General features: G+C 76.1%; 111 protein-coding genes, 2 pseudogenes and 1 riboswitch. Of the genes and pseudogenes, 60 read left to right on the plus strand and 53 right to left on the minus strand.

Features of this window, described 5'->3' with window-relative positions; translation table 11 throughout:
* Nucleotides 1–35: 35 nt before the first annotated feature.
* From ACI79L_RS14785 to ACI79L_RS14805, 5 genes are all read right to left on the minus strand, one after another.
* Nucleotides 36–473, minus strand: coding sequence for a DUF4383 domain-containing protein (locus ACI79L_RS14785; protein ID WP_456937531.1), 438 nt, complete (start codon nt 471–473; stop codon nt 36–38).
* A 247-nt stretch (nt 474–720) separates the two neighbouring features.
* A complete protein-coding gene (locus tag ACI79L_RS14790) occupies nt 721–2,367 on the minus strand; it encodes a carbamoyltransferase family protein (RefSeq protein ID WP_456937532.1) in 1,647 nt (548 codons plus the stop codon).
* 120 nt (nt 2,368–2,487) lie between these two features.
* Entirely contained in the window at nt 2,488–3,879 is a 1,392-nt protein-coding gene (locus ACI79L_RS14795) for an amidase (RefSeq protein ID WP_456937533.1), read from the minus strand.
* Nucleotides 3,880–3,883: 4 nt separating this feature from the next.
* Entirely contained in the window at nt 3,884–4,084 is a 201-nt protein-coding gene (locus tag ACI79L_RS14800) for a hypothetical protein (protein ID WP_456937534.1), read from the minus strand.
* A gap of 58 nt (nt 4,085–4,142) precedes the next feature.
* On the minus strand, nt 4,143–5,855 hold the full coding sequence (locus ACI79L_RS14805) for a RecQ family ATP-dependent DNA helicase (protein ID WP_456937535.1): 1,713 nt from the start codon (nt 5,853–5,855) through the stop codon (nt 4,143–4,145).
* 96 nt (nt 5,856–5,951) lie between these two features.
* On the opposite strand from ACI79L_RS14805, the gene ACI79L_RS14810 reads away from it, so the two are divergent.
* The 5 genes and pseudogenes from ACI79L_RS14810 to ACI79L_RS14830 all read left to right on the plus strand — a co-directional run bounded on the left by ACI79L_RS14810 (nt 5,952) and on the right by ACI79L_RS14830 (nt 9,012).
* Nucleotides 5,952–6,347 (plus strand): TOBE domain-containing protein, encoded by a 396-nt coding sequence (locus ACI79L_RS14810; protein ID WP_456937536.1) that lies wholly within the window; start codon nt 5,952–5,954, stop codon nt 6,345–6,347.
* Nucleotides 6,348–6,389: 42 nt separating this feature from the next.
* Nucleotides 6,390–7,169, plus strand: a complete 780-nt coding sequence (gene modA, locus ACI79L_RS14815) for a molybdate ABC transporter substrate-binding protein (RefSeq protein ID WP_456937537.1) — start codon at nt 6,390–6,392, stop codon at nt 7,167–7,169.
* Nucleotides 7,166–7,963 (plus strand): molybdate ABC transporter permease subunit, encoded by a 798-nt coding sequence (modB, locus tag ACI79L_RS14820; RefSeq protein ID WP_456937538.1) that lies wholly within the window; start codon nt 7,166–7,168, stop codon nt 7,961–7,963. The genes modA and modB overlap by 4 nt, the downstream gene beginning before the upstream one ends.
* Nucleotides 7,918–8,436, plus strand: a pseudogene (locus ACI79L_RS14825) (ATP-binding cassette domain-containing protein); the annotation flags it as partial. The gene modB and the pseudogene ACI79L_RS14825, both read left to right, overlap by 46 nt.
* Before the next feature lie 120 nt (nt 8,437–8,556).
* The gene (locus ACI79L_RS14830) at nt 8,557–9,012 is read left to right on the plus strand and encodes a TOBE domain-containing protein (protein ID WP_417398479.1); all 456 of its coding nucleotides are present in this window, start codon (nt 8,557–8,559) and stop codon (nt 9,010–9,012) included.
* A gap of 63 nt (nt 9,013–9,075) precedes the next feature.
* Here ACI79L_RS14830 and ACI79L_RS14835 read toward each other — a convergent pair whose 3' ends face one another.
* Nucleotides 9,076–9,690 carry a maleylpyruvate isomerase family mycothiol-dependent enzyme gene (locus ACI79L_RS14835; RefSeq protein ID WP_456937539.1) on the minus strand — a complete coding sequence of 205 codons (615 nt, stop codon included), beginning with the start codon at nt 9,688–9,690 and terminating at the stop codon, nt 9,076–9,078.
* Nucleotides 9,691–9,818: 128 nt separating this feature from the next.
* On the opposite strand from ACI79L_RS14835, the gene ACI79L_RS14840 reads away from it, so the two are divergent.
* The 3 genes from ACI79L_RS14840 to ACI79L_RS14850 all read left to right on the plus strand — a co-directional run bounded on the left by ACI79L_RS14840 (nt 9,819) and on the right by ACI79L_RS14850 (nt 12,540).
* Nucleotides 9,819–10,400 carry a nucleotidyltransferase family protein gene (locus tag ACI79L_RS14840; RefSeq protein WP_456937540.1) on the plus strand — a complete coding sequence of 194 codons (582 nt, stop codon included), beginning with the start codon at nt 9,819–9,821 and terminating at the stop codon, nt 10,398–10,400.
* Nucleotides 10,397–10,807: a molybdenum cofactor biosynthesis protein MoaE gene (locus ACI79L_RS14845; protein WP_456937541.1), complete on the plus strand. Its 411-nt coding sequence runs from the start codon at nt 10,397–10,399 to the stop codon at nt 10,805–10,807. Before ACI79L_RS14840 ends, ACI79L_RS14845 begins: the two co-directional genes overlap by 4 nt.
* A 143-nt stretch (nt 10,808–10,950) precedes the next feature.
* Nucleotides 10,951–12,540: a SpoIIE family protein phosphatase gene (locus tag ACI79L_RS14850; RefSeq protein WP_456937542.1), complete on the plus strand. Its 1,590-nt coding sequence runs from the start codon at nt 10,951–10,953 to the stop codon at nt 12,538–12,540.
* Here ACI79L_RS14850 and ACI79L_RS14855 read toward each other — a convergent pair.
* The 5 genes from ACI79L_RS14855 to moaA form a co-directional block, all read right to left on the minus strand.
* Nucleotides 12,537–12,764, minus strand: a complete 228-nt coding sequence (locus tag ACI79L_RS14855) for a hypothetical protein (RefSeq protein ID WP_456937543.1) — start codon at nt 12,762–12,764, stop codon at nt 12,537–12,539. The two genes, ACI79L_RS14850 and ACI79L_RS14855, sit on opposite strands and share 4 nt — an antisense overlap.
* Nucleotides 12,761–13,825, minus strand: coding sequence for a hemolysin family protein (locus ACI79L_RS14860; protein ID WP_456937544.1), 1,065 nt, complete (start codon nt 13,823–13,825; stop codon nt 12,761–12,763). Before ACI79L_RS14860 ends, ACI79L_RS14855 begins: the two co-directional genes overlap by 4 nt.
* Nucleotides 13,818–15,209, minus strand: a complete 1,392-nt coding sequence (locus ACI79L_RS14865) for a hemolysin family protein (protein WP_456937545.1) — start codon at nt 15,207–15,209, stop codon at nt 13,818–13,820. Before ACI79L_RS14865 ends, ACI79L_RS14860 begins: the two co-directional genes overlap by 8 nt.
* 69 nt (nt 15,210–15,278) lie before the next feature.
* The gene (locus ACI79L_RS14870) at nt 15,279–15,524 is read right to left on the minus strand and encodes a MoaD/ThiS family protein (RefSeq protein ID WP_456937546.1); all 246 of its coding nucleotides are present in this window, start codon (nt 15,522–15,524) and stop codon (nt 15,279–15,281) included.
* Nucleotides 15,525–15,527: 3 nt separating this feature from the next.
* Complete coding sequence (moaA, locus tag ACI79L_RS14875) at nt 15,528–16,592, minus strand: GTP 3',8-cyclase MoaA (protein ID WP_456937547.1); 1,065 nt, start codon at nt 16,590–16,592, stop codon at nt 15,528–15,530.
* Nucleotides 16,593–16,848: 256 nt separating this feature from the next.
* On the opposite strand from moaA, the gene ACI79L_RS14880 reads away from it, so the two are divergent.
* A complete protein-coding gene (locus tag ACI79L_RS14880; RefSeq protein WP_456937548.1) occupies nt 16,849–18,111 on the plus strand; it encodes an MFS transporter in 1,263 nt (420 codons plus the stop codon).
* A 73-nt stretch (nt 18,112–18,184) separates the two neighbouring features.
* Nucleotides 18,185–19,024: an aldo/keto reductase gene (locus ACI79L_RS14885; protein WP_456937549.1), complete on the plus strand. Its 840-nt coding sequence runs from the start codon at nt 18,185–18,187 to the stop codon at nt 19,022–19,024.
* Nucleotides 19,025–19,107: 83 nt separating this feature from the next.
* Here ACI79L_RS14885 and ACI79L_RS14890 read toward each other — a convergent pair whose 3' ends face one another.
* Entirely contained in the window at nt 19,108–19,917 is an 810-nt protein-coding gene (locus ACI79L_RS14890) for a DUF3097 domain-containing protein (protein ID WP_456937550.1), read from the minus strand.
* A 324-nt stretch (nt 19,918–20,241) separates the two neighbouring features.
* Here ACI79L_RS14890 and ACI79L_RS14895 point away from each other — a divergent pair, with 324 nt between their 5' ends.
* From ACI79L_RS14895 to ACI79L_RS14925, 7 genes are all read left to right on the plus strand, one after another.
* The gene (locus ACI79L_RS14895) at nt 20,242–21,225 is read left to right on the plus strand and encodes a PRC and DUF2382 domain-containing protein (protein WP_456937551.1); all 984 of its coding nucleotides are present in this window, start codon (nt 20,242–20,244) and stop codon (nt 21,223–21,225) included.
* Nucleotides 21,226–21,385: 160 nt separating this feature from the next.
* The gene (locus ACI79L_RS14900) at nt 21,386–22,300 is read left to right on the plus strand and encodes an AAA family ATPase (protein WP_456937552.1); all 915 of its coding nucleotides are present in this window, start codon (nt 21,386–21,388) and stop codon (nt 22,298–22,300) included.
* Nucleotides 22,293–23,405 carry a vWA domain-containing protein gene (locus ACI79L_RS14905; RefSeq protein WP_456937553.1) on the plus strand — a complete coding sequence of 371 codons (1,113 nt, stop codon included), beginning with the start codon at nt 22,293–22,295 and terminating at the stop codon, nt 23,403–23,405. Before ACI79L_RS14900 ends, ACI79L_RS14905 begins: the two co-directional genes overlap by 8 nt.
* 14 nt (nt 23,406–23,419) lie before the next feature.
* The gene (locus ACI79L_RS14910) at nt 23,420–24,541 is read left to right on the plus strand and encodes an XdhC family protein (protein WP_456937554.1); all 1,122 of its coding nucleotides are present in this window, start codon (nt 23,420–23,422) and stop codon (nt 24,539–24,541) included.
* A 38-nt stretch (nt 24,542–24,579) separates the two neighbouring features.
* Complete coding sequence (locus ACI79L_RS14915) at nt 24,580–24,846, plus strand: helix-turn-helix domain-containing protein (protein WP_387991689.1); 267 nt, start codon at nt 24,580–24,582, stop codon at nt 24,844–24,846.
* The gene (locus tag ACI79L_RS14920) at nt 24,843–25,508 is read left to right on the plus strand and encodes an ATP-dependent Clp protease proteolytic subunit (RefSeq protein ID WP_456937555.1); all 666 of its coding nucleotides are present in this window, start codon (nt 24,843–24,845) and stop codon (nt 25,506–25,508) included. Before ACI79L_RS14915 ends, ACI79L_RS14920 begins: the two co-directional genes overlap by 4 nt.
* 32 nt (nt 25,509–25,540) lie before the next feature.
* Entirely contained in the window at nt 25,541–26,083 is a 543-nt protein-coding gene (locus ACI79L_RS14925; RefSeq protein ID WP_456937556.1) for an MOSC domain-containing protein, read from the plus strand.
* A 2-nt stretch (nt 26,084–26,085) separates the two neighbouring features.
* Here ACI79L_RS14925 and ACI79L_RS14930 read toward each other — a convergent pair whose 3' ends face one another.
* The gene (locus ACI79L_RS14930) at nt 26,086–26,562 is read right to left on the minus strand and encodes a hypothetical protein (protein WP_456937557.1); all 477 of its coding nucleotides are present in this window, start codon (nt 26,560–26,562) and stop codon (nt 26,086–26,088) included.
* Between the two features lie 238 nt (nt 26,563–26,800).
* Between ACI79L_RS14930 and ACI79L_RS14935 the strand changes: the two genes are divergently transcribed.
* Nucleotides 26,801–27,940 carry an NDMA-dependent alcohol dehydrogenase gene (locus tag ACI79L_RS14935; RefSeq protein WP_456937558.1) on the plus strand — a complete coding sequence of 380 codons (1,140 nt, stop codon included), beginning with the start codon at nt 26,801–26,803 and terminating at the stop codon, nt 27,938–27,940.
* A gap of 104 nt (nt 27,941–28,044) precedes the next feature.
* On the plus strand, nt 28,045–29,913 hold the full coding sequence (locus tag ACI79L_RS14940) for an AAA family ATPase (protein ID WP_456937559.1): 1,869 nt from the start codon (nt 28,045–28,047) through the stop codon (nt 29,911–29,913).
* A gap of 95 nt (nt 29,914–30,008) precedes the next feature.
* On the opposite strand, the gene ACI79L_RS14945 is transcribed toward ACI79L_RS14940, so the two are convergent.
* Nucleotides 30,009–30,863 carry a LuxR C-terminal-related transcriptional regulator gene (locus ACI79L_RS14945; RefSeq protein WP_456937560.1) on the minus strand — a complete coding sequence of 285 codons (855 nt, stop codon included), beginning with the start codon at nt 30,861–30,863 and terminating at the stop codon, nt 30,009–30,011.
* Between the two features lie 170 nt (nt 30,864–31,033).
* On the opposite strand from ACI79L_RS14945, the gene ACI79L_RS14950 reads away from it, so the two are divergent.
* Nucleotides 31,034–32,731 (plus strand): AMP-binding protein, encoded by a 1,698-nt coding sequence (locus tag ACI79L_RS14950; RefSeq protein WP_456937561.1) that lies wholly within the window; start codon nt 31,034–31,036, stop codon nt 32,729–32,731.
* 48 nt (nt 32,732–32,779) lie between these two features.
* Here the strand turns inward: ACI79L_RS14950 and ACI79L_RS14955 are convergent, their stop codons facing one another.
* The 3 genes from ACI79L_RS14955 to ACI79L_RS14965 all read right to left on the minus strand — a co-directional run bounded on the left by ACI79L_RS14955 (nt 32,780) and on the right by ACI79L_RS14965 (nt 34,998).
* Nucleotides 32,780–33,907, minus strand: a complete 1,128-nt coding sequence (locus ACI79L_RS14955; RefSeq protein WP_456937562.1) for an NDMA-dependent alcohol dehydrogenase — start codon at nt 33,905–33,907, stop codon at nt 32,780–32,782.
* Between the two features lie 137 nt (nt 33,908–34,044).
* Nucleotides 34,045–34,209, minus strand: a complete 165-nt coding sequence (locus ACI79L_RS14960; RefSeq protein WP_456937563.1) for a hypothetical protein — start codon at nt 34,207–34,209, stop codon at nt 34,045–34,047.
* A gap of 9 nt (nt 34,210–34,218) precedes the next feature.
* Nucleotides 34,219–34,998: a class E sortase gene (locus tag ACI79L_RS14965; protein ID WP_456937564.1), complete on the minus strand. Its 780-nt coding sequence runs from the start codon at nt 34,996–34,998 to the stop codon at nt 34,219–34,221.
* 53 nt (nt 34,999–35,051) lie between these two features.
* Between ACI79L_RS14965 and ACI79L_RS14970 the strand changes: the two genes are divergently transcribed.
* The 3 genes from ACI79L_RS14970 (at nt 35,052) to ACI79L_RS14980 (ending at nt 39,214) form a co-directional block, all read left to right on the plus strand.
* Nucleotides 35,052–36,512, plus strand: coding sequence for a bifunctional 3-(3-hydroxy-phenyl)propionate/3-hydroxycinnamic acid hydroxylase (locus ACI79L_RS14970; protein WP_456937565.1), 1,461 nt, complete (start codon nt 35,052–35,054; stop codon nt 36,510–36,512).
* Nucleotides 36,513–36,529: 17 nt separating this feature from the next.
* Complete coding sequence (locus tag ACI79L_RS14975; protein WP_456930107.1) at nt 36,530–36,757, plus strand: hypothetical protein; 228 nt, start codon at nt 36,530–36,532, stop codon at nt 36,755–36,757.
* A gap of 207 nt (nt 36,758–36,964) precedes the next feature.
* Entirely contained in the window at nt 36,965–39,214 is a 2,250-nt protein-coding gene (locus tag ACI79L_RS14980; RefSeq protein WP_456937566.1) for a glycoside hydrolase family 15 protein, read from the plus strand.
* A gap of 67 nt (nt 39,215–39,281) precedes the next feature.
* On the opposite strand, the gene ACI79L_RS14985 is transcribed toward ACI79L_RS14980, so the two are convergent.
* Nucleotides 39,282–39,743 carry an SRPBCC family protein gene (locus ACI79L_RS14985; RefSeq protein ID WP_456937567.1) on the minus strand — a complete coding sequence of 154 codons (462 nt, stop codon included), beginning with the start codon at nt 39,741–39,743 and terminating at the stop codon, nt 39,282–39,284.
* A 49-nt stretch (nt 39,744–39,792) separates the two neighbouring features.
* Between ACI79L_RS14985 and ACI79L_RS14990 the strand changes: the two genes are divergently transcribed.
* Nucleotides 39,793–40,995: a cysteine desulfurase-like protein gene (locus ACI79L_RS14990; RefSeq protein WP_456937568.1), complete on the plus strand. Its 1,203-nt coding sequence runs from the start codon at nt 39,793–39,795 to the stop codon at nt 40,993–40,995.
* Here ACI79L_RS14990 and ACI79L_RS14995 read toward each other — a convergent pair.
* Complete coding sequence (locus ACI79L_RS14995) at nt 40,992–41,603, minus strand: acyl-CoA-like ligand-binding transcription factor (RefSeq protein WP_456937569.1); 612 nt, start codon at nt 41,601–41,603, stop codon at nt 40,992–40,994. The genes ACI79L_RS14990 and ACI79L_RS14995 overlap by 4 nt on opposite strands.
* 133 nt (nt 41,604–41,736) lie before the next feature.
* On the opposite strand from ACI79L_RS14995, the gene mftA reads away from it, so the two are divergent.
* From mftA to mftC, 3 genes are read left to right on the plus strand one after another with little or no spacing between them, the layout of a single operon-like run.
* Nucleotides 41,737–41,862, plus strand: a complete 126-nt coding sequence (gene mftA / locus ACI79L_RS15000; protein WP_456930111.1) for a mycofactocin precursor MftA — start codon at nt 41,737–41,739, stop codon at nt 41,860–41,862.
* A 13-nt stretch (nt 41,863–41,875) separates the two neighbouring features.
* Nucleotides 41,876–42,169 carry a mycofactocin biosynthesis chaperone MftB gene (gene mftB / locus ACI79L_RS15005; RefSeq protein ID WP_456937570.1) on the plus strand — a complete coding sequence of 98 codons (294 nt, stop codon included), beginning with the start codon at nt 41,876–41,878 and terminating at the stop codon, nt 42,167–42,169.
* Complete coding sequence (gene mftC, locus ACI79L_RS15010) at nt 42,166–43,383, plus strand: mycofactocin radical SAM maturase (RefSeq protein ID WP_456937571.1); 1,218 nt, start codon at nt 42,166–42,168, stop codon at nt 43,381–43,383. The genes mftB and mftC overlap by 4 nt, the downstream gene beginning before the upstream one ends.
* A gap of 267 nt (nt 43,384–43,650) precedes the next feature.
* Here the strand turns inward: mftC and ACI79L_RS15015 are convergent, their stop codons facing one another.
* Entirely contained in the window at nt 43,651–44,142 is a 492-nt protein-coding gene (locus ACI79L_RS15015) for a pyridoxamine 5'-phosphate oxidase family protein (protein WP_456937572.1), read from the minus strand.
* A 78-nt stretch (nt 44,143–44,220) separates the two neighbouring features.
* Here ACI79L_RS15015 and ACI79L_RS15020 point away from each other — a divergent pair, with 78 nt between their 5' ends.
* The 3 genes from ACI79L_RS15020 (at nt 44,221) to ACI79L_RS15030 (ending at nt 47,789) form a co-directional block, all read left to right on the plus strand.
* Nucleotides 44,221–45,489 carry a multidrug effflux MFS transporter gene (locus tag ACI79L_RS15020; RefSeq protein WP_456937573.1) on the plus strand — a complete coding sequence of 423 codons (1,269 nt, stop codon included), beginning with the start codon at nt 44,221–44,223 and terminating at the stop codon, nt 45,487–45,489.
* 47 nt (nt 45,490–45,536) lie between these two features.
* On the plus strand, nt 45,537–46,220 hold the full coding sequence (mftE, locus tag ACI79L_RS15025) for a mycofactocin biosynthesis peptidyl-dipeptidase MftE (RefSeq protein WP_456937574.1): 684 nt from the start codon (nt 45,537–45,539) through the stop codon (nt 46,218–46,220).
* A 66-nt stretch (nt 46,221–46,286) separates the two neighbouring features.
* Entirely contained in the window at nt 46,287–47,789 is a 1,503-nt protein-coding gene (locus ACI79L_RS15030; protein WP_456937575.1) for a purine-cytosine permease family protein, read from the plus strand.
* A gap of 5 nt (nt 47,790–47,794) precedes the next feature.
* Here the strand turns inward: ACI79L_RS15030 and ACI79L_RS15035 are convergent, their stop codons facing one another.
* Entirely contained in the window at nt 47,795–48,808 is a 1,014-nt protein-coding gene (locus ACI79L_RS15035; RefSeq protein ID WP_456937576.1) for an iron-siderophore ABC transporter substrate-binding protein, read from the minus strand.
* Between the two features lie 81 nt (nt 48,809–48,889).
* Here ACI79L_RS15035 and ACI79L_RS15040 point away from each other — a divergent pair, with 81 nt between their 5' ends.
* The 8 genes from ACI79L_RS15040 to ACI79L_RS15075 all read left to right on the plus strand — a co-directional run bounded on the left by ACI79L_RS15040 (nt 48,890) and on the right by ACI79L_RS15075 (nt 58,820).
* Entirely contained in the window at nt 48,890–49,429 is a 540-nt protein-coding gene (locus ACI79L_RS15040; protein ID WP_456937577.1) for a cysteine hydrolase family protein, read from the plus strand.
* The gene (gene mftF / locus ACI79L_RS15045; protein ID WP_456937578.1) at nt 49,426–50,859 is read left to right on the plus strand and encodes a mycofactocin biosynthesis glycosyltransferase MftF; all 1,434 of its coding nucleotides are present in this window, start codon (nt 49,426–49,428) and stop codon (nt 50,857–50,859) included. Before ACI79L_RS15040 ends, mftF begins: the two co-directional genes overlap by 4 nt.
* Nucleotides 50,860–50,939: 80 nt before the next feature.
* Nucleotides 50,940–52,262, plus strand: coding sequence for a GAF domain-containing protein (locus ACI79L_RS15050; RefSeq protein ID WP_456937579.1), 1,323 nt, complete (start codon nt 50,940–50,942; stop codon nt 52,260–52,262).
* 81 nt (nt 52,263–52,343) lie between these two features.
* Nucleotides 52,344–53,567, plus strand: a complete 1,224-nt coding sequence (locus tag ACI79L_RS15055) for an MFS transporter (RefSeq protein ID WP_456937580.1) — start codon at nt 52,344–52,346, stop codon at nt 53,565–53,567.
* Between the two features lie 219 nt (nt 53,568–53,786).
* Entirely contained in the window at nt 53,787–54,281 is a 495-nt protein-coding gene (locus tag ACI79L_RS15060; RefSeq protein ID WP_456937581.1) for a (2Fe-2S)-binding protein, read from the plus strand.
* Nucleotides 54,278–56,779 (plus strand): xanthine dehydrogenase family protein molybdopterin-binding subunit, encoded by a 2,502-nt coding sequence (locus ACI79L_RS15065; RefSeq protein ID WP_456937582.1) that lies wholly within the window; start codon nt 54,278–54,280, stop codon nt 56,777–56,779. Before ACI79L_RS15060 ends, ACI79L_RS15065 begins: the two co-directional genes overlap by 4 nt.
* A complete protein-coding gene (locus tag ACI79L_RS15070; protein ID WP_456937583.1) occupies nt 56,776–57,633 on the plus strand; it encodes an FAD binding domain-containing protein in 858 nt (285 codons plus the stop codon). Before ACI79L_RS15065 ends, ACI79L_RS15070 begins: the two co-directional genes overlap by 4 nt.
* Nucleotides 57,634–57,728: 95 nt before the next feature.
* Nucleotides 57,729–58,820 (plus strand): SRPBCC family protein, encoded by a 1,092-nt coding sequence (locus ACI79L_RS15075; RefSeq protein WP_456937584.1) that lies wholly within the window; start codon nt 57,729–57,731, stop codon nt 58,818–58,820.
* An 83-nt stretch (nt 58,821–58,903) separates the two neighbouring features.
* Here ACI79L_RS15075 and ACI79L_RS15080 read toward each other — a convergent pair whose 3' ends face one another.
* From ACI79L_RS15080 to ACI79L_RS15090, 3 genes are read right to left on the minus strand one after another with little or no spacing between them, the layout of a single operon-like run.
* The gene (locus ACI79L_RS15080) at nt 58,904–59,542 is read right to left on the minus strand and encodes an alpha/beta hydrolase family protein (RefSeq protein ID WP_456937585.1); all 639 of its coding nucleotides are present in this window, start codon (nt 59,540–59,542) and stop codon (nt 58,904–58,906) included.
* Entirely contained in the window at nt 59,539–60,195 is a 657-nt protein-coding gene (locus tag ACI79L_RS15085) for an HAD family hydrolase (protein ID WP_456937586.1), read from the minus strand. Before ACI79L_RS15085 ends, ACI79L_RS15080 begins: the two co-directional genes overlap by 4 nt.
* Entirely contained in the window at nt 60,192–60,887 is a 696-nt protein-coding gene (locus tag ACI79L_RS15090) for a DedA family protein (RefSeq protein ID WP_456937587.1), read from the minus strand. The genes ACI79L_RS15085 and ACI79L_RS15090 overlap by 4 nt, the downstream gene beginning before the upstream one ends.
* Nucleotides 60,888–60,977: 90 nt before the next feature.
* Here ACI79L_RS15090 and ACI79L_RS15095 point away from each other — a divergent pair, with 90 nt between their 5' ends.
* Nucleotides 60,978–62,273, plus strand: a complete 1,296-nt coding sequence (locus ACI79L_RS15095) for an amidohydrolase family protein (protein WP_456937588.1) — start codon at nt 60,978–60,980, stop codon at nt 62,271–62,273.
* On the opposite strand, the gene ACI79L_RS15100 is transcribed toward ACI79L_RS15095, so the two are convergent.
* On the minus strand, nt 62,270–62,740 hold the full coding sequence (locus ACI79L_RS15100) for a hypothetical protein (RefSeq protein ID WP_456937589.1): 471 nt from the start codon (nt 62,738–62,740) through the stop codon (nt 62,270–62,272). The genes ACI79L_RS15095 and ACI79L_RS15100 overlap by 4 nt on opposite strands.
* A 176-nt stretch (nt 62,741–62,916) precedes the next feature.
* On the opposite strand from ACI79L_RS15100, the gene ACI79L_RS15105 reads away from it, so the two are divergent.
* The 4 genes from ACI79L_RS15105 (at nt 62,917) to ACI79L_RS15120 (ending at nt 65,050) form a co-directional block, all read left to right on the plus strand.
* Nucleotides 62,917–63,756, plus strand: a complete 840-nt coding sequence (locus ACI79L_RS15105) for an endonuclease/exonuclease/phosphatase family protein (RefSeq protein ID WP_456937590.1) — start codon at nt 62,917–62,919, stop codon at nt 63,754–63,756.
* A gap of 61 nt (nt 63,757–63,817) precedes the next feature.
* A complete protein-coding gene (locus ACI79L_RS15110) occupies nt 63,818–64,171 on the plus strand; it encodes an ArsR/SmtB family transcription factor (protein ID WP_456929944.1) in 354 nt (117 codons plus the stop codon).
* Nucleotides 64,168–64,650: an SRPBCC family protein gene (locus ACI79L_RS15115; protein WP_456937591.1), complete on the plus strand. Its 483-nt coding sequence runs from the start codon at nt 64,168–64,170 to the stop codon at nt 64,648–64,650. Before ACI79L_RS15110 ends, ACI79L_RS15115 begins: the two co-directional genes overlap by 4 nt.
* Nucleotides 64,643–65,050, plus strand: a complete 408-nt coding sequence (locus ACI79L_RS15120) for a VOC family protein (protein WP_456937592.1) — start codon at nt 64,643–64,645, stop codon at nt 65,048–65,050. Before ACI79L_RS15115 ends, ACI79L_RS15120 begins: the two co-directional genes overlap by 8 nt.
* On the opposite strand, the gene ACI79L_RS15125 is transcribed toward ACI79L_RS15120, so the two are convergent.
* The gene (locus tag ACI79L_RS15125; protein WP_456937593.1) at nt 65,047–65,892 is read right to left on the minus strand and encodes an MBL fold metallo-hydrolase; all 846 of its coding nucleotides are present in this window, start codon (nt 65,890–65,892) and stop codon (nt 65,047–65,049) included. The two genes, ACI79L_RS15120 and ACI79L_RS15125, sit on opposite strands and share 4 nt — an antisense overlap.
* 119 nt (nt 65,893–66,011) lie before the next feature.
* Between ACI79L_RS15125 and ACI79L_RS15130 the strand changes: the two genes are divergently transcribed.
* The 7 genes from ACI79L_RS15130 (at nt 66,012) to ACI79L_RS15160 (ending at nt 73,199) form a co-directional block, all read left to right on the plus strand.
* Nucleotides 66,012–66,353: a UBP-type zinc finger domain-containing protein gene (locus tag ACI79L_RS15130; protein WP_456937594.1), complete on the plus strand. Its 342-nt coding sequence runs from the start codon at nt 66,012–66,014 to the stop codon at nt 66,351–66,353.
* Between the two features lie 38 nt (nt 66,354–66,391).
* Nucleotides 66,392–67,903, plus strand: a complete 1,512-nt coding sequence (locus ACI79L_RS15135; RefSeq protein WP_456937595.1) for a TldD/PmbA family protein — start codon at nt 66,392–66,394, stop codon at nt 67,901–67,903.
* On the plus strand, nt 67,900–69,288 hold the full coding sequence (locus tag ACI79L_RS15140; RefSeq protein WP_456937596.1) for a metallopeptidase TldD-related protein: 1,389 nt from the start codon (nt 67,900–67,902) through the stop codon (nt 69,286–69,288). Before ACI79L_RS15135 ends, ACI79L_RS15140 begins: the two co-directional genes overlap by 4 nt.
* A gap of 299 nt (nt 69,289–69,587) precedes the next feature.
* The gene (locus ACI79L_RS15145) at nt 69,588–69,890 is read left to right on the plus strand and encodes a hypothetical protein (protein ID WP_387992366.1); all 303 of its coding nucleotides are present in this window, start codon (nt 69,588–69,590) and stop codon (nt 69,888–69,890) included.
* Between the two features lie 75 nt (nt 69,891–69,965).
* On the plus strand, nt 69,966–70,439 hold the full coding sequence (locus tag ACI79L_RS15150; protein WP_456937597.1) for a hypothetical protein: 474 nt from the start codon (nt 69,966–69,968) through the stop codon (nt 70,437–70,439).
* A 174-nt stretch (nt 70,440–70,613) separates the two neighbouring features.
* Nucleotides 70,614–71,642 carry a C40 family peptidase gene (locus ACI79L_RS15155; RefSeq protein WP_456937598.1) on the plus strand — a complete coding sequence of 343 codons (1,029 nt, stop codon included), beginning with the start codon at nt 70,614–70,616 and terminating at the stop codon, nt 71,640–71,642.
* 48 nt (nt 71,643–71,690) lie between these two features.
* Nucleotides 71,691–73,199 carry an APC family permease gene (locus ACI79L_RS15160; RefSeq protein WP_456937599.1) on the plus strand — a complete coding sequence of 503 codons (1,509 nt, stop codon included), beginning with the start codon at nt 71,691–71,693 and terminating at the stop codon, nt 73,197–73,199.
* Here the strand turns inward: ACI79L_RS15160 and ACI79L_RS15165 are convergent.
* Nucleotides 73,165–73,743 (minus strand): YdeI/OmpD-associated family protein, encoded by a 579-nt coding sequence (locus tag ACI79L_RS15165; protein WP_456937600.1) that lies wholly within the window; start codon nt 73,741–73,743, stop codon nt 73,165–73,167. The two genes, ACI79L_RS15160 and ACI79L_RS15165, sit on opposite strands and share 35 nt — an antisense overlap.
* A complete protein-coding gene (locus tag ACI79L_RS15170; protein ID WP_456937601.1) occupies nt 73,740–74,777 on the minus strand; it encodes a uroporphyrinogen decarboxylase family protein in 1,038 nt (345 codons plus the stop codon). The genes ACI79L_RS15165 and ACI79L_RS15170 overlap by 4 nt, the downstream gene beginning before the upstream one ends.
* Nucleotides 74,778–74,820: 43 nt before the next feature.
* Between ACI79L_RS15170 and ACI79L_RS15175 the strand changes: the two genes are divergently transcribed.
* On the plus strand, nt 74,821–75,408 hold the full coding sequence (locus tag ACI79L_RS15175) for a gamma carbonic anhydrase family protein (protein WP_456937602.1): 588 nt from the start codon (nt 74,821–74,823) through the stop codon (nt 75,406–75,408).
* A gap of 76 nt (nt 75,409–75,484) precedes the next feature.
* Here ACI79L_RS15175 and ACI79L_RS15180 read toward each other — a convergent pair whose 3' ends face one another.
* The 10 genes from ACI79L_RS15180 to ACI79L_RS15225 form a co-directional block, all read right to left on the minus strand.
* Entirely contained in the window at nt 75,485–76,552 is a 1,068-nt protein-coding gene (locus tag ACI79L_RS15180; protein WP_456937603.1) for a threonine aldolase family protein, read from the minus strand.
* A 75-nt stretch (nt 76,553–76,627) separates the two neighbouring features.
* Nucleotides 76,628–77,701 (minus strand): homoserine O-acetyltransferase MetX, encoded by a 1,074-nt coding sequence (metX, locus tag ACI79L_RS15185; RefSeq protein ID WP_456937604.1) that lies wholly within the window; start codon nt 77,699–77,701, stop codon nt 76,628–76,630.
* A gap of 10 nt (nt 77,702–77,711) precedes the next feature.
* On the minus strand, nt 77,712–79,004 hold the full coding sequence (locus tag ACI79L_RS15190) for a bifunctional o-acetylhomoserine/o-acetylserine sulfhydrylase (RefSeq protein WP_456937605.1): 1,293 nt from the start codon (nt 79,002–79,004) through the stop codon (nt 77,712–77,714).
* Between the two features lie 44 nt (nt 79,005–79,048).
* A riboswitch (SAM riboswitch) is annotated at nt 79,049–79,165 on the minus strand.
* Nucleotides 79,166–79,188: 23 nt separating this feature from the next.
* Nucleotides 79,189–80,229: an NAD(P)H-dependent flavin oxidoreductase gene (locus tag ACI79L_RS15195; RefSeq protein ID WP_456937606.1), complete on the minus strand. Its 1,041-nt coding sequence runs from the start codon at nt 80,227–80,229 to the stop codon at nt 79,189–79,191.
* 24 nt (nt 80,230–80,253) lie between these two features.
* Complete coding sequence (locus ACI79L_RS15200; RefSeq protein ID WP_456937607.1) at nt 80,254–82,230, minus strand: acetyl/propionyl/methylcrotonyl-CoA carboxylase subunit alpha; 1,977 nt, start codon at nt 82,228–82,230, stop codon at nt 80,254–80,256.
* Complete coding sequence (locus tag ACI79L_RS15205) at nt 82,227–83,807, minus strand: carboxyl transferase domain-containing protein (protein WP_456937608.1); 1,581 nt, start codon at nt 83,805–83,807, stop codon at nt 82,227–82,229. The genes ACI79L_RS15200 and ACI79L_RS15205 overlap by 4 nt, the downstream gene beginning before the upstream one ends.
* Nucleotides 83,808–83,878: 71 nt before the next feature.
* Nucleotides 83,879–84,379, minus strand: coding sequence for a hypothetical protein (locus tag ACI79L_RS15210; RefSeq protein ID WP_456937609.1), 501 nt, complete (start codon nt 84,377–84,379; stop codon nt 83,879–83,881).
* The gene (locus tag ACI79L_RS15215; protein WP_456937610.1) at nt 84,376–85,266 is read right to left on the minus strand and encodes a mechanosensitive ion channel family protein; all 891 of its coding nucleotides are present in this window, start codon (nt 85,264–85,266) and stop codon (nt 84,376–84,378) included. The genes ACI79L_RS15210 and ACI79L_RS15215 overlap by 4 nt, the downstream gene beginning before the upstream one ends.
* An 80-nt stretch (nt 85,267–85,346) precedes the next feature.
* The gene (locus tag ACI79L_RS15220; RefSeq protein ID WP_456937611.1) at nt 85,347–86,129 is read right to left on the minus strand and encodes a thioesterase family protein; all 783 of its coding nucleotides are present in this window, start codon (nt 86,127–86,129) and stop codon (nt 85,347–85,349) included.
* A gap of 43 nt (nt 86,130–86,172) precedes the next feature.
* Nucleotides 86,173–86,532: a hypothetical protein gene (locus tag ACI79L_RS15225; protein ID WP_456937612.1), complete on the minus strand. Its 360-nt coding sequence runs from the start codon at nt 86,530–86,532 to the stop codon at nt 86,173–86,175.
* A gap of 178 nt (nt 86,533–86,710) precedes the next feature.
* Between ACI79L_RS15225 and ACI79L_RS15230 the strand changes: the two genes are divergently transcribed.
* Nucleotides 86,711–87,685, plus strand: coding sequence for an EamA family transporter (locus tag ACI79L_RS15230; RefSeq protein WP_456937613.1), 975 nt, complete (start codon nt 86,711–86,713; stop codon nt 87,683–87,685).
* A gap of 79 nt (nt 87,686–87,764) precedes the next feature.
* Here ACI79L_RS15230 and ACI79L_RS15235 read toward each other — a convergent pair whose 3' ends face one another.
* Entirely contained in the window at nt 87,765–88,766 is a 1,002-nt protein-coding gene (locus tag ACI79L_RS15235; RefSeq protein WP_456937614.1) for an ABC transporter substrate-binding protein, read from the minus strand.
* Between the two features lie 110 nt (nt 88,767–88,876).
* Here ACI79L_RS15235 and ACI79L_RS15240 point away from each other — a divergent pair, with 110 nt between their 5' ends.
* Nucleotides 88,877–89,818: a siderophore-interacting protein gene (locus ACI79L_RS15240; RefSeq protein WP_456937615.1), complete on the plus strand. Its 942-nt coding sequence runs from the start codon at nt 88,877–88,879 to the stop codon at nt 89,816–89,818.
* Nucleotides 89,819–89,889: 71 nt separating this feature from the next.
* On the opposite strand, the gene ACI79L_RS15245 is transcribed toward ACI79L_RS15240, so the two are convergent.
* The 8 genes from ACI79L_RS15245 to ACI79L_RS15280 form a co-directional block, all read right to left on the minus strand.
* Nucleotides 89,890–90,732 carry an ABC transporter ATP-binding protein gene (locus tag ACI79L_RS15245; RefSeq protein ID WP_456937616.1) on the minus strand — a complete coding sequence of 281 codons (843 nt, stop codon included), beginning with the start codon at nt 90,730–90,732 and terminating at the stop codon, nt 89,890–89,892.
* The gene (locus ACI79L_RS15250) at nt 90,729–91,838 is read right to left on the minus strand and encodes a FecCD family ABC transporter permease (RefSeq protein ID WP_456937617.1); all 1,110 of its coding nucleotides are present in this window, start codon (nt 91,836–91,838) and stop codon (nt 90,729–90,731) included. The genes ACI79L_RS15245 and ACI79L_RS15250 overlap by 4 nt, the downstream gene beginning before the upstream one ends.
* Before the next feature lie 10 nt (nt 91,839–91,848).
* A complete protein-coding gene (locus ACI79L_RS15255; RefSeq protein WP_456937618.1) occupies nt 91,849–92,832 on the minus strand; it encodes a FecCD family ABC transporter permease in 984 nt (327 codons plus the stop codon).
* A 155-nt stretch (nt 92,833–92,987) separates the two neighbouring features.
* Entirely contained in the window at nt 92,988–93,704 is a 717-nt protein-coding gene (locus ACI79L_RS15260) for a mycothiol-dependent nitroreductase Rv2466c family protein (RefSeq protein ID WP_456937619.1), read from the minus strand.
* 215 nt (nt 93,705–93,919) lie between these two features.
* On the minus strand, nt 93,920–94,414 hold the full coding sequence (locus tag ACI79L_RS15265) for a glutathione peroxidase (protein WP_456937620.1): 495 nt from the start codon (nt 94,412–94,414) through the stop codon (nt 93,920–93,922).
* A 55-nt stretch (nt 94,415–94,469) separates the two neighbouring features.
* Entirely contained in the window at nt 94,470–94,877 is a 408-nt protein-coding gene (locus ACI79L_RS15270; protein ID WP_456937621.1) for a DUF2237 family protein, read from the minus strand.
* A gap of 99 nt (nt 94,878–94,976) precedes the next feature.
* Entirely contained in the window at nt 94,977–96,359 is a 1,383-nt protein-coding gene (locus ACI79L_RS15275; RefSeq protein ID WP_456937622.1) for a hypothetical protein, read from the minus strand.
* A gap of 89 nt (nt 96,360–96,448) precedes the next feature.
* The gene (locus ACI79L_RS15280) at nt 96,449–97,330 is read right to left on the minus strand and encodes a hypothetical protein (protein WP_456937623.1); all 882 of its coding nucleotides are present in this window, start codon (nt 97,328–97,330) and stop codon (nt 96,449–96,451) included.
* A 175-nt stretch (nt 97,331–97,505) separates the two neighbouring features.
* Here ACI79L_RS15280 and ACI79L_RS15285 point away from each other — a divergent pair, with 175 nt between their 5' ends.
* Nucleotides 97,506–99,485 carry an acetoacetate--CoA ligase gene (locus ACI79L_RS15285; protein WP_456937624.1) on the plus strand — a complete coding sequence of 660 codons (1,980 nt, stop codon included), beginning with the start codon at nt 97,506–97,508 and terminating at the stop codon, nt 99,483–99,485.
* Here the strand turns inward: ACI79L_RS15285 and ACI79L_RS15290 are convergent.
* From ACI79L_RS15290 to ACI79L_RS15300, 3 genes are read right to left on the minus strand one after another with little or no spacing between them, the layout of a single operon-like run.
* Nucleotides 99,435–100,148, minus strand: a complete 714-nt coding sequence (locus ACI79L_RS15290) for an NUDIX domain-containing protein (RefSeq protein WP_456937625.1) — start codon at nt 100,146–100,148, stop codon at nt 99,435–99,437. The two genes, ACI79L_RS15285 and ACI79L_RS15290, sit on opposite strands and share 51 nt — an antisense overlap.
* Nucleotides 100,145–100,516 carry a DUF4406 domain-containing protein gene (locus ACI79L_RS15295; RefSeq protein ID WP_456937626.1) on the minus strand — a complete coding sequence of 124 codons (372 nt, stop codon included), beginning with the start codon at nt 100,514–100,516 and terminating at the stop codon, nt 100,145–100,147. Before ACI79L_RS15295 ends, ACI79L_RS15290 begins: the two co-directional genes overlap by 4 nt.
* Complete coding sequence (locus ACI79L_RS15300; RefSeq protein WP_456937627.1) at nt 100,513–101,313, minus strand: DeoR/GlpR family DNA-binding transcription regulator; 801 nt, start codon at nt 101,311–101,313, stop codon at nt 100,513–100,515. The genes ACI79L_RS15295 and ACI79L_RS15300 overlap by 4 nt, the downstream gene beginning before the upstream one ends.
* Nucleotides 101,314–101,489: 176 nt before the next feature.
* Between ACI79L_RS15300 and ACI79L_RS15305 the strand changes: the two genes are divergently transcribed.
* Both ACI79L_RS15305 and ACI79L_RS15310 read left to right on the plus strand, forming a co-directional pair.
* The gene (locus ACI79L_RS15305) at nt 101,490–102,746 is read left to right on the plus strand and encodes an acyl-CoA dehydrogenase family protein (RefSeq protein ID WP_456937628.1); all 1,257 of its coding nucleotides are present in this window, start codon (nt 101,490–101,492) and stop codon (nt 102,744–102,746) included.
* A gap of 205 nt (nt 102,747–102,951) precedes the next feature.
* Nucleotides 102,952–103,446 (plus strand): hypothetical protein, encoded by a 495-nt coding sequence (locus ACI79L_RS15310; protein WP_456937629.1) that lies wholly within the window; start codon nt 102,952–102,954, stop codon nt 103,444–103,446.
* Between the two features lie 48 nt (nt 103,447–103,494).
* Here ACI79L_RS15310 and ACI79L_RS15315 read toward each other — a convergent pair whose 3' ends face one another.
* On the minus strand, nt 103,495–104,736 hold the full coding sequence (locus ACI79L_RS15315) for an MFS transporter (RefSeq protein ID WP_456937630.1): 1,242 nt from the start codon (nt 104,734–104,736) through the stop codon (nt 103,495–103,497).
* A 127-nt stretch (nt 104,737–104,863) separates the two neighbouring features.
* Here ACI79L_RS15315 and ACI79L_RS15320 point away from each other — a divergent pair, with 127 nt between their 5' ends.
* The gene (locus ACI79L_RS15320) at nt 104,864–106,195 is read left to right on the plus strand and encodes an MFS transporter (protein WP_456937631.1); all 1,332 of its coding nucleotides are present in this window, start codon (nt 104,864–104,866) and stop codon (nt 106,193–106,195) included.
* A 128-nt stretch (nt 106,196–106,323) separates the two neighbouring features.
* Here the strand turns inward: ACI79L_RS15320 and ACI79L_RS15325 are convergent.
* Both ACI79L_RS15325 and ACI79L_RS15330 read right to left on the minus strand, forming a co-directional pair.
* A pseudogene (locus ACI79L_RS15325) lies at nt 106,324–107,886 on the minus strand (alpha-glucosidase); the annotation flags it as partial.
* A gap of 39 nt (nt 107,887–107,925) precedes the next feature.
* Nucleotides 107,926–108,312: a VOC family protein gene (locus tag ACI79L_RS15330; protein ID WP_456937632.1), complete on the minus strand. Its 387-nt coding sequence runs from the start codon at nt 108,310–108,312 to the stop codon at nt 107,926–107,928.
* A 102-nt stretch (nt 108,313–108,414) separates the two neighbouring features.
* Here ACI79L_RS15330 and ACI79L_RS15335 point away from each other — a divergent pair, with 102 nt between their 5' ends.
* The 3 genes from ACI79L_RS15335 (at nt 108,415) to ACI79L_RS15345 (ending at nt 110,638) form a co-directional block, all read left to right on the plus strand.
* Nucleotides 108,415–108,795 carry an FKBP-type peptidyl-prolyl cis-trans isomerase gene (locus tag ACI79L_RS15335; protein ID WP_456929985.1) on the plus strand — a complete coding sequence of 127 codons (381 nt, stop codon included), beginning with the start codon at nt 108,415–108,417 and terminating at the stop codon, nt 108,793–108,795.
* A gap of 104 nt (nt 108,796–108,899) precedes the next feature.
* Entirely contained in the window at nt 108,900–109,916 is a 1,017-nt protein-coding gene (locus ACI79L_RS15340; RefSeq protein ID WP_456937633.1) for a cation diffusion facilitator family transporter, read from the plus strand.
* Between the two features lie 29 nt (nt 109,917–109,945).
* Nucleotides 109,946–110,638 (plus strand): DsbA family oxidoreductase, encoded by a 693-nt coding sequence (locus tag ACI79L_RS15345; RefSeq protein ID WP_456937634.1) that lies wholly within the window; start codon nt 109,946–109,948, stop codon nt 110,636–110,638.
* Nucleotides 110,639–110,692 lie beyond the last annotated feature (54 nt).

Raw genomic sequence — 110,692 nt, forward strand, 5'->3', positions numbered from 1 at the left:
CCGGCCCCCGGCGGGCCCCGTCCGGGGCCCGCGGATCAGGCGCGCGCGGCGCGGACGGCCGAGTTGACCGGGCCGAGCGCGACCACCAGGCCGACGACGGCGGTGGCGACGTGCAGGACGTTGTCCGCGGCGTTGATGTTGAGGAAGTCCCAGTCCTCGCCGATCGCGAGCAGGCCGTAGACGAAGGCCGCGCCGTAGCCGACGGCGAGCAGCCAGCCGTAGGTGCGGGCGCCGGCCAGCGTGCGCGACAGCAGGATGCCGGCCAGGCCGATCACGACGTGCACGACGTTGTGCAGCGGGTTGATCATGAAGAACAGGAGCATCTCGTCCTGCCCGCTGCCGGCGAAGCCGTCGAAGCCGGTGATGAAGAAGCCGGCGATGCCGACGAGCAGGTACACGACGCCGAAGGCGAGCGCGAGCGTCTGGGGCCAGGCCATCGCCGGCCTAGCGCCGGTGTTCCCCGTGGTGGCCATTGGTTCCTCCGTGTGTGGGTGGGTCGCCGCCTCGTGGCGGGCACTGGGTGTCGCCTACCCCGGGGTGACGGCCGGTAACGAGACTCCCTCGTCCGGGCGAGGGTCGTTGCCGGATCGTCACCGTCGCGGCGTGCGGTGCACCCGGTCTTCGGACGCCGCGGCCGATCCGGTTCGCCGGTCACCCGATGGAGGGCAGGAACGCGCAGGGCCCCGCGCCGGCGGCGCGGGGCCCTGCGGGAGGGAGCGGTCAGGGGCGCGGCGTCCGCCTCGGCCGGCGGACGACGAACGGGCCGATGGCCAGCAGGTCGACCGGGGCCGAGCCGAAGCACTCCAGGGCGTCGCGGGGGTCGTCGACCATCGGGCGCCCGGCGGTGTTGAGGCTGGTGTTCACCACCACCGGCAGCCCGGTGCGCCGCTCGAACGCCGCGATCATCCGGTGCACCAGCGGCTCGGTCTCCGGGTCGATCGTCTGGATGCGCGCGGTGCCGTCGACGTGGGTGACCGTGGGGATCCGGTCGCGCCACTCCTCGGCGACGTCGTGCACGAACAGCATGTACGGGGAGGGGATCGGCCCGCGGCTGAAGATCTCCGGCGCCTTCTCGAGCAGCACCATCGGCGCCACGGGGCGGAACTGCTCGCGCCCCTTGACGTCGTTCATCCGCTCGAGGTTGGCCTCGTAGCCGGGGTGGGCGAGCAGCGAGCGGTGGCCCAGCGCCCGCGGGCCGTACTCGCTGCGGCCCTGGAACCAGGCCACGATCCCGTTGTCGGCGAGCACCTCGGCGACGGCCTCGGCGACGTCGTCGGGACGCTCGTAGTCGATGGCGGCGGTCTGCAGCCAGCGCTCGATCTGGTCGTCGCTCCAGCCGCGGCCCAGCGCCGCACCCGGCATCGGCTCGGTGCGCTCGCCCAGCTCGGCGGCGACGTGCAGGGCGGCGCCGAGGGCGGTGCCGGCGTCGCCGGCGGCCGGCTGCACCCAGACCTGCTCGAACGGGCTCTCGGCGAGGATGCGGGTGTTGGCGACGCAGTTGAGCGCGGTGCCGCCGGCCATCGTGAGGGTCTTCTCGCCGGTCTGCTCGTGCACCCAGCGGGCGAGGTCGACCAGCACCTCCTCCAGCCGCGTCTGCACGCTGGCGGCGAGGTCGGCGTGGTCCTCGGTCCACTGCTCGTCCTTGCCCAGGCGCGGCGCGAACTCGCAGAAGTCGATCCGCTCGGTGACGAAGCCGCCGTCACCGGTGGCGCGGATGAGCTCGGACAGCTCGCCGAGGAAGCGCGGCTTGCCGTAGGAGGCCATCGCCATGACCTTGAACTCGTCGGAGCTGCGCAGGAAGCCGAGGTGGTCGGTGAGCTCCTCGTACATCAGGCCCAGCGAGTGCGGCAGCGCCTGCCCGGCGAGGATCTCCAGCTGCCCGTCGACGTAGCGGCCGGCGAGGTGGCTGTGCGCCTCGCCGCGGCCGTCGAGCACCAGGACGGCGTTGTCGCGCTGCGGCGCGGCCTTGCCGGCGGAGGCCGCGTGCGCGACGTGGTGCTTGACGAAGCGGACCTTGGCGGGGTCCAGGCCGGGGAGGGCGTGCGCGAGGAAGTCCGGCGCCATCTCGGCGTACCGCTTGCGCATGGTGTCGCCGTCGTCGAACAGGCCCGAGTCCTCCGGCGTGCCCATGAGCGCCGGGTCGAAGGAGTAGGCGACGGCGTCGAGCTCCTCGGGGCGGATGCCGGCGTGCTTGAGGCACCACGCGGCGGACAGCTCGGGCAGCTCCCAGGCGCTCCACGGCAGGGGGCGCTTGCCGTGCTTGCGCCGGCTGAAGCGTTCCTCCTCGGCCGCGGCCACGACCTTCCCGTCGACGACGAGCGCCGCCGCCGGGTCGTGGTAGATGGCGTTGATGCCGAGGACCTTCACGTGCGCTCTCCTCCCGCACCGGGCGCGGCGCCCGGCTCTCTGCGGCTGATCTTCGAGGCGCGGCGCCGGTCCCGCAGGGCGAGCCCCCGATGCGGTGACGGCCCCCGGGTCCCCGCCCGGCTAGAGGGGCGGGCGGCGGCTGCCCCAGTCCGTCGCCGACTCGTAGGCCTGGCCCACCCGCAGCACGCCCGCCTCGTCGAAGGGCCGGCCGATGACCTGCAGCCCGATCGGGAGCCCGGACGAGGTGAACCCGCACGGCACCGACAGTGCCGGCAGGCCGGTGACGTTGCCCGGGGCCGAGTGGCCGACCCAGGCGTCGATCACCGCCTTCTCCCTCCCGCCGGGGAAGGTGAACGTCTGCTGCCCCACCTCGGCCGCGGCGGCGGGCAGGGTCGGGCACACGAGCGCGTCGATGCCCTCGAAGGCGCGGCGGAACGCCTGCTGCACCAGCGTGCGGACGCGCAGCGCCTTGATGTACTGCGTGGCGAGCACCGTCTCGCCGGCCTCGAGGAAGACCCGGACGTCGTCGGTGTAGAGCTCCCCGGACTCCCGCAGCATCTCCTGGTGGTAGGCGCTCGCCTCGGGCACGAGGACCCCGAACTCGACGGCCATCATCTGGTCGGCGTAGGGGATCTCCACCTCCCGCAGCGTCGCCCCCTGGGCCTCGAGGACGCCGATGGCCTCCCGGACGGCCGCCTCCACCTCCGGGTCGACGTCGTCGAAGAAGTAGTTGGCCGGGACGCCGAGCGTCAGGCCGCCGACCCCGGCGTCCAGGTCCGCCGTGTAGTCGGGGACCGGCTCCCGGGCGGAGCCCGGATCGCGGGGGTCGAAGCCGGCGATCGCCTGCAGCGTCAGGGCCGCGTCCCGCACCGTGCGGGTGAGCGGTCCGGCGTGGTCGAGCGACCAGCACAGGGACGTGATCCCGGCGCGGGAGACCCGGCCGTAGGTCGGCTTGAGGCCGACGGTGCCGCACACCGACGCCGGGATGCGGATCGAGCCGCCGGTGTCGGTACCCATCCCCACCAGGCACTCCCCGGCGGCCACGGCGGCGCCGGACCCGCCGCTGGATCCACCCGGCACGCGACCGGTGTCCCAGGGGTTGCGGGTCGTCGGCGTCAGCACGCCGTAGGCGAACTCGTGGGTGTGCGTCTTCCCCACCACGACCGCGCCGGCGTCGCGGAGCCGGGCCACGCAGGCCGAGTCCTCCGTCGCGACGTGCTCGGACCGGACCGCGGAACTGGAGGTGGTCGGCAGGCCTGCGACGTCGTAGAGGTCCTTGATCCCCACCGGGATGCCGTGCAGGGGCCCGCGGTGGTCACCGCCGGCGATCTCCCGCTCTGCCTGCCGTGCCGCCTCCAGCGCCTGCTCGGCGGTGACGACGACGAAGGCGTTCAGCCGGTCCTCGACCGCCTCGATGCGGTCGAGGACGGACTGCACGAGCTCGACCGGGGACAGCGTGCGCTGCTCGATCCGGCGGGCGGCCTCGGCGATGCTGAGCTCGGAGGGCTGCACGACCTCACTCCCACCGCGCGTCGAAGGCCGCGGCCGGCGGCGTCTCGCCGACCGGGACCTGGTCGAGGCTGTCGTACAGCCCGTGGACCATGGTCACGGCGGGGCCCGCTGCGGCCCGCCGCTCGGTGCTGAGGTCCAGGCGGGCGTGCGCGAGCAGCTGGTCGAACGCCTCGTCGCCGAGCGGCGACCGGTCTGTCGAGGCCACGGGCCACCTCTTCCGGGTCAGGTGAGACGAGGGGCACAGCATGCCCGAGGCCGGGCGCTCAGGCGCCGCGGACCTGCAGGAGGTCGTTCTCCTCGACGGCCTTGAGCGCCAGGGTCTTGTAGCCGACCTCCTCGAACAGGACGACGACGCGGTCGTCCTCCACCCGCATCACCACACCGGGACCCCACTCGGTGTGCGTCACGGGGGTCTCGGGGGCGAACGGGGTGTCGGCGTCGCCGCCGGCCGGCTGCTCCTGGGAGGTGCCGGCCGAGCAGTTGTCGCAGTTGCCGCAGGGCTCCTCGAGCTGCTCGCCGAAGTAGCCGAGCAGGTACTGGCGGCGGCACCCGGTGGTCTCGGCGTAGCCGCGCATCATCTCGACGCGGCTCTGGTCGACCCGCTCGTGGTGCTCGGCGAGCTCGCGCGCGGCGGCGGCCGCCTCGCCGGGGGGCGGCGCGCCCTCGGCGGGGTGCGCGGCGCCCTCCTCGTCGAGGACGACCGCCGACACCTGCTCGAGCAGGTTGAGGTCGCGGGCCAGCGGGGTGGCGCCGCGGCCGGTCTCCTCGCGCAGCTTCTTCACGTCGACGCCGTCCTCGACGCCGGCGGCGGGCGCGGCGGCGACCAGCCCGGCGACCTGCTGCAGCTCCTCCTCGGCGGGGGCACCGGCGGCGAAGAAGCGGCGCAGGCCGAGGTCCTCCTGCCGGTAGACCAGCACCGCGAGCGCGGGGTCGCCGTCGCGGCCGGCCCGGCCGATCTCCTGGTAGTAGCTGTCGATCGAGTCGGCGGGCTCGGCGTGGACGACGAAGCGGGTGCCGGGCTTGTCGATGCCCATCCCGAACGCCGTGGTGGCGACGACGACGTCGAGCTCGTCCTCCATCCACGCGCGCTGGGTGTCCTCGCGCTCGCTTTTCCTCAGGCCCGCGTGGTACGGCCGCGCCCGCAGCCCGCGCTCGGTGAGCGCCTCGGCGACCTCGAGGGTGCCCTTGCGGGTGGCGCTGTAGACGATGCCGGGCCCGCGGCCGGCCTCGACCTCGGCGACCGTGCGGTCGACGACGGCGGTGCGCTTGGCGGTGGCGTCGGCGTGGTGGTCGACCTCGAGCCGGATCTCCGGCCGGTCGAACCCGGCGACGACGACCTCGGGGTCGCGCATCGCCAGCCGCTCGACGATCTCGGCGCGCACCGGCGGGGCCGCAGTGGCGGTGAGGGCGAGGACCGTCGGGTGGTCCAGCTGCTCGACCACCTGCCCCAGGCGCAGGTAGTCGGGCCGGAAGTCGTGGCCCCAGGCCGAGACGCAGTGCGCCTCGTCGACGACGAACAGCGCCACGCCGGCCTCGCGGATCGCGTCGACCACCTCGGGCTTGGTCAGCTGCTCGGGGGCGAGGAGGAGGAAGCGGACCGTCCCGTCGGCCAGGCCCTCGAGCGCGGCGCGCTGGTCGCCGGCGGACAGGCTGGAGTTGAGCTGCGCGGCGCGGCCGGCGTCGTCGCCGAGCTCCTCCAGCCGCTCCACCTGGTCGCGCTGCAGGGCGATCAGCGGCGAGACGATGACGACGGGGCCGTCGAGCAGCTGCCCGGCGACCTGGTAGACCGCGCTCTTCCCGGCCCCGGACGGGAGCACCGCCAGCGTGTCCCGCCCGGACAGCACGGCCTGCATGGCCTGTTCCTGGCCGGGGCGGAACTCCTCGAAGCCGAGGACGTCGCGGGAGACCTCGCGCAGACGGCGGGTGCGGACCGCGGCCGAGCCGCCGGCGGGGTTGTCGCTGGGGGTGCGTGACACCGGCTGCCGCTGCCCGGGCGCCGTGATCGGCAAACGGAGGCCGGGGTGTCGGCGTCCCCACGGAGGCGCGGCGTGCGCGCACGTAGGGTCCCCGGCGTGAGCGCGAGCTACCGGATCGCCGAGGCCGCGGCGCTGCTCGGGGTCAGCGACGACACGGTGCGCCGGTGGATCGACAGCGGCCGGCTGCCGGCGTCGCGAGAGGGCGGCGGCCCGGCGCACGTCGGCGGCGCCGACCTCGCCCGCCTGGCCACCGAGCTGCACGAGGCGCCCGAGCCCGGCACCACCCGCGGGTCCTCGGCGCGCAACCGGCTCGCCGGCATCGTCACCCGGGTCCTGCGCGACACGGTCATGGCGCAGGTGGAGATCCAGGCCGGGCCGTTCCGGCTGGTCTCGCTCATGTCCCGCGAGGCGGCCGACGAGCTGGGCCTCGAGGTCGGCGTCCGCGCCGTCGCCACGGTCAAGGCGACGCAGGTGAGCGTCGACGTCCCGTAGGAGTACCGCACCTGCGGACTGGGAGGGGCTACTGTCCCGCGCATGCGGGGACGACGGGTCGGTGCGCTGCTGGCCGCGGTGGCGCTCGGCGCCGCCGGGTGCGGGGGAGGGGCCGGCGCCAGCCCGGCCGGGGACGACGGCGGCCCCACCGGCACGCTCACCGTCTTCGCCGCCGCCTCGCTGACGGACGTCTTCACCGACCTCGGGCAGCGGCTGGAGGAGGAGAACGCCGGGCTGGCCGTGCAGTTCAACTTCGCCGGCAGCTCGGCGCTGGCCACCCAGCTGACCCAGGGCGCCCCGGCCGACGTCTTCGCCTCGGCCAACGGCGCCCAGATGTCGGTGGTGACCGACGCCGGCCTCGCCGACGGCGACCCGACCGTGTTCACCGCCAACGTCCTGCAGGTCGCCGTGCCCGCGGGGAACCCGGCCGGGGTCACGGGGCTCGCCGACTTCGCCCGCGAGGACCTCACGATCGCCGTCTGCGCGCCGGAGGTGCCCTGCGGCGCGGCCGCGGCGGACGTCTTCGCCGCCGCGGGCGTGACGCCGCGCCCGGACACCCAGGAGGAGGACGTCCGCGCCGCGCTGACCAAGGTGGAGCTCGGCGAGGTCGACGCCGCGCTGGTGTACGCCACCGACGTGGCCGCCGCCGGGGACGCCGTCGAGGGCGTCTCCGTCCCGGAGGCCGAGGACGCGGTCAACGACTACCCGCTGTGCACGCTGACCGGCGCCCCCAACCCGGAGGCGGCGCGGGCCTTCGTCGACCTGGTCCTGTCCGGGGAGGGGCAGCGCGCGCTCGCGGACGCGGGCTTCCGGGCGCCGTGAGGCGGGCCCGCACGCCGGCGCCCCTGCTGGTCCCCGCCGCCCTCGCCGTCGCCTTCCTCGTCCTGCCCCTGGCCGGGCTGCTCGTCCGCGCGCCCTGGCCGCAGGTGCCCGCGCTGCTCGCCGAGCCGGGCGTCGGGCAGGCGCTGCGGCTGTCCCTGGTGTCCGCGACGCTGGCCACGCTGGTCTCCGTCGTCCTCGGCGTGCCGCTGGCCTGGGTGCTGGCCCGCTCCCGCGCCCGCGGGCGGGCGGTGCTGCGCGCCCTGGTGACCGTGCCGCTGGTGCTCCCGCCGGTGGTCGGCGGCGTCGCGCTGTTCCTCGTGCTGGGCCGCCAGGGGATCGTCGGGCGCTGGCTCGACGAGGCGTTCGGGATCACGATCCCGTTCACCACCGCGGCGGTGGTGATCGCCGAGACGTTCGTGGCGATGCCGTTCCTCGTGGTCAGCGTCGAGGGGGCGCTGCGGGCCGCCGACGCCCGGTTCGAGGACGCCGCGGCCACCCTCGGTGCCGACCGCTGGACCACCTTCCGCCGGGTCACCCTGCCGCTGGTGGCGCCGGGCGTCGCCGCCGGCGCGGTGCTGTGCTGGGCGCGGGCGCTGGGCGAGTTCGGCGCCACGATCACCTTCGCCGGCAACTTCCCCGGGACGACGCAGACGATGCCGCTCGCGGTCTACCTCGCCCTGCAGCGCGACCCGGACGCGGCGATCGTGCTGTCGCTGGTGCTGCTGGCCGTCTCGGTGGCCACCCTGCTGCTCCTGCGCGACCGCTGGCTGGGGCGCACGGGGGTGGCCCCGTGACCCTGGAGGCGCGGGTCCGCGTCCGCCGCGGCCCGGTGACCGTCGACGTCGCCCTCGACGTGCCCGACGGCGAGGTGCTCGCCGTCCTCGGGCCCAACGGCGCGGGCAAGTCCACGCTCCTGCGGGTGCTGGCCGGCCTGCTGCCGCCCGACGGCGGGCGGGTCGTCGTCGACGGGACCGTGTGGGACGACGTCGACGCCGGCGTGCAGCTGCCCGCGCACCGGCGGCCGCTCGGGATGGTGTTCCAGGACCACCTGCTCTTCCCGCACCTGTCCGTGCTGGACAACGTGGCGTTCGGGCCGCGCACCCGCGGGGCGTCGAAGGCGCAGGCGCGCCGCGCCGCGGCCGCGTGGACCGAGCGGGTGGGCCTGGCCGGCCTCGGCGACCGGCGGCCCGCGCAGCTGTCCGGCGGGCAGGCGCAGCGGGCGGCCCTGGCCCGCGCGCTGGTCGGCGACCCGGCGCTGCTGCTGCTCGACGAGCCGCTGTCGGCGCTGGACGCCCGCACCCGGCTCGCCGTCCGCGCGGAGCTGCGCCGGCACCTGGCCGACTACGGCGGCAGCACCGTGCTGGTCACGCACGACCCGGTGGACGCCATGGCGCTGGCCGACCGGGTCGTGGTGGTCGAGGACGGCCGGGTGGTGCAGGCCGGGACGCCGTCCGACGTCAGCCGGCACCCCCGCACCGACTACGTCGCGCGGCTGGTCGGGCTGTCCCTGCTGCCGGGCACGGGGGAGGGGACGGCGGTGCGGCTCGACGGCGGCGGCGTGGTGGCGGTGGCCGAGGAGACCGCGGGGCCGGTGTTCGTCGCCGTCCGCCCGGAGTCGGTGGCGCTGTACCCGGTCCGGCCCGAGGGCAGCCCGCGCAACGTCTGGCCCGCGCGGGTGGCCGGGGCGACGCCGCACGGCGCCACGGTGCGCTGCGAGCTCGACGGCGAGGTGCCGCTGGTCGCCGACGTCACCGCGACCGCCTTCGCCGAGCTCGGGCTGGCGCCGGGCTCGCCGGTGTGGGCGGTGGTCAAGGCCTCCGAGGTCGCCGTCTACGCCCGCTGAGACGGCAGAGATGGCCATTTCTGTCGGTCCGGGAGGGCCGGGCCCAGGACGACGGCGGCCGGGTCAGCGGCGGGGCAGCGCCCGGCCGTCGGGGAGCCGGCGTCCGCTCAGCAGCGCGACCAGCGCGCCGGTGTCCGCGCGGACGACCGCGCCGTCCCCCCGGCTCCACGCCGTGTCGGTGGCCTCGAGGCGGACGCCGGTGAGGTCGATCCCGAAGACCGCGCCGTCCGCGGCGGTGAGCGAGTCGAGGACGGCGGCGACGGCCCCGGCCGGCGCGACCGGCGGCCGGCCGAGGGCGACGGTCACGTCCAGGGAGTGGACGACGGCGTGGACGAGGGCGCCGGCCGCGCCGCCGCCCGGCGGCTGCCACGCGTGCAGCACCGGCGAGCGCAGGGCGTCCAGGAGCTCGCCGGCCGGCAGCGAGGCGTCGCGGGCCGCCACGGTGTCGGAGAGCACGGTGAAGTCGCCGCCCGCCGCCGCCATCTCGGCGCCGAACTGCTCGGCCGACAGCCGCGCCGGCATGGTCACGTGCGCCACCACGTGCCGGACCCGCCACCCGGCGCACAGCGACGGTGCGTCCCAGGTGCCGTCCGCGTCGGCGGCCAGCAGGCCGGCGAGGCCGTCGTACGTGCGCGCCGTCCAGCCCTGGAGTCCCTGCACGTCCGTGTCCGCGGTCATCCCGTTCCCTCTCGTCGTCCGGTCGCAGCGCCCGTCGGGGGCGCCCCGGGGGGAGACCGTGCCCGACGCCGGGACTCATCGCCCCGCCCCGTGGACGGACCGCACCACGCGCGGGGGAGGCTGGGGTCATGACGACGGTCGCCGGGCTGGTCCTCGCCGCGGGCGGGGGACGGCGCTACGGCATGCCCAAGGCGCTGGTCGAGTACGACGGCAGCCTGCTGGTCGAGCGGGCGGTGCGGACGGCGCGCGCGGTGTGCGACCCGGTGCTCGTCGTCCTGGGCGCCCGCGCGGTCGACGTGTGGCGGACCGCCGACCTCAGCGGCGCGACCGTGCTCGCCAACCGCGACTGGGAGACCGGCATGGCCTCGAGCCTGCGCACCGGCCTGGACGGGCTGCGCGGGTGGCCCGGACGGGTCGACGCCGCGCTGGTCACGCTGGTCGACATGCCCGGGATGACGCCGGAGGCGCTGGCGCAGGTCGCCGCGCACGCCGCCCCGGACGCGCTGGCGGTCGCCACCTACGACGGCGTCCGCGGCCACCCGGTGCTGCTCGGCCGCGAGCACTGGGCCGGGGTCGCCGCGACGGCGACCGGCGACGAGGGCGCCCGCCGCTACCTGGCCGCGCACCCGGTCACCGAGGTCGACTGCACGGGCCTCGCGGACCCGGTAGACCTCGACGTGCCGCCGGGCGGGGTAGCTTCGGCGCCGTGATCGCCCGGGTCGTCGACGAGCCGCTGTCGGTCGCCGAGCACGAGCAGGCCGTGGCCGACGCGGGTGCCGGCGCCGTCGTCTCCTTCTCCGGCGTCGTCCGGGACACCGACGGCGGCCGCTCGGTGACCGAGCTGGAGTACGTCGGCCACCCCACCGCCGCGGCGGTGATCACCGAGCTGGCCGAGGAGTTCGCCGCCCGCCCGGGGATCCGCGCGGTCGCCGTCTCCCACCGGGTCGGGCTGCTGGGCATCGGCGACGTCGCGCTGGCCTGCGCGGTCAGCTCGGCCCACCGCGGCGAGGCCTTCACCGCCTGCGCCGAGCTCGTCGACGAGGTGAAGAGGCGGCTGCCCATCTGGAAGCGCCAGGTGTTCACCGACGGCGACGAGGAGTGGGTGGCCTGCCCCTGAGGCAGGTCTCGTCCGGGTGTCGGTGCGGCCGGGTTCCTTGACCGGCCGGGGCGCGCGTGACACAACGGTGCCCACTCCAAGGGTGGGGTGGGGCTCCCCCCCGGTGTGCCCGCGCACAGCGGCCGGACGACAGCGAGGTTCCCGTGCCCGCGCCGGAGCGCGACCCCGTCCTCGAGGCGATGCCGCTGGGCTACATCGCCGTCGACGCCGACTGGCGGGTCGCCTACGTCAACGTCACCGGCGAGGCCGTGGTCGGCCGGACGTGGGAGCAGCTCGTCGGCACCTGCTTCTGGACGTCGTTCCCCGCCGACCGGGACGACGCGTTCGGCCGGGTCTACCGCGAGGTGATGGCCACCGGCACCCCGCAGAGCATCGAGGCCTACCACCCCGAGCCGCTCGACTGCTGGTTCGAGGTGCGCGCCGTCCCGCTGCCGACCGGCCTGGCCCTGTACTTCTCCGAGGTCACCGCCCGCCGGAGCGCGCAGGACCGGCTGGCCCTGCTGGCCCGGGTCGGCTCCGAGCTCACCGGCACGCTCGAGCTGGCCGAGGCGGTCCGCCGGATCCCGCGGCTGGTGGTGCCCGAGCTCGGCGAGGCCTGCCTGCTCACCGTCCTCGACGACGACGGCCGCCCGCGCGACCTGAGCTCCTGGCACGGCGACCCGGACCGCCGCGAGCTGCTGGCCCGCTACGCCGCCGTCCGGCTGCCCGGGATGCCGGCCGCCGCCCCGGTGGTCCGCGCGCTGGCGGGGGAGACGGTGGCCGCCGACGGCGCCGCGGTGCTCGCCGCGATCGAGGACGAGGAGGCCGCCCGGCTCTACCGCGAGCTGGGCGCGCCCGCGGTGCTCGCCGTCCCGCTCCCCGGCCGGGAGCGGGTGATCGGCGCGCTGACCTTCCTCGCCGCCGGGAGCCGCAGCGCCGCCCGGGTGGACCCGCTCACCGCCCGCGAGGTCGCCGGCCGGGTGGGCCTGGCGCTGGACAACGTCCGGCTGTTCGCCCGCCAGCACCAGCTCGCCGAGGCGCTGCAGCGCAGCCTGCTCACCGACCCTCGCGGCTCCGGGCTCGGCGCGGTCGAGGTGCGGTACACCCCGGCGGCGGAGGCGGCGCGGGTCGGCGGCGACTGGTACGACGCCTTCCCCCAGCCCGGCGGGGCGACGACGCTGGTCATCGGCGACGTCGTCGGGCACGACACCGCCGCCGCGGCGGCGATGGGCCAGCTGCGCTCGCTGCTGCGCGGCATCGCCGCCTACAGCGACGCCGGCCCGGCCGAGGTGCTGCGCGGGCTGGACGAGGCGATGGCGACCCTCGGCGTGGACACCTACGCCACCGCCGCCGTCGCCCGCTTCGAGCGGGTACCGGGGGAGGGCGCGGCCGGGCGCACCCGGATGTGCTGGTCCAGCGCCGGCCACCTGCCCCCGCTGGTCCTCGACCCGGCGGGCCGGCCGGTCGAGCTGCCCGCGCCCCCCGGCGACCTGCTGCTCGGCGTCGACCCGGCCGGCGTCCGCGCCGAGAGCGCCGTGGTCCTCGAGCCCGGCTCCACCGTGCTGCTGTTCACCGACGGGCTGGTCGAGCGGCGTGGCCTCGACCTCGACGCCGGGCTGGCCCGGCTGACCGGGGCCGTCACCGAGCTGGCGGGGCGGCCGCTCGACGAGCTGTGCGACGAGGTGATCGAGCGGCTCGTGCACGGCCGGCCCGAGGACGACGTCGCCCTCGTCGCCCTCCGCCTGGGGGGCTAGCGGACCGGCGCCTGGCCGTCCTCGTCGGTCGGGCGGGCGTGCCCGTGACCGTGCCCGTGCGCGGCCTCCTCGGCGCGCTCCTCCTCCAGCTCGACCTCGCCCTCCAACCGGCGGGCCTCGCCGGCCACCTGCGCGGCGGCGTCGCCGTGCGACTCGCCGTAGACCTCCTCGGCCCGCCCGAGCAGCTCCTCGGCCTTCGCCTTCGCCTTCTCGATGAAGCTCATCGCGCTCCCGTCCTCTCGGCGTTCCGGTGTGCGGAGTCCCGGTGTGCAGCATCCCGGATCTCGCCCACGAGCTCCTCCAGGATGTCCTCGAGCGCCACGACGCCGACCACGCGGCCGCCCTCGGTGACCGCGGCGAACTGGGCGCGGTCGGCCTGCATGACGCCCAGCGTGCGGCGCAGGTCGTCCTCGGCGGCCACGCGGGGCAGCGGCCGGGTGATGTCCCGGACCCGCGGCTCCGGCGCGCCGTCGGCGACCAGCACGTCCTTGACGTGCACGTAGCCGAGCAGCCGCTCGCCGTCGGCCACCGGGAAGCGGGAGAAGCCGGTGGCGGCCGCGGCGCGCTCGACGGCGGCGATGTCGTCGCCCGGCGCGACCACGGTCAGCGCGGCCCGCGGGATGAGCACCGAGCGGGTGTCGCGCTCCTCCAGCTGCAGCGCGCCGGTGAGCAGCTCGTGGCCGCGCTCGTCGAGCAGGCCGCCGGCGCGGGACTCGTCGATCAGGCCGGCCACCTGGTCGCGGGTGAAGGCGCTGGTCACCTCGTCCTTGGGCTGCACGCGCAGCAGCCGCAGCGCCCCGTTGGCCAGCGCGTTGAGCGTCACGATCACCGGCTTGAGCACCGTGACGACGCCGGACAGCAGCGGGGCGAGGACCAGCGCGGCCCGGTCCGGGCCGGCCAGCGCCAGGTTCTTCGGCACCATCTCGCCGATCACCACGTGCAGCGCGACGACGACGGTCAGCGCGATGACGAACGAGATCGGGTGCACCAGCGCCTCGGGCACCGACAGCGCCTCGAACACCGGCTCGAGCAGGTGCGCCACCGCGGGCTCGCCGATGGCGCCCAGCCCCAGCGAGCAGACGGTGATGCCCAGCTGCGCGCCGGCCATCATCAGCGACACCCGCTCCATCGCGGCCAGCGTGGTGCGGGCGCGGCGGGAGCCGGCCTCGGCCAGCGGCTCGATGGAGGAGCGGCGCGCGGAGATCAGCGCGAACTCCGCGCCGACGAAGAACGCGTTGGCGAGCAGCAGCACGACGGCGACCAGCACGCCGGCCCAGTCACCCACGGTCGTCCTCCTCGTCGTCGTCGCCGGTGGTGGCCGGCAGGCCGCCGACGACGGCCCGCTCGACGCGGGTGCCGTCGACCCGCTCGACCTGCACCCACACGCCGGCCGGCAGCCCCTCGGCCTCGGCGGCGAGCTCCGGCGGCAGGGTGGGCCGCGCCTCGATCCGGTCGCCGACCTCGGGGATCCGGCCGAGCACGTGCAGCACCAGGCCGCCGAGGGTCTCCCAGTGCCGGTCGGCCGGCACGGCCAGCCCGGTGGCCGCGGCGACCTCGTCCGGCCGCAGCAGCCCGGACACCGACCAGGTGCCGTCGCCGCGGTCGACGACGTCGTCGCCGGTCTCCTGGTCGTGCTCGTCGGTCAGGTTGCCGACGATCTCCTCCACGAGGTCCTCGATGGTCACGACGCCGTCGGTGCCGCCGTACTCGTCGACGACGACGGCCATCTGCAGCCCGCCGCGGCGCAGGTCGCCGAGCAGGTCGTCCAGCCGCCGGGAGGTGGGGACGAACAGCGGCGGCAGCATGACCGCCGAGACCGGGGTGGCGGCCCGCCGGTCGCGGGCGACGGCGAGGGCGTGTTTCACGTGGACCATCCCGACGACGTCGTCGACGCCGCCGTCGTCGACCACCGGGAACCGGGAGTGCCCCGAGTCGCGCGCGGCGGTGAGCACCTCGGCCACGGGGGCGTCGGCGGGGACGGTGGTCATGCGGGTGCGCGGGGTGGCCGCGTCGCTGGCGCGCAGCTCACCGAAGGCCAGCCCGCGCTCGAGCATCACCGCGGTCTCGGCGGGCAGGGTGCCCTGCCGGCCCGAGCGGCGGACCAGCGAGGTGAGCTCCTCCGGCGAGCGGGCCGAGGCCAGCTCCTCCTGCGGCTCCACGCCGAACAGCCGGCGCAGCATCGCGTTGGCCCAGCCGTTGAGGAACCGGATGACCAGCGACGTCGCCCTGGTGAAGCCCCGCTGGAAGCCGGCGACGGCGCGGGCGGTGCGCAGCGGCTCGCTGATCGCCACGTTCTTGGGCACCAGCTCGCCGAACACCATGGTCAGCACGGTGGCCAGGACCAGGGCGAGAGTGATCGACACCGAGCGGGCCGCGGCGCCGGACAGGCCGGCCGACTCCAGCGGCCCGCGCAGCAGCGCGGCGATGGAGGGCTCGGCGACGAAGCCGATGGCCAGGTTGGTGACGGTGATGCCGAGCTGCGCGCCGGACAGCTGGGTCGACAGCGTCCGCAGCGCGGCGAGGACGCCGGCCGACCCGCGGACGCCGGCCTCGGTCTCGCGCTCGACGGTGGCCCGGTCGACGGTCACCAGGGCGAACTCGAAGGCCACGAAGGCGGCGCAGGCGAGCACCAGCAGGACGCCGACCAGGACCAGCAGCCACTCGATCACGGGAGGACCTCGGTGGCGGGGGAGGGCAGGGGAGGGCTCGTATGGTGAGGCTTGCTCACGAGGGGGCGGTCATCCTCCGGCGAAGGGGGGCAGCACGTCCACGACCGCCCCGGTCGACAGCTCCAACGCGCGGTCACGGGTCTGCGTTCCGTCGACGAGGAACGAGCAGGCGGTGAGCACCCGTTCGAGGCGCTCGCCGTGGGCGTCCACGATCCGGCCGACCAGCTCCTGCAGCGTGCCGGCCTCGCAGGTCTCGGTGTCCACGCCGGCCGCGGCGCGGGCGCCGGCGAAGTAGCGGACGGTGACGGTGCCCATGCCTCAGCCGCCGATGGCCGACATGGGCCGGGACGGCTGCAGGAAGCTCGGGTCGTCGATGCCGTGGCCGGGCAGCTTGGCCAGCGTGGCGATCCGCCAGCGGTCGGCGAGCTCGGCGTCGGTGGCGCCCTCGCGCATCGCCGTCCGCAGGTCGGACTCCTCGCGGGCGAACAGGCAGTTGCGGACCTGGCCGTCGGCGGTGAGCCGGGTGCGGTCGCAGGTGCCGCAGAACGAGCGGGTGACCGAGGCGATGACGCCGACGGTGGCCGGGCCGCCGTCGACCAGCCACCGCTCGGCCGGCGCCGAGCCGCGCTCCTCGGTGTCGGGCGTGAGGTCGTGCGCGGCCGAGAGCCGCTCCAGGATGTCCTCCGCGGTGACCATCTCGCCGCGGGTCCAGGCGTGGTGCGCGTCGAGCGGCATCTGCTCGATGAACCGCAGCTGGTAGCCGCGCTCGAGGCAGAAGTCGAGCAGCGGGACGGCGTCGGCCTCGTTGATGCCGCGCAGCAGGACCGCGTTGACCTTCACCGGGGTGAGCCCGGCGTCCTGCGCGGCCTGCAGCCCGGCCAGGACGTCGTCGAGCCGGTCGCGGTGGGTGAGGGCCTTGAACCGCTCGCGGTCGAGGGTGTCGAGGCTGACGTTGATCCGGTCCAGGCCCGCCGCGGCCAGCGCGGGGGCGACGCGGGCCAGCCCGATGGCGTTGGTGGTGAGGCTGACCTCCGGCCGCGGGCGCAGCGCCGTCGTCGCCTCGACGATGCCGACCAGGCCCGGCCGCAGCAGCGGCTCACCGCCGGTGAAGCGGACCTCGCGGATGCCGAGCTGCTCGACGCCGATGCGGACCAGCCGGACGACCTCGTCGTCGGTGAGCTGCTCGACCTTGGGCAGCCACTGCAGGCCCTCGGGCGGCATGCAGTAGGAGCAGCGCAGGTTGCAGCGGTCGGTGAGCGAGACCCGCAGGTCGGTGGCGACCCGGCCGTGCCGGTCGACCAGCCCGCCACCGCCCGGGACGGCACCGCCCGGGACGCCGTCGGCCGGACGGGTCCAGGGGTCGGGCAGCGGGGTGGCACTCACGCCGCGAATGTAATCCGGAACGCCGATCCCGTCCCCCGTCCCGCGACGGGGCCCGGCGGGCCGCCGCATCCGCGGAGCCGATCGCCCGGCACCGGCCGCTGGTGCGGAGGCCGAGGTTGCAGCCGGGTTGCCGGCGGGCGAGCGGGCGGAAACCGGGACGACGACGTCGGTGCCCGTTGTTACCGTCGGGGCGCCACCCGAGAGTCCGGCGGGCAGTCCCGCACTCGCCTGTGGCCAGGAAGCGCGAGAAGAGCCCGTGTCACCCCGCACGCTGTTCGGCCCCTACGGCCGCCTGTTCGCCGTCCCCGGAGCCGTCTGGTTCTCCCTCGCCGGGTGGGTCGCCCGGCTCCCCCTGCCGATGCTCGGCCTGGGCGCGGTGCTGCTGGTCGAGGGCGAGTCCGGCAGCTACGGCCTGGCCGGCGCCGTCTCCGGCACCCTCGCCCTCGCGGCCTCGGTCGGCGGCCCGCAGTGGGCCCGCGCCATGGACCGCCGCGGCCAGGGCCGGGTCCTGCAGGCGGCGATGGCCGCCTATCTCGTCACCGGGCTGGCGTTCGTCGGCGTCGTCGTCGCGGACGGGCCGCGCTGGGCGTGGTTCGTCCTCGCCGGCCTGACCGGGGCGAGCCTGCCCAACATCGGCGCGCTGGTCCGCGCCCGGTGGGCGGCCGCGCTCGAGGACGCCGAGCGGCGGCAGACCGCGTTCGCCTTCGAGTCCGTCGTCGACGAGGTCGTCTTCGTCGTCGGCCCGCCGCTGGTGACCGTGCTCGGCACGATGGTCGCCCCCGCCGCCGGCTTCACCACCGGCATCGTGCTGGGCACCGTCGGCGGGCTGTGGCTGGCCCGGCAGCGGGCCACCGAGCCCGTCGCGGCGCCCACCCACACCGGCGGCGGGCACCGCCGGCCGGCCGCGCTCAACGCGGCGGTCCTGCTGGTCTGCGCGACCTACCTGGGCGTGGGCACCGTATTCGGCGCGATGGACGTCGTCGTCGTGGGCTTCGCCGAGGAGCAGGGCGAGCCCGCGCTGGCCGGGCTGGCGCTCGCGCTCTACGCCGGCGGCAGCCTGGTCGCCGGGCTCGCCTACGGCGTGGCGCGGCTGCGCGGCACGCTGGCCACCCGGTTCCTCGCGACGGCGGTCTTCTTCGGGTTGGCCGCGCAGGGGCTGTGGGCGGTGACCTCGCTGCCGCTGCTGGTCGGCGCCGGGTTCCTCGCCGGGCTCGCCGTCGCGCCGGTGCTGGTGTCCGGGACGTCGCTGGCCGAGTCGCGGGTGCCGCGGGCGGCGCTCACCGAGGCGCTGGCCTGGACCAACACCGGCCTGACGCTGGGCGTCACCGCCGGGTCGGCGCTGGCCGGCGCGGCGGTGGACGCGTGGGGCGCCCGGGCGGCGTTCGCCGTCCCCGCGCTGGCCGCGGCCGGCGCGGCCGGGCTCGCGCTGCTCGGCGCGCCGCTGCTGCGCCGTCCGGCGGCCGTGCCGGAGCCGACGGAGGGGCGGGCGTCACGGGTTGGGGACGCGGTCGGCGGGTAGGCGGGCTCCTCGGGGGCCGGGTGCGCCGCGGAGTGGCGCGCCGCCCACCGTCCGCGACCGAGAGGGAGAGCCCGTGGCCACCGTGCCCACCATCCGCCTGAACAACGGCGTCGAGATCCCGCAGCTGGGCTTCGGCGTGTTCCAGATCCCGCCGGACCAGACCGTCGAGGCGACCCGCACCGCGCTCGAGGTCGGCTACCGCCACATCGACACCGCCGAGATGTACGGCAACGAGAAGGAGGTCGGCCAGGCGGTCCGCGAGTCCGGCATCGACCGGTCGGAGGTCTTCGTCACCAGCAAGCTCAACAACGGCTACCACCGCCGCGACGACGCGCTGCGCGCCTTCGACCAGACGATGGCCGACCTCGGCCTGGAGTACCTCGACCTGTTCCTGATCCACTGGCCGCTGCCCACGATCGACGTCGACTACGTCGAGACGTGGAAGGCCATGGAGGAGATCTACGCCGGCGGCCGGTGCCGCTCGATCGGCGTCTCCAACTTCAACCCGCACCACCTGCGCCGGCTGTTCTCCGAGACCGAGGTGCGCCCGGCGGTCAACCAGATCGAGGTGCACCCCTACCTGGCCAACGACGAGGTGCGCGCCTTCGACGCCGAGCACGAGATCGTCACCGAGGCCTGGTCGCCGATCGCGCAGGGCAAGGTCCTCGACGACCCGGCGATCGTCGCGATCGCCGAGAAGCTGGACCGCACGCCGGCCCAGGTCGTGCTGCGGTGGCACGTGCAGCGCGGCGACGTCGTCTTCCCGAAGTCGGTGACCCGCGCCCGGGTCGAGGAGAACTTCGCGCTGTTCGACTTCGAGCTCGACGAGGGCCAGATGGCCACCATCACCGGCCTCGACCGCGGCGAGCGCACCGGCCCCGACCCGGACACGTTCGACTACATCCCGGGCTGACCGCCCCGCCTGACCACGATCACGGCGCCGTGCCCACCGGAGGACCCTCCGGCCCGGTCACGGCGCCGTGATCGTCTCGGGCCTCAGTCCGTCGTGACGAAGTCGATGAGCTCCTCGACCCGGCCGATGAGCGCGGGCTCGAGGTCGGTCCAGGTCCGCACGCGGGCCAGGATGCGCTGCGCCCACACGTAGCCGGTGTCGTCCTCCCAGCCCAGGCGGCGGCAGACGCCGGTCTTCCAGTCCTCGCCCCTCGGCACCTCCGGCCAGGCGCGGATGCCGACGACGGAGGGCTTCACCGCCTGCCAGATGTCGATGAACGGGTGGCCGACGACGAGCGCGTGCTGCCCGGTGACCTGCTCGGCGATCCGCGACTCCTTCGACCCGCGCACCAGGTGGTCGACCAGCACGCCGAGCCGCCGGCCCTGCCCGGGGCGGAACTCGCGGACGATGCCGGGCAGGTCGTCGACGCCGTGCAGCGGCTCCACGACGACGCCCTCGATGCGCAGGTCGTGGCCCCACACCTTCTCGACCAGCTCGGCGTCGTGCTTGCCCTCGACGTAGATGCGGCCCTCGCGGGCGACGCGGGCGCGCGCGCCGGCCACGTAGGTCGAGCCCGAGGCGCTGCGGGTCGGCGTCACCGGGCCCTTCGGCGTCGGGCGCACGAGCACCACCGGGCGGCCGTCGACCCAGAAGCCCGGGCCGAGGGGGTAGGCGCGGACCTTCCCGAACCGGTCCTCGAGGTGGACGACGTCCTTCTCGCAGCGCACGACGGCGCCGACGAACCCCGAGCTGGGGTCCTCGACGACGAGGTCGCGCTCGGCGGCCACCTGCGGCGGCGGCTTCTTGACCGTGCGGGGGTGCACCAGGTTGTCGTAGGGAGAACGGGGCGGCACTCTCCCAGGAGAGCCGATGAGGGTGTCTCAGTCCGGCAGACGCGCCGGGGGACCCGGCACGAGGTGGGCTGCGACACGCCCGGGCGACCCGATGACCACACGCAGTCACGAATCGTCGCGGCCGGCGGCGAGCTCTCCGGTATCCCCGGACTCCCCCGTGACCTGGGAAAACGGCCGATCCGCACCCGGGTTCCGCCCCGGCCGCCCGTCACGACGCTCAGGTGGCGAAGCGTCCGAGTCGATCACCCTCGTTTCGCTGCGCCGAGCCCGGTCACCCATCTACACGACCGTCACACCACAGCTCAGATGGGAGCGAGAGCGACGATGATCGGCACCGACACCATCAGCCGCGTGATCGGACAGGACGTCTACGACGAGGCCGGCGAGAAGATCGGCTCGGCCTCGGAGGTCTACCTCGACGACGAGACCGGTCAGCCGGAGTGGGCCACGGTGCGCACCGGGCTGTTCGGCACCAAGGAGTCCTTCGTCCCGCTGCGGGACGCCGACCTGACCAACGAGGGCCTGCGCGTACGCGTGAGCAAGGCCCAGGTCAAGGACGCCCCGAAGATCGACACCGACGGGCACCTGTCCCCGCAGGAGGAGCAGGAGCTGTACCGGTACTACGGTCTCGGCTTCGGCTCGGGCACGCAGACCACCACGCAGACCACCACGGACGTCGGCACCGCCGGCACCTACTCGCTGGACCAGAACCGGTCCCAGCAGGACCTGACGACGGCCGGCACCGGCACCGTCCGGGACCGCGACCGTGACGGCGTCTACGACGACGTCCGCGGCGCCGTCGGCCACGACACCTCGGGCCCGACGACCGACAACGCCATGACCCGCTCCGAGGAGCACCTCAACGTGGGCACCCAGCGCGTCGAGGCCGGCCGGGCGCGGCTGCGGAAGTACGTCGTCACGGAGAACGTGAGCCAGACCGTCCCCGTCTCCCACGAGGAGGTCCGGGTCGAGCGCGAGCCCATCACCGACGCCAACATCGGCAACGCGATGGACGGGCCGGCCATCTCCGAGGAGGAGCACGAGGTCGTCCTGCACGCCGAGCGCCCCGTGGTGTCCAAGGAGGCCACGCCGGTCGAGCGCGTCCGCCTCGACACCCAGACGGTGACCGAGCAGGAGACGGTCTCCGACCAGGTGCGCCGCGAGGAGATCGAGGTCGAGGGCGGCACGGCGGGCGTCGCCGGCACCACGACCGGGACGACCACCGGCACCACCGGGGACGACCGCAGCCTCGTGCAGAAGGCCAAGGACGCCCTGGACCGCGACAACGACGGCAAGATCGGCCGTTGATCCGGTAACAGCACCACGGCCCGGTCCTGACCGGGCGCACCAGACGGCGGTGGCCGGCCGGAGACGATGACTCCCGGCCGGCCACCGTGGCGTCTGCAACGGTTGCGGGCACCGGGACCGTGGCGTGTCGCGTGCCTGTGCAGGTGGGATGCTCGGCAGCGTGACCGAGACCACGACCCAGCTCCCCGGGACCGACGGCCTGCCCGGCGGACCGGACGAGCTGGCCGCGGCGCTCCGCTCCACCGGCTACCTCCCCGACGAGGGCCTGGCCACCGCCGCCTACCTGGCGCTGGTCATGCGCCGCCCGCTGTTCCTCGAGGGCGAGGCCGGCGTCGGCAAGACCGCCCTGGCCCGGGCGCTGGCCGAGGTCACCGGCCGCCCGCTGTACCGCCTGCAGTGCTACGAGGGCCTGGAGGCCAGCCAGGCGCTCTACGACTGGGACTTCGGCCGCCAGCTGCTGCACCTGCGCGCCGCCGAGGCCGCGCACGCCACCGGCGACACCGAGGCGCTCGAGGCCTCGCTCTACGACCGCCGGTTCCTGCTCGCCCGCCCGCTGCTGCAGGCGCTGGAGGACTCCCCGAGCGTGCTGCTGGTCGACGAGGTCGACCGCGCCGACGACGAGTTCGAGGCGTTCCTGCTCGAGGTCCTGTCGGACTTCACCATCTCCATCCCCGAGCTCGGCACCGTGCGCGCCGAGGTGCCGCCGCTGGTGGTGCTCACCTCCAACCGCACCCGCGAGGTGCACGACGCGCTCAAGCGCCGCTGCCTCTACCACTGGCTGCAGCACCCCGACTTCGACCGCGAGGTCGCCATCCTGCGCACCCGGCTGCCCGAGGTGACCGAGCAGCTGGCCCGCGAGGTGGCCCGGGCGACCGGGAAGCTGCGGACGCTGGACCTGCTCAAGCCGCCGGGCGTCGCCGAGGCGATGGACTGGGCCACCGCGCTGCACGCCCTCGGCGCCCGCGACCTCGACCCCGACCTCGCCGCCCGCACCCTCGGCGCGGTGCTCAAGTACCGCGAGGACACCGACCGGGTGCACGCGCTGGCCCGCGGAGCGCTGTTCGGCGGTGGCTGAGCGGGACGTCGTCGCGACCGTCCTGGGGTTCGCCCGGACGCTGCGCGCCGCCGGGGTGGCCGCCTCCCCGGACCGGGTAGAGGCGATGCTGTCGGCGGTGGCGGTGCTCGACGTCCTCGACGCCACCGCCGTCTACTGGGCCGGGCGGCTGACCCTGTGCTCGGGCCCCGACGACCTCGACCGCTACGACGCCGCCTTCGCCGCGTACTTCGGCGGCGAGGCGCCCCGGCCGGGGACGGCCGCGGGCCCCACCGCCCCGCCGCGGGTCGCCGTCACCGCGCCGCTGGAGCAGGGCAGCGGGTCCGGCGAGGAGGGCGAGGAGCCCTCGGACCTCGCCGTCGCCGCCTCGGCCGAGGAGGTGCTGCGGCACCGCGACGTCGCCGACCTGACCCCCGCCGAGCGGGAGCACCTGCGGCGGCTGTTCGCGCTGGTCCGCCCCGCGGCGCCGATGCGCCCGGCCCGCCGCCGCCGGCCGGCGCCGCACGGCGCGGTGCACCCGGCGCGCACGGTGCGGCGGGCGCTGCGCGACGGCGGCGAGGTCACCCGGCTGCTGCACCGGCGGGCCCGGCCGCGGCCCCGGCGGGTGGTGCTGCTGGTCGACGTGTCCGGCTCGATGAGCCCCTACGCCGACGCGCTGCTGCGCTTCGCGCACGCCGTCGTGCGCGCCCGGCCGGCCTCCTCCGAGGTGTTCACCATCGGCACCCGGCTGACCCGGGTGACCCGCGAGATGCGGCTGCGCGACCCCGACCGGGCGCTGGCGGCCAGCGGCGGCGCGATCCCCGACTGGTCCGGCGGCACGCGGCTGGGCGAGGTGCTCAAGGCGTTCCTGGACCGGTGGGGGCAGCGCGGGACCGCCCGCGGCGCCGTCGTCGTGGTGTGCAGCGACGGGTGGGAGCGGGGCAGCCCCGACCTGCTGCGCGAGCAGATGGCGCGGCTGCGCCGGCTCGCGCACGCCGTCGTCTGGGTGAACCCGCACAAGGGCCGGGCCGGCTACGAGCCGCTGACCGGTGGGATGCAGGCGGCGCTGCCGTCGGTCGACGCGTTCGTGTCCGGGCACAGCCTGGCCGCGTTCGAGGAGCTGTCCGGGGTGATCTCCCGTGCCTGAGAAGGAGGCGTGCGGTGCGTGAGGTGCTGGACGACCTGGTCGGCTGGTGGCAGGCCGGCGAGACGGTCGGCATGGGGACGGTGGTGGCCACCTGGCGGTCCGCGCCGCGGCCGGCCGGGGCGGCGATGCTGGTCGGACCCGACGGGACGGCGGTCGGCAGCGTGTCCGGCGGGTGCGTCGAGGGCGCGGTGTACGAGGAGGCGAAGGACGTCGTCGAGTCCGGCGTCCCGACGCTGGAGCGCTACGGCGTCAGCGACGACGACGCCTTCGCCGTCGGGCTGACCTGCGGCGGGATCCTCGACGTGTTCGTCGAGCCGGTCTCGCGCGAGTCCTTCCCCGAGCTGGGCGAGATCGCCGAGTCGGTGGGCCGGCACGAGCCGGTCGCCGTCGTCACCTGCGTGCGCGGGCCCGAGGACCGCATCGGCCGGCGGCTGGTGCTCTGGCCCGACCGCAGCTCCGGCACCCTCGGCCTGCAGCGCCTCGACGACGCCGTCGCCGACGACGCCCGCGGCATGCTCGCCGCCGGCCGCACCGGCACGCTGACCTACGGCCACGACGGCGAGCGGCGCGGCGACGAGCTCACGCTGTTCGTCTCCTCGTTCGCCCCGCCGGCGCGGATGGTCGTGTTCGGCGCCATCGACTTCGCCGCCGCCGTCGCCCGGGTCGGGGCGTTCCTCGGCTACCGGGTGACCGTCTGCGACGCCCGGCCGGTGTTCGCCACCGCCCGCCGCTTCCCCGACGCGCACGAGGTCGTCGTCGAGTGGCCGCACCGCTACCTGCAGGCCGAGGTCGACGCCGGGCGGATCGACGAGCGCACCGTGCTGTGCGTGCTCACCCACGACCCGAAGTTCGACGTCCCGCTGCTGGAGGTCGCGCTGCGGCTGCCGGTGGCCTACGTCGGCGCGATGGGCTCGCGGCGCACGCACGACGAGCGGCTCGAGCGGCTGCGCGAGGCGGGGCTGTCCGAGGCCGAGCTGGCCCGGCTGTCCTCGCCGATCGGCCTGGACCTGGGGGCCCGCACGCCCGAGGAGACCGCCGTCTCGATCGCCGCGGAGATCATCGCCGGGCGCTGGGGCGGCACGGGGGAGCGGCTGAGCGGTACCGCGGGGCCGATCCACCACACCGCGGAGCGCTGAAGGCGCTCCCATAGCGGATCAGGTATACCGTTCCCGGTATGCCGCCGCCGCGCCGCAGCCGCTTCCCCGGCCTGGAGGACCGGGGTGAGCGCCGGCGCGGGCTGATCGAGGAGCTGGTCCGGCTGCGCCGGGAGAGCGAGCTGAGCCAGACGCAGGTCGCGGCGCGCATGGGGACGTCGCAGTCCGCCGTCGCCCGCCTGGAGAGCGGGGAGCTGGACGCGCGGCTGTCGACGCTGGAGCGCTACGCGGCCGCCCTGGGCCGCACCGTCGACTGGCAGGTCCGCACGTCCGAGGAGTTCCCGTGACCCGTCCCTCAGGAACCTGGCCGCCCCTCCCGCCGGAGCCCCCGTTCCCGCTGCCGCCGCCCGACCACCCCCGCAGCCCGTGGCAGCCGCCGCCACGGCCGCCGGCCGTCCCCGGGCAGGGCGCGACGGCGATGTCCGTCGTCGTCGGCTCGCCCGACTGGCTGGCCGAGCGGCTGGTCGAGCACCGGATGGTGACGCTGTCCGGCGAGCTCGACGCCGACGCGGTCAACCGGGCGGTCGCCGAGCTGGCGCTGCTCGACGCCGACGGGGACGGGCCGGTGCAGCTGCGGCTGTCGGGCGTGAGCGCCGACCTGGACGCCGCCCTGGTCCTCGTCGACGCCATCGACCTCATGGGCGCCCCGGTGCACGTCACCTGCCTCGGCACGATCGCCGGCGCCGCGGTCGCCGTCCTCGCGGTGGCCGACCGGCGCACCGCCGGGACGCACGCCCTCTTCCAGCTCACCGAGCCGCGGGCACCGGGCAGCGGCCTGGGCCGGGACGTCGAGGTCCTCGCCACCGAGCACGCCCGCCGGCTGCGCCGGCTGCAGGAGCGGCTGGCCGGGGCCACCGGCCGCGACGTCGAGCAGGTCGCCGCCGACATGCGCGCCGGCCGGCTGCTCTCCGCCGAGGAGGCCCGGGAGTACGGGCTGGTCGACCGCTGAACGCCGAGCGTCCGTACCGCTACGACGTCGAGGTGGTGGGGCTGCTCGTCTCGCCGGTGCACCGGTACGACGGGCGGCCCGGCGGCGTCGTCCCGCCGCAGGACGGCGACCGGGTGGAGCGGGTCGAGGTGCGCGCCGGGCACGGCCTCGTCGGCGACCGCTACGCCGGCCGGCCCGCGCACCGCGACGCCGCGGTCACCGTGCTCGCCGCGGAGTCGGTCGAGGCGCTGGCCGCCGAGCTCGGCGCCGGCCCGCTGGACCCGCTGCTCGCCCGGCGCAACGTCGTCCTGCGCGGCGCCGAGGTGGAGGCCCTGCGCGGGCAGGTGTTCGCCCTCGACTGCGGGGAGGGCGCGGTCGTCCTGCGCGGCGGGCGGCCGGCCAACCCGTGCGCCTGGCTGGACACCGTGCTGGCGCCCGGCGCGCACCGCGGGATGCGCGGCCGCGGCGGGGTCCGCTGCGCTCCGCTGACCGACGGCGTCCTGCGGCTCGGGCCCGCCGTCCTCACCAGCGCCGTCCCGCTCGACCCGGCCCGCGCCGGCGAGCCCCAGCGGGTGCTGCCCCGCCCCCGCGGCTGAGGTCAGCTCCCGACGGGGAAGGACGCCGACGCGGTGAGCCGTCCGTCGCGGCCGTCGCCCGGCGCCACCATGAGCACCTGGCCGTTGGTGAAGACCTTGAACTCGCTGAACGGCAGCCCGTCGCGGGTGGCCACGAACCCCATGTGCCACGCCGGCGCGGTGCCCGTCGGCAGCGTGGCCACGAGGCTGTTGGGCTCCCACTGGCCGTCCACGTCGCGGACGTGCACCTGGAGGTAGCAGATCCCGTCGACGACGCGGTACCGCGCGCCGTCCCCGGTCACCAACCACTCCGTGGACACCGACAGCGGACGCCAGCCGGTGTCCACGACCGACGTGCCCTTGGCCGCCGGCATCTCGCCCGCCCCACGCCTGTCGTCCAGGGCGACGACGGTGCCGGACGCCACGGCGGCTGCGACGAGGACGGTCAGCAGCCAGGAGGGCCAGGGGCGGTCGCGGTGCGCTGCACGGGGACCGTCCACGGCGGCGGCACGCTCCACGTCGGGGCCTGGGGGGTGCGGGACACCGCGGGATCGTCCGCAGGCGGGGAGCGCAGCGGCGACCGTCGGTGACCGTCGCACCCGACCGGGGGACGCGGTCCACCCGCGCGAGCGGGCTGGGTCCCCCCGTCCGGGGGTGGCCCGGGTCACACCGCCGCTCCGACCATGGCCCGACCGAGGACGGGCCGCCGAGGGCCGGCGGCCGCGGGCTGGAGGGGCGATGCGGACCAGGGCAGCGGTACTGCGGGACGTCGGGAAGCCGTTCGAGATCACCGACCTCGAACTCGACGAGCCGAAGGCGGGGGAGGTGCTCATCCGCTTCGTCGCGGCCGGGCTGTGCCACTCCGACGAGCACCTCCGGCACGGCGACATCGTGCCGCGGTTCCCGATCGTCGGCGGCCACGAGGGCGCCGGCGTCATCGAGAAGGTCGGCCCCGGTGTCACCCGGCTGCAGCCCGGCGACCACGTCATCTGCTCGTTCCTGCCGGTCTGCGGCCACTGCCGCTGGTGCTCGACGGGCAAGTCCAACCTGTGCGACCAGGGCGCGACCATCCTCGACGGCCAGCTGCCCGACGGCACCTACCGCTTCCACGACGACGACGGCAACGACCTCGGCGGCATGTGCATGCTCGGCACGTTCTCCGAGCGCGCCGTCATCAGCGAGAACTCCGCGGTGAAGGTCGACCCCGACCTGCCGCTGGACAAGGTCGTGCTCATCGGCTGCGGCGTCCCGACCGGCTGGGGCTCGGCGGTGCACGCGGCGGCCACCGAGGCCGGCGACACGATCGTCGTCTACGGGATCGGCGGCATCGGCATCAACAGCGTGCAGGGCGCGGCGCTGGCCGGGGCGCGCAACGTCGTCGCCGTCGACCCGCTGCCCAACAAGCGCGAGGCCGCCGAGCAGCTCGGCGCCACGCACAGCTGCGAGACCGCCGAGGAGGCGCACGAGCTGGTCCAGGAGCTCACCCGGGGCGTCGGGGCGGACAAGGCGATCATCACCGTCGGCGTCGTCGACGCGAAGGTGGTGGCGGACGCGGTGAACGTGATCCGCAAGGGCGGCACGGCGGTCATCACCGGCCTGGCCGACCCGACCACGACCAACGTCGAGCTCAACAGCTCGCTGCTCACCCTGTTCGAGAAGACGGTGAAGGGCAGCCTGTTCGGCTCGGGCGACCCGTTCCACGACATCCCGAAGATGGTCGAGCTCTACCAGTCCGGGGACCTCAAGCTCGACGAGCTGGTCACCCAGACCTACACGCTCGACGAGGTCAACGAGGGCTACCAGGACCTCGTCGACGGCAAGAACATCCGCGGCGTGATCCTCTTCGACACCCCGCCGCTGGAGGAGACGCCGGCCTGAGTGGCCCCGGTCACCACCGTCCGCACGGGGATCTGCACACTCGGGGCCATGAGCGCCGCCGAGACCCCGGGTGTGCAGACCCCGCCGACCAGGGAGGGGACCGCGTGACGCCGACCGTGCCGCACCCGGTCATCGGGCTGCGCCGGGAGCGCGAGGTGCTCACGGTCGCGCTGCGCACCAACCGGCACGTCGTCCTCGAGGGCCCGCCGGGCACGGGCAAGTCGACGCTGCTCCGCTCGATCGCGGCGGAGACCGGCCAGGAGGTCGTGTTCGTCGAGGGCAACGCCGAGCTGACGCCGGCCCGGCTGATCGGCCAGTACGACCCGGCCGCCGTCCTGACCGAGGGGTACGTGCCCGGCAGCTTCACCGACGGGCCGCTGCTGACGGCGATGCGCGGCTCGGGCCTGCTCTACCTCGAGGAGCTCAACCGCATCCCCGAGGAGACGCTCAACGTCCTCATCACGGTGCTCACCGAAGGTGAGATCACCGTGCCGCGGCTCGGCCACGTGCGGGCGGCCGCCGGCTTCCGGCTCATCGCGGCGATGAACCCGTTCGACGCCATCGGCACCGCCCGCGTCGGGCAGGCGATCGCCGACCGGATGTGCCGCGTCGTCCTCGGCTACCAGGACGCCGCCGCGGAGCGGGCCATCGTCGCCGCGGTGACGGGCGCGCCGCCGTCGCTCATCGGGCCGGCCGTCCGGCTGGTGCGGGCCTCGCGGGTGCACCGCGACGTCCGGATGGGCTCGTCGGTGCGCGGCGCCACCGACCTGGTGCTGCTGCTCGGCGGCCTGCTGGACGTGCGCGGGCAGTCCGGGCTGGGCGCCGACGGCGCCCGCGAGACCGCCCGCGACGCCGCGCACGCCGCGCTGTCGGGCCGCATCCGGATCGCCGAGGGCGTCGAGCGCACGCCCGAGGCGGTCATCGACGAGATCCTCGACGGCGTCTGGCCGCCGGACGGGCCGCCACCACCGGACGAGGAGGAGCCCCCCGCTCCCGCCGAGGGGGGTGGCGAGGGAAAAGCAGGAGGCCCGCCGGAGTCACCGGCGGGCCCTGACCCCTCCTCCTCCCCGCGCCGCGACCGCCGCGGCGGGGGCGGCCGCCGGCAGACCAGCCGCCGCGAGATGGCCGCCCGCCACGACGCGTTCGAGGAGGTCAGCCCGGAGGTCGGCGAGCTCGACGAGGAGGCCTTCGCCGAGCTGATGGCCCAGGACGCCGACGCCGCGGCCGCGCTGCTCACCGACCTGGCCGCCGCCACCGACCGCGAGCTGCGCGCCGCCGCCCGGCGCCTGGCCGGCCGGGTGTTCGTGCAGGTCGGCCGGGTGGGCCGGTCGCGCACCCGCGGCACCCGGCGGCTGGTGCCCGACCGGCACGGCGACGGCGACCTGGACCTCGACCGCACGCTCGACCGGTGGGACGTCGGGACGCCGCTGCAGGCCGGCGACCTGGTCATGCGGCGGTGGACCGGGCACCGGCGCGCGGTGTGCCTCGCCGTCGACACCTCCGGCTCGATGACCGGGCTCGGGGTGGCGATCGCGGCGGTGGCGGCGGCCGGCGTCGTCCTCACCGGCGACGAGCGGCTGCGCACCAGCCTGATCACCTTCGGCCGGGACGTCGACGTCGTGCAGCGCCAGGGCCAGCGGCGGGCCGCGGAGGACGTCGTCACCCACCTGCTCGGCCTGCGCGGGCACGGGATGACCGACGTCGCCGGCGCGCTGCGGGCCGCCCGGCTGCAGCTGGCCGCCGAGGTCGCCGACGAGCGGGTAGTCGTGCTGCTCTCGGACTGCCTGCACACCACCGGCGACCCGCCGGAGACCGCGCTCGCCGGCATCGACCGGCTGCACGTGCTCTGCCCGCTGCCCACGCCCGAGGCCGAGACGGCGGCGCGGTCGCTGGCCGCGCGGGGCGCGGGGACGGCGCAGATGGTGCGGACCGTGCGCGACCTCGGCCCCGCCCTCACCCGCCTGCTGGGCTGACCGTGGAGTCGATCGTCGGATGCGTGCACGGCCGCCCAGCGTGTCCGCCCGTGTCGCGTGCACGCGGACGATGATCAACACCCGGGCGGGCGCTCTCAGGGGATGACGCCCAGCCTCCGGGCGCGGGAGACGGCCTCCAGGCGGGTGTGCGCGTCGAGCTTGGTCATCGCCGAGCCCAGGTAGCTCTTCACCGTCTCCGGGCGCAGCGACAGCCGCGCGGCGACCTCCCGGTTGCTGCAGCCCAGCGCCACCTGGGTCAGGACGTCGACCTCGCGCCCCGACAGCCGGACCGCCGGCGCCGCCCCGTCCGCGGTGCCCAGCGCCGCCAGGCGGGTGCACGCGGCCAGCAGCCGGTCGCGCAGGGCGGCGTCGCCGGTCTCCTGGGCGGCCAGGCGCAGGTCGGCGTGCACCGCCCGCACCTCCTCCCACCGCGCCGGCCCGTCCGCGGGCGCCGGCGCCGGGACGGCGGCGAGCAGCGCCAGCCGCCGGTCGACCTCGTCGCGGACGGTCAGCTCCGCGGCCATGCGGGCCGCCGCCCGGGACAGCGCGTCGCGCACCCGGTCGCCCACCGACCCGCCCTCACGGCTGGCCGCGTACAGGACCGCCCGCGGGGCGCCGGCCACCAGCACGGGGGCGGCCGCGACCGTGCGCAGCCCCTCGGCCAGCACCGGGCCGTCGTAGTCGTGGGTGATGTCCAGCGCCCGCCCGTAGTCCTCGACCCCCGCCGGCCGGCGCTCGCGCAGCACCCGGCCGCCCAGGCCGGAGCCGGAGCGGATCTCCAGGCCGTGCAGGTGGCGGGTGCGCGCGCCGACCAGCTCGTCGATGCGGAACGCCCCGCCGCGCACCGGACCGGCGAACACGACCCGCATCCCCGAGCGCGCCCGGACCTCGCGGACGGCGGCGCGCAGGGCGTCGCGGTCGTCGGGGCGCGCGGCGGGCGGGAGCGACACGGGGACCTCCTCACGCGCGACTGCGGTGACCCAGGTCACGTTAACGCAGGTCAGGGAGGCCGTCCCGTTCCGCTGCAACCTCGGGCAACGCCCGGCGCGATCGGGGGTGGCCGGCCCGCCCGTCCGCGCCGACGATGCGGGGAGGAGTCCCCGACGACGAGGAGCCGCCGATGCCCGGCACCGCCACCGCCGCCTACCGCGCCGCCCGCGACCAGCTGCTCGCGCTGCGCGGGGACCCCGTGAAGGCCGCGCAGGAGTTCCGCTGGCCGGTGTTCGACGGGCCGTTCAACTGGGCGGTCGACTGGTTCGACGAGATCGCCCGGGGCGTCGAGCGGCCCGGGCTGGTGATCGCCCAGGAGGACGGCACCGAGGGCAGCTGGTCCTTCGACGGGCTCGCCCGCCGCTCCGACCAGGTGGCGGCCTGGCTGCGCGAGCGGGGCGTGCGGCGCGGCGACCGCGTCGTCCTCATGCTCGGCAACCGGGTCGAGCTGTGGGAGTCGATGCTCGCCGTCATGAAGCTCGGCGCCGTCATCCTGCCGACGACGACGGCCCTGCCGCCCGCCGACCTCGCCGACCGCATCGGGCGCACCGGCGCCCGGCACGTGGTCGCCGACGCCGCCGAGGCGGGGAAGTTCGACGCCGTCCCCGGGGACTACGGCCGGATCGCCGTCGGCGGGGAGCCCGCCGGCTGGGCGCCCTACGCGGACTCGGCCGGCGCGCCGGACCGGCCGCTGGGCCACCCCGGCACGGCGCCCGGCGACCCGCTGCTCCTGTACTTCACCAGCGGCACCACCAGCCGGCCCAAGCTGGTCGAGCACACGCAGGTCAGCTACCCGGTCGGGCACCTGTCGACGATGTACTGGCAGGGCCTGCAGCCCGGCGACCGGCACCTCAACATCAGCTCCCCGGGCTGGGCCAAGCACGCCTGGAGCTGCTTCTTCGCGCCGTGGGCCGCCGAGGCGACCGTCCACCTGCTCGACTACCGCCGCTTCGACCCCGCGGTGCTGCTCGGCCGGATCCGCGACGCCGGCATCACCACCTTCTGCGCCCCGCCCACGGTCTGGCGGATGCTCATCCAGGCCGACCTGTCCGGCGGCCCCGGGCAGCTGCGCGAGGTGCTGGCCGCCGGCGAGCCGCTCAACCCCGAGGTCATCGAGCAGGTCCGGCGGCACTGGGGCCTGACCCTGCGCGACGGCTACGGCCAGACCGAGACGACGGCGTCGGTGGGCAACCCGCCCGGCGCGGAGGTGCGGCCGGGCTCGATGGGCCGGCCGCTGCCCGGCGTGCCCGTGGTGCTCGTCGACCCGGTCACCGGGGAGCAGGGGGACGAGGGCGAGATCTGCCTGGACCTCGCGCAGCGGCCGACGGGCCTGATGACCGGCTACCAGGGCGACCCCGAGCGGGCGGCCGAGGCGATGGCCGGCGGGTACTACCACACCGGCGACGTCGCGACCCGGGACGCGGACGGCTACGTCACCTACGTCGGGCGCACCGACGACGTCTTCAAGGCCAGCGACTACAAGATCAGCCCGTTCGAGCTGGAGAGCGTGCTCATCGAGCACCCGGCGGTGGTGGAGGCCGCCGTCGTCCCGGTGCCGGACCCGGTGCGGCTGGCGGTGCCCAAGGCCTACGTCACCCTCGCGCCGGGCTGGGAGCCGGGGCCGGAGACGGCGCTCGCGGTGCTGCGGCACGCGCGCGAGCGGCTGGCGCCCTACCTGCGGGTGCGGCGGGTGGAGTTCGCGGAGCTGCCCAAGACCATCTCGGGCAAGATCCGCCGGGTCGAGCTGCGGCAGCGCGAGGAGCGGGCGGCGCCGCGGGGCACCGGCACCGACTGGGCGGACACCGACTTCCCGGAGCTGCGCGGCTGAGCCGCTCCCCGTGCCCGCCGGGGACGCCGGCGGGCACGGGGGACGGGGTCAGCGGTCGGAGTCGCCGTAGACGACCATCCCGCGGATGTTCTTGCCGTCGCGCATGTCCTGGTAGCCCTGGTTGATGTCCTCGAGCTTGTACTTCGTGGTGGCGAGCTCGTCGAGCTTGAGCTGGCCCTCCTGGTAGAGCGAGAGCAGCTCGGGGATCGCCGCCCGCGGGGCCAGGCCGCCGAAGATGGCGCCCTGCAGGTCCTTCTGCAGCAGGGTCAGCTCGAACAGGCTGAGCTTGACGTCGGTGTTGGCGGCGTTGCCCATGCCGGTGACGACGGCGCGGCCGCCCTTGCCGGTGAGGCTGAGCGCGGTCTGGATGTCCTCGCCCTGGATGTCGCCGACCGTGATGATCGTCTTGTCCGCCATCCGGCCCCAGGTCAGCTCGTTGACCTTCTCGGTGGCCTCCTCGGCCGACTCGAACACGTGCGTGGCGCCGAGGTCCATCGCCCACTCGCGCTTCTTCGCCACGGGCTCGATGACCATGACCCGCTTCGCGCCGGCCGCCGCCGCGCCCTGGACGGCGTTCATGCCGACGCCGCCGGCGCCCATGACGACGACGTTCTCGCCCGGCCGCACGTCGGCGACCTTGGTGGCCGAGCCCCAGCCGGTGGTGACGCCGCAGCCGACCAGCGCGGCGATCTCCAGCGGGATGTCGGGCTCGATCTTCACGACCGACGCCTGGTGCACGGTGATGTAGGGGGAGAACGTGCCGAGCAGGCACATCGGGATGACGTCCTGGCCGCGCGCCTGGATGCGGTAGCTGCCGTCGGAGATCGAGGTGCCGGCCAGCAGGTTCGCGCCGAGGTCGCAGAGGTTCTGCATGCCCTTGGAACACGGCGGGCACTGGCCGCAGGCGGGGATGAAGGCGGTGACGACGTGGTCGCCCTCCTGCAGGCCCGTCACGCCGGGGCCGACCTTCGTGACCACGCCGGAGCCCTCGTGCCCGCCGATGACCGGGTAGAAGGCCACCGGGGTCCCGCCGGTGACGAGGTGCTCGTCGCTGTGGCACAGCCCGGAGGCGGCCAGCTGGACCTGGACCTCGCCCTCCTTCGGGTCACCCAGCTCGATCTCCTCGATCGACCACTCCTCGCCGACGCCCCACAGGATCGCGCCCTTGGTCCTCACCCGGTGTCCTCTCGGTCCGGCCCGCCCTCGTCGGCGGGCAGCCTGGTGCGCACACCCCGCTGGAGTGTGCGCCGGGCCACAGACTCACCGCGGCACCGGGTGCCGTCAAGAGTGCGCAACGGACTGCAACGTCCGGTTCAGCGCCCGGGGTCGACGGTCACCGCGGTGAACGGCAGGTGCGGCTCCACCCAGGGGAAGACGACGAACAGCAGCAGCGCCGCCGCGGCCAGCGCCAGCAGCAGGGACAGCGCCGACCGGGTCGCGGTCCCGCCGGGCAGGTGCCGCCAGATCCAGCGGTACACGGGTCCTCCTCAGCCCTCGGTCAGGGCCGGGGGCCCGTCGGGTGCGTCCGCCCGGGTCACGCCCGGGCCGTCGAGGACGGCGTGCACGACCAGCCGCTGCCGCGCCGAGTACCGCGGGTGGCAGGTGGTGATCGTCAGGTAGGACCCGGCGGGCGCGGCGTCGGCGGCGGCCCCGGGGACCGGGGCGATGACGTCGACGTCGGCCGGCGTCACGACCTGCTGCCCGGGGACGCCGTTGGGGTCCTGCGCCGGGTCGCCGAGCACCCGGTAGGTGAACCACCCGTCGGCCACCTCGACGACGACCGGGTCGCCCGGCTGCAGCCGGTCCAGGTCCAGGAACGGCGAGCCCCGGCCCACCCGGTGCCCGGCGAGCGCGACGTTGCCGGGCGCTCCGGGCATCGCCGTCCCGGCGTAGTGGCCGGGGCCCTGGGACAGCTGGTCCTCGCCGGTCCCCTCGAGGACGACGCGCGACCAGTCCTCGCCCAGCCGCGGGACGTGCAGCACCGCGAACGGCTCGCCGACCGGCACCTCCGCGGGGACGGTGGGCACCCCGGAGGCGGGCGGCTCCGCCGACCACTCGGTCTGCAGCCGGTCGGAGAGCCGGTCCTGGTCGCGCGCGGAGAACAGGTCGGTCACCCACAGCTCGTAGACCACGAACAGCAGCAGCACGACGCCGGCGGTGACCAGCGTCTGCCCCAGCCCGCCGGCCAGGGTGCGCCAGCGGTCGCCGCGCGTCCGGCCGTGCCGGCGCCACTCGGCCGGCGGCGCGGGGGCGTTCGTCGGGGCCATCGCCGGGCCACTGTGCCAGCCCGGGCCCGGCGCGGTCGGCGACACTGGGCGGCGTGTCGTCGCAGCCGGTCGTCCCGCCGGTCGTGGTGGTCGGCGCGGGGCCGGTGGGCACGACCGCCGCGCTGCTGGTCGCCCGCCGCGGCCTGCCCGTCCTGCTGCTCGACCGCCAGCCCCGCCCGTACGGGCTGCCGCGCGCGGTGCACCTCGACGACGAGGCGCTGCGGGTGCTGGCCGACGCCGGCGTCGCCGAGGCATTCCTCGAGGTCAGCCGGCCCATGGCGGGGCTGCGGCTGCTCGACGCCCGGCACCGCACGCTCGCCGAGTTCCGGCGCGCCGGGGACGCCGGGAGGCACGGTTGGCCGCAGGCGTCGATGTTCCACCAGCCCGACCTGGAGCGGCTGCTGCGCGCCGCGGTGCACGCCGCCCCGGGGGTCGAGCTGCGCGGCGGGGAGGAGGTCGTCGGGCTGGCCGAGGCGGACCGCTCCGTCACGGTGACCGTGCGGGAGCGGGCCACGGGGCGCCGCCGGGACGTCGTCGCCTCGGCCGTGCTCGGGTGCGACGGGGCGAACAGCACCGTCCGGGGCCTGGTGGGCGCGCGGATGCGCGACCTCGGCCGGCCCGACCGCTGGCTGGTGGTGGACCTGCGCGCGCGGGTGCCGCTGCCGGTGTGGCCGGGCGTGCACCAGGTGTGCGACCCGGACCGCGCGGCGACGTTCATGCCGGTCAGCGGGGACCGCTACCGCTTCGAGGCGCGGCTGCGGCCCGGCGAGACGGCCGCGGACCTCACCGGCGCCGCGCTGGCGGCCCTGCTCGCGCCGTTCGGGGCGCAGGACGCCGAGGTGGTCCGCGCGGCCGAGTACGTCTACCGGGCGCAGGTGGCCGACCGCTGGCGGCGCGGTCGCGTGCTGCTGGCCGGGGACGCCGCCCACCTCACCCCGCCGTTCGTCGGCCAGGGCCTGGGGCTGGGCCTGCGCGACGTGCACCAGCTGGCCTGGAAGGTGGCCGCCGTCGTCACCGGCGCCGCCGGCGTGGAGCTGCTCGACACGCACCGCGCCGAGCGGGAGCCGCACGCCCGGGCGCTGGTGCGGCTCGCGGCGGTGGTCGGGCGGCTGATGACCGGCGGGGGAGCGGGCGCGGTGCCGGTCCGCCGGGCGGTGCTCGCCGCGGCCGCGGGCGTGCCGGCGCTGGCCGCCTACGCCACCGACAGCCGCACCCCGGCACTGCGCCCCGGGCCGCTGGTCGACCGGCGCGGCCCGGCCGGACGGCGGCTGGCCGGGACCCTCGTGCCGCGGGCCCGCGTCCGCGCCGACGGGCGGGAGTGCCGGCTCGACGACGTCCTCGGCGCCGGCACCGCGGTCGTGGCGCTGGCGGCGCCGGGGCGCGTGGCGGTCACCGCGGCCGGCCGGCGCACCGAGGTGGACGACGTCGACGGCGCGCTCACCGCGTGGCTGCGGGCGGGACGGGCCCGCTTCGCCGTCGTCCGGCCCGACCGGGTGGTGCGTGCCGCGGGCTGAGTGGGTAGCGAGCCGTCATGCAGATCGACAAGGACCAGATCCTCCAGCTGCTGCGCTCCCAGGGCGACGACGCCAAGGCGCAGCAGGCCGACCAGGAACTGCCCGGCCAGGTCGACACCGACCAGCACGCCGGGATCCTGCAGAAGCTCGGGCTGGACCCGGGTGACCTCATCAAGATGATCAGCGGCGGCGGCGGCCAGGGCGGCGGCCTCGGCGGCGCGATCGGCGGCATCCTCGGCCGCTAGGACCCTCCGCCGTGCGCGTCCGCGGAGGTGCCCCGTGCCCCTCTGCGGACGCGCACGCAGTCCCGCCGGTGGCTGGGGCCTCCCGGCTCTCCTACGGTGTGGTGCACATCACACGACGACGGCCGGACGGGGGCCGGTCGTGCCCGGCTGGTCGCGCGACCGCGCGTGCGGCGCTCCGCCGGCCGGGTCCGAGACGGAGGACAGCCGGTGAGCCCGTACGACCTGCCCCACACCCCGCCGCGCCGCAGGCGCCCCCGCGGAGCGACGCGGCCGAGGGGGTCCGGGAGGCGGCCGGTCGTCGGCGGTGCCGTCGTCGCCGGCGTCCTCGTCCTCGGGGCGGTGGTCCCCGCCTCGGCGCAGGCGGCGGACGCGGCGCCCGGATACCCCGGGGAGGCGGCGACCTGGTCGCCGGGTGACAAGGACGGCTTCGGGACGGCGATCGGTGCCCTCGACAGCACGGTCTGGTACACGCTCAACGACGGCACGCTCAGCGAGGTCTACGCCCCGCGGATCGACACGCCGAGCTCCCGGGACACCCAGTTCGTCGTGACCGACGGCGCCACCTTCGCCGAGCGGGAGGACGAGGCCACCGACTCCGTCGTCGAGCTGGTCGACCCGCGGGCCCTGGTCTACCGGCAGGTCAACACCGCGCAGAGCGGCCGCTACCGCATCACCAAGACCTACACGACCGACCCCGACCGGTCCGCGGTGCTCGTCGACGTGCGCTTCGAGTCCCTCGACGGGCAGCCGTACCAGGTCTACCTGCTCCACGACGTGGGCCTGGGGCTCAACGCCAACGACGACACCGGCCGCTCCTCCGACGGACGGCTGCTGGCGACCGACGGTGCGCTGAGCAGTGCCGTCACCGTCTCGGGCGGCCTCACCGACACCTCCAGCGGCTACCTCGAGCGCAGCGACGGCTGGGCGGACCTGCGCGACGACTTCGTCCTCGACGACAGGTGGGACGCGCCGACCCCCGGCAACGTGGTGCAGATCGGCCGCACCGGCCTCACCGGCACCGACGGCGGGCAGCAGCTCACCCTCTCCCTCGGCTTCGGGACGACGGAGGACGACGCCGCGCAGGCCGCCGACCGGGCGCTGGACCGGGGCTTCGACGACGCCCTGGCGGCCTACACCGAGGGCTGGCACGACTACCTCGACGGCCTGGCCCCCGTGCCTGCCAGTGCCGAGCGGTGGCGCACGGCGTACGACGTGTCCGCCATGGTCGTCGCGGCCAGCGAGGACAAGACCTTCCGCGGCGGGTTCATCGCCTCCCCGGGCAAGCCGTGGGCCTGGGCGAACGAGCTGCAGCACTTCCCCGTCTACCACGAGGTCTGGTCGCGCGACCTGTACCAGCACGCGACCGCGCTGATCGCGATGGGCGACGAGGCGGCCGCCGGGCGCGCGCTGGACCACCTGTGGACGGTGCAGCAGCGTCCCGACGGGTCGTTCCCGCAGAACGCGCGCCTCGACGGGGAGGCGGTCTTCGGCGGGCTGCAGATGGACGAGATCGCCCTGCCGATCGTGCTCGCCTGGCAGCTCGGCCGGACGGGGCCGGAGGACTGGGAGCGGGTGCGGCTCTCGGCGGACTTCATCGTGGCCGAGGGGCCGGAGACGGAGCAGGAGCGGTGGGAGAACCTGAGCGGGTGGTCGCCGAACACCATCGCGGCCGAGATCGCCGGCCTGGTGACCGCGGCCGAGATCGCCCGCGCCAACGGTGACGACGCCCGGGCCGACACGTACCTGGCCACGGCGGACGAGTGGCGGGCGGGTCTCGCGGAGTGGACGGTGACGACCACCGGCCCGCTGTCGCCCGAGCCGTACTACCTCCGCATCACCGCCGACGGGGACGCCGACGCCGGCACCCAGATCCAGATCGCCGACGGCGGTCCGCTGGTCGACCAGCGGGAGGTGCTCGACCCGAGCTTCCTCGACCTGGTCCGGCTCGGCATCGTGCCGGCCGACGACCCGGTCGTGGCGAACACCCTGCGGCTGGTCGACGAGCAGCTGGCCTACGACACGGCCAACGGCCGGTTCTGGCACCGGTCGAGCTTCGACGGGTACGGGGAGAAGGCCGACGGCACCCAGTGGGAGCCGGTGGACCCGGGCTCGCGGGAGACGATCGGCCGCGGCTGGCCGCTGCTCACCGGCGAGCGGGGGGAGTACGAGCTGGCCCTCGGCGGCGACGCCGCCGGGACCGCCCAGGAGCGGCTGGACACGATGGCCCGGGCGGCCGACGACCGGTCGTTCTTCATGGCCGAGCAGGTGTGGGACGACCAGCCCCCGTCGGCGGAGGGGACGGAGTTCGTGCCGGGGGAGCCGACGTTCTCCGCGACACCGCTGTCCTGGAGCCACGCGGGGTTCATCCGGCTGGCGCACGCCGTCGACGCCGGCCGTCCCGTGGACACGCCGGACGTCGTGGCCTGCCGGTACGGCACGTCGCTCTGCCAGGACTGAGACCCGGACGGGCCGGTGTGCACTACCGCGGAGATGCCCCGGGCATCTCCGCGGTAGTGCACGGGCGTCAGGACTCGGCGATGCGCTTGATCGCGGCCAGCGTCGCCGGGATGCCCTCGTGCGCCGCGCGCGTGCGCTGCTCGATCTGCCGCGGGGCGTCCTCGCCGTAGCGCTCGGCGAAGAACTCCAGGCCGGCGGGCAGGAACTCCCACGTCTCGGTCAGCCGGGTGCCGCCCTCGACCGGCTCGAGCAGGTAGCCCCACCGGACCAGCCGCCCGCTGACGAGCCACGCGAACTCCCGACCGCGGTCGGCCGCCACCACCTGGCTGCGCGTCTCCCAGGTCCGCTCGGGCGTGACGTTGCGGCCGGTGAACCAGTCGCCGACCTGCCCGGTGGCGCCCTCGTCCCACCAGCAGGCGGCGCAGATCGGGCTCCACTCGCCGGTGCGGGTCACGTCGCTGACCAGGTCGTACACCTCCTCCGGGGAGGCGGCGACGACGATCGAGTCGGAGTGCGTCAGGGAGTCCACGCCCGGGAGTGTGCACGGGCGGCGCCAGGCCGCCGGGCATGCTGCCCCCGTGCACACGAGCTACGACGTCGCCGCCGTCCGCGCTGACTTCCCGGCCCTGCGCGCCGGGGCCGCCCACTTCGACGGGCCGGGCGGCTCCCAGGTGCCGCGCCAGGTCGCGCACGCGGTGGCGGCCACCCTGGGGTCCCCGATCGCCAACCGCGGCCGGCTGACCGAGGCCGAGCGCAACGCCGACGACGTCGTCCTGGCCGCCCGCGCCGCCGTCGCGGACCTGGTGGGCGGGGACCCGGGCGGGGTCGTCTTCGGCCGCTCGATGACCCAGCTGACCTACGACCTCTCCCGCACGCTGGCCGCCGCCTGGGGACCCGGCGACGAGGTCGTCGTCACCCGCTTGGACCACGACGCCAACGTGCGGCCGTGGGTGCAGGCCGCCGCCGCCCGCGGCGCGACCGTCCGCTGGGCCGACCTCGACCCGGACACCGGGGAGCTGACCGCCGAGGCGCTGCGGGCGGTGCTGTCGGAGCGCACCCGCCTGGTCGCGGTCACCGGCGCCTCGAACCTCATCGGCACCCGGCCCGACGTCGCGGCGCTCACCGTCCTCGCCCACGACGCCGGGGCGCTCACCTACGTCGACGGGGTGCACCTCACCGCGCACGCGCCGGTCGACGTCGCCGCGCTCGGCGCCGACCTCTACGCCTGCTCGCCGTACAAGTTCCTCGGCCCGCACCTGGGCTGCGTGACCGCCGCGCCGGCGCTGCTGGAGACGCTGCACCCGGACAAGCTGCTGCCCTCGACCGACGCCGTCCCGGAGCGGTTCGAGCTCGGCACGCTGCCCTACGAGCTGCTGGCCGGGACCACCGCGGCCGTCGACTACCTCGCCGCCCTCGGCGGCCCAGAGGGCGACCGGCGCGCCCGGCTGACCGCCGGGATGGCCGCCGTCGAGGCGCACGAGGACCGGCTGCGCGAGCGCATCGAGGAGGCGGTCGCGGAGCTCCCCGGCGTCACGCTGTGGTCCCGCGCCCGGCACCGGACGCCGACCCTGCTGCTCACCTTCGCCGACCGGCCCGCCGCCGAGGTCTCGCGTGCGCTGGCCGAGCGGCGGGTCAACGCCCCGGCCGGCAACTTCTACGCGATCGAGGCCTCCCGTCGGCTGGGGCTCGGCGACGCCGGCGGGCTGCGCGTCGGGCTCGCGCCCTACAGCGACGACGACGACGTCGACCGCCTGCTCGCGGGCCTGCGCGCCGCGCTCTAGCGCAGGTCGGGGAAGCCCTCCGCGAGCTGGGCGAACGCCGTCCGCAGCGCCTCCGCGAGGGAGCCGTTGCCGCCGGCCAGCCAGACCTCGAACGCGGTGGTCGCGGCCGCGCGCGTGGCGGTGGCGACCAGGCGGGGGAGCAGGTCGGCGGGGCTCTGGCCGCGGCGGCGGGCGACGTAGCGCGCCACCACCTCGTCGACCTCGGCGTAGCGCAGCTGCGAGTGCGCCAGCAGCGCCGGCTCGGTGAGGATCAGCCGCATCCGCTGCCGCAGCACCGGCAGGTCGGCCTCGGCGTAGTCGTTGACCTCGACGTAGGCGCCGAACACGGCGGGCAGCACCGGGACGTCGTCGCCGGCGGCGTCCAGCAGGGCGGCCAGCCGGGACACGTGGCCGGCGAAGTCCCCCCACACGGCGTCGGCCTTGCCGCCCACGTGCCGGAAGAACGTGCGCCGGCTGGTGCCCGCGGCGGCGGCGACCTCCTCGATGGTCACCTGCTCGAAACCCGCGGCGGTGAACAGCTCGAGGGCCGCGCGCTCGATCCGGGCGCGGGTGCTGCCGAGGCCGTCGTCCACGGCCGGTGGGACGGCGGTCATCGTCGGCGGGCTCACGCGCCCATCCTGTCCCACCCGGCCGCGCCGGTCAGCCCCTCGCCGGCCGGCGGCCACCCCCCTCGCTTGCCGGTGGCACCCGGTGTCTCTAACGTCCCCCGCATCCCGTTCCGCCGCTCTCCGGAGGCCCCGCATGCCCGAGACGACCGCCCAGACCGAGACCCAGGACGCGGTCGCGACCGCTGCGGCCGAGGAGGAGCTGGTCGAGGAGTCCCTCGTCGAGGAGGTCTCCATCGACGGCATGTGCGGCGTCTACTGAGCCGACCGGTCCCGTGACCCCCGCCGCTCCCGCCGCGGACGTCTTCGACCCGGCCCGACCCTGGCGGCGCGCCCGGTCGGTGGCGCTGCGGCCGGAGCCGTTCGGGGCTCTCGTGTACCACTTCGGCAACCGGAAGCTGTCCTTCCTCAAGTCGAAGACGCTGGTCAGCGTCGTGGAGACCCTCGCCGACCACCCCAGCGCCGACGCCACGCTCGCCGCGTGCGGCGTCCCCGAGGCCCAGCGGCCCGCCTACGTGAGGGCGCTCGCCGACCTCGCCCGTTCCCAGATGATCGAGGTGCGCGCATGACCGCCGTCGTCCCCCAGCGCCCCACGGGCGGCCGGCTGGTCGACCAGTTCGAGTACGGCCTCGACGCCCCGATCTGCCTGACCTGGGAGCTCACCTACGCCTGCAACCTGGCGTGCGTGCACTGCCTGTCCTCCTCGGGCCGGCGCGACCCCCGCGAGCTGACCACCGCCGAGGCCGAGACGGTGATCGACGAGCTGCAGCGGATGCAGGTCTTCTACGTCAACGTCGGCGGCGGCGAGCCGACCGTGCGGCCGGACTTCTGGCACCTGCTCGACTACGCCATCGGCCACGACGTGGGCGTCAAGTTCTCCACCAACGGCGTCAAGCTGAACGCCGAGCGGGCGCGGCAGCTGGCGGCCACCGACTACGTCGACGTGCAGATCTCCCTCGACGGTGCCACCGCCGAGGTCAACGACCGCGTCCGCGGCACCGGCTCGTTCGCCACCGCGGTGAAGGCCCTGGAGAACCTGGCCGAGGCCGGGATGCGCGACTTCAAGGTCTCCGTCGTCGTCACCCGGGAGAACGTCTCCCAGCTCGACGACTTCAAGGCGCTCACCGACCGCTACGGCGCCCAGCTGCGGATCACCCGGCTGCGCCCGTCCGGGCGCGGCGCCGACGTCTGGGACCAGCTGCACCCCACCCAGGCCCAGCAGCGCGAGCTCTACGCGTGGCTGCTCGCCAACGGCGACCGGGTGCTCACCGGCGACTCGTTCTTCCACCTGTCCGCCTACGGCGAGGCGCTGCCCGGCCTGAACCTGTGCGGCGCCGGGCGGGTGGTCTGCCTCATCGACCCGGTCGGCGACGTCTACGCCTGCCCGTTCGCCATCCACGAGCAGTTCCTCGCCGGCAACGTCCGCTCGCCGGGCGGCTTCCAGCGGGTCTGGCAGCAGAGCGAGCTGTTCGCCGAGCTGCGCAGCCCGCAGACCGGCGGCGCCTGCACGAAGTGCGCGCACTTCGACGCCTGCCGCGGCGGCTGCATGGCGGCCAAGTTCTTCACCGGCCTGCCGCTCGACGGGCCGGACCCCGAGTGCGTGCAGGGGTACGGAGAGACCGCGCTGGCCGCGCGCGACGCCGACCTCGTCGCGCCGCGCAGCCACCTGGACCACTCGCACACCGGCCCGGTCCGCGGCCAGCCCACGCTGCTGGGCATGCCGTCGCTCCCGCCGGCCAAGGCGTGCGACGAGTCGCCGCTGGCCGGCCTGCAGCCGGGCTGAGGCCTCAGCGGATCGGCGCCACCCCGGCGGGGCCCGGCCCGTCGGGGAGCAGGCCGGGCGCGAGGTCGGCCAGGGTCATGGTCAGGAGCAGGGCGACGAGCAGGGCGAGGGTGAGCACGGGGCACCTCCGGGACGACGTGCCCCCAGGCTGACCGCCGTCCCTGACCGGGCCCGGTGAGCCGCCTGGGAGTCCGCTGGGTGCCCCTGGCCCCCTCGCAGGGCCCCGGCCCGCGCGGAGCGTGGGCCGGGGGCCGAGGGGGTCCTCCCTCAGGGGAGGTCGACGACGTCCTTCTCCCCGGTGTCGGGCTTCGAGCCGGTGGTCTTGGCCTTGACGAAGCTCAGCGCCGTCGCCAGCCGGTTGCCGGGGCTGTCCCAGTACTCGGCGGTGTCGCCGTCGACCTTCACCAGGACGACGGACGGGTCCTCGGGCCCCTGCGGCAGCCACGCCTCGACGCCGCCGTTCCACAGCTCCTTCTTCTTCGCGACGTCGTCGACGACGCGCGCGGTCCCGGTCAGCGACACCCAGGTGCCGCCCGAGCCGATGCCGACGTTGACCTGCGGCGAGGCCCGGATGTGCGCGAGCCACGGGGCGTCGTGCTCGGCGAAGAACCAGAGGCCGCCGTCGAACTCGACCTCCTGGAGCGCCATGGGCCGGCTGGTCAGCCGCCCGTCGGGCATGGTCGTGGTGAGGAAGCCGAACCTCTGCCCCTTGATGAGCCCGGCGACCTTGGCGGTGGCGTCCTGCGAGTCGGTGGTCATGCCCCTGCCCTTCCCCGGATCGGCCGCGCGACACGGGCGACACCCCGGCGTCCCGGAATGCACCGGCACCCGGTTGCCTTGCGCAACGTCGTGACGACGATCCAGGACCGGCCGGCGACGAGACCGGCCACGACCCCCGACCGGCCCGGGACCGCCCGCACCGCGCTCACCCTCGGCGCCTTCGTGGCCCTCGGGCCGCTCACCGTGGACATGTACCTCCCGGCGCTGCCCACCATCGCCGACGACCTGCGGACCAGCTCGGCCACGGTGCAGCTGACCCTCACCGGCACGCTGGTCGGCCTGGCGCTCGGCCAGCTCGTGCTCGGGCCGCTGTCGGACGCCCTGGGCCGGCGCCGCCCGCTGCTGGCGGGCACCGCGCTGCACGTCGTCGCCTCGCTGCTGGTGCTCGTCGCGCCGTCGATCGCGGTGCTCGGCGCGCTGCGCTTCCTGCAGGGCGTGGGGACGGCGGCCGGCGCGGTCATCGCGCTCGCCGTCGTGCGGGACCTGTTCGAAGGCCGGGCCGCGGCCACCATGCTCTCCCGGCTGTTCCTCGTCCTCGGCGCGGCGCCGGTGCTCGCGCCGACCGTCGGCGGGGAGGTCCTCCGGGTCACCTCGTGGCGCGGCGTGTTCCTGCTGCTCGCCGTCTACGGCCTGGCGCTGCTCGCGGTCGGCTGGTTCGCGGTGCGCGAGACGCTGCCGCCCGAGCGGCGGCGCAGCAGCGGCGTCGCCGGGACGCTGCGCGGCTACCGGGCGCTGCTGCGCGACCGCGCCTACGTCGGGCTGGTGCTGGTCGCCGGGCTGACGATGGCCGGGCTGTTCAGCTACGTCTCGGGCTCCTCGTTCGTCTTCCAGGACCAGTTCGGCCTCGACGAGCAGCAGTTCGGCCTGCTCTTCGGCGCCGGCGCCGTCTGGCTGATCGGCGCCACCCAGCTCAACCCGGTCGTGCTGCGCTGGTTCTCCCCCGCCCAGGTGCTCGTGACCGGCGTCGTCGTCGGGGCGCTCGCGGGCGCGGTGCTGCTGGTGCTCGCGGGCACCGGCACCGGCGGGCTGTGGGCGATCGCGCTGCCGCTGTGGGCGGTGCTGTTCGCCTCCGGCCTGGCGCTGCCCAACGCCCCGGCGCTCGCGCTGTCCCGGCACGGCGAGGCGGCCGGCACCGCGGCGGCGCTGCTCGGCGCGGTGCAGTTCGGCGTCGGCGCTGCGGTCGCCCCGCTGGTCGGCGTGCTCGGCAACGACGCGGTCGCGATGGGCGTCGTCGTCCTGGCCGCGCTGGTCGTGGCGATCGCGGTCCTGGTGCTCGTCGTCCGGCCGTGGCGGCTGCCCGTCGACGCCGAGGCCGTCCCCGCCTGAGCCCGGGGGCGGCAGGAATGGCCATTTCTACCGCCTAGGCTGACCCGGTGCCCGACCTGGCCGGCGCCGCGTGGCCGGAGCTGCCCGCGCGCCCGCTGCTGGTCGTCCCGCTCGGTTCGGTCGAGCAGCACGGGCCCGGCCTGCCGTTCGCCACGGACACGGTCGTGGCCGAGGCGGTGGCCCGGGCGGCGGACCTCGACGGCGTCCTGGCCCCCGCCCTCCCCTACGGCGCCAGCGGCGAGCACGAGGGCTTCCCCGGCACCGTCTCGATCGGCACCGAGGCGCTGACCACGCTGCTGGTCGAGTACGGCCGCTCCGCCTGCCGCTGGGCCGGCCGGCTGCTCGTCGTCAACGGGCACGGCGGCAACCTCGACGCGCTGCGCCGGGCCGTGCCGCTGCTGCGCGCCGAGGGCCGCGACGCCGCCTGGTCCCCCTGCGGCGTCCCCGGAGGCGACGCGCACGCCGGGCGCACCGAGACCTCGCTGCTGTTGCACGTGGAACCGGCATCGGTGCGGTCGGGGGCCCTCGTCGCCGGCGTGACGACGCCGATCGGCGACCTGCTGCCCCGGCTGCGCGCCGAGGGGGTGCACGGGGTGAGCCCCACCGGCGTGCTCGGCGACCCGGCCGGCGCCTCGGCGGAGGAGGGCGCCCGCCTGCTGGCCGGCCTGGCGGCCCGCCTCGCGGCGGCGGTGGCCCGCTGGGACGTGGGCGACGACGGGCGGCTCCGCTAGCCCCGCGGGCCGCGGTCCCCCCGGCGCGCCAGGATGGCGGGGACACGACACGGGGAGGAGCCGCCGATGACCCAGCAGCCGGCCGTCGACCGGGGCGCGGAGGTGGCCGCGGGGCGCGGCGCCGTCGAGACCAACGGCATCAACGTCATCGCCGAGGAGGAGCGCCGCGGCCGCCCGCGCCAGCTGTTCTGGCCGTGGTTCGGCGCCAACGTGAGCGTCCTCGGCCTGGCGTACGGCTCGTTCCTGCTCGGCTTCGGCATCTCCGCCGGGCAGGCGCTGGTCGCCGGGACGGTCGGCATCGTCGTCTCGTTCCTGCTCTGCGGGCTCGTCGCGATCGCGGGCAAGCGCGGCTCGGCGCCCACCCTGGTGCTCAGCCGCGCCGCGTTCGGCGTGCACGGCAACCGGGTCCCGGCCGCGCTGTCCTGGGTCCTCACCGTCGGCTGGGAGACGGTGCTGGTCAGCCTCGCCACCCTCGCGACGGCGACCGTGTTCGGGCAGCTCGGCTGGAGCGGCGGGACGGCGACCCAGGTGGTCGCGCTGCTCGTCGTCGCCGCGCTGGTCGTGGCCGGCGGCGTGCTCGGCTTCGACGCGATCATGCGCATGCAGGCGGTGATCACCGTCGTCAGCGGCGTGCTCACCGTCGTCTACGTGGTGCTGGTGGTGGACGACGTCGACTGGTCGGCGGTGACCGCGGTCCCGGGCGGCTCGACGGCGGCCGTCGTCGGCGCGCTCGTGCTGGCGATGACCGGCTACGGCTTCGGCTGGGTGAACGCCGCCGCCGACTACTCCCGCTACCTGCCGCGGGCGGCGTCGACCGGCGGCGTCGTCGGCTGGACGACGTTCGGCGGCGCGCTGGCGCCCGTCGTGCTGCTGGGCACCGGCCTGCTGCTGGCCGCCTCGGACCCGGAGCTGTCGGGCGCGATCGGCGCCGACCCGATCGGCGCGCTCGGCACGATCCTGCCGACCTGGTTCCTCGTGCCGTTCGTCGTCGTCGCGGTGCTCGGCCTGGTCGGCGGCGCGCTGCTGGACATCTACTCGTCGGGGCTGTCGCTGCTGGCCGCCGGGGTGCGGGTGCCCCGCCCGGTCGCCGCCGGCATCGACGGCACCCTCATGGTGCTGGGCGCGATCTGGGTGGTGTTCCTGGCCGACGCCAGCTTCTCGGTCCAGTTCCAGGGCTTCCTCATCACCCTCGGCGTGCCGATCGCCGCCTGGTGCGGGATCTTCCTCGGCGACCTCGCGCTGCGCCGCCGCCACTACGCCGAGGCCGACCTCTACGACGCCCGCGGCCGCTACGGCGCCGTCCCGCCGGTGCCGCTGCTGCTGCTCGCGGTGGGCACCGTGCTCGGCTGGGGGCTGGTCACCAACACCTACGCCGGCTGGCTGGACTGGCAGGGCTACCTGCTCGGCCCGCTCGGGCTCGGCGGCCGCGAGGGCGACTGGGCCTTCGCCAACCTCGGCGTGCTGGCAGCCTTCCTCGTCGGGCTGCTCGGCACGCTCGCGCTGCGCCGGGGGGCGGTGCGGACGCAGGAGGCCGCCCCGGCGGTGCCGGGACGGCCTCCTGCGTACTGAGCCGGTCAGCCCTGCAGCGTCTCCGCGAACAGCGGCACCGCGTTGTCCAGCGCGTACCCCGTCCCGAGCACCGAGCCGCTGGAGAAGGAGTTGACCAGCGTCTCGTCCTCGAGCACGAGCGCGTTGCCCTGCTGCACCGACGGCAGCGTCTGCCACAGCGGATTCGAGGTGATCTGCGCCGGGTCGACGAAGATCGGGAAGACGACGGTCAGCGGCGCGTCCAGCAGCGAGACCTGCTCGTCGGAGACGGGGACGAAGAAGCTCTCCGTGGAGAGGTCCTGGATCGCCTGCTTGTTCGTGAAGCCCAGCGCCTCCATGAAGTCGACGCGGGTGTCGCCGCGGACGTAGGCGCCGAAGCCCTCGGAGGTGTACGCGCCGACGGCGACCTCGGTGCCGTCGAAGGCCGGGTTGGCCGCCGCGGCGTCGGCGAAGCGCTGCTCGAGGTCGCTCCGCAGCTGCGCGGCCTCGTCGCTCTTCCCGAGCGCCTGCCCGACCAGCTCGAGCTGCTGCTGCCAGGTGGTCACGTACTGCTCGGCGCCCTCGGGGATCCCCACGGTCGGCGCGATCGCGCTGAGGGAGTCGTAGCGCTCCTGGGTGCCGTCGGAGCGGGTGTCGAGGATGAGGTCGGGCTCCAGCGCGGCGATCGCCTCGAGGCTGGGCTCGAGCGTCTCGATGATCTCCGGCGCCTCGTCGTAGAGCCCCTCGGCCCACGGGCCCACGCCCTCGCCGCCGAAGCCGAGCCAGTCGCTCGCGCCGACCGGCTGCACGCCGAGCGCCAGGGCCGTCTCGGCGTCGGACCAGCCGAGGGCCACCACGCGCTGCGGCTCCTCCTCGATCTCGACGTCGCCGAACGCGGTGCTGACGGTGACGGGGAAGGCGCCGTCGCCGCCGGCCGCGGGGGAGGACGCCTCGGACCCCGCCGTCGAGCCCCCGTCGTCGGAGCCGCAGGCGGCCAGCGCCGCGGCGGTGGTGAGGGCGGCCGCGGCCAGGGCGGCGCGCCGGGTGAGGGGACGGGACATGGACGGTCTCCTTCGGTCGGTCCGGGTAAGGCTAGCCTGACCAAACCTGGCCGCGGCACCGCGGGCGGTTAGGGTCCGGCCGTGACGCACCCCTCCGGCTGGCTGGTCGTCGTCGACCCGCAGCGGGTGTTCGCCGACCCCGGCTCCCCGTGGGCGGCGCCCCGCTACGAGGAGGTGCGCCCGCGCATCCGGCGCCTGGTGGCCGCCTTCGGCGACCAGGTCGTCCTCACCCGGTTCGTCGCGCCGCGGGAGCCCGCCGGCGCCTGGGTCGACTACTACGAGCGGTTCCCGTTCGCGCTGCAGCCGCCCGACGCCCCGCTGTGGGACCTGGTCGAGGACCCCGGCCCGGCCCGCGTGCTCACCGCGACCACCTTCGGCAAGTGGGGCCCGGAGCTGGCGGAGGCGGTCGGCGCCGGGCCGCTGACCGTGGCCGGCGTGGCCACCGACTGCTGCGTCGTCTCCACCGTGCTGCCCGCCGCCGACGCCGGCGTGCCGGTGCGCGTGGTCGCCGACGCCTGCGCCGGCAGCACCGACGACGACCACCGGAAGGCACTCGACCTCATGGGCCTCTACGCGCCGCTGGTCGAGGTCACCACCACCGACGCCGTGCTGGCCGGGTGAGCCTCCCGCCGCCCCCGGACGCCCGGCTGCCCGACGGCTGGGCGGTGCGGCTGGACCCGCGCACCCGCCGGCTGGAGGACGGCGCGGCGCTGCTCGGCGGCTCGCCGCTGCGGCTGCTCCGCCTCGCGCCGCGCGCCCGCGACCTGCTCGCCGGCGACCGCCTCGTCGTCACCGGCCCGGCGACGGCGGCGCTCGCGGCGCGCCTGCAGGACGCCGGCGTCGCCGTCCCCGAGCCCGCCGGCCCCGCGCCCGGCCCGGACGGCGTCACCGTCGTCGTCCCCGTGCGCGACCGCGCCGCCGGCGTCGCCCGCCTGCTGGCCGCGCTGCGCGCCGACCCGGACACCGCCGCCGGGCGCGTGCTCGTCGTCGACGACGGCTCCGCCGACGCCCCCGCGCTGGCCGCGGCCGCCGCCGCGGGCGGGGCCGAGGTGCTGCGGCACGAGCGCTCGCTCGGGCCCGCCGCCGCGCGGAACACCGGGCTGCGCGCCGCGACGACCGCTGCCGTCGCCTTCCTCGACTCCGACTGCGTGCCCCGGCCCGGCTGGCTGGCGACGCTGCTGCCGCACCTGGCCGACCCGCGGCTGGCCGTCGTCGCGCCGCGGATCACCGCCCTGCCGGCCGCGGACCCCGGGTGGGTGACCGCCTACGAGACGGCGGTCAGCGCCCTGGACATGGGCCCGGACCCGGGGCCGGTCGCGCCGCTGTCGGGTCTGTCCTACCTGCCCAGCGCGGCGCTGCTGGTCCGGCGGGCGGCGCTGGGCGCCGGCTTCGACGCCGGCATGCGGGTGGCCGAGGACGTCGACCTGGTGTGGCGGCTGGCCGCGGCCGGCTGGCGGGTGCGCTACGAGCCGGCCGCGCGTGTGGACCACGAGCACCCCTCGGCCACCGGCGCGTGGCTGCGCCGGCGGGCGGTCTACGGCACCGGGGCGGCGCCGCTGGCCGCCCGGCACGGCCGCGCCGTCGCACCGGTGGTCGTGAGCCCGTGGTCGGCGGCCGCGCTGGCCCTCGCGCTGGCCGGCGGGCGCGCCGGCCGGGTGCTGGCGGTCGCCGTCCTCGGCGACGCGACGGTCCGCCTGGCGCACCGCGTCGCCGGCCCGGGCCGCCGCCCCCCGTACGGCCTGGCCGCGGCGCTGGTGCTGCGCGGCACGGCCGCGGCCGGCCGCACGCTCGCCCGCTCGGCCACCCGGCACCACTGGCCGCTGACCGCCGCCGCGGCGCTGGTGTCCCGCCGCGCGCGGCGGGCCGCGCTGGCCGTCGCCGCCGCCGACGCCGTCCTCGCCTGGTGGCCGCACCGGGCGGCGGTGGACCCGGTGCGCTTCGCCGCCGCCCGCCGGCTGGAGGACCTGGCCTACGGCGCGGGGCTCTGGGCGGGCGCGCTGCGCCGCCGGGACCCGGCCGCGCTGCTGCCGGCGCGGCCCCCGTCGGTCTGACGCCCGGTTCGGTCGCTGGTGGAATCGTGCGATCCGGGTCACCATGTGCGGGCCATGACTCTCAGCCCGGGGGACACGTCGTGACCAGCGTCAGCCCGTGGCTCGCGCTGCCCGAGGGGCGCCCCACGCCCGGGCTCACCCGCCGCCTGCGCGCGGCGCACGAGACGCTGGTGACCCGCGGCGCCCCGCCGCCCCTGCCGGACGTGCGGTCGGTGGTCTGGGACTCCTGGCGGCGCAGCCTGGGCAGCGGCGTCGACCCCGACGGGCACGGCCCGCCGGTCGACCTGCTCGACGACGACCTGGCCGCCTACCGCGCCGCCCACCCGCTGGCCCCGGTGCTGCCGGTGATCCGCCGGCTGCTGGTCGAGGACGCCGAGGCCGACCGGATGATCGTCGCGGTCACCGACGCAGACGGCCGGATGCTGTGGGTGGAGGGCGAGCGCCGCCTGCGCTCGCTGGCCGAGGGCATGAACTTCGTCGCCGGCGCCCGGTGGTCCGAGGAGGTCGCCGGCACCAACGCCCCCGGCACCGCGCTGGCCCTCGACCACCCGGTTCAGATCTACGGCAGCGAGCACTACCGCCGCCCGGTCCAGCCCTGGAGCTGCTCGGCCGCGCCGGTGCACCACCCCGTCACCGGGGTGCTGCTCGGTGCCATCGACGTCACCGGCGGCGACCACGTGGCCAGCCCGCACGTGCTCACGCTCGTCCGCGCGACCGTGGCCGCCGTCGAGTCGGAGCTGCGCTGGCTGCACCGCGAGGAGCAGCGCGACGCCGCCCGCGGCCCCCGGCCCGCGCCGCCGGTGCGGCCCGCCGCGCCCCGGCTGGACGTGCTCGGCCGCGAGCGAGCCCGCCTGACCCTGCCCGGCGGCCCGGTCGAGCTCTCAGTGCGCCACTCCGAGCTGCTGCTCCTGCTCGCCGAGGCGGCCGCCGCGGGCGAGGGCCGCAGCACCGAGCAGCTGGCTGCCGAGTGTCACGCCGGCGACACCGCCGCGGTCACCGTGCGCGCCGAGCTGTCCCGGCTGCGCCGGCTGGTCGGCGACGACCTCGTCGGCTCTCGCCCCTACCGGCTGCTGCGCCCGCTGGAGACCGACCTGGAGGCGGTGCGCCGGCTGCTCGACCGCGGCGCCGTCGCCGCGGCGCTGGACCGCTACCCCGGCCCCGTGCTGCCCCGCTCGACCGCGCCCGGCGTCGTCCTCGCCCGCCGCCGCCTCGTCGCCGCGCTGCGCGGCGCCGTGATCGGCAGCCGCCGGCCGGAGCTGCTGCTGCGCTGGACCGCCCTGCCCGAGGCCCGCGACGACGCCGCCGCCTGGCAGGCCTGCCTCGAGGCGCTGCCGGCCGGGTCCCCGCGCCGCGGCGCGGTCGCCGCCCACCTGCTCGCACTCCGGCGGGCCTCCCGCGCCTGACCCCCGGGGCCCGTGGGGCGGAAATGGCCATTTCTGCCCCACGGGGAATACGGCCCGGCGCTGTTCACTTGGCACGGTCACGTGAGTGCCAGCACCGCCGCCCCGCCCGCCCCCGCGACCACGTCCCTGGCCACCCCACGGGTGGCCGTCGCGCTGGTCGCGCTCGCGCTCGGCGGGTTCGCGATCGGCACCACCGAGTTCGTCACGATGGGGCTGCTGCCCGACATCGCCGACGGCGTCGGCGTGGACATCCCGACCGCCGGCCACGTCATCTCCGCCTACGCCCTCGGCGTGGTCGTCGGCGCGCCGGTCATCGCCGCGCTGGGCGCCCGGCTGCCCCGCCGCGCGCTGCTCGTCGGGCTCATGGCCGCCTTCCTCGCCGGCAACGCGCTGAGCGCGCTCGCCCCCGGGTCGGCGGCGCTGCTGCTCGCCCGGTTCGTCAGCGGCCTGCCGCACGGCGCCTACTTCGGCGTCGCCTCGCTGGTCGCCGCGTCGCTGGTGCCGCCGTCGCTGCGCGGCCGCGCGGTGAGCACGGTGATGCTCGGGCTGGCCGTGGCCAACGTGGCCGGCGTCCCCGCGGCCACCTGGCTCGGGCAGACGCTGGGCTGGCGCTCGGCCTACTGGGCGGTGGTGGTCCTCGCCGCGCTCACCGTCGCGGCCGTGCTCGCCGTCGTCCCCTCCTCGCCCGGGGCCCGGGACGCGAGCGTGCGCGCCGAGCTCGGCGCGCTGCGCCGCCCGCAGGTGCTGCTCACCCTGGCCGTGGCCACCGTCGGGTTCGGCGGCATGTTCGCCGTCTACAGCTACGTCGCGCCGCTGACCACCGAGGTCACCGGGCTCTCGCGCGGCGTCGTCCCCTGGGTGCTGCTCGCCTTCGGCATCGGCGGCGTGGTGGGGACCGCGCTCGGCGGGCGGCTGGCCGACATCGCGCTGTTCCGCTCGCTGGTCGCCACCCTCGTCGCCCTCGCCGTCCTGCTGGCGCTGGTCGGCCCCGCCGCCGCCACCGGCCCCACCCTGCTGGCCGGGATCTTCCTGCTCGCGGTCGCCGCGTCGACGCTGGTCGTCTGCCTGCAGCTGCGGCTGATGGAGGTGGCCGGGGAGGCGCAGATGCTCGGCGCCGCGCTCAACCACTCGGCGCTCAACGCGGCCAACGCGCTCGGCGCGTGGCTCGGCGGCGTGGTCATCGCCGCCGGGTACGGCTACACCGCGCCGAGCCTGGTCGGCGTCGGGCTGGCCGTCCTGGGCCTGGTCGCGCTGGCCGGCAGCGCGGCCCTGCGGCGGCGCGAGCTGCGCGCCGTCGCCGCCTGACGCGCGCTGCAACGGGCCTGCAACCTCTCCCCTGCGGCGGAGCGGCCACCGCCCGGCCGCACCTGCGGCTGCGCAAGGGGAAAGGGGCCGCAGCTGCGGACCGGCAGGTCACCCGGTCACAGGTAAGCGTGGCCTAAGTCACTCCGCCGTTGACAGACTCCGCCGCGGAGCGCCCGTGGAGCCGGGCGCGATCGCCTGCTGCAACGGAGCGGAGGATCCATGACCCAGGTCAGCATGAGGGTCGACGGCGTGACCTACACCGACGAGGTCGAACCCCGGACCCTGCTGGTCCACCACCTGCGCGAGGCCCTCGGCAAGGTGGGCACCGTCGTCGGCTGCGACACCAGCAACTGCGGCGCCTGCACCGTGCACCTGGACGGGCAGGCCGTGAAGTCCTGCACCGTCCTCGCCGTCCAGGCCGACGGCGCCGAGGTCACCACCATCGAGGGCATCGGCAGCGAGGGCGCCCTGCACCCGGTGCAGAAGGCCTTCCACGAGATGCACGGTCTCCAGTGCGGCTTCTGCACGCCCGGGATGATCATGGCCTCGATCGACCTGCTGAAGGAGAACCCGAGCCCCAGCGAGACCGAGGTCCGCGAGGGCATCGAGGGCAACCTCTGCCGCTGCACCGGCTACCAGAACATCGTCCGCGCGGTGCAGCAGGCCGCGGGGGAGATGTCCGGCTCCTCCGAGACCCTGGGAGCGCAGGCATGACCGTCACCGAGGACGCGGCCACCACCCAGACCCCGGCCCCGGACAAGGAGGTCGGGAAGGCGCGCCGCCGCAAGGAGGACGCCCGCCTCATCACCGGGCGCACCACCTGGACCGACAACATGGTCCTGCCCGGGATGCTGCACCTCAGCGTCGTGCGCAGCCCCGTGGCGCACGCCCGCATCACCTCGATCGACGTCTCCGCGGCCAAGGAGGCCCCCGGCGTCGTCGCGGTGTTCACCGGCCGCGACCTCGCCGACGAGCAGGGCTCCATCCCCTGCGCCTGGCCGGTCACGCCGGACATGAAGAACCCCGGCCACCCCTCGATCGCCGTCGACGGCGTGAACCACGTCGGTGAGGCGGTGGCGGTCATCGTCGCCCGCTCGCGCACCGCGGCCGCCGACGCCGTCGAGCTGGTCGACGTCGACTACGAGACGCTGCCCCCGGTCCTCGACATGGAGGAGGCCGTCCGCGACGGCGCGGAGCTGGTGCACGACGAGCTCGGCACCAACACCAGCTACCACTTCGTCTTCGACGCCGGCGAGGCCGGCACGGGCGTGGACACCGAGCAGGCCTTCGCCGACGCCGAGGTCGTCGTCAGCCGGCGGTTCGTCAACCAGCGGCTGATCCCGGCGTTCATGGAGCCGCGCTCGGTCGTCGTCCAGCCCCAGGGCGAGAACTTCACGCTGTGGTCGGCCACCCAGATCCCGCACGTGCTGCGGGTGATGCTGGCGATGGTCACCGGCATCCCGGAGCACAAGCTGCGCGTCGTCGCCCCCGACGTCGGCGGCGGCTTCGGCGGCAAGCTGCAGGTCAACCCCGAGGAGGTCCTCGCGCTGCTGATCGCGCGCCACCTCGGCAAGCCGGTCAAGTGGACCGAGACCCGCAGCGAGTCGCTGATGACCGCCCACCACGGCCGCGACCAGATCCAGTACATCGACGTCGCCGCCGACCGCGAGGGCAACGTCAAGGGCCTGCGCGTGCGGCTGCTCGCCGACATGGGCGCCTACCTGCGGCTGATCACCCCGGGCGTGCCGGCGCTGGGCGCGTTCATGTTCCCCGGCATCTACAAGTTCCCGGCCTACCGCTTCGAGTGCGACGGCGTCTTCACCAACAAGGTCCCCACCGACGCCTACCGCGGCGCCGGCCGGCCCGAGGCCACCTTCGCCGTCGAGCGGATCATGGACGAGCTCGCCGTCGAGCTCGGCATGGACCCGCTGGAGCTGCGGCGGAAGAACTGGATCGACGCCGCGGAGTTCCCGTTCACCACCGTCGCCGGCCTCGAGTACGACAGCGGCGACTACGACTCGGCCACCCAGCAGGCGCTGGAGCTGCTCGGCTACGACGAGCTGCGCGAGGAGCAGCGCCGACGGCGCGAGTCGAACGACCCGGTGCAGCTCGGCATCGGCTTCTCCACCTTCACCGAGATGTGCGGCCTGGCGCCCTCCCGGGTGCTCGGCTCGCTGTCCTACGGCGCGGGCGGCTGGGAGTCGGCGTCGATCCGGATGCTGCCCACCGGCAAGGTCGAGGTCGTCACCGGCTCGACGCCGCACGGCCAGGGCCACGAGACGGCGTGGAGTCAGCTGGTCGCCGACCAGCTCGGCGTGCCGTTCGAGGACGTCGAGGTGCTGCACGGCGACACCGCCGTCTCGCACAAGGGCATGGACACCTACGGCTCGCGCTCGCTGGTCGTCGGCGGCACCGCGGTGGTCAAGGCCGCCGACAAGGTGATCGCCAAGGCCCGCCGGGTCGCCGCGCACCTGCTCGAGGCCAACGAGGACGACCTGGAGTTCTCCGGCGGGAAGTTCACCGTCCGCGGGACGCCGGGCACCGGGATGTCGATCCAGGAGGTCGCGCTCGCCGTCTTCGCCGCGCACGACTACCCCGAGGACATCGAGCCCTCGATCGACGCGGACGCGACCTTCGACCCGGTCAACTTCTCCTTCCCGCACGGCACGCACGTGTGCGCGATGGAGGTCGACACCGAGACCGGGTTCGTGAAGATCCGCAAGTACGCCTGCGTCGACGACGTCGGCACGATCGTCAACCCGCTCATCGTCGAGGGGCAGGTGCACGGCGGCCTGGCCCAGGGCATCGCGCAGGCGCTGTACGAGGAGGCCGTCTACGACGCCGACGGCAACCTCACCACCGGCACCTTCGTCGACTACCTGGTCCCCTCGGCCGCCGACCTGCCGCACTTCGACACCGGCAACACCGTGCACGTGGCGCCGGGCAACCCGATCGGCGCCAAGGGCGTGGGGGAGGCCGGCTGCATCGCCAGCACCCCGGCGGTGGTCAACGCTGCGCTCGACGCCGTGCGGCACCTCGGCGTGGAGGACATCCGGATGCCGCTGACCCCGGAGCGGGTGTGGCGGGCCATCCACGAGGGCGGCGACGGCGGGGACCGGGCCACGGCCGGGTCCAACGCCTACGGCGGCGCCCAGACCGAGACCACCGCCGGTGTCTCGACCCCGCAGTCCGCTCTCGGAGGTGACCGGTGATCCCCGCCCCGTTCGAGTACGTCCGGCCGACGACGGTCGAGGAGGCCGTCCAGGCGGTCGCCGAGGGCGGCGAGGACGTCAAGGTCATGGCCGGCGGGCAGTCGCTCATCCCGGTCATGCGGCTGCGCCTGGCCGCGCCGGAGACGATCGTCGACCTCGGCCGGGTGGCGGAGATGCGCGGCGTCCGCGAGGAGGGCGACTCCCTGGTCATCGGCGCGATGACCACGCACGCCGACGTCCTCACCGACCCGCTGATCGCGCAGCACGCGAAGCTCATCGCGGAGGCGACCGAGACGGTGGCCGACCGGCAGACCCGCCGGCGCGGCACCTTCGGTGGCGCCCTGGCGCACGCCGACCCGGCCGGTGACCTGCCGGCGGTGGCGCTCGCGCTGGACGCCGAGATGGTCATCGCCGGGCCGGGCGGGCGCCGGACGGTGCCCGCGCGGGAGTTCTTCGTCGACTACCTGACCACCGCCCTCGACGAGGGGGAGGTCCTGGTCGAGATCCGGGTGCCGAAGCTGGCCGGCGACTGGGGCGTGCGCTACGAGAAGTTCAACCGCGTGGCGCAGGCGTGGTCGATCGTCGCGGTCGCCGCGGCGGTGCGACGCGAGAACGGGCACATCGCCGAGGCGCGGATCGGGCTGACCAACATGGGCCCGACCCCGCTGCGGGCGTCGGCCACCGAGGCCGCGCTGTCCGGCGCCGCCGCGTCCCCGGACACGGTGGCCTCCGCGGCGCGGTCGGCGGCCGAGGGCACCAGCCCGAGCAGCGACCTCAACGCCCAGGCCGACTACCGCGAGCACCTCGCGCAGGTGCTCACCCGCCGCGCGGTCACCGCCGCCGCCGGGCTGTAGCGTCCGGCACAACCCCGGCTCCCGCCCGTCCCCTCGGCCGGCCCGCCCTCCCGGGCGGACCGGCCGAGGTCCGTTCCCACCCCGGAGGTCGCACCGTGCAGCTGGAGAACTCGTTCACCGTCCCCGTGCCCGTCGACGAGGCCTGGCGGGTCCTGCTCGACATCGAGCGGATCGCGCCGTGCATGCCCGGAGCCGCGCTCGACTCGGTCTCCGGTGACGACTTCACCGGCCGGGTCAAGGTCAAGCTCGGCCCGATCAACCTGACCTACCAGGGCAAGGCGTCGTTCGTGGAGAAGGACGAGGCCGCGCACCGCGCCGTCATCGACGCGCGCGGCAAGGACCAGCGGGGCAACGGGACGGCGGCGGCCGTCATCACCGCCCGGCTCCAGGGCGAGGGGACGACGACGCGGGTCGACGTCCTCACCGACCTCAACATCACCGGCCGCCCGGCCCAGTTCGGCCGCGGCGTCATGACCGACGTCGGCAACAAGCTGCTCGGCCAGTTCGCCGACAAGCTCGCCGCCCAGCTGGCCACCGGCGACGACGTGACCGTGGACCGGGCGGCGGCCGCCGAGCAGCAGGAGCCGACCGTCGCCGGCACGGTCGCCGCCACCGCGGCGGGGGCCGCCGAGGAGGTCGCCCAGTCGGTCGAGCAGGTGCCCGGCGACAACGCGGTCGCGGAGAAGGTGCGCCAGACCGGCACCGCCGCGCGGGAGGCCGCGGCGTCCGCGACGGAGGCCGCGCGCAAGCCGGGGAAGAAGGCGCCGGCGAAGAAGGCCGCCGCGGCGTCGTCCCCGTCGCCCACGGAGACCGCGCCGATCACCGCCCCGGTCACCGGCGCCACCGACACCGTCTCGATCCCCGCGGTGTCGGACACCGCGCCGGCCGCGTCCGACGTCGCCCCGGCGGCCTCGGACACCGCGCCGGCGGCCGCGGTCGGCGGGCCCGTGCCGAGCACGCCGCCGTCGCGCAACACCGCCCCGCCGAGCCGGCCGGGCACCGGCGCCCCGCCGCGCAGCACCCCGGCCGCGACCCCGGTGCGCCCCCAGCCGGCCGCGGAGCCCGAGCCGATCGACCTGCTCGAGGTGGCCGGCGGTGCCGCGCTCGCCCGCTACGCCGGTCCCGGCGCCGCCGTCCTCGCGGTGCTGCTGCTCATCCTGTTCGCCGCCCGCCGCCGTCGTTCCTGAGCGTTCGGCCCGAGGAGTTGATCATCGGACGCGTGCACGGTGTTGCGGCGTGTCCGGCCGTGTCCCGTGCGCGCAGCCGATGATCAACTCCTGACGGCGGCCAGCTCCTCCAGCCAGGTCAGCGCGGCGGCGGCCACGGCCACGGGCGCCCTCCCCAGCGAGTGGTCGCCCGGCACCGCGGACACGGTCGCCGTCGGCACCCCGTCCAGCGCCGCGGCGACCTCCGCGGGCCGGCCGAACGCGTCGGTCTCCCCCTGCACCACGACCAGCGGCACGCCGGCGCCGGTCAGCTCGCCCGCGCGGCTGCGGTCGGGCCGGCCCGGCGGGTGCAGCGGGAACGCCAGCGCCAGCACGCCGTCCGCGCCGAGCGCCGTCGCCGTCCGGCAGGCCACCCGGGCGCCGGCGCTGCGCCCGCCGAACACCAGCGGGCCGGTCAGCGCGCCGCCGGCCCGCAGCGCCTCCACCACCGCGGTCCAGGCGACGTCGAGGCGCGGCGGCGCGGGCGCGATCCGCTTGCCGGCCACCCGCCACGGCTGCTCCACCCACAGCACCCGCCAGCCCGCCGCGGCGGCCGAGGCGGTGACGGCGACCAGGTCGGCCGACCCGGCGCCCCCGCCGGCGCCGTGTCCGAGCACGAGGGTGCCGCGGGCGCCGTCGGCCGGGCCGTCGGCGTGCACCGCGGCCGGGCCGAGCGGGGTGCCGACCGGTGCGAGGGAGCTCACCGGGCCAGCAGCGCGTCGACCGCCCCCGCGAGGTCCGGGGCGACGACGGCCGGCGCGGGGTAGCCCGGCGGGTAGACGCGCTCGCTGCGCGGGAACCACGCCCCGGTGAGGCCGGCGCGCTCGGCGCCCAGCACGTCCCAGCCGTGCGCGGCCACCAGCGCCATCCGCGACGGCTCGACCCCGCAGGCGCCCGCGGCCCACAGGTAGGCCTCGCGGGAGGGCTTCCAGGCGCGCACGGTCTCGCTGGTCAGCGTCCGCTCGACCAGCGGCGTGACCCCGCCCCGCTCCAGCCCCGCCTCGGCGACGCCGGGGGAGCCGTGCGACAGCGTCACCACGCGCACGCCGGCGTCGTGGAGGCGGCGCAGCGCGGGCTCGACGTCCGGGTGCGGCGACAGCTCGAGGAAGGCGTCGGCGACCTCCGCGCGGGCGCCGTCGGGCAGGTCGGTGAGCTGGGCCAGCGCCGAGTCGAAGGCGGCGCGGAAGGGCAGCCAGACGCCGGCCACCGTGGCGGCCGTCCCGGTGTGCAGGGTGCGGCCGAACACGGTGGGCAGCAGCCCCGCGGGCTGCCCGTGCTCGACGAGCGCGGCGCCGACGGGGGAGAGGTCGAGCAGCGTCTCGTTGACGTCGAACGCGACGACCTCGGGGCGCGTCATGCGGCGGGGAGGTCGCCGGCGCCGCGCCGGTCCTCGGCGCGGCCCGCGGTGGTCTGCCGCCGCCGGTGGTGGCGGATGTCCTTCACCCGCTTGTAGACCAGGTAGCCCACCGCCAGGACGACGACGGCGACGACGACGTAGTCCAGGTAGTGCAGGTTCGCCTCGATGAAGTCGCGGGCCAGCCAGCCCAGCGTCACCAGGACGGTGTTCCAGATGAGGCTGCCGGCCGCGGAGTAGAGGAGGAACTGGCCGAACGGCATCCGCACCACGCCCGCGGGCACGGAGATGAAGCTGCGCACGATCGGCACCATGCGGCCGAAGAACACCGCGGAGCGGCCGTGCCGCTCGAACCAGGCGAAGGTCTTGTCGACGTCGGCGGTCTCGACCAGCGGCAGCCGGTCGAGGAAGGCGTGCGAGCGGCGTGGACCCAGCGCCCGGCCGACGTAGTAGAAGAAGATCGCCCCCAGGATCGAGCCGATCGTCGCGCAGCCGACCACCGCGACGAACGCCCACGGGCTGTCGATGAGCACACCGGCCGCCCCGAGGACCGCCTCGCTGGGGATCGGCGGGATGACCGTCTCCAGCAGGATGCTGAAGCCGACGCCGATCGGACCCAGCGAGTCCACGAGCGAGAGCAGCCAGGCGGTGAGCCCACCCTGGTCGGAGGACGCTGCGGCGGCCAGGAAGGACATGGCTCCCACGGTACGGGCGGCGTCCGGACGTCGCCCGGACCTGCGGGTCGCTGCCCGGACGGCCGGGACGGATGGGGCTAGCGTGCCGCCATGCGCCAGCGACTCACCGCCCGGGCCGTCGTCGTGGGGGACCGGGCGGGCACGGTCGTGCCGGACGCCGTCGTCGACGTCGAGGACGGGCGCATCGCGTGGGCCGGCGCGGCCGCCGACGCCCCGCCGGCCGGGGACGCCGAGGTCGTGGCGCTGCCCGGCCTGCTCGTGCCGGGGCTGGTGAACGCCCACTCGCACGCGCCGATGGTGCTGTTCCGCGGCCAGGGCGAGGGACTGCCGCTGGACCGCTGGCTGCGCGAGGTGATGTGGCCGCGGGAGGCGCGGCTGACCGGCGACGACATCGAGGTGGCGATGACCGCCGCGTCGGCGGAGATGCTGCGCGGCGGGGTCACCACCAGCGTGGAGATGTACTTCTCGCCCGAGCGGATCGCCGCGGCGGTCGGGGCCACCGGCGCCCGGGCGGTGGTCGCGGCGCCGATGGTGCCGCTGCCGGGCATGCCGCCGCTCGAGGAGCAGATGGCCGCCGCGGTGGACCTGGCCGGGCACGCCGACGCGGACGGCCTGGTGGAGTTCGGCCTGGGCCCGCACGCGGCCTACACCGTCCCGCTGCCCCTGCTGCGCCGCGCCGCCGAGCTCACCCGCGAGCACGGGATGCTGCTGCACCTGCACGTGGCCGAGACCGCCACCGAGGGCGCCGGCCTGCTCGCGGCGCACGGGCTGTCGGTGCCCGCGCTGCTGGCCGCGCACGACGTCCTGGGCGGGCGGGTGCTGGCCGCGCACTGCGTGCACCTCGACGACGCCGACCTGGAGCTGTGGGCCGAGTACGACGTCGCGGTCGCGCACTGCCCGGCCAGCAACGCCAAGCTCGCCAGCGGCATCGCGCCGGTGCGGGCGATGCTCGACCGCCGGGTCCGGGTGGGCCTGGGCACCGACGGGCCGGCGTCCAACGACGGGCTGGACCTGCTCGCCGACGTCCGCCTGGCCGCGGGGCTGGCCCGGCTGCGCGAGTCCTCGGCCACGGCGCTCACCGCCGCGGAGGCGTTCTGGCTGGCCACCGGCGGGGCCGCCGCGGCGATCGGCCGCCCCGACCTCGGCCAGGTCGAGGCGGGCCGGCGCGCGGACCTCGTGCACGTGGACACCCACGACCTCGGCTTCGAGCCGGTCGGGGACCAGACCGACCTGCTCACCCACCTGGTCTGGTCGGGCGCCTCCCGGCTGGTCCGCGACGTCTGGGTCGGCGGCCGGCAGGTGGTCGCCGGCGGCGCGGTGACCACCGTGGACGTGGACGCGCTGCGCCCGGAGGTCGCCGGGCGGGCGGCCCGGCTGGCCCGCTAGGCCTGCGGGGCGGGGCCGGTCCAGGTGTAGAGGTGGCCGTCGACGACGACGGTCACCCAGCCCTCGCACAGCAGCGCCGGCTCGCCGGTGAGATCGGGCCAGGTGCCGCCGTCCCACGGCATCCCCGGCCGCGGCAGCGGCGTGCAGTCCGCGGGCGGGACGGTGCCGGGCGGGAGGGTCATGTCGGCCCGGACGCTGCCGTCGGCCGGGCCGTACGCCTCGCCCGGCCGGACGACGGTGACGTCGGAGCCGACCCCGCGGGTCCACCACGGCACGGTGTCCTCCGGCGCCCCGGCGGCCTCGGCGACGTCGCGGGTGTCGGTGTGCCCCTGCAGCTCGGCCACCATCGCGCCGAGGCCGTGCACGCCGGCGGGCATCGTCACCAGCACGCCGGCTCCCGCGGCCGCGGCGACCGCGACCGTCCCCGCCAGCGTGCCCAGGACCACCTTCACCGCCGTGCCGGGCACCGCGGGCCTCCTCTCGTCGGGCCACCGGCCGGTGGCGGGACGAGCCTCGGTCCGGAGGGCCTGCACGGGCGTCGGCGCCCGGGCTGATCCCGGCGGGGCCGGCCGTCCACCCGGGGGAGGACCCGGGGTGCGACGCGGGCTGGAGGACCGGGCCGCGCGGCGGTTGACTGCGGCGCATGGTGGCGTCCCTGCGGGTCCTGACCTTCAACGTGCTCGGGCCGGCCAACCCGGACTGGGCGCGGCGCAGCGCGCTGATCGGGGAGACGCTGCGCGCGCTGGCCCCCGACGTCGTCGCGCTGCAGGAGGTGCCCGTCGCGGGCGGCACCGTCGAGGAGCTCCTCGGCCCCGGGTATCACGTGACCCCCTTCTCCCGGGCCGCCGACGACGGGGTGGGCGGTGTGCTGGCCACGCGGGCGCCGCACCGGTTGGTCGAGGAGGTCGACCAGCGCTGCACGGAGCGGGCGCGCGACCTCCCGTGGTGCGCGACGCTGCTCGCCGAGGTGGACACCGCGGTCGGCCGCGTGCTGGTCGCCCACCACAAGCCGAGCTGGCAGTTCGGCTACGAGGTCGAGCGCGAGCAGCAGGCGCTGGCCGCCGCGCGGGCGGTCGAGCGCCGGGTGGGCGGGGTGGACCACGCCGTCCTCCTGGGCGACCTCGACGCCACCCCGGACGCCGCCAGCACGCAGTTCCTGCGCGGACGCCGGTCGCTGGCCGGGACGAGCGTGTGCTTCCAGGACGCCTGGGAGAGCCTGCACCCGGCCGACCCCGGGTTCACCTTCGACGCCCGGAACCCGCTGGTGCGGGCGGGGGAGGTGGCCACCGCGGTGAGCCGGCGCATCGACTGGGTGCTGGTGCGCAGCGGCGTGCACGGGCCGACGCTGCAGGTCCGCTCCTGCGCCCGGGTGCTCGACGAGCCGGTGGCCGGCGTGTGGGCCAGCGACCACTCCGGCGTCGTCGCCGACCTCGGCCTGCCCGGCCACCCGCCGGGCTCGTGGGCTCCTAAACCGATCGGTTGACAAGGGTGGCCGGGGGTCCTACCGTCCTTCTCAACCGAGAGGTTGACGAAGGAGGTCGCAGGTGACGGCGGATCCGCTCTCCCGGGTGTTCGCGGCGCTGGCCGACCCGACGCGGCGCGACATGGTCGCTCGGCTCGCGGTCGGTGACGCGACGGTGGGCGAGCTCGCCGCCCCCTACGACGTGACCGTGCAGGCGGTCTCCAAGCACCTGAAGGTGCTCGAGGACGCCGGCCTGGTCAGCCGCAGCCGGGAGGCCCAGCGCCGCCCGGTGCACCTGGAGGCGGAGGTGTTCGACCTGATGACGAAGTGGATCGAGCGCTACCGGCGCCAGGCCGAGGAGCGCTACAGCCGCCTCGACGACGTCCTCCGGTCCCTGCCGGAGGACGCAGCCCCGCGAGAGGAGAACCGGTCATGACCACCAGCACGCGCCGGACGCAGATCGCCGCCGACCCCGAGGTCCCGCTGATCCGCATCACCCGCGAGTTCGACGCCCCGCGCGCCAAGGTGTTCCGCGCGCACACCGACCCCGACCTGCTCGTGCGGTGGATGGGGCCGCGCGGCCTGGAGATGCGGATCGACCACTACGACTGCCGCACCGGCGGCTCCTACCGCTACGTGCACAGCGACGCCGGCGGCGAGTACGGGTTCCACGGCTCCTTCCACGAGGTCCGGCCCGACGAGCTGATCGTGCAGACGTTCACCTTCGAGGGGCAGCCCGACGGCGTCGCCCTGGAGAAGCTCGTGCTCGAGGACCTCGGCGACGGCCGCACCCGGCTCACCGCCACCTCGCTGTGCGACTCGTTCGCCGACCGCGACGCCATGCTCGCCAGCGGCATGGAGGTCGGCGTGGTCGAGGGCTACGAGCGGCTCGACGAGGTGCTCGCCCGTGGCTGAGCGCGCCGTGCAGATGAAGCTCGAGCTCGTACCGATCCCGGTCGCCGACGTCGACCGGGCGAAGGCCTTCTACGCCGACCGGCTGGGCTTCACCGTCGACGTCGACGTGCGGCCGGCCGACGGCGTGCGGGTCGTCCAGCTGACCCCGCCGGGTTCGGCCTGCTCCGTCGGCTTCGGCACCGGCCTGGCGGCCTACGAGGGCACTCCCGGCTCGGTCCGGGCGCTGCACCTCGTCGTCCCGGACATCGAGCAGGCCCGTACGGACCTGGTGGGCCGCGGTGCCGACGTCGGGCCCGTGATGGACGTGGGAGGCGGGGTGAAGTACGCGGCGATCACCGACCCGGACGGCAACACCCTGACCCTGCAGGAGATGGCCTGGCGGACGGGCGACGCCTTCTAGGCGCGCAGCGAGATCGTCTCCCCGCGCACGACGGTCCGCAGCTGCCCGGGCGCCCGCCGCTCGGCGACCTCCCGCACGAAGTCGCCGAGCGGCGACGCGAACCGGTCGTAGTCGTCGTAGTGCACCGGCACGGTCACCGGCGGCTCGAGCAGCTCGACCAGGTCGGCGCCCTGCCGGCCGTCCATGGTCACGGTGACCCCCAGCGCCTTCGTGCCGCCCAGGTGCGGGACGACGACGTCGAGCGGCCCGCAGCGCTCCAGCACCTCGCCCAGCCACGGCCGGAACAGCGTGTCGCCGGTGACGTAGCCGCGCCAGGACACCTCGCCGTCGCGGAGCAGCTCCAGCACGCTGCCCATCACCGGCGGCAGCACCCGGGCCAGCGGGCCGGGACCGTGCACCCCGGGCACCGAGGTGATCCGCAGCCTCTCCTCGCCGCGGACGAGCTCGTGCACCTGCCAGGGCCGCAGGTCCGCGGTGGCCGAGAAGCCGCGCGAGGACAGCGTGCGCGCGGCCGCCGGCGTGGTGACGACCGGCGTGGCCTTGTCGATCGTCGCGTAGGCGACCCGGTCCCAGTGGTCGCCGTGCAGGTGGGACAGCAGGACGGCGTCGAGGTCGGGCAGGTCCTCGGGCAGCAGCGCCGGGTCGGTCAGCCGCCTCGCGAACAGCCCCTTGCCCAGGTAGACCCGCTCGCCGCGCCGGACGAAGTTCGGGTCGGTGAGCAGGGTGAACCCGCCCAGCCGCAGCAGCGTCGTCGCGTTGCCGCCGAAGGTGAGGGTGACGTCGGCGGCGCTCTCGTCGGTCGGCGCGGAGCTGCGGTCGGCGCTGCCCGGGTCGGCGGTCATGCCCCGGCGGCTACCCGTCAGCCGTCGTCCTGCAACCCCGGCCGGCCTTGTCGGCGGGTCCGTGGCCGCGGGAGGGTGCCTCCGGGGAGGACCCGTCGCAGGACCCAGGAGGAGCCCCGATGAGCCAGGTCGATCCGTCCGTCCCGCCGAGCGGCACCGGCTGCGCCGACTGCGACGCCACCGGCGGCTGGTGGTTCCACCTGCGCCGGTGCGCCGCCTGCGGCCACGTCGGCTGCTGCGACTCCTCGCCGTCGCAGCACGCCTCGGCGCACGCTGCGGCCACCGGTCACCGGGTCGCGCAGAGCTTCGAGCCCGGGGAGGACTGGACGTGGGACTACGTCGCCGGCGAGTTCGGCGGGGACCTCCGGCTGGCGCCGCCGACCTCGCACCCGGTGGGCCAGCCGGCGCCGGGGCCCGCCGGCCGGGTGCCCGCGGACTGGCAGCGCCACCTGCACCACTGAGGGCCGGGCGGGGAGGGCCCGGCTGGTAGACAGGGGCGGTGGTGTCGTCCCGGGACGTCGACGAGTCCTTCCTCGCCCTGCCCCTGTCCGCGCTCACCGAGGCGGCGCTGACCCGAGCGGTCGACCTCGGCTGCGAGCACGCCGACATCCGGGTGGAGCGCATCCGCACCCAGTCGATCAGCCTGCGCGACGCGCGGCTGGAGGCGCTGGCCGACGGCGAGGACCTCGGCCTGGCCGTCCGCGTGGTGCACGAGGGCACCTGGGGCTTCGCCGCGGGCGTCGTCCTCACCGCGGCCGAGGCGGTGCGGCTGGCCGAGCAGGCGGTCGCCGTCGCGCAGGTGTCCGCGGCGCTGGCCACCGACCGGGTCGAGCTCGCCCCCGAGCCGCAGCACGAGGGCTCGTGGGTGTCCTCGTACGAGGTCGACCCCTTCGAGGTCCCCGACGCCGAGAAGACCGCGCTGCTCACCGAGCTGTCCGAGCGGCTGCTGGCCGCCGACGGCGTCGAGCACGTGCAGTCGAGCTGCATGCACGTCAAGGAGCAGAAGTACTACGCCGACACCAACGGCACCCGCACCCGCCAGCAGCGGGTGCGCATCACCCCGGAGTTCACCGCGCTCACCGTCGACCGCACCACGGGCGCGTTCGAGAGCATGCGGACCCTCGCCCCGCCGGTGGGCCGCGGCTGGGAGTACCTCACCGGGGACTCCTTCGACTGGGACGCCGAGCTCGCGCAGATCCCCGACCTGCTGCGGGAGAAGACCAAGGCGCCGTCGGTGGAGCCGGGCCGCTACGACCTCGTCGTCGACCCGTCCAACCTGTGGCTGACCATCCACGAGTCGGTCGGGCACGCCACCGAGCTGGACCGGGCGCTGGGCTACGAGGCCGCCTACGCCGGCACGTCCTTCGCCACCGTCGACGGGCTGGGCAGCCTGCGCTACGGCTCGGAGCTCATGCACGTCACCGGCGACCGGACGGTCGAGCACGGGCTGTCGAGCATCGGCTGGGACGACGAGGGCGTCGAGGCCCAGCGGTGGGACATCGTCCGCGACGGCGTGCTGGTCGGCTACCAGGTCGACCGCAACACCGCCCGGCTCGGCGGGATGGCCCGGTCCAACGGCTGCTCGTTCGCCGACTCGCCGCGGCACGTGCCGGTGCAGCGGATGGCCAACGTGTCGCTGCAGCCGGCCGCCGACGGGCCCGACCTCGCGGGGCTGATCGGCGGGGTCGAGCGCGGCATCTACGTCGTCGGCGACAAGAGCTGGTCGATCGACATGCAGCGCTACAACTTCCAGTTCACCGGCCAGCGCTTCTACCGGATCGAGGGCGGGCGGCTGGCCGGGCAGCTGCGCGACGTCGCCTACCAGGCCACGACGACGGACTTCTGGGGCTCGATGCGCGCCGTCGGCGGGCCCTCCACCTACCGCCTCGGCGGCGCGTTCAACTGCGGCAAGGCCCAGCCCGGGCAGGTCGCGCCGGTCAGCCACGGCTGCCCGGCCGCGCTCTTCGAGGGCGTCACCATCCTCAACACGGTCCAGGAGGGCGGGCGATGAGCCAGCTGACCGCGCAGCAGCTGGTCGAGAAGGCGCTGGCCGCCTCGACCGCCGACGGCTGCGTCGCCTACGTCGTCGAGAGCACCGAGGCCAACCTGCGGTGGGCGTCGAACAGCCTGACGACCAACGGGGCGATGCGCTCCCGCCAGGTCGTCGTGGTGTCGTTCGTCGACGGCGGGGCGGGGATGGCCACCGGCACGGTCGCACGGACCGGCACGCCGGACGTCGCCGAGCTGGTCGCCGCCAGCGAGCAGGCCGCCCGCGACGCCGGCCCGGCCGAGGACGCGGTGCCGCTGATCGCCGAGACGCCGCCGGGCGCGGGGGACTGGGACGCCGAGCCGGCCGAGACCTCGATCGAGGTGTTCGCCGAGTTCGCGCCGGCGCTCGGGGAGGCGTTCGGGGCCGCCCGCGACCGCGGCGACCTGCTGTTCGGCTACGCCGAGCACGCCCTGACGACGACGTACGTGGGCACCTCCACCGGCCTGCGGCTGCGCACCGACCAGCCCAGCGGCCGGGTGGAGCTCAACGGCAAGAGCACCGACTTCTCGCGGTCGGTGTGGTCCGGCGTCGGCACCCGCGACTTCCGCGACGTGTCGGTGGCCGACCTCGCCGCCGACGTGCAGCGCAAGCTCGGCTGGTCGCAGCGGCGGGTCGGGCTGCCGGCCGGGCGGTACGAGACGCTGCTGCCGCCGTCGGCCGTGAGCGACCTGATGATCTACGCCTACTGGACGATGGAGGCGCGCGACGCGGACGAGGGCCGCAACGTCTACGCGAAGGCCGGCGGCGGCAACCGGATCGGCGACCGGCTGGCCCAGCTCCCGCTGACCCTGCGCAGCGACCCGCACGCCCCGGGGCTGGAGACGGCGCCGTTCCAGGTGGTGAGCACCTCGTCCGGCTCGGCCAGCGTGTTCGACAACGGGATGGCGACGCCCGCCGTCGACTGGATCCGCGACGGCGTCCTCACCAACCTGATCCGGCCGCGGGCCTGGGCGCTGAAGACGACCGCGCCCGCGGTGGCCGCCGTCGACAACCTGATCCTGGAGCAGCCCGGCGCGACGGCGTCCCTGGAGGACATGGTCGCCGCCACCGACCGCGGGCTGCTGCTGACCACGCTCTGGTACATCCGCGAGGTCGACCCGCAGACGCTGCTGCTCACCGGCCTGACCCGCGACGGCGTGTTCCTCGTCGAGGGCGGCGAGGTGACCGGCGCGGTGAACAACTTCCGGTGGAACGAGTCGCCGGTGGACCTGCTGGCGCGGATCGGCGAGGTCGGGCGCACCGGGCGGACCCTGCCGCGCGAGTGGAACGACTGGTTCACCCGCGCCGCGATGCCGCCGGTGCGCGTGCCGGACTTCAACATGAGCTCGGTCTCCCCGGCCAGCTAGGCGCCGCGTCCTTCGCGGGCGGTCCTCGTGCACTGACGGCGCTGCAGGACCCGCACCGCGCGAGGAACGCCGGCACCGCGCGTCGCCGTCGGCTCGTGCGGTGTCCCGCGTGCTGCCGGGGTCCCGCAGCGCCCCAGGAGGGCGGGCCCGCACGGGGGCTCGTGGGACGGCTGTGACGGCAGGAGTGAAACTGAACACCTGTACCGCTCGGCTGCTGCCCTCAAACACGGATCCCGGATATTTTTCCGGCGGACCGCAGAGAGCCCCCGCTTCCCCGGGGGCGTCGAGGGGAGCACGCCATGACCCGCAACCAGAAGCCCTCGGTGTTCCAGGTGGGCAAGATCTGGGACGACGGCCGCACGATCGTCGTCTCCGGGTGGGGCATCGGGCTGTGCGCCTCCGCCTGTGCCTGCCACCGTTCGCCGATGGGCGGGCACCTCGCCATCGACGAGGACCAGGCCGGCGGCACGCTGGGCCTGCGCTGCTTCGACGAGGACGGCTGCGACTGCTGCGAGCCGTGGACCGCCGACGAGCTGTCCGCCGTCCTGCGGGACCTGCAGCGCGTCGCCGGGCTCGACGCCGAGGAGCCGCTCGCCGGCTGACGGTGGGGCCGCAGCCAGACCGACCCCGCGGGGCGGGCGCCGTTCGGCGCCCGCCCCGCGGGGTATGCGCACCCCGTGCTGGGACGAGCGGCTGCGCGCGGAGCCCTGGCCGGCCTGGCCGGCACCGCGGCGATGACCCTGGCCACGAAGGCCGAACAGCAGGTGACCGGCCGGCCGGACTCCTACGTGCCGGCCCGCACGCTCACCGCGCTGGCCACCCGGCGCCGCCCGCCCGGGTCCGAGCGGCCGTTCGTGCGCAACCACCTCATGCACTGGGGCACCGGCGCCGCCGTCGGTGCACTGCGGGGGATCTGGTCGGCCAGCGGCCTGCGCGGCTGGCGCGCCTCGGTCTGGCACGCCTCCATCCGGCTGGCCACCGACCAGACGCTGGAGAACGCCACCGGCGTCGGCGACCCGCCGTGGACCTGGTCGCGGCAGGACCGCGTCGTCGACGTCGCCGGCAAGACCCTCTACTCCCTCGTCACCGGTGCGGTGTCCGACGCGCTGGTCCCGCTCGCCCCCGACCGCCGCCGCAGCACCTCCCCCTGACAGGACCGGCCCGGTCGTGGAACGGCCGGGACGGGTGGGGCGGACGGGGCGCAGGAGGTCACGCCCGCCCCGGGCACCGCGCGCCCTGCACACGCTCCGCTGACGATCTCCCTACGGTCCGTACCGACGAGACCAGGGGGAGCGCCGCCGGGAGGCGGCAGGGGGAGGCCGATCGTGCAGCGCAACCGGACGACGGGACGGCGCTGGACGGGTGCGGTCGTCGCCGCCACCGGCCTGGTGGCCCTCGTGCTCGCCCCCTCGTCGGCCTCCGCCGAGCCCGGCACGCCGCCGGCCACCGCCGCGGAGGCCGCGCAACTGGTCGAGGAGGCCGGCCGGCAGCTGACCGCCCTCGACGAGCAGGTGCACCAGGCCGAGCTCGCGGTCGCTGCGCAGCAGCAGGCCGCTACCGCCGCCGACGCGGCCGCCGACACCGCCGAGGCGACGCTCACCCAGTACGCCCCGGCCATCCGCGCCATCGCGCAGAGCGGTTACACCGGCACCACCCGGTCCCGCGTGGCCGCCTTCCTGGGCAGCGACTCCGCCGACGACCTCGTCGCCCAGATGACCATGATCGACCTCATCGCCGAGCACACCGACGGCGTCCTCACCGAGGTGGCCGCCGCCCAGGCCGCGGCCGAGCAGGCCCGGGCCGCCGCCGACGCCGCGGCCGCCGAGGCCACCGCCGCGCTGACCGCCCTGCACGACCAGCAGGCGCAGGTCCGGGCGCAGGCCGACGCGTACGAGGCCGACTTCGAGCGGCTGACGGCCGCCGAGCAGACCCGCGTCACCACCGCGCTGGCCGGCCCGGTCCTCGACGCGCCGTCGGCGGCCGCCGCCGCGGCCGCCGCCCCCGGCCCCGCCGCCGCGATCGCGGTGCAGACGGCGCTGGCCCAGATCGGCGACCCCTACGTGTGGGGCGCCTCGGGGCCCGACGGCTTCGACTGCTCCGGGCTGACCTCCTACGCCTACGCCGCCGCCGGCATCGCGCTGCCGCACTCGAGCAAGGCGCAGTCGACGCTGGGGACGCCGGTGGCGCGGGCGGACCTCATGCCCGGCGACATCGTCTACTTCTACTCGCCGGTCAGCCACGTCGGCCTCTACATCGGCGACGGCAAGATGGTGCACGCGCGCACCTACGGCCAGCCGGTCGCGGTGACCAGCGTCGACCAGTCCGGCTACCGCGGCGCCGTCCGCGTCGCCTGACGCCCGCCGCGCGCGCTGACCCCGCGGCGGGCCGTACCGTTGCCTGCCGTGACCCGGGCACTGCCGCGTGAGGAACCCGCCCTGCGGCCCGAGGCCATCGGCTTCCTCGACTCGCTGGTCATCGGCCTGGCCGCGACGTCGCCGGCCTACTCGCTGGCGGCGGTCATCGGTCCCGTCGTCGCCCTGGTCGGGGTGCACGCCCCCGGGGTGATGCTCGCGTCGTTCGTCCCGATGCTGCTCATCGCCGGGGCGTTCGCGGCGCTCAACCGTGCCGACCCCGACTGCGGGACCACGTTCTCCTGGGTGACCCGCGCCTTCGGCCCGACGGCGGGCTGGATCGGCGGCTGGGCGATCACGATGACCGGCGTCCTGGTGGTCGGGTCGCTGGCCGAGGTCGGCGTCCGGTTCACCCTGCTCATGCTCGGCCTGGACGCCCTGGCCGACTCCACGCCCGCGGTCGTCGCGCTGAGCGTGCTGCTGGTCGTCGTCATGTCGGCGATCTGCGTGCTCGGCACCGAGATCTCCGCCCGGCTGCAGAACGGGCTGATCCTCGCCCAGACCGCGGCGCTGCTGGTGTTCGCCGTCGTCGCGGTCGTCCGCGGCGTGCGGGGCGACTCGCCGTTCGGCGGGCTGACGCCGTCCTGGGACTGGCTGGACCCCTTCGGCGCCGGCGGCGCCGCGCTCACCGGCGGCCTCCTGCTCGGCGTCTTCGCCTACTGGGGCTGGGAGTCGGCGGTCAACCTGACCGAGGAGACCACCGACTCGCGGGTCGCCCCCGGCCGGGCCGGCGTGCTGGCCACGGTGGTCCTGCTGCTCACCTACGTCGGCGTCGCGGTCGCCGTCGTCTCCTTCGCCGGGACCTCCTGGCTGGCGGGCAACGCCGACGAGGAGGAGGCGGTCTTCGCGCTGCTGTCCACGCAGGCGCTGGGCGGCTGGGACTGGGTGGTGCTGGCCGCCGTCGCCACCTCGGCGATCGCCTCCACGCAGACGACGATCATCCCGGCCTCGCGCACCGGCCTGTCGATGGCGCGGCGGGCGGCGCTGCCGGCGCGGTTCGGGTCGGTGTCCGAGCGGTTCCGGACGCCGGACGTGTCCACCTGGTGGGTCGCCGGCGTGGCGATCGCCTGGTACGTGGGCGTGCACCTGGTCAGCGAGAACGCGCTGTTCGACTCGATCACCGCGCTGTCGCTGCTGATCGCTCTGTACTACGCGCTCACCGGCCTGGCCTGCGCCTGGTACTTCCGCCGCCGGCTGGCCCGCAGCGTGCGCGACGCGCTGCTCCTCGGCGTCGGCCCGCTGGTCGGGGCGGCGATGCTCGGCTGGCTGCTGGCGCTCTCGGTGCGCGACCTCGCCGACCCGGGGAACAGCTACACCGGCCAGGCCTGGCTCGGTCTGGGCCCGCCGCTGGTGATCGGCGTCGGGATCATGGTCGCCGGGATCGTGCTCATGCTGCTGTGGCGGTGGCGCGACGCCCGCTTCTGGCGCGAGCGCCCCGGTGTCGCCCCCGAGGACGCCGACCCGCTCAGTGCAACCGTCGTCCCTCCGCCAGCATCGTGACCAGCGCTGCGATCCGCTTCGCCCGCGTGGCCGGGCTCGCGGCGGTGTGCACCCGCCAGAGGACGGCGTAGCGGTTGGTGCCGTCGAGCCCCGCGAACGCCTCCTGCGCGGCGGGCTCGGCGGCCAGCGCCGCGGCGAGGTCGTCGGGGACGGTGATGGTGGCCGGGCCCGCGTAGGCGCGGTCCCAGCGGCCGTCGGCCTGCGCCGCCTCCACCTGCGCCAGGCCGGCCGGGCGCATCCGGCCGGCCGCGACGAGGTCGGCGACGATGCCGACGTTCTTCTGCGACCACACGCTGCGCGGCCGCCGCGGCGTGACCCGGGTCAGGTACCAGTGCTCGTCCACGCTGTTGCTGCGGCCGTCGATCCAGCCGAAGCACAGCAGCGACTCGACCATCTCGTCGCGGGTCAGCGACGGCACGCCCGCGCCCTTCTTCGCCAGCTTCACGTAGATGCCCGGCGCGGTGGCGTGCTCGGCCTCCAGCCACGCCTCGAACGCCGCCTGGTCGGGGAAGGCCAGCACCGGGAGGTCGGTCGGCAGCGTCATCCCAGCTCGCCCCGCAGCACCTCCGCCGCCTGCGCGAGCGACCGCATCTTGCCCTCGGCGGAGGTCCGCGGCAGGTACTTGAGGCCGCAGTCGGAGGTGAGGACCAGCCGGTCGACGTCGACGTCGTCGAGGGCCCGCCGGACGCGGTCGGCCACCACCTCCGGCGTCTCCACCTCCGGGGTGGACAGGTCCAGGACGCCGAGCGCGATGCCCTTGCCGCGCAGCGGCCGCAGCTGCGTGGGGTCCAGGTGCGACTGCGCCGTCTCCACCGACACCGTGTCGACCGGGGTGTCGGCCAGCTCGGGCAGGAACGAGTAGCCCTCCGGGCGCTCGCTCACCATGGCCGCGTAGCCGAAGCACAGGTGCAGGTGCACCGGGCCGGGCGCGCCCTCCACCGCGCGGGTCACCGCCTCGGCGCCGTACCGGCGGGCCACCTCCGGCCGGGCCTGCAGCCACGGCTCGTCGATCTGCACGACGTCGGCGCCCGCGGCGAACAGGTCGGCGATCTCCTCGCGGACGACGTCGGCGTAGGCCAGCGCCAGCGCCCGGTCGTCGCCGTAGTGCTCGTCGGCGGCCTGCTGGGCCATGGTGAACGGGCCGGGCAGCGTGATCTTGACCGGCCGGTCGGTGGCGGCGCGGAGGAAGCGCACGTCGCGCGCCTGGATCGGGCCGCGGCGGCGGAGCTCGCCGACCACCCGCGGCACCGGGATCGGCTGCCCGGAGCGGTTGAGCACCGTGCCGGGGGTGTCGACGTCGACGCCGGCGAGCGCGGTGGCGAAGTGGTTGGAGTAGGACTCCCGCCGCTGCTCGCCGTCGCCGACCAGGTCCAGGCCGGCCGCCTCCTGGGCGCGCACCGCCAGCAGCGTCGCGTCGTCCTGCGCCTCCTCGAGCAGTTCCGGCGCCGGCCGCCACAGCTCCCGGGCGCGCACCCGGGGCGGGAACTGGTGCGCCAGGCGCTCGTGGTCGATGAGCCACCCGGGCTGGGGCAGGCTCCCGACGACCGTGGTGGGCAGCGGCGGCAGGGAAGCGGGCACGGGGTGATCCTGCCCGCGCCGAGGGGGCTCCGGGTGTGCTGGGGTGGACGCCGTGGCGGACAACTACATCGCGGAACTGCCCTTCGGCGCCCCGGCCATCGACGACGAGGCCTTCGTCGCGCCGACGGCGGTGGTGGTCGGCGCGGTCACCATGGGGCCGCGCTCCAGCATCTGGTACGGCGCGGTCGCCCGGGCCGACGCCGAGGTCATCGAGATCGGCGAGGGCTCGAACGTGCAGGACGGCAGCACGCTGCACTCCGACCCCGGCTTCCCGCTGGTCCTCGGCCGCGGCGTCACCGTGGGGCACCGGGTGGTGCTGCACGGCGCCCGCGTCGACGACGACGTGCTGGTCGGCATGGGCAGCATCGTCATGAACGGCGCGCACATCGGCGCGGGGTCGATCGTGGCCGCGGGCGCCGTCGTCACCCAGGGCACGGTCGTGCCGCCGGGGTCGCTGGTGGCCGGCGTCCCGGCGAAGGTGCTGCGGCCGACCACCGACGACGACCTCACGCACATCCGGCTCAACGCGGCCAGCTACACCGAGCGGCTGGACGCGGCGCGGAAGGTGCGGCCGGTGGTGCGCCGTCCGCTGCCCCCGGCCGGCTACACCCCCGGCGACGCCGCCGACTGACGAAGGACCACCCTTCCCCCCACGCCTCGCACGCTCGGCGCGGGCCCCTGAAGGGTGGCCGTTCCATCACGTCACCTCAGAGAGCGCCGGCGAGGCGGGCGACGGCGTCACGGACCTCGTCCAGGGACAGCGCCAGCGTGGCGTCGCCCACGGGCAGCTCCACGCGCACCACGCCCGGGTCGCCGGTGACCGCGGCCTGCATCCAGGTCCACAGCCCCTCCTGCGCCAGCGCGCGGACCGCGGCCCCGAAGGCCTCCGGCGTGGTCGACAGCAGCAGGTGCAGCATCGGCGTCTGCGGCGGGTCGGGCACCACCCGCACGCCGGGCAGGCCGCGGACGGTGTCGGCGACCTCCCGCGCCCGCTCGAGGTAGGCGGGGAACAGCGGCAGCCGGCGGCGCAGGCAGGTCAGCGCCGAGGCCGCGCCCGGCCACAGGCCGAACAGCGTGCCACCCATCCGCCCGCGCCACTCCCGGACCTCGGCGACGACGTCCGCGGGCCCGGCCACGCAGCACCCGGCCAGCGCGCCGATCCCCTTGTAGAAGCTGACGTAGACGGTGTCGAACGGCGCCGCCACGCCGGCCGGGGACATCCCGTAGCCGGCGGCGGCCTCCCACAGCCGGGCGCCGTCGAGGTGGGCCACCGAGTGCACGTCGTGCGCCCACGCGGCCTGCTCCACGACGTCGTCCCACGGCGGCAGCGGCCCGCCCAGGTCCCGCTGCGGCAGCTCCACCACCAGCGCGGCCGGCGGCTCGGCGACGTCGTCGAGGTCGGCGCGCAGCAGCATGCGGTGCCGGTCGCCGACCGGGCGCTCGACCAGGCCCTGCAGCCGCGCCAGCGCGCCGCCCTCGTGCCGGAACAGGTGGCACTCGGGGTGTCCGACGACGGTGGACCGGCGGCTGCGCCCGGCGTGCACCCGCAGCACCGCCTGCTGGGCCATCGTCCCGCTGGGCAGGTAGACGGCGGCCGGCTTGTCCAGCAGCTGCGCGACCTCCGCCTCCAGCTCCCCGACGACGCCGCCCGCGCCGTACCGGTCCAGCGCGGTGTCCGCCGGGATGGTGGCCAGCAGGTCGGCGGCGCGCTGCACCCCGTGCCCGGTCAGGGCGCGGTCGCAGGCCAGCCGCAGGGCGTCGAGGTCGTCGTCCACGGGCCCAGTCTCTCGGGAGGCCGGGGTCCCGGCGGACCGGGGCCCCGGGACCCCGGCTCCGGGACCCCGGCCCCGTCAGGCGTCGAGCAGTTCGCGGAGGAGCGCGCCGACGGGGCCGGCCTCGATGAGGAAGCCGTCGTGCCCGTACGGCGAGGACACCACCCGCAGCGGCACCCCGAGCGCGTCGGCCACCCGCTGCTGCAGCTCCAGCGGGTAGAGCCGGTCGGAGTCGACGCCGGCCACCACCGCCCGCGCGGTCACCCGGGCCAGCGCCGCCTCCACCCCGCCCCGGCCGCGGCCGACGTCCCAGGTGTTCATCGCCTCGGTGAGCGCCAGGTAGCTGCCGGCGTCGAACCGGCGGGTGAGCTTGTCGGCGTGGTGGTCCAGGTAGGAGGCGACGGCGAACCGGCCGTCGGCCTGCACGGCCGCGCCGAACCGCTCCTCCAGCTCGAACGCGCTTCGGTAGGTCAGGTGCGCGATCCGCCGGGCGACGCCGAGCCCGGCGACGGGGTCGGCACGGATCGCGGCCTGCTGGGTGGTCTGGGTGCCGATCTGGTCGGCGGTGGCCGCCGCGCCCGAGGCGAGGAAGAACAGCCCGGCCACCCGGTCGGGCAGCGCGACCGCCCACTCCAGCGCCCGCATCCCGCCCATCGACCCGCCGACGACGGCGGCCCAGCGGCCGATGCCGAGCGTGTCCGCGAGCGCCGCCTCGACCAGCACCTGGTCGCCGACGGTCACCTCGGGGAACCGCGCGCCCCACGGCCGGCCGTCGGGCGCGGTCGACGACGGCCCGGTCGTCCCCTGGCACCCGCCGAGCACGTTGGCGCAGACGACGAAGAACCGGTCGGTGTCCAGCGCCGCGCCCGGCCCGACCAGCGACGCCCACCAGCCCGGCGTCGGGTGGCCGGGCCCCGCCGGGCCGGTGACGTGGCTGTCGCCGGTGAGCGCGTGCTCGACCAGCACCGCGTTGCCGCCGTCGGGGGCGAGCGTGCCCCAGGTCTCGTAGGCCACCCGGACGCCGGGCAGCACCCCGCCGCGTTCGAGCCGGACCGGTCCGTCCAGGTCGAGGAACAGCCGGTCCCCGGCGGGGTCGCCGTCGCGCCACCCGCCGGTCCGCGGCGGGGTGCGGGACCCCGGGAGGTCCCGCACCCCGCCCACGTCAGGCGCCCTTCGCGGCGCGGAACCCGGCCTCGAGGTCGGCGAGGATGTCCTCGATCCCCTCCAGGCCGGCGGCCAGGCGCACCAGGCCGGGCGTGACGCCGGTGGTCCGCTGCTCCTCCGGCGTTAGCTGCGAGTGCGTCGTCGACGCCGGGTGGATGACCAGGCTGCGGACGTCGCCGATGTTGGCCACGTGGCTGTGCAGCTCCAGCGCCTCGACGAAGCGCTTGCCCGCCTCGACGCCGCCGCGGATCTCGAACGCCAGCACCGCGCCGGCGCCGCGCGGGGCGTAGCGCTGCTGGGCGGCGTGCCACGGCGAGGACGGCAGGCCGGCGTAGTGCACCGACTCCACCTCGTCGTGCGCCTCGAGGAACTCGGCCACCCGCTGGGCGTTGGCCACGTGCCGCTCCATGCGCAGCGACAGCGTCTCGATGCCCTGCACGACCAGCCAGGCGTTGAACGGGCTGATCGCCGGGCCGAGGTCGCGCAGCAGCTGCACCCGGGCCTTGAGCGCGTAGGCCGGTGCGCCCAGGTCGGCGTAGACGACGCCGTGGTAGGTCGGGTCCGGCGTGGTGAAGCCCGGGAACCGGCCGCGGGTCCAGTCGAAGTTGCCGCCGTCGACGATGACCCCGGCGATCGCGGTGCCGTGGCCGCCGAGGTACTTGGTGGCCGAGTGGACGACGACGTCGGCGCCGTGCTCGAGCGGGCGCACGAGGTACGGCGTGGCGATGGTGTTGTCGACGATCAGCGGCACGCCGTTGCGGTGCGCCACCTCCGACACCGCGGAGATGTCGAGGACGTCGCCCTTCGGGTTGCCGATCGACTCCCCGTAGAACGCCTTGGTGTTCTCGCGGACCAGCGACTGCCAGTTCTCCGGGTCGTCCGGGTCCTCGACGAAGGACACCTCGACGCCGAGCTTGGGCAGCGAGTGGTGCAGCAGGTTGTACGTGCCGCCGTACAGCGACGCCGAGGCGACGACGTGGCTGCCGGCCTCGGCGACGTTGAGGATCGCCAGGGTCTCGGCGGCCTGGCCGCTGGCCACCGCGAGCGCGGCGACGCCGCCCTCGAGGGAGGCCACGCGCTGCTCGAGCGCGTCCTGCGTGGGGTTCATGATCCGCGTGTAGATGTTGCCCATCTCGGCCAGCGCGAACAGGTCGGCGGCGTGCTGGGTGTCGCGGAACTGGTAGCTGGTGGTCGCGTAGATCGGCAGGGCGCGGGCCCCGGTGGTGGGGTCGGGGCTGGTCCCGGCGTGGATCTGCCGGGTCTCGAAGCTCCAGCTCTGCTGGTCGGGCACGGCGCCGTCTCCTCTCGCTCGCGGAGACCCCGCGGCGCACGGAGGGCTCCGTCTTGCCGCGCGGCGGGCGCCGCGCGGCCGGCTCTTCCCCTGGGAGCACCTCGGACGGAGGAGAGGTTGCCGGGCAGCCAGCCAGGTACTTGTCGCTGCCTCTCGTGAGCCTGCGCGGAACCCTAGCGCCCGGTCAGGAGGCGCCGGGCCGGGGGGAGGCGAGGGCGGCCGCGGCGTCGTCGGCGAGGCGGGCGACGAGCTCCCCGGCGGGCAGCGCCTCGGCCAGCGCGTACGCCTGCCCGGCCCACATGCTCACCGCCTCCGGGTCGCCGGCCTGCCGCGCCGCCGCGCGCAGCGGCGTCGTCAGGTGGTGGACCTGCGGGTAGGCCGCCGGGGCGGCGGCGCTGTGCTCGGCGAGGAAGCGGTTGACCAGCCCGCGGGCGCGCCGGCCGCTGAACGCGCGGGTGAGCGCCGTCGGCCGGTTGCCGCCCAGCGCCGCCCGGTGCGCGGCGCCGGTCCCCGCCTCGGGGCACAGCAGGAACGCCGTGCCCAGCTGCGCGGCCTCCGCCCCGGCGACGAGCACCGCGGCCACCGCGGGGCCGTCGACGATCCCGCCGGCGGCGACCATCGGCAGGTCCACCGCCCGGGCGACCAGCCGCAGCAGCGGCAGCAGCCCGTACTCGCCCGCCCCGTCCTCGTCGCGGAGGCCGCCGCGGTGGCCGCCGGCCTCGACGCCCTGCACCACCAGCGCGTCCGCGCCGGCGTCGCGGGCGGCCACGGCGTCCTCCGGCGAGGTGACGGTGACCAGCACGATGGTGTCGGCGTCGTGCAGCGTGGCGACCATGTCCGGCCGGGGCAGGCCGAAGGTGAACGACACCACCGGCACCCGCTCCTCGGCGAGGACCGCGACCTTGGCCTCCCACGCGTCGTCGTCGGCGCGGGGCTCGCCGAGGTCCACGCCCCACCGCCGCGCCTCGGGCCGCAGCCGCTCGGCGTAGCGGCGCAGGGCGCCCTCGTCGGCGGGCGGCCCGGGGACGAAGACGTTGACGCCGAACCGCTCCTGCGTCCGCGCCCGGACGGCGCGGACCTCCTCGCGCACCGCCTCCGGCGTCCGGTAGCCGGCGGCGAGGAAGCCCAGGCCGCCGGCGTCGGACACCGCCGCGGCCAGTTCCACGGTCGACGGCCCCCCGGCCATCGGCGCCTGCACGACCGGTCGACGCAGCCCCAGCACCATGCCGGGCATCCTGCGCCCCGCGGCTCAGGCGGGGGTCAGCCGGGCCAGCACCTGGTCCAGCGCGACGCGGTCGCCGGGGGCGACCAGCAGGTCGACGACGCCGTCGGCCGGGGCGCGCAGCGTGTGCTCCATCTTCATCGCCTCGACGACGACCACCGGGTCGCCCGCGCCGACCTCCTGACCGTGGGACGCCGGGGTGGCGATCACCGTGCCGGGCATCGGGCTGGTCAGCTCGGGGGCGTGCGCGGCGGCGTCCGGGCGCAGCACCAGCCGCCGGGCCCGCCGCAGTGCCCAGTCGGCGCCGCCGGCGTGCACGAACAGCGCGTCGCCGTCCTCGGCCACCCGGCAGTGCGACCGCACGCCGTCGCGGACCAGCGCCAGGCCGCCGTCCTCGGGCGCGCAGCTCAGCGGGCCGGCGTCGGCGCCGTCGAGGCCGGCGCGTGCGGCGGCGGGCGTGCCGGTGAGCGTCACCGTCCGCTGCCGCCCGCCGGTCTCCAGCCGGACGACGAACGGGGCCGACGGCGCGCCGGCGCGGAAGCCGGTGGGCGCGCTCCACGGGTCGGCCGGGTCGGCGGCGGCCCAGGCGGTCAGCCACACGTGCGCGGCGGCGGCGAGGACGGCGTCGTCGGGGACGGCGGGCGGCTCCCACGCGGCGGCGAACCGGTCGAGCAGCGCGGTGTCCAGGTCCCCGGCGCGGACGGCGGGCTCGGCGAGCAGCGACCGCACGAACCCGACGTTGGTGGTCACGCCGAGCACCGCGGTCTCCGCGAGCGCCCGGTCCAGCGCGGCCAGCGCGGTGGCGCGGTCGGGGCCCGCGGCGACCACCTTGGCCAGCATCGGGTCGTAGTCCGAGCCGACGAGGGTGCCGGCGGCGATGCCGGAGTCCACGCGGGCGCCCTCGGGTTCGGCCAGGGCCAGCACCCGCCCGCCGGTGGGCAGGAAGCCGCGGGCCGGGTCCTCGGCGTAGACCCGCGCCTCGACCGCCCAGCCGGTCAGCGCGACGTCGTCCTGGGCGAAGGACAGCGGCTCCCCGGCGGCCACCCGGAGCTGCTGCTCGACCAGGTCCAGGCCGGTGACCAGCTCGGTGACCGGGTGCTCGACCTGCAGCCGGGTGTTCATCTCCATGAAGAAGAACTCGTCGGGCCGGTCGGCGGAGACGATGAACTCCACGGTGCCCGCGCCGGTGTAGCCGACGCTGCGCGCGGTGGCGCAGGCCGCCGCGCCGATCCGCTCGCGGGTGGCGGTGTCCAGCAGCGGCGACGGCGCCTCCTCGACGACCTTCTGGTGCCGCCGCTGCAGGCTGCACTCGCGCTCGCCCAGGTGGACGACCGCGCCGTGCGCGTCGGCGAGCACCTGCACCTCGACGTGCCGCGGCCGCTGCACGAAGCGCTCGAGGAACAGCGTGTCGTCGCCGAACGCCGCGCGGGCCTCCCGGCGGGCCGACGCCAGTGCCGCGGGCAGGCCGGCGGCGTCCTCGACCACCCGCATGCCCTTGCCGCCGCCGCCCGCCGAGGGCTTGACCAGCACGGGGAAGCCGATGCCGGGAGCGGCGGCCACCAGGTCGTCGTCGGTGAGGCCGGGCTCGGCGATGCCGGGGACGACCGGCACGCCCGAGGCGACCACCGTCTTCTTGGCGGTGATCTTGTCGCCCATCACCCGGATCGCCTCGGCCGGCGGGCCGACGAACACGACGCCGGCCTCGGCCAGCGCGGCGGCCAGGGCCGGGTTCTCCGAGAGGAAGCCGTAGCCGGGGTGCACGGCCTGCGCGCCGGTGGCGAGGCACGCCTCGACGACCCGCTCCACCGACAGGTAGCTCTCCGCGGCCGGGGCGGGGCCGAGCCGGTAGGCGACGTCGGCGGCGCGGACGTGCGGGGCGCCGGCGTCGGCGTCGCTGTAGACGGCGACCGAGCGGATGCCCAGCCGGCGCAGCGTCCGGACGACGCGGACGGCGATCTCGCCCCGGTTGGCGACGAGGACGGTGTCGAACACGCTGCTGCTCACATCCGGAAGACGCCGTAGGCGACGTCGTCGAGGGGGGCCTGCGCGCACGCGGACAGCGCCAGGCCGAGGACGGTGCGGGTGTCGGCAGGGTCGAGGACGCCGTCGTCCCACAGCCGCGCCGTCGAGTAGTAGGGGTTGCCCTGGGCCTCGTACTGGCCGCGGATCGGCGCCTTGAACGCCTCTTCCTCCTCCGCGGGCCAGTCGGTGCCGCGGGCGGCCAGCCCGTCCCGGCGGACGGTGGCCAGCACCGAGGCGGCCTGCTCGCCGCCCATCACCGAGATGCGCGCGTTGGGCCACATCCACAGGAAGCGGGGGGAGTAGGCCCGGCCGCACATCGAGTAGTTGCCGGCGCCGTAGGACCCGCCGATGACGACGGTCAGCTTGGGCACCCGGGCGCAGGCGACGGCGGTGACCATCTTGGCGCCGTGCTTGGCGATGCCGCCGGCCTCGTAGTCGCGGCCGACCATGAAGCCGGTGATGTTCTGCAGGAACAGCAGCGGGATGCGCCGCTGGTCGCAGAGCTGGACGAAGTGCGCGCCCTTGAGCGCGGACTCCCCGAACAGCACGCCGTTGTTGGCGACGATGCCGACCGGGTGCCCGTGCAGCCGGGCGAAGGTGGTCACCAGGGTGGGCCCGTAGAGGGCCTTGAACTCCTGGTGCTCGCCGCCGTCGACCAGCGTGGTGATGACGTCGCGGACGTCGTAGGGCGTGCGGGGGTCGACCGGCACCAGGTCGTAGAGGTCGGTCTGCGGGCGGACGGCGTCCCGCGGCGGGGCCACCTCCCAGGCCGGCGGCGCGGGCGGGGCCAGCGTGGAGACGATGCCGCGGACGATCTCCAGCGCGTGCTCGTCGTCGTCGGCCAGGTGGTCGGTGACGCCGGAGACGCGGCTGTGCAGGTCGCCGCCGCCGAGGTCCTCGGCGCTGACCACCTCGCCGGTGGCCGCCTTCACCAGCGGCGGCCCGCCCAGGAAGATCGTGCCCTGCTCGCGGACGATCACCGACTCGTCGGCCATCGCCGGCACGTACGCGCCGCCGGCGGTGCAGGAGCCGAGGACGGCGGCCACCTGCGGGATGCCGCGCGCGCTCATCGTGGCCTGGTTGAAGAAGATCCGGCCGAAGTGCTCCCGGTCGGGGAAGACCTCGTCCTGCATCGGCAGGAACGCGCCGCCGGAGTCGACGAGGTAGACGCACGGCAGCCGGTTCTGCAGCGCCACCTCCTGCGCCCGCAGGTGCTTCTTCACCGTCACCGGGTAGTAGGTGCCGCCCTTGACCGTGGCGTCGTTGGCGACGACGACGCACGGGCGGCCGGCGACGCGGCCGATGCCGGTGATGATCCCGGCGCCCGGGGAGTCGCCGTCGTACATGTCCTCGGCGGCCAGCGGCGAGAGCTCGAGGAACGGGCTGCCGGGGTCGAGCAGGTGCGCGACCCGGTCGCGGGGGAGCAGCTTGCCGCGCTCGACGTGCCGGGCGCGGGCGGCCTCGGAACCGCCGAGCGCGCGCCGGGCGAGCCGCTCGCGCAGCTCGGCGACCAGGTCCTCGTGCCCGGCGCGCGACGACTCCGGCGCGGCCACCGCCATGTTCTGCCTCCTGTGTGGGATCTCCACCCACGACGTTAACGGCCGTTCACATGCGCTGTCCACGCGCCGCGTCAGGTGGGAGGGGTGCTGCCCGTCGTCGGCGGGGGTTCCTCGGCGGGGGACGGGGGCTGCTGCGTCGTCGGCGTCTCCGTCGCGGGCTCGGTCGTCCGCGGGGTGGTCGTCGTCGGGAGGGTGGGGGGAGCCGGCGCGGTGGTGGTGGGAGCGGGCGGCGGCGCCGTCTCCTCGGGCTCCGTCGTCGGCTCGGGCTCGGGCCCGGTCGTCGTCGGTCCCGGCTCGGGAGTCGTCGGGGGTGCCGTGGTCTCCGGCGCGGGCGCCGGGGTGGTGACCGACGTCGTGCCGCCGGCCGGGACGGTCGCCGGGTCCGGCGGCTTCACGTACAGGTAGAGCACGCCCAGGCCCACGAAGAGCACGACCAGCACCAGCGTGGAGGTGCGCGCCCGGCCGATGTGCCCGGGCGAGCGGCGGAGGACGTTCGACAGGCCGAAGCGGCCGCGGCCGGCGGGGTCGCCGCCGCCGGTCTCCTCGGGGCGCGGGGCGCCGGGGACGGTCACTGCTGCGCTCCCTGCCGGGCCGGGGCGGGCGCCGGCGCGGGTGCCGGCTCGGGGGTGACGTTGAGGCCGGCGTGGCCGAAGGCCAGCACGATCCGGGCGCGCAGGTCGCGGCTCACCTCGAACTGCCGGCCGGGCAGCGTGCGGGCGACCACCCGCACGTTGACCTGCTCGAGGTCGATGCTCTCGACGCCCATCACGCTCGGCTCGTCGAGCAGCAGGCGGCGCAGGGTGTCGTCGGCGAAGGCCTGCCGGCCCACCTCGCGGAGGATCTCGTTGACCCGCGTGACGTCGGCCGTCGTCGGCACCGGGACGTCGACCACCGCGCGCGCCCAGTCGCGGGACAGGTTGACCACCTTGACGATCTGCCCGTTCGGGATGGTGACCACCTCGCCGTCGGCCGAGCGCAGCCGGGTGATCCGCAGCGTGACGTCCTCGACGGTGCCGTCGGCCGGGTCGCCGCCGCCGACCACCTGGATCGAGACGACGTCCCCGAAGCCGTACTGCCGCTCGGTGATGAGGAAGAACCCGGCCAGGACGTCGCCGACGATCCGCTGCGCGCCGAAGCCGAGCCCCACGCCGAGCACGGTGGCCGGGGCGACCAGGCCGGTGACCGGCACGCCGAGGCGGTCGAGCACGTAGAACGCCGCCACCGCGTAGACCATCACGATGAGCGTCCAGGTGACGACCTGGGTGAGCGAGTGCCGGTGCTTGGCCGCCTCGGAGCGGACCAGCACGTCCCCGCCGGTGGAGCGGGCGTCGATGCGGCTGGTGATCCGGTCGCCCACCCAGCTGACGAACCGAGCCACCAGGACCGAGCCCAGGATGATCAGCACGATCTCCAGGCCGCGGCCGGCCAGCCAGTCGAGCAGGTCGGTGAACGGTGCCATGCGGGATCAGGTCCTCCGGTCGGCTCGTGTCCGGCGTTCACCCTCGTCGGGAGCGGCGGAAATGGCCATTTCTGCCGCGGTCAGCGGGGTTCGACGAACAGCGAGGCGACCGAGCGGCCGATCCGCCCGCTGCCGTCGTAGAGGTCGGCCGAGCACTGCCCGACGCCGCCGGGCCCGATCGTCGTCGTCGCGTCCATGCCCAGCCACTCGCCCGCCGGCTGCCGGAACAGCGCGACGACGAGGTCGACGTTGGCGAAGGTCGCCCGGTCCCACGCGAGCTCGGCGGAGATGCCGCTGGCCGCGTCGGTCATGACCAGCAGGTGCTCCAGCGGCGTCATCGGCTCGCCCTCGACCAGCGCGCACAGCGGCCGGGTCCAGGCGGCGGCCGGCCCGGTGCCGGTGAGCGAGCCCGACGCCTCCCGCCAGTCCAGCGCGCGGTGGTAGGCGACCTCCTGGCGGAACACGTCGAACACCGCCGGGCGGGCGTCCTCCGGGCCGACGGCGGCCGGCTGCGGGGGCGTGGCGGTGTCGGCCGCGTCGCGGCTGCGCATCCGCCAGGCGGTCACCCGCATGACCGTGCGCCCGGCCGCGGTGAGCGTGGCCTCCACCAGCTCGATCCGCTTGCCCGGGCGCAGCACGCGGGCCTCCACCTGCACCGGCCCCACCGGCACCGGCCCGAGCACGTCGTAGGCCAGCCGCACCGTCTGCCCGCCGGGGATGCCGCCGGCGCGCTCGACCTCGCGGGCGAGCAGCGCCGCCGGCGGCCCGGCGTGCTGGAGGCCCGGGTCCCACGGCCCGATGGTCAGCGCGGTCGCGACGTAGCCGTCGCCGTCCGGGAGGTAGCAGGCGGAGGGCAGGTGCACGTCCCGCAGTCTCGCCCGGCCCGGGTCGGGGCCGTCCCGCGGGTCAGCCGGAGCGGGCCAGCCACAGCGCGGAGACCAGCCAGACCGCGCCCACCCCGGCGGCCAGCCACCACAGCGGCTGCCCGTCCGCCGACAGTGCGACGAGGACCCCCACCACGAGCACCGCGCCGGCCACCGGCGTCGACCGCAGCAGCGCGCCGGCGGTGTCCGGCCCGGGGAAGGCGACGAAGACCACCGCCGCGGCGACCAGCAGGAACGCGCACAGCGCCCCGAGGTAGGCCGCGGTGACGCCGAACTCGGCAGGCAGTGCGAGCGCCCCGACCCCGCCGACGACGGCCCCCGCGCCCAGCCAGAGGAGCAGGCGGCGGCGCCGTCGGGACCACGGGCGGCGGGGTTCGGTCACGCCGACGAGGGTGCCCGCCCTCCCTGTGGGTCACCCGTGCCGTGACCGCGATCATGGCGCCGGAACCGCGACGCGCCGGGCGGGCGTGGTCACCGCGCCATGATCGCGGGGAGCCGCCGCGCCGCCGGTGACGCGTCGGTAGGTGGCGTACGACGGTACGACCGCTACGCTCGGACGGGTGCCGCACACCCGCCGCCCAGCCATCGGCTACCTGACCACCGTGGCGGCGGCGGGGCTGTTCGCCGTCAACGGCACCGTCTCCACGCTCGCGCTGCAGGCCGGCGTCCCGCCCACCTGGCTGACGGCGATGCGCTGCGGCGGGGCGGCGGTCGGCCTGCTGGCCGCGCTGGCGCTCGTCTCCCCGCGGCGGCTGCGGCTCACCTGGCGCGAAGTGCCCTTCCTCGCGGTGTTCGGCGTGGTCGGCGTCGCGCTGACCCAGTTCCTCTACTACGTGGCCATCGGCCGGCTGCCCGTCGGCATCGCGCTGGTGTTCGAGATGACCGCGCCGGTCGGGATCGCGCTGTGGGTCCGGCTGGTCCGCCGGGAGTCCGTGCGCCCCCGGATCTGGGTGGCGCTGGCGCTGTCGCTGTCCGGGCTGGTCCTCGTCGCGCAGGTGTGGGAAGGCGGCGGCTCGCTGAACCCGCTCGGTGTCGCCGCGGGCCTGGCCGCCGCCGTCTGCCTGGCGACCTACTACCTCATGGGCGAGCGCGGGACGGCCACCCGCGACCCGGTCGCGCTCACCACCTGGACGTTCGTCGCCGCCGCGCTGTTCTGGGCGGTCGTCGCCCCGTTCACCGCGTCGTTCGACGCCGGCGTGCTGGGGGATCGGGTGCCGGTCTCGCTCGGCTCGGCGCAGCTGCCGCTGTGGGCGCTCGTGGCCTGGATCGTCGTCCTCGGGGCGATCACGCCGTTCTGGCTGTCGATCGCCGCGCTGCGCCACCTGCCGCCGACGACGGCCGGGCTGGTCGCCACCGTCGAGCCGGTGTTCGCCTCGGTCGTCGCCTGGCTGTGGCTCGAGCAGGTGCTCACCGGCTGGCAGGTGGCCGGCGGGCTGGTGGTGCTCGGCGGCATCGCGCTCGCCCAGACCGCCCGGACCGCCGCGCGGCCGGCCCCGGCGCCGGCGCCCGTCCCCGAGACGCCGGCGCCCCTGTGAGCCCTCCTCCGATGGCCGTCGGCCCCTCCCAGGGTCCCGCCGCGAGCCTGCGAGCGGTGGGGGGCGAGGGGTCCTTCGACTAGGCGACCTTCTGCGCGTCGGCGAGCCAGCCGGCCAGGCGCTCCATGTAGCGGGCCTGGGCGGCGTGGTCCATGCCGACGTACTCCCACGGGTACACCTGCTGTGCCTGCGCGGCGGGCAGGAGGCCGTAGGTCGGCTGGCCGGCCATCTCCTCGGGGGTCATCGCGCCGCGCAGCGAGTAGAGGATCACGTCGCTGCGGTACTGCGGCACCTGCTCCCAGCTCGCGGTCTGCCAGAAGTAGCCGTCGCCGCCCGGGTCGACGAACTGCACGCCGAGGTCGGAGTAGAGGCGCAGCGACGGGTCGTCGGGGGCCTTGGCCATGTAGAAGCCCTCGTCCGGGTAGGCGGCCACCGGCAGCACGGTGACCCCGGAGGAGGCGGCCTCGGTCAGCGCCGCGGAGGCCTCCTCGTAGTCCTGCCGGGCCGCGCTCACCTCCGGGCCGTCCATGTCCGCGCCGAGGGACTGCGCGAGCTCGGCGGTGCGCTCGATGACGTCGGCGGCCGAGCCGCGCCAGGCGATCGCCACGACCGGTGCGATCCGCGCGACCTGCTCCTGCTGCTCCAGCGACTCGAAGCCGTAGAGGGGCTGGGTGTCGTCCAGCGTCCCCTCGGAGTCCACCGGGTAGACGGTGGTGACGATCAGGTCGGGGTCCGCGGCGGCCAGCGCCTCGAGGTCGATCTGCCCGTAGCTCTCGCCCACGATCTCGACGCCGGAGAGGTCGCGGCCCTCGAACTGGACGTCGTCGGCGGCCGAGGTCTGGCCGAAGGTGGCCACCGGCTCGATGCCGTGGTTCCACAGCGACGACGCGACGTCGTTGAGGCCGGCCACCCGCTCCGGCGCGGCGTCGAGCTCGACGGTGGTGCCCACGTCGTCGGTGAAGGACCAGCCCCCGGCCGTGGCCTCCGCCCCCTCGTCGGTGCCGGGTCCGGCGCAGGCGCTCGCGGCGAGCAGGGCCGCCAGCGCGAGGGGGGCGCCGAGCAGGCGCGGGGGTCGGGACACCGGGGTCCTCCTCCGGTTCGGGCAGGGCCTTCCCCCTGCGGGCGAGGGGAGGTTAGCCTTGCCTCAGTTCCGGTCCGCGAGGGCCGTCCCCGAGCGGAGCGGAGACCCGCGTGACGACGACGATCGAGGCCCCGGCAGCGGCGGTGGCCGAGCTGCCGCGGTGGCTGTTCTTCGAGACCGTCGTCGCCCGCGTGCGCCCGCTCGGCCCGTCGACGGTGCGGATCACGCTCACCGGTCCGCAGCTCGAGGACTTCGGCGTCGCCGGGGACGACCAGCGGGTCAAGCTCGTCCTCGCCCCCGACCCGACGGCGCTGGCCGAGCTGCAGGCCGCCGGCGCCGAGTGGTACCCCGCCTACTGCGCGCTCGCCGAGGAGCGGCGGCCGGTCCTGCGCACGTACACCGTGCGCGCGGCCCGTCCCGAGCGGGCCGAGGTCGACCTCGACGTCGTCCTGCACGGCGTCGCCGACGGGCACGCCGGCCCGGCCGCCACCTGGGCCGCGCAGGCCCGCCCGGGCGACCCGATGGTGCTCATGGGCCCCGACCGGCCCGGCCGTGGCCGCGCCTGGGGCGTCGAGTGGGCGCCGCCGGCCACGGCCTCCTGCCTGCTGCTCGCCGGCGACGAGACCGCGGTGCCCGCCGTCAGCGCGATCCTCGAGGCGCTGCCGCCGGGCCGGCGCGCCGTCGCCGTCCTCGAGGTGCCCGAGGCCGGGGACCTGCAGGACCTGCGGCTGCCCGAGGGCGTGCAGGTGCGCTGGCTGGCCCGCGCCGACCGCCCCCGCGGCGAGCTGCTCGTGCCCGCGGTGCACGCCGCGCTGGTCGACCTCGGCGTCTGCGCCGCGCCGGCGCCCGCCCCCGAGGACGTCGACCTCGACACCGGCCTGCTGTGGGAGGTCCCCGAGGACCCCGCGGCCGGGACCGGCTGCTACGCCTGGCTGGCCGGCGAGGCCGCGATGGTCAAGCAGCTGCGCCGCCGCCTGGTCGGCGACCTCGGCGTCGACCGGCGCTCGGTGGCCTTCATGGGCTACTGGCGCGAGGGTCGCGCCGAGAACTGAGGAAGGGCCACCCTTCCCCCCGCGCCTCGCAGGCTCGGCGCGGGTCCCTGAAGGGTGGCCGTTCCATCAGCTCACCGGGGGAGGCGGCGGACCGGGACGACCATCGGGGTGCCGGCCACCGGGTCGGGCACCACGCGGGCCTCGAGGTCGAAGACGTCGGCGAGCAGCTGCTCGGTGAGCACCTCGTGCGGCGTGCCGGAGGCGACCAGGACGCCGTCGCGCATGGCCACCAGCCGCTGCGCGTAGCGGGCGGCGAGGTTGAGGTCGTGCAGCACGACGACGACCGTGCGCCCCCGCTCGGCGTGCAGCCGCGACACGAGCTCCAGGACGTCGATCTGGTGCGACAGGTCCAGGTACGTCGTCGGCTCGTCGAGCAGGATCAGGTCGGTGCCCTGCGCCAGCGCCATGGAGATCCACGCCCGCTGCCGCTGGCCGCCGGAGAGCTCGTCCACCGGGCGGTCGGCGAGGTCGCTCATGTCGGTCCAGGCGAGCGCCTCGGCGACGACCGCCTCGTCCTCGGTCGACCACTGCCGCAGCCAGCTCTGGTGCGGGTGGCGGCCGCGGGCCACCAGGTCGGCGACGGTGAGCCCGGACGGCGCGACCGGCGTCTGCGGCAGCAGCCCGAGCACCCGGGCGACCTCGCGGGTCGGCGTCTTGGCGATCGCCCGCCCGTCGAGCAGCACCTGACCCGCCGCCGGGCGCAGCAGCCGGCCCAGCGCCCGCAGCAGGGTGGACTTGCCGCAGCCGTTGGGGCCGACGACCGCGGTGAACGAGCCGTCGGTGAGCGCGAGGTCCAGGCCGTCGACGACGACGCGGTCGTCGTAGGCCAGGCGCAGCGCCTCGGCCGCCAGGCGCACGCGCCCCTCGCCCGCGGGCACGGACAGCGGGGGCGCGTCGGTGGTGGGAGTCGTCATGCGATGGTCCGCCTCCCGCGGACGAGCAGCCAGAGCAGGTACGGGGCGCCGACGACGGCGGTGAGGATGCCCACCGGCAGGGCCTCGGGCAGGACGGTGCGCGTGAGCAGGTCGGCCAGCACCACCAGCGCCGCGCCGAGCAGGCCCGACGCCAGCACCGGCGGGCGCGAGCCGCCGGTCAGCCGGACGGCGATCTGCGGGACGACCAGCGCGACGAACGTGACCGGCCCGGCGGCCGAGACCGACGCGGCGACCAGCACAACCGCGATGAGCACCACGGCGGCCTGCGCCGCGGGCAGCCGCACGCCCAGCCCGCGCGCGGTGTCGTCGCCGAACTGCAGCACGCCGAGCACCCGCCCCGCCGCGAGGGCCAGCGGCAGCAGGACCGCGAGGGCGAGGGCCAGCGGCACGGCCTGGTCCCAGGTGCGGGCGTTGAGCGAGCCGACGATCCACACGTAGGCGGCCGCGGCGTCGTAGATGGCCGCCCGGGTGAGCAGCCAGTCGACCACCGCCAGCGCGATCGAGGACACCGCGACGCCGACGAGGACCAGCCGGTAGCCGTCGACGCCGGACCGGTACGCCAGCAGGAACAGCAGCAGCCCGGCTCCCAGCGCGCCGGCGAGGGCGGCGAGCGGGACGCCGACGCCGCCGAGGACCGCGCCGGCCGACGAGGTCCCGGTGGCGACGATCGCGACCACGGCGCCCACCGAGGCGCCCGAGGTGATGCCGAGGATGTCCGGGGAGGCCAGCGGGTTGCGCGCGAAGGTCTGGAACAGGGCGCCGGCCACGCCCAGCGCCAGCCCGACCAGCGCGCCGACGGCGACCCGCGGCGCGCGCAGCTCCAGCACGACGAACCGCTGGCCCTGCTCGCCGGCGCCGGCCAGCGTGCGCAGCACGTCGGTGACCGCGATCGGGTAGTCGCCGCGGCCCAGCGCGACCGCCCCGAGCAGCACGACGACGGCCAGCGCGGCCAGCGGCACGACGACCGACCGCCAGCGGAACCGCACCGACACCGGCCCGTACCGCAGGACGACCGCACGGCCGCCCGCGCGCCCGCCGGGGTCGGGCGGGGTCGTCTCGCGGATGGTGTCGACGGTGGCGGTCACGCGGCGGCCCTCACAGCGTCGCGCTCCGGCGCCGGCGCACCAGCGCGATGAAGAACGGCCCGCCCAGCAGGGCGAGCACGATGCCGACCTGCACCTCGCCGGGCCGCGCGATCACCCGGCCGACGACGTCGGCGGTCAGCAGCAGGAACGCCCCGGCCAGCGCCGAGCACGGGACCAGCCACCGGTGCGCCGGCCCGGTGAACACCCGGACGGCGTGCGGGACCACCAGCCCGACGAACGCGATCGGCCCGCAGGCCGCCGTCGCGGCGCCGGCGAGCAGCGTGATGGCCACCAGGCCGACGGCGCGGGCCGGCCACACCCGCTGGCCGAGGCCGCGGGCCACGTCCTCGCCCATGCCGAGCAGGTCCAGGGCGGGCGCGTTGAGCAGGGCGAGCACCAGGCCGGCGACGATGAACGGCAGCACCTGCCAGGCGATGTCGGCGCCGCGGCCGGCCAGCGCGCCGACCACCCAGAAGCGGAAGGCGTCCAGCGAGTCGGAGTCGCTGACCAGCACGGCGCGCACCAGGGCGTAGAGCAGCGCGGACAGCGTGGAGCCGGCCAGGGCGAGGGTGACCGGGGTGGCCCCGCCGCGCCCGGCCGCCCCCAGGACGTACACGGCGACGGTCCCCGCCAGCGCCCCCGCGAAGGCGAACCACACGTACCCCGACGGCGTGCTGACCCCCAGCAGCGCGATGGCGAGGACCACGGCGAAGGAGGCGCCGGCGGTGACGCCGAGCAGGCCGGGGTCGCCGAGCGGGTTGCGGGTGTGCCCCTGCATCAGGGCGCCGGCGACGCCGAGCGACGCCCCGACCATCAGGCCGAGCGCGGTGCGCGGGACCCGCAGGTCCCAGACGATGACCGCCTCCTCGGTCCGCAGCGAGCGGTCGGTGAGGGCCTCCCACACGGTGCCCAGGCCGAGCGGGCGGGTGCCGATCGCGATGCTGGCCGCGCAGGCGGCGACCACGAGGACGAGGAGGCCGGTCAGGCCGAGCACGCGGCGCCTCGTCCGGGCGGTCCCCGCCGGGCGCCGCGGGATCGCCCGGGTCGCCGCGGGAGCGCGGGTGACACTGGGGACGGGCACCGGGCAGCTCCGGACGGTCGAGATCAGGCAAGGCTCACCTTAGTACCCGCTCCGGTGCGGGTTCACGCTCACCGCTTCGTGCGGCGGCTCCCGCCGTGCCAGTCCTCCTGTACCCCGGTCTCCCCGGGCGCCACGCCGAACGACGCCAGCTGGGGCCGCTCGCGCAGGCTGCGCTTGAGCTCCGCGAACCCGGGGAAGCGGGCCAGCCGGACGACGGCGTCCCACAGCTCGACCGCGTCGTCGTCGGCGGGCAGCCGGCTGATGACCGGGCCGAAGAAGGCGACGCCCCCGGGCGGCTCGAAGTGCAGGATCGGCGTCCCGACGTCCTTGCCGGTGAGCGCCAGCGCCTCGTCGGTCTCCACCCGGATCGTGGCGTCCCAGCCGTCGTCGTCGAGGGCGTCGGCGAGGCCCGCCGGCAGCCCGGCGCGGTCGAGCACCGGCTCGAGGTAGGCCCGGGTGCCGCGCTCGCCGGCGGTGCCGGGCCGGTCGGGCTCGGTCTCGAAGACCCGCCGGCCGAGGGCCTCGTAGAGCGTGCCCACCGCCGCCCGGCCGTGCTCCTCGCGGGTGCGGGCGGCCACGCGCAGCAGCCGCAGCCCCGCGGTGTGGCCGGCCTCGTACTCGGGCGGGAAGTGGGCGTCGTAGTCGACGTGCGCGTTGAGCAGGCGCAGCGAGATGAACCGCCAGTCGACGTCGTACTCCCGCCGGGCCGCGACGGTGCGCACCCACCGGCTGGTCAGCCAGGCGAACGGGCACACCGGGTCGAAGTAGAAGTGCAGGTCGGCCATGGCCCGATGCTGCCCCGCCCCGGCGTCCCCGGCACTCCCGCCGCCCGGGCCCGCTCCTGCGGTGTCGGCGTCGCTCCTGCGGTCCTGCAGCACCGCAGGAGCGGGTGGTCCACCGCAGGAGCCGGCTCCGGCCCCGCGCCGCGACGCGGTGCCGGCGGTCCTCGTGCACCGCCGGTCATGCAGCACCGTCGACGCGCGACGGCAGTCGGCGCGGGTCAGCCGGCCAGCAGCGCCTCGATCGCCGTCCGGACCTCCGGCGCGCCCGGCTCGGTCATCGGGCGGAACCGCGCGACGACCGCGCCGTCGCCGTCGACCAGGAACTTCTCGAAGTTCCACTGCACCGGACCGGCCTCGCCCGCGGCGTCGGGGGCCTCGGTGAGCCGCTGGTAGACCGGGTGCGCGCCCTGGCCGTTGACGTCGACCTTCCCCGTCATCGGGAAGGTGACGCCGTAGGTGGCCGAGCAGAAGGACCCGATCTCCTCGGCGGTGCCGGGCTCCTGCCCGGCGAACTGGTTGCACGGCACGCCGACGACGGTGAACCCGCGCGGGCCGTACTCCCGCTGCAGCTCCTCGAGCCCGGTGTACTGCGGGGTCAGGCCGCAGCGGCTGGCCACGTTGACCACCAGGGCCGGGCGGCGGCCAGTGAGCGCGCCGAGCGTGGTGTCCTCGCCCTGGAGGGTCGAGACGGGCAGGTCGAGCAGGTCGGTCACGGGCACTCCTCGCGGGCCGGGCGGGTCGACGGCTCCAGCGCGCGGGACACCGGGCTCATTCCAGGTCGCTGATGTCGTCGGGGACGTCGACCGCGTGCTGCCGCAGCGCGGCCAGCGGCACGACCTCCAGCGACCGCGCGTTCGTGGCCGCGAGGACCACCCCGGCCGCGGCGCCGGCGCGGTAGGCCTGCAGCCAGCGGGCGGCGACGACGCACCAGCGGTCGCCGGGCCGCAGCCCGGGGAACCCGAACTCCGGCCGGGGGGTCGTGAGGTCGTTGCCGAGCTCGCGCTGCAGGGCGAGGAACTCGAGGGAGACGACGGCGCACACCGTGTGGCTGCCCAGGTCGTCCGGACCGGTGCGGCACGTCCCGTCGCGGTAGAAGCCGGTCACCGGCTCGGTGCCGCAGGGCTCCAGGGGACCGCCCAGCACGTTGCGTTCGGTCCCCGGCTCCGGCTCGGTCACGACGGGATCGTGGCAGAGGTGCTCCCGGACGCGCCCGTCCGCGGACCCGGCCGGCGACGCTGCCGGCCGGGCCCGCGGAGAGCGGTCAGGCGACGCCGGTCAGACGGCGTCCTCGCGACGGCGCCGGCCGGCGAGGGTCAGGCCGGCCCCCAGCGCGAGGGCCAGCAGGGCCGCGCCGAGGGCGGTCGCCGTCTCGGTGCCGGTGTAGGCCAGCTCCCCGGTGTCCGCGGAGCGGTCGGAGGCCGTCCAGGAACCGGCCGACCTGGGGCCCGCCGCCCAGGAGCCGGCCGCCGAGGCCGGGCGGGGGGTCCCGGAGGCCCAGCCGGCCGCCGGGCCCTGACCCCGGTCGTGACCGGCGTGGTGACCCGAGCCGTGGCCCGGGCAGTCCTCCGGCGAGCCCGGGTGCTGCGGGTCGGTCGGATCCGTGGGGTCCGTCGGGTCGGTCGGGTTCGTCGGGTCGGTCGGGTCCGTCGGGTCGGTCGGCGGCGCGCAGTCGCCGAGTGCGTCGCCGAGCAGGCCGAGGCCCAGGCCGCAGACGGTCACCGGCACGTCGACGTCGATGCCGCCGTCGGAGCCGTCGTCCCCGGAGCCGGGACCACCGGGACCCTCCGTGCCCTCGGGGGAGCACCCGCCGAGCGCGTTCCCCAGCACGCCGATGCCGTTGCCGCAGACGGTGACCGGCAGGTCGACGTCCAGCAGGCCGCCGTCGGCGTCGCCGGAGCCGTCCCCGGAGGTGGCCGGCGTGCACTCGCCGGCGCCGTCGCCGAGAGCGCCCAGGCCGTTGCCGCAGACGGTGACCGGCAGGTCGACGTCGAGCAGGGAGCCGTCGGACCCGGCGCCGGGCTCCCCGGTCGGCATCGCCGGGGTGCAGTCCCCGGCCGCGTCGCCGAGCACGCCGACGCCGTTGCCGCACGCGGTGACCGGGACGTCGACGTCGAGCAGGTCGCCGAGCGGGCCGCCGTCGACGGGGGCGGGAGCCGGCTCGGGGGCGGCGGTGCAGCCCCCGAGCGCGTCGCCCAGCAGGCCGACGCCGTTGCCGCAGACGGTGACCGGCACGGTCACCGCGCCCTCGGGGGGAGCCGGGGCGGTGCCGCCGGCCGCGGCGTCGCCGAGCACGCCGATCCCGTTGCCGACGACGGTCACCGGCACGACGACGTCGGCCGGGTCGGTGCTGCCCGGGGCCGGCGCGGCGGGCTCCTGGGTGGCGGTGCCCCCGGCGACCGAGGCGTCGTTGCCGCCGATCGTCACGGGCACCGAGACGTCGACCGGGCCCGGGTCGAGGGAGAGGTCCTGCGAGACGGCGGGCAGCTCGAGCCCGCCGACCGGGATGCCGGTGTCGAGGACACCGAGCGCGTTGTCGGTGACGGTGACCGGCACCGTCACGTCGAGGTCGTCGGACGCGGCGGCGACACCGGTGCCGGTGGCCAGCAGGCCGCCGGTCATCAGTGCCACGCGCAGGGCGCGGGTGGCCCAGGGGTGCATGGAGGACTCCTGACTGAGGACGGGACCGCGTCCCGGACGGGACGGCGGGGACTTGCGCTCGACCGGCTCGGAAGCCGGGAGGCGCGTCCTCAGTCGGGGGAGGTGGCGGGGTCGACCGGGTCGCCGGCGGCGGCGTCCCGGGCCTCGGCAGCGGCGGCCACGGCGGCCGCCCGCGGCGCGACGGGGACGGTCGCGCCGAGGTCGGAGGTGGGCTGGTCCGCGCCGGCGGCGCCGGTGGCGGTGCCCGCGGACGCCGGCACGGCCGGCGCGACGGGGACCGCGGGCACGAGCGGCGGGACCGGCACGGTGGGCGTCGGGACGGCGGCCGGCGCCGCGGCGGGCGCGGGACCGGCGAGGTCCGCGGACCGCTCGGCCGCGGCGGGGACCCGCGGGCCCGCGACGTCGGCAGCGGGCCCGGCGGGCGGGGCGGCCACGACCGGCGCGCCGGCGACGGCCGCGGGCGCGCCGGCCGGGGTGCCGGCTCCGTCGGCGACAGGGGCCACGGGGACGTCCACCAGGGGCGGCACGTCCGTCGGGGGGAGCGCGCCGGTCACCGGGGACAGCGCCTCGGTGACCGGCGCCAGGACCGGCCGCAGCGCCCCGGTGACCGGGGACAGCGTCCGCGTCACCGGCGCGACGACGTCGGTCACCGGCTCGAGGGCCCGGCCGACGGGCGCGACGACGTCCCGCAGCGGTGCGGGAACCGGGGTGACCGCCTCGGCGACCGGCGTCAGGACGGGGGCGACCGCGTCCGCGACGGGCGCGACGACGGGCTGGGCGACGGACTCGACCACCTCGCCCACCGGGGCGGTGACCGCGCCCAGCAGGCCGGCGGGCGGCGGCTCGTCGGCCGAGGCGCCGGACGCGCCGGCCAGCCAGATCCCGGCGGCGGTCCCGGCGAGGACCGCCAGGCGGCCGCCCCACCGGCGCAGGCGGGTGCGACGGCACGGCAGCAGGGAACGCTCGTCCATCGCACCTCCCCCCGGGTGTCGTCCGACACAGTGCTCACTCATTGGAACCGGTCCGTCACAGGAGTCGCCACGCGAGGACCGTCCCCTGATGGGGTGAAAACGAGACGGAACGGTCACGTCCAGTGAGGCCGACCCACCCGCCCCGGGGGCGCGGGAGGAGTGGCAGGGTGCCGCTGTGACCGCTGACACCTCTCCCGCACCGGTGCTCTGGCAGCCCACCCGGGAGGTCCGGGAGGCGACGCGGCTGGCGGCCTTCGCCCGCGAGGTGGCCGCCCGCCGCGGGCTGGACCTGGACCCCACCGACTACGACGCGATCTGGCGCTGGTCGGTCGAGCACCTCGACCAGTTCTGGGCCGACGTCGCCGCGTGGTCCGGCGTGCTGCCCGGCGTCCCCGACGACCGGGTGCTCACCCGGCGGGAGATGCCCGGCACCGAGTGGTTCCCGGACGCCACGGTGAACTACGCGGAACAGGCACTGCGGCACGCCACCGACGAGCACCCCGCGCTCATCGCCGTCGCGGAGGACGCCGAGCCGGTCGAGGTGTCCTGGGCCGACCTGCGCGCGCAGGTGGGCGCGTTCGCCGCGACCCTGCTCCGGCTCGGCGTGCGCCGCGGCGACCGGGTCGCCGGGTACCTGCCCAACGTCCCCGAGGCGGTCGTCGCGTTCCTCGGGGCGGCGTCGATCGGCGCGGTGTGGTCCTCCTGCGCGCCGGACTTCGGCACCCGCGCCGTGCTCGACCGGTTCGCCCAGATCGAGCCGACCGTGCTGGTCGCCGTCGACGGGTACCGCTTCAACGGGAGGCCCTACGACCGGCGCGGCGTCGTCGCCGAGCTCCGGGCCGCCCTGCCGACCGTGACGACGACGATCGCCGTCCCCCGGCTGTTCCCCGGCGAGCTGCCCGACGGCGCGCTGGCCTGGGCCGACGCCGTCGCCGACCGGCAGGAGCCGGAGTTCGAGGCGCTGCCGTTCGACCACCCGCTGTGGATCGTCTACTCGTCGGGCACCACCGGGCTGCCCAAGGGGATCGTCCACGGGCACGGCGGCGTGGTCCTCGAGGAGCACAAGCAGCTGGGCCTGCACGGCGACGTCGGCCCCGGCGACCGCTTCTACTGGTACGCCTCCACCGCCTGGATCATGTGGAACATCGCCACCTCGGCGCTGCTGCGCGGCGCCACCGTGGTCGTCCACGACGGCGCCCCGGCGTACCCCTCGGTCGACGCGCAGTTCGCCCTCGCCGCCCGGACCCGCCTCACCTACCTGGGCACCAGCGCCGGCTACCTCGTCGCCTGCGAGAAGGCCGGGATCCGGCCGGGCGAGACCCACGACCTGTCGGCGCTGCGGACGATCGGCTCCACCGGCTCGCCGCTGCCGGCCTCGGCGTTCGAGTGGGTCTACGACGCGGTCGGCCGCGACGTCTTCCTCGCCTCGGTCTCCGGCGGCACCGACGTCGCCACCGGCTTCATCGGCAGCACGCTGCTGCTCCCGGTGACCGCCGGCGAGCTGCAGCGGCCGATGCTCGGCGTCGCCGCGGCGGCGTGGGGCGAGGACGGCGAGCCGGTCACCGGGGAGCTCGGCGAGCTGGTCATCACCGAGCCGATGCCCTCGATGCCGCTGTACTTCTGGAACGACCCGGACGGCACCCGCTACCGCGAGTCCTACTTCGAGCCGTGGCCGGGCGTGTGGCGGCACGGCGACTGGATGGAGGTCACCGAGCGCGGCACCTGCGTCATCACCGGCCGCTCGGACTCCACCCTCAACCGCGGCGGCGTGCGCATGGGCACCGCCGACATCTACGCCGCCGTCGAGAGCTTCCCGGAGGTCGCCGACTGCGTCGTCCTCGGCGTCGAGCAGCGCGACGGCGGCTACTGGATGCCGCTGTTCGTGCAGATGGCCCCCGGCGCCGAGCTCACCGACGAACTCGCCGGCCGCATCCGGGCCGCCATCCGCAGCTCGGCCAGCCCCCGGCACGTGCCCGACGAGATCCTCGTCGTCCCCGGCGTGCCGCACACCCGGACCGGCAAGCGGCTGGAGGTGCCGCTCAAGCGGCTGTTCCAGGGGGTGCCGCCGGAGAAGGCGGTCAACACCGGGGCCGTGGACGACGCGTCACTGGTCGAGCACTACGTCGCCCTCGCCCGGGAGCGCGGCGCCCGCTGAGAACGGCCCGCGCAGCGCCGCCCACTGCAGCAGCAGGACGGTCTTCGCGTCGGCGATCCGGCCGTCGCCCGCCATGGCCAGCGCGTCGTCGAACGGCAGCTCGAGCACCTCGATGTCCTCGCCCTCCTCGGCGAGCCCGCCCCCGGCCGACACCCGGTCGGCCGGGGTGCAGGGCCCGGCGAAGAACGCCAGCCGCTCGGTCACGGAACCCGGGCTCATGAACAGGTCGGGGAGCCGGGTGAGCGCCCCGACGGCGACACCGAGCTCCTCCTCGGCCTCGCGCCGGACCGCGGCCTCGGCGTCCTGCTCGTCGAGGAGCCCGGCGGCGGTCTCGACGAGCATCCCGTCCGGCGAGCCGTTGACGTAGGCGGGGAAGCGGAACTGCCGGGTGAGCAGCACGGTGCGACGGGTGGCGTCGTACAGCAGCACGGTGGCGCCGTTGCCGCGGTCGTGGGTCTCCCGCTGCTCGGTGCGCCAGGCGCCGTCGCGGCCGCGGCGGGCGAGCGTCGTCCGCCGGTTGACGTACCAGGCGCTGGAGAGCACCTCGACGTCCCGGACGACGACGTCGGGGTTGCCGGTGAGGTCGCGCCCCACCCGGTCCAGCCCGGTCCGCCCGCGCGCGTCGGGCACGTCGACGCCGGGGACGCCGAGCACGCCGGTCACCGGGCCACCGCCGGCACCTCGTCGACGCTGCCGTAGACCGCCGCGCCACGGGCGCGGGCCAGCGCCACCATCTCGTCGGACCCCGCCGAGGCGCCGGGCAGCCGCAGCACGGCGTCGACGCGGGCGACCAGCCGGCGGCCCATCGGGTGGAACACCTCGTCGAAGGCGGCGTCGCCCACCCGCGTCGACCCGGCCAGCCCGGCCAGCGGCAGGGCCAGGTCCTCCCCGTTGACGGCGAGGTGGCCGGCGCGGAACAGCTCCAGGCAGGCCCGCTGGATGGCCCGGTGGTTGGCCGCGATCTTCTCCGGGTCGTCGCCGGTGCCTCCGCGGTAGGGGCCGGCGACCAGGATGAAGAGGGGCTGGCTCACGTGTAGTCGACCTCCACGCCGGCGTCGTCGAGCGCGGCGAGGGTCTCCTGCGCCGCGGGGGTGAGCTGGGGGTCGCGGGCGCTGGCGTCCGTGACCAGGCGGCCGACCGCGTCCAGCGGGGCCACCGAGGCGAAGGCGCGGACGCCGAGCTTCGAGGCGTCGGCGACGACGAGGGTGCCGCGGGCCTGCTGCAGCCCGACCTGCTTGACCGCGGCGTCCTCGAGCGTGAACTCCGACCAGCCGGCCGCGGCGCTCACCGCCCCGATCGACATGACGAACAGGTCGAAGGTGAGCTGCCGCAGCACCGCGGCGGTCAGCGGGCCGGCCAGGCTCCGCTCGCCCGGCCGCGACTCCCCGCCGACCACGAGCAGGCGGATCCCCGGGCGGTCGGCCAGCGCGTCCGCCACCGGCAGGCTCACGACGGCGGCCGTGAACGGGCCCTCGCCCGCGGCCGCCCGGTCGGCCAGCGCGCGGGCCACGTGCACCGTCGTCGTCCCGGCGTCGAGCAGCACGGTCGCGCCCGGCTCGACCAGGGCGGCGGCCCGGCGGCCGATCCGGTCCTTGAGGCCGGCCTGCCAGCCGGCCCGCGCGGCGAAGCCCGCGGAGCTCTCCGGCCCGGCGACGGCGACCGCGCCGCCCCGGACCCGTTCGACCAGCCCGCGGGCCTGCAGCGCGTCGAGGTCGCGCCGCACGGTCATCTCGGAGACGCCCAGGCGGGCGGCGAGGTCGGCGAGCGAGGCCCGGCCGGCGTTGCGCACCAGCCGCAGCGTCACGTCGAGCCGGTCGGGGAGGGCCACGGCGGTAGTCCTACCAGCGGTGTGTGAGTTCTGTGAAGTGTCTGTGCGATCCGGGGGACGGGCGTGTGCTCGGTCACGCTCCCGCGGGCGCGCCGTGCAGGCCAGGAGTCCGGCGCGCATGGTGAGCAGGGACCTGGACCGCGACCCCCGACCGCGACGGAGAGAGGCCCCCGACGATGACGTCGACCCAGGAGCGCCCCGCCGACCTGCTCGAGCCGCAGCCGCCCGCGCTGCTGCCGCCGTGGCACACCCCCGAGCGCGAGGCGCTGCAGGAGCAGGCCCGCCGGTTCGCCCACGACGAGGTGCTGCCGGTCGCCGACGAACTCGACCCGCAGAAGGGGCTGCTCCCGGAGGCGCTGCTGGCCCGGATGGCCGAGCTCGGCTACTTCGGCATCACCGTGCCCGCCGAGCACGGCGGCCTGGGCCTCGGCGTCTTCGAGTACTGCATGGTCTCCGAGGAGCTGGCCCGCGCCTGGATGAGCAGCGCGAGCATCCTCGCCCGCTCCCAGGGCCTGGGGACGGCGTTGGCCGACCCCGCGCGGCGCGGGGAGCTGCTGCGCCGCAGCGCGAAGGGCGAGTGGATCGGCGCCATCGCGCTGTCCGAGCCCGACGCCGGCTCCGACCTCGCCGGCGTCTCCACCCGGGCGGTGCTCGTCGGCGACGAGTGGGTGGTCACCGGGCACAAGCGCTGGTGCGGCAACGCCGAGGCCGCGGACTTCATCCAGGTCCTCGTCCGCGAGCGCGACCCCGAGCCGGGGGAGTCCCGCTCCGCCGGGCTGGTCAACCTGCTGCTGGAGAAGGAGCGCGGCGCGTTCCCGCCCGGGCTCACCGGCACCCCGATCGACAAGATCGGCTACCACGGCTTCCTCACCTGGGACCTGGTCTTCGACGGCGTGCGCATCCCGCGGGAGAACGTCGTCGACCAGGCGGCGGCCAGCGACGAGCAGGGCGAGGCCGCCCGGCGGGCCGGGTTCGCCGAGGCGCAGAAGTTCCTCAACACCGCGCGGGTGCACACCGCCGCCCGCGCCGTCGGCCTGGCCCGGGCCGCGCTCGAGGACTCGATCGTCTACCTGCAGGAGCGCGAGCAGTTCGGCCACCCGATCGGCGACTTCCAGGCGCTGCGCTTCGCCGTCGCGGAGATGGCGGCCCAGATCGAGCAGGCGCGCGCCTTCTACCGGCAGGTCGCCCACCTCATCGACCTCGGCGTGCGCTGCGAGAAGGAGGCCTCGATGGTCAAGCTCGAGGCCACGGAGATGGCGGTGCGCGTGACCAACCAGGCCATGCAGCTGCACGGCGGCAACGGCTACACCACCGAGCGGCAGGTCGAGCGGCACTGGCGCGACGCCCGGCTGACCACGATCTTCGAGGGCACCAGCGAGATCCAGAAGCGGATCATCAGCGACCGCCTGCTGCCCCGCTCGCCGCTCACGTGACGAAGGACCCCCTCGCCCCCCGCCGCTCGCACGCTCGCGGCGGGTCCCTGCGAGGGGGCCGGAGGTCCCGCGCGAGGAGGGGCTGACGGGACGGCGTCCCTCCTCTACGGTCCCGCGCGGCCCGCAGCCGGACCGCCCCGCCGGGCGGCGCCCGCGGGCCGGTCCCGGTCGTCCGCCCGGGGCCCGACCACGCCGGAGGAGAACCGTGTCCCGCACCCGTCCGACCGTCCGCCGTGCCCTCGCCGGGGCGCTGCTCGGCTCCGCCCTGCTGCTGTCCGCCTGCGGCGGCGGGGAGCTCGACGACCTCGCCGCCGCGGCCGAGGACGCCGGTGCGGCCGGGGACGCCGGCGCCGCGCCCGACGTGCCGGAGGAGTGCCTGGCGGCGTTCCCGCTCGCCGTCGCCGGCGGGGCGGACATCGCCGACGTCGAGTCCGTCCCGGCCGGCTTCCCGGAGCCGCCGGAGGGGTCGACCCTGTGCGAGACCGGCGGCACGGCCGACGGCAGCCAGGAGTACGCGGACTACGCCTCCGCCCTCGCCGCCGAGGACGTCCTGGCGCACTACGCGTCGGCCGCCCCCGCCGCCGAGCCGACCGAGACCGGCCTGGGCGAGCCCGCGGTGGCGGGTACCTCCGGGGACGTCTTCTGGCAGGTGGAGCCGGTCGACGGCGGCTTCCGGATCGTCTTCGCGCCCGGGGCCTGATGCCACGACGCTCGTGCTCTGCACACCGGTGTGGGCAGAGCGCGAGCGTCACCCGGCCGCGGGAACCGCGGTGTCGGCGTGCGCGACGTGGCCCAGCTCGCGCCAGATCAGCGCCAGCAGCACCGCCGACCCGGCGAACGCGAACCAGAACGGGCCGGTCACGCCCCAGGCCCGGGCGACGACCCCGCCGACGGCCTGGCCGGCCAGGATGCCGCCGAAGACGCCCATCGCGTAGAGGCTCCCCACCCGGCCCTGCAACCCGGCCGGCACCGCACGCATCCGGACCGTGCGCGACGTCGTCCCCCAGATGAACGCGTGCGCGCCGAAGACGAACAGCACCGGCGCGGCGACCCACGGCGTGGTGGCCAGCGCCAGGACCAGGTGGGTGAGCGTCTCGAACAGCAGCCCCACCCGCATGAGCGCGGCGATGCCGACGCGCCGCTCCAGCCAGTCGTAGGACGCCGTCCCGACCATGCCGCCCAGCGCGCCGACCGTGGTGAGCAGGCCGTAGCCGGCCGCGCCCAGGCCCAGCCGCTGGTCGGCGTAGAGGACGAGCACCGACCAGGCGGCGCCGTAGGTGACGTTGAACAGGACGATCGTGACGGTCAGCGTCCGCACCGCGGGGTGGCCCCAGGTCCAGCGCAGCCCCTCGGCGACGTCCCGGCCGATCCGCCCCCGCCGCGCCGGCCGCTCCGGCGGCGGGACCCGCATCCGCGCGACGAGCACCGCGCCCAGCGCGACGAGCACCGCCTGGGCGAGGAACGGCCACGCGGCGCCGGCCACGAACAGCAGGCCCCCGACGGCCGGCCCGGCGAGCTGGTTCATCGTCAGCGTGCCCGCAGTCAGGCGCGCGTTGCCGACGCCCAGGTCGGCCCGGTCGACGACCATCGGCAGGAGGGTGCCGGCGGCGGTGTCGGCGAAGACCTCGGCGGTGCCCAGCACGAACAGCGCGACCAGCACGGGCACCAGCCCGACGTCGCCGGTGAACAGGGCGGCGGCCAGCACGGCGAGCACCCCGGCGCGGGCCAGGTCGACGGCGGCGACGAGCAGCCGCCGGTCCACCCGGTCGGCCAGGACGCCGGCGTGCAGGCCGAACAGCAGCCACGGCAGCTGCTGCAGCAGGGCGCCGAGCGCGACCAGCAGCGGGTCCTGGGTGCGGGCGGCCACCAGCAGGGGCCCGGCCGCCAGCGCCACGCCGTCGCCCAGGTTGCTCGCCCACGACGACGCCACCAGCCAGCGGAACGACGTCCCCATCCGGGCGGGCAGCACCGCCTCGACCACCCGGCCCACGGGAACGGGACTGTAGACGCGACCGTTCCTGCGCACTCCCGGTAATCCGGCTGACTGCTGTCGGCCCCGTCGGCGAGCATGGGGCCGACGGCGCCGACGGGGCGCCGACCCCCGAGGAGGACCCGAGATGGCCGGCCTGCCGCGCGCGCTCGCGCCCCTGCGGCACCGCGACTACCGCCTGCTGGCCGCCTCGATGGGGCTCTCGCTGCTCGCCCAGGGGCTGTGGACGGTCGCGCTGGTCTGGCAGGTGGTCGACCTCGGCGGCGGGCCCGCCGCGCTCTCCTCCGCCACCGCCCTGTCCGCGGGCGGCATGCTGGCCAGCACGCTGCTCGGCGGTGCCCTGGCCGACCGCGTGCCGCAGCGGCAGATCCTGCTCGGCGTCGCGCTGCTGCAGACGGCCGCGGTGGGGCTGGTCGCCGTCCTGTCGCTGGCCGGGGCGCTGGCGCTCGGGCCGCTGGCCGCGGCCGCGCTGGCCCAGGGCGTCGCGATGGGGCTGTACTACCCGGCCTACTCGGCGCTGGTCCCCAGCGTGGTCCCGGCGGGCGACCTGCTCGCCGCCAACGGCCTCGAGGGCGTCGTCCGCCCGGCGCTGGCGATGGCGATCGGGCCCGCCGCCGGCGGCGTGCTGGTCGGCGCGTTCTCGCCCGGCGCGGCGCTGCTCGCGACGGCGCTGACCTCGGCGGTCTCGGCCGCGTGCGTGGCGGCGCTGCCGACGCTGCCGGTGCGCCGCGACGAGGTCGGCTCGGGCCTGTTCGCCGACGTCCGCGAGGGGGTCGCCTACATGGTCCGGACGCCGTGGCTGCTGGCGACGCTGCTGTTCGCCTCGCTCATGGTGCTGGTGTTCATGGGCCCGTTCGAGGTGCTGGTCCCCTTCGCGATCCGCGACCAGACCGGCGGCGGGCCGACCGAGCACGCCTGGGTGCTGGCCGCGTTCGGCATCGGCGGCGCGCTGGGGTCGGCGGTCGTCGCCTCGCTGCGGCTGCCGCGGCGCTACCTCACGGTCATGAACCTGCTGTGGGGCTTCGGCTGCGTGCCGATGGTCGTCTTCGGCTGGACGTCGTCGCTGTGGCTGATGATCGCCGCGGCCGGGGTGCTGGGCGCGGCGTTCGAGTCGAGCACCGTCATCTGGGGGACGCTGCTGCAGCGGCGGGTGCCGCCGGCGCTGCTCGGGCGGGTGTCCAGCCTCGACTTCTTCGTCTCGCTGGCGTTCATGCCGCTGTCGATGGCGCTGGCCGGGCCGGTCAGCGAGGTGGTCGGGCTCACCGGCACGTTCCTGCTCACCGGCCTGGTGCCGCCGCTGCTCGCGGTCGCGGCGATCCTGTACTGGCGGCTGCCGGCCGACGAGATCGCCCACCCGCTCGACGTCCCCGCCGGGGAGCCGGCGGAGCCCGAGGAGCCGGCGGAACCCGAGACGGTCAGTGAGCCGGAAGGCGCAGCACTCGGGCCTCCCAGGGCCTGAGCACGGCGGGGGGGGGGGGGGGGGGGGGGGGGGGGGGGGGGGGGGGCCGCGCCCCCCCCCTCCGCGCCGACCGCCTCGGGGAGCAGGCCGGCGAGGTCCTGCTCCTCGGCACTCGTGTTGCAGACGACGAGCAGGTCGTCGCCGTCGAGGCTGCGGGTGAACGCGTACACCTCGTCGTGGTCGGGCAGCAGCATCGTGAAGTGCCCCAGCGCCACCACCGGGTCCTCGTGCCGCAGCGCGATCAGCCGCCGGTGGTGGGCGAACACCGAGGTGGGGTCGTCGCGCTGGGCGGCGGCGTTCCACTCGACGTGGTCGGGGTTGACCGCCAGCCACGGCGTCCCGGTGGTGAACCCGGCGCTCGGCGAGGCGTCCCACTGCACGGGCGTGCGGGCGTTGTCCCGGCTCATCCGGCGCAGTGCCGCGAACACCTCGTCGGGGTCGGCGCCGTGCGCCACGGCCTGCACCTGGTGGTTCAGCGACTCGACGTCCCGGAACTGGGCCAGGTCGGTGAACGGGAAGTTCGCCATCCCGATCTCCTCGCCCTGGTAGACGTAGGGCGTCCCACGGTGCAGGTGCAGCAGCGTGGCCAGGCAGGTCGCGGAGTCCCGGCGGTACCGGGGCGAGTCGTCGCCGAAGCGGGACACCGCCCGCGGCTGGTCGTGGTTGTCCCAGTAGAGGGAGTTCCAGCCGACGTCGGCCAGGCCCGTCTGCCAGCGGCCGAAGGAGGCCTTGAGGTCGCGCAACCGCAGCGGCCGCGGGGAGAACTTCGAGCCCTCGAAGTCCAGGCCCACGTGCTCGAACTGGAAGACCATGTCTACCTCCCCGCGCGCCGGGTCGGTGAACAGCAGCGCGTCCTCCACCGTCGCGCCGGGCGTCTCCCCGACCAGCAGCAGCTGCTCGCGCCGGCCGGTGAACACCTCGCGGTGCATCTCCTGCAGGAACTCGTGGATGCGGGGGCCGCACACCACCGACGCGGTCGCGTCCCCCCAGGGCAGGCCGGGCAGCGGCGGGCCGTCGTGCAGCTCGCCGTCCGGGCCGACGTCCTTGCTGATCAGGTTGATGACGTCCATGCGGAACCCGTCGACCCCGCGGTCGAGCCACCACCGCATCATCGCGTAGACCGCCTGCCGGACCTCGGGGTTCTCCCAGTTCAGGTCGGGCTGCTTGCGGTCGAACAGGTGCAGGTAGTACTCGCCGCTGGCCTCGTCGAGCTCCCAGGTGGAGCCGGAGAAGAAGCCGTGCCAGTTGGTCGGCTCGGCGCCGGGGTCGCCGGGCGCCAGGCCCGCCCGCGGCGGCCGCCACCAGTACCAGTCCCGCTTCGGCGAGTCCGGCGACGACCGGCTCTCCGCGAACCACGGGTGCTCGTCGCTGGTGTGGTTGACCACCAGGTCCATCACCAGCTTCATCCCGCGGGCGTGCAGCCCGGCGACCAGCTCGTCGAGCTGCTCCAGCGTGCCGAACAGCGGGTCGACGTCCTGGTAGTCGCTGATGTCGTAGCCGTTGTCGGCCTGCGGCGAGGGGTAGACCGGCGAGAGCCAGACGACGTCGACGCCGAGGTCGGCCAGGTGGTCCAGCCGCTGCAGGACCCCGCCGAGGTCGCCGATCCCGTCGCCGTCGGAGTCCTGGAACGAGCGCGGGTAGACCTGGTAGACGACGGCACGGGTCCACCACGGCGCGTCAGCGGAGGTCACCCGACCAGCCCAGCACGCCTCCGGCGGCCGCGCACCCCGTCAGCCGGGGAGGGTGTGGTGCACCGCCTCGACGTTGTTGCCGTCCGGGTCGCGGAAGAAGCCGCCGTAGTAGCCCGGGTGGTACTCCGGCCACAGCCGCGGCTCGTGCAGCACCTCGGCCCCCGACTCCCGGGCGAGCGCCACCACCTCGTCGACGGCGGCCCGCGACGGCGCCTGCAGGGCCAGGTGCACCGGCCGCTCGGAGCCCTCGGTCAGCGGCCCGAGCCACAGCCGCGGCTGCCCGTCCGGCCCGCACAGCCCCACCACGGGACCGCCCGGGACGTCGATGCGCACGGCCTCCCGGACGCCGGCCGGTGCGAAGACCCGGGTGTAGAAGGCGGCCGCGGCGTCGACGTCGGCGACCTGCAGCGCGAGGTGGTCGATCACGCCGCCGGACCGTAGCCCGGCGGGGCGGGCAGGTGGAACCGCTGTTTGGATGGTCGGGACCCGTCGGGGACCCCCCGGCACCCCTGATCCGAGGAGGACCCGATGGCCGAGCCCCTGAGCCGACCCGACGTCGAGCCGCCCACCGGGCCCGCGCCCGACGACCTGGTGATCGAGGACCTCGTCGTCGGTGACGGCCCCGAGGCCACGGCCGGTGACCTGGTCAGCGCCCACTACGTCGGCGTCACCCACGACGGCGGCGAGCAGTTCGACGCCTCCTGGGACCGGGGCGACCCGCTCGAGTTCCGCCTCGGCGTCGGCATGGTCATCCAGGGCTGGGACGAGGGCATCCAGGGCATGCGCGTCGGCGGCCGCCGCCGGCTGACCATCCCCCCGCACAAGGCCTACGGCGACCGCGGCGCCGGCGGCGTCATCAAGCCGGGCGCGACGCTCGTCTTCGTCGTCGACCTCGTCGGCGTGCGCTGAGCCCTCCGCGCGCGGTCGTGCCCCGCTCCCGCTCGGGGCGGGGCACGACGCGCCGCTGACCGGCACGTGGTTGCGCCGGGCAACTGTGGGGCACCGGTGCGGCCATGAGCGAGCCGGTCCCCACCCGTGAGCACGTCCGCGCGAAGGAGGGCAGCGGCGGGGAGTCGGGCGGGGAGCCGGGCGGGGAGTCCACCGGCACCGTCGTCGTCGCCGGCCTGGCCAACCTCGGCATCGCCGTCGCCAAGCTGGTCGGCGGGCTGGTCAGCCACTCCTCGGCGATGCTGTCCGAGGCCGCGCACTCGCTGGCCGACACGATCACCGAGGTGCTGCTGTTCGTCGCGCTCAAGCGCGGCACCAGGGCGCCCGACGCCCGCCACCCGGTCGGCTACGGCCGGGAGACCTACTTCTGGGCGCTGCTGGCCTGCCTCGCGACCTTCACCCTCGGCGCCGGCTTCTCCTTCTACCAGGGGATCGAGACGATCCTCGAGGGCGAGGAGCAGGGCTCGCCGCTGATCGCCTACGTCGTCCTGGCCGTCTCGTTCGTCCTCGAGGGCGCCTCCTGGCTCAAGGCGGTGCGGCAGGTCCGCGGGGCCGCCCGCAGGTGGGGGACGACGCCCCGCCGCTACCTGGCCGAGACCACCGACACCACGGTCAAGGCCGTGACGTTCGAGGACAGCGCCGCCCTGGTCGGCCTCGTCCTCGCCGCGCTGGGCCTGTTCCTCGAGCAGGTGACCGGCGACCCGGTGTGGGACGGCGTCGCCGCGGTCCTCATCGGCGTGCTGCTGCTCCTGGTGGCCGGGTCGCTGGCGCGGGCCAACGTCTCGCTGCTCATCGGCCAGTCGATCCCGCGCCGGCTGCAGGACCAGCTGCGCGAGGAGATCGCCGGGCTGCCCCAGGTCGACGACGTCCCGGTCCTGCTCACCACGGTCATCGGGCCCGGGCAGCTGGCCGTCATGGCCAAGGTCGACTTCGCCGACACCGCGACCGTGGCCGACATCGAGCGGGCCTCCGACGAGGCCGAGCGGCGGCTGGTCGCCCGCCACGAGGGCGTCCGCTTCGTCTTCCTCGACCCGACCCCCGGCGACGGGCGCGCCCGCGCGGAGGCCCACCGCGCGGAATGACGGCGGCCGGACCGTGGTTGGGGGATGCCGTGCGCATCGAGGTCTGGTCCGACGTCGTCTGTCCGTGGTGCTACATCGGCAAGCGCCGGTTGGAGACCGCGCTGGAGCGGTTCCCCCACCGCGACCAGGTCGAGGTGGTCTGGCGGTCCTTCCAGCTCGACCCCACCATCCCCGAGGGCGAGACCCACGCGACCCTCCCGGCGCTGGCCGCCAAGTACGGCCGCCCGGTCGAGGACATGCGCGCGATGATGCGGCACGTCGAGGAGACCGCCGCCGGTGAGGGCCTCGAGTACCACCTGGCCGACGGCGTCAGCGGCAACACGCTGCTCGCCCACGAGCTCATCCACCTGGCCGCCGAGCGCGGCCTGCAGGGCGCGGTGAAGGAGCGGCTGCTGCACGCCCACTTCGAGGAGGGCCGCTCGGTCTTCGACGTCGACTCGCTGGCCGCCCTGGCCGTCGAGGTGGGCCTGGACGAGGCCGAGGTGCGGGCGGCGCTCGCCGACCACCGCTTCCGTCCCGCGGTCCTCGCCGACGGCGCCACCGCCCAGGCGCTCGGCGCCACCGGGGTGCCGTTCTTCGTCGTCGACCGGAAGTACGGCGCCGCCGGTGCGCAGCCGGCCGAGCTGCTGCTGCAGGTGCTGGAGCGGGCCTGGGCCGACGCCCACCCGCTGGTCACCGTCCCCGCGGCCGAGGGCTGCGAGGACGGCTCCTGCGCGGTCTGAGACCCCGGACGGCGGAGGGCCCCTCCCCGGCGGCAGAAATGGCCATTTCTGCCG

The organism is Geodermatophilus sp. SYSU D00684 (assembly GCF_054050455.1).

What these genes read in the sequence shown, in the direction of transcription:
- ACI79L_RS14785 (WP_456937531.1), bottom strand. Translation starts at nt 473, where the DNA reads ATGGCCACCACGGGGAACACCGGCGCTAGGCCGGCGATGGCCTGGCCC.
- modA (WP_456937537.1), top strand. Translation starts at nt 6,390, where the DNA reads ATGCGGGGACGACGGGTCGGTGCGCTGCTGGCCGCGGTGGCGCTCGGC.
- ACI79L_RS14830 (WP_417398479.1), top strand. Translation starts at nt 8,557, where the DNA reads ATGGCGCTGGCCGACCGGGTCGTGGTGGTCGAGGACGGCCGGGTGGTG.
- ACI79L_RS14835 (WP_456937539.1), bottom strand. Translation starts at nt 9,690, where the DNA reads ATGACCGCGGACACGGACGTGCAGGGACTCCAGGGCTGGACGGCGCGC.
- ACI79L_RS14840 (WP_456937540.1), top strand. Translation starts at nt 9,819, where the DNA reads ATGACGACGGTCGCCGGGCTGGTCCTCGCCGCGGGCGGGGGACGGCGC.
- ACI79L_RS14855 (WP_456937543.1), bottom strand. Translation starts at nt 12,764, where the DNA reads ATGAGCTTCATCGAGAAGGCGAAGGCGAAGGCCGAGGAGCTGCTCGGG.
- ACI79L_RS14870 (WP_456937546.1), bottom strand. Translation starts at nt 15,524, where the DNA reads ATGGGCACCGTCACCGTCCGCTACTTCGCCGGCGCCCGCGCCGCGGCC.
- ACI79L_RS14895 (WP_456937551.1), top strand. Translation starts at nt 20,242, where the DNA reads ATGATCGGCACCGACACCATCAGCCGCGTGATCGGACAGGACGTCTAC.
- ACI79L_RS14915 (WP_387991689.1), top strand. Translation starts at nt 24,580, where the DNA reads ATGCCGCCGCCGCGCCGCAGCCGCTTCCCCGGCCTGGAGGACCGGGGT.
- ACI79L_RS14935 (WP_456937558.1), top strand. Translation starts at nt 26,801, where the DNA reads ATGCGGACCAGGGCAGCGGTACTGCGGGACGTCGGGAAGCCGTTCGAG.
- ACI79L_RS14950 (WP_456937561.1), top strand. Translation starts at nt 31,034, where the DNA reads ATGCCCGGCACCGCCACCGCCGCCTACCGCGCCGCCCGCGACCAGCTG.
- ACI79L_RS14965 (WP_456937564.1), bottom strand. Translation starts at nt 34,998, where the DNA reads ATGGCCCCGACGAACGCCCCCGCGCCGCCGGCCGAGTGGCGCCGGCAC.
- ACI79L_RS14975 (WP_456930107.1), top strand. Translation starts at nt 36,530, where the DNA reads ATGCAGATCGACAAGGACCAGATCCTCCAGCTGCTGCGCTCCCAGGGC.
- mftA (WP_456930111.1), top strand. Translation starts at nt 41,737, where the DNA reads ATGCCCGAGACGACCGCCCAGACCGAGACCCAGGACGCGGTCGCGACC.
- mftC (WP_456937571.1), top strand. Translation starts at nt 42,166, where the DNA reads ATGACCGCCGTCGTCCCCCAGCGCCCCACGGGCGGCCGGCTGGTCGAC.
- ACI79L_RS15015 (WP_456937572.1), bottom strand. Translation starts at nt 44,142, where the DNA reads ATGACCACCGACTCGCAGGACGCCACCGCCAAGGTCGCCGGGCTCATC.
- ACI79L_RS15030 (WP_456937575.1), top strand. Translation starts at nt 46,287, where the DNA reads ATGACCCAGCAGCCGGCCGTCGACCGGGGCGCGGAGGTGGCCGCGGGG.
- ACI79L_RS15035 (WP_456937576.1), bottom strand. Translation starts at nt 48,808, where the DNA reads ATGTCCCGTCCCCTCACCCGGCGCGCCGCCCTGGCCGCGGCCGCCCTC.
- ACI79L_RS15060 (WP_456937581.1), top strand. Translation starts at nt 53,787, where the DNA reads ATGACCCAGGTCAGCATGAGGGTCGACGGCGTGACCTACACCGACGAG.
- ACI79L_RS15065 (WP_456937582.1), top strand. Translation starts at nt 54,278, where the DNA reads ATGACCGTCACCGAGGACGCGGCCACCACCCAGACCCCGGCCCCGGAC.
- ACI79L_RS15085 (WP_456937586.1), bottom strand. Translation starts at nt 60,195, where the DNA reads ATGACGCGCCCCGAGGTCGTCGCGTTCGACGTCAACGAGACGCTGCTC.
- ACI79L_RS15090 (WP_456937587.1), bottom strand. Translation starts at nt 60,887, where the DNA reads ATGTCCTTCCTGGCCGCCGCAGCGTCCTCCGACCAGGGTGGGCTCACC.
- ACI79L_RS15095 (WP_456937588.1), top strand. Translation starts at nt 60,978, where the DNA reads ATGCGCCAGCGACTCACCGCCCGGGCCGTCGTCGTGGGGGACCGGGCG.
- ACI79L_RS15105 (WP_456937590.1), top strand. Translation starts at nt 62,917, where the DNA reads ATGGTGGCGTCCCTGCGGGTCCTGACCTTCAACGTGCTCGGGCCGGCC.
- ACI79L_RS15115 (WP_456937591.1), top strand. Translation starts at nt 64,168, where the DNA reads ATGACCACCAGCACGCGCCGGACGCAGATCGCCGCCGACCCCGAGGTC.
- ACI79L_RS15125 (WP_456937593.1), bottom strand. Translation starts at nt 65,892, where the DNA reads ATGACCGCCGACCCGGGCAGCGCCGACCGCAGCTCCGCGCCGACCGAC.
- ACI79L_RS15130 (WP_456937594.1), top strand. Translation starts at nt 66,012, where the DNA reads ATGAGCCAGGTCGATCCGTCCGTCCCGCCGAGCGGCACCGGCTGCGCC.
- ACI79L_RS15140 (WP_456937596.1), top strand. Translation starts at nt 67,900, where the DNA reads ATGAGCCAGCTGACCGCGCAGCAGCTGGTCGAGAAGGCGCTGGCCGCC.
- ACI79L_RS15145 (WP_387992366.1), top strand. Translation starts at nt 69,588, where the DNA reads ATGACCCGCAACCAGAAGCCCTCGGTGTTCCAGGTGGGCAAGATCTGG.
- ACI79L_RS15165 (WP_456937600.1), bottom strand. Translation starts at nt 73,743, where the DNA reads ATGACGCTGCCGACCGACCTCCCGGTGCTGGCCTTCCCCGACCAGGCG.
- ACI79L_RS15195 (WP_456937606.1), bottom strand. Translation starts at nt 80,229, where the DNA reads ATGGTGCTGGGGCTGCGTCGACCGGTCGTGCAGGCGCCGATGGCCGGG.
- ACI79L_RS15205 (WP_456937608.1), bottom strand. Translation starts at nt 83,807, where the DNA reads ATGGCGGTGGCCGCGCCGGAGTCGTCGCGCGCCGGGCACGAGGACCTG.
- ACI79L_RS15215 (WP_456937610.1), bottom strand. Translation starts at nt 85,266, where the DNA reads ATGGCACCGTTCACCGACCTGCTCGACTGGCTGGCCGGCCGCGGCCTG.
- ACI79L_RS15245 (WP_456937616.1), bottom strand. Translation starts at nt 90,732, where the DNA reads ATGACGACTCCCACCACCGACGCGCCCCCGCTGTCCGTGCCCGCGGGC.
- ACI79L_RS15260 (WP_456937619.1), bottom strand. Translation starts at nt 93,704, where the DNA reads ATGGCCGACCTGCACTTCTACTTCGACCCGGTGTGCCCGTTCGCCTGG.
- ACI79L_RS15275 (WP_456937622.1), bottom strand. Translation starts at nt 96,359, where the DNA reads ATGCACCCCTGGGCCACCCGCGCCCTGCGCGTGGCACTGATGACCGGC.
- ACI79L_RS15280 (WP_456937623.1), bottom strand. Translation starts at nt 97,330, where the DNA reads ATGGACGAGCGTTCCCTGCTGCCGTGCCGTCGCACCCGCCTGCGCCGG.
- ACI79L_RS15305 (WP_456937628.1), top strand. Translation starts at nt 101,490, where the DNA reads ATGACGTCGACCCAGGAGCGCCCCGCCGACCTGCTCGAGCCGCAGCCG.
- ACI79L_RS15320 (WP_456937631.1), top strand. Translation starts at nt 104,864, where the DNA reads ATGGCCGGCCTGCCGCGCGCGCTCGCGCCCCTGCGGCACCGCGACTAC.
- ACI79L_RS15335 (WP_456929985.1), top strand. Translation starts at nt 108,415, where the DNA reads ATGGCCGAGCCCCTGAGCCGACCCGACGTCGAGCCGCCCACCGGGCCC.
- ACI79L_RS15340 (WP_456937633.1), top strand. Translation starts at nt 108,900, where the DNA reads ATGAGCGAGCCGGTCCCCACCCGTGAGCACGTCCGCGCGAAGGAGGGC.